At 46.2% G+C, this 115,343-nt stretch carries 107 protein-coding genes (1 of these 107 running past the window's edge); 75 read left to right on the forward strand and 32 right to left on the reverse strand.

The genetic code is table 11. The features are described 5' to 3' along the window. Positions 1-102 precede the first annotated feature (102 nt). From ACX0G9_RS16905 to ACX0G9_RS16960, 12 genes are all read left to right on the forward strand, one after another. The gene (locus ACX0G9_RS16905) at positions 103-993 is read left to right on the forward strand and encodes a prephenate dehydratase (protein WP_459066118.1); all 891 of its coding nucleotides are present in this window, start codon (positions 103-105) and stop codon (positions 991-993) included. A gap of 72 nt (positions 994-1,065) precedes the next feature. Continuing rightward, entirely contained in the window at positions 1,066-2,304 is a 1,239-nt protein-coding gene (locus ACX0G9_RS16910; protein ID WP_459066119.1) for a pyridoxal phosphate-dependent aminotransferase, read from the forward strand. A gap of 27 nt (positions 2,305-2,331) precedes the next feature. Beyond that, entirely contained in the window at positions 2,332-3,180 is an 849-nt protein-coding gene (locus tag ACX0G9_RS16915) for a prephenate dehydrogenase (RefSeq protein WP_459066120.1), read from the forward strand. A 201-nt stretch (positions 3,181-3,381) separates the two neighbouring features. Beyond that, the gene (locus ACX0G9_RS16920; RefSeq protein WP_459066121.1) at positions 3,382-5,091 is read left to right on the forward strand and encodes a DEAD/DEAH box helicase; all 1,710 of its coding nucleotides are present in this window, start codon (positions 3,382-3,384) and stop codon (positions 5,089-5,091) included. Positions 5,092-5,163: 72 nt separating this feature from the next. Then, the gene (locus tag ACX0G9_RS16925) at positions 5,164-6,255 is read left to right on the forward strand and encodes a chorismate mutase (protein WP_459066122.1); all 1,092 of its coding nucleotides are present in this window, start codon (positions 5,164-5,166) and stop codon (positions 6,253-6,255) included. 5 nt (positions 6,256-6,260) lie between these two features. Beyond that, complete coding sequence (gene tnpA / locus ACX0G9_RS16930; RefSeq protein ID WP_459066123.1) at positions 6,261-6,692, forward strand: IS200/IS605 family transposase; 432 nt, start codon at positions 6,261-6,263, stop codon at positions 6,690-6,692. Beyond that, entirely contained in the window at positions 6,692-7,723 is a 1,032-nt protein-coding gene (gene aroB / locus ACX0G9_RS16935; protein WP_459066124.1) for a 3-dehydroquinate synthase, read from the forward strand. The genes tnpA and aroB overlap by 1 nt, the downstream gene beginning before the upstream one ends. A gap of 2 nt (positions 7,724-7,725) precedes the next feature. Continuing rightward, positions 7,726-9,090 carry a 3-phosphoshikimate 1-carboxyvinyltransferase gene (gene aroA / locus ACX0G9_RS16940; RefSeq protein ID WP_459066125.1) on the forward strand — a complete coding sequence of 455 codons (1,365 nt, stop codon included), beginning with the start codon at positions 7,726-7,728 and terminating at the stop codon, positions 9,088-9,090. 18 nt (positions 9,091-9,108) lie between these two features. Next, complete coding sequence (locus ACX0G9_RS16945) at positions 9,109-10,146, forward strand: chorismate synthase (RefSeq protein ID WP_459066126.1); 1,038 nt, start codon at positions 9,109-9,111, stop codon at positions 10,144-10,146. A gap of 19 nt (positions 10,147-10,165) precedes the next feature. Continuing rightward, positions 10,166-10,465 carry a DUF952 domain-containing protein gene (locus ACX0G9_RS16950; protein ID WP_459066127.1) on the forward strand — a complete coding sequence of 100 codons (300 nt, stop codon included), beginning with the start codon at positions 10,166-10,168 and terminating at the stop codon, positions 10,463-10,465. A 264-nt stretch (positions 10,466-10,729) separates the two neighbouring features. Beyond that, positions 10,730-12,289: a L,D-transpeptidase family protein gene (locus ACX0G9_RS16955; RefSeq protein ID WP_459066128.1), complete on the forward strand. Its 1,560-nt coding sequence runs from the start codon at positions 10,730-10,732 to the stop codon at positions 12,287-12,289. A 212-nt stretch (positions 12,290-12,501) separates the two neighbouring features. Next, complete coding sequence (locus ACX0G9_RS16960) at positions 12,502-13,002, forward strand: septal ring lytic transglycosylase RlpA family protein (RefSeq protein WP_459066129.1); 501 nt, start codon at positions 12,502-12,504, stop codon at positions 13,000-13,002. Positions 13,003-13,144: 142 nt separating this feature from the next. Here ACX0G9_RS16960 and ACX0G9_RS16965 read toward each other — a convergent pair whose 3' ends face one another. Further along, positions 13,145-13,636 carry a hypothetical protein gene (locus ACX0G9_RS16965; protein WP_459066130.1) on the reverse strand — a complete coding sequence of 164 codons (492 nt, stop codon included), beginning with the start codon at positions 13,634-13,636 and terminating at the stop codon, positions 13,145-13,147. Positions 13,637-13,923: 287 nt separating this feature from the next. Here ACX0G9_RS16965 and ACX0G9_RS16970 point away from each other — a divergent pair, with 287 nt between their 5' ends. After that, entirely contained in the window at positions 13,924-14,397 is a 474-nt protein-coding gene (locus ACX0G9_RS16970; protein WP_459066131.1) for a Dps family protein, read from the forward strand. Positions 14,398-14,464: 67 nt separating this feature from the next. Here the strand turns inward: ACX0G9_RS16970 and ACX0G9_RS16975 are convergent, their stop codons facing one another. After that, the gene (locus ACX0G9_RS16975) at positions 14,465-14,947 is read right to left on the reverse strand and encodes a LytR/AlgR family response regulator transcription factor (protein WP_459066132.1); all 483 of its coding nucleotides are present in this window, start codon (positions 14,945-14,947) and stop codon (positions 14,465-14,467) included. A gap of 335 nt (positions 14,948-15,282) precedes the next feature. Between ACX0G9_RS16975 and ACX0G9_RS16980 the strand changes: the two genes are divergently transcribed. Next, the gene (locus tag ACX0G9_RS16980; RefSeq protein ID WP_459066133.1) at positions 15,283-20,226 is read left to right on the forward strand and encodes a PKD domain-containing protein; all 4,944 of its coding nucleotides are present in this window, start codon (positions 15,283-15,285) and stop codon (positions 20,224-20,226) included. A gap of 83 nt (positions 20,227-20,309) precedes the next feature. Next, the gene (locus tag ACX0G9_RS16985; RefSeq protein WP_459066134.1) at positions 20,310-21,356 is read left to right on the forward strand and encodes a PorP/SprF family type IX secretion system membrane protein; all 1,047 of its coding nucleotides are present in this window, start codon (positions 20,310-20,312) and stop codon (positions 21,354-21,356) included. A gap of 2 nt (positions 21,357-21,358) precedes the next feature. Here the strand turns inward: ACX0G9_RS16985 and ACX0G9_RS16990 are convergent, their stop codons facing one another. Further along, positions 21,359-23,776 carry a penicillin-binding protein 1A gene (locus ACX0G9_RS16990; RefSeq protein ID WP_459066135.1) on the reverse strand — a complete coding sequence of 806 codons (2,418 nt, stop codon included), beginning with the start codon at positions 23,774-23,776 and terminating at the stop codon, positions 21,359-21,361. A gap of 103 nt (positions 23,777-23,879) precedes the next feature. After that, positions 23,880-27,143 (reverse strand): type IX secretion system periplasmic lipoprotein PorW/SprE, encoded by a 3,264-nt coding sequence (porW, locus tag ACX0G9_RS16995; protein WP_459066136.1) that lies wholly within the window; start codon positions 27,141-27,143, stop codon positions 23,880-23,882. Between the two features lie 224 nt (positions 27,144-27,367). Here porW and ACX0G9_RS17000 point away from each other — a divergent pair, with 224 nt between their 5' ends. The 5 genes from ACX0G9_RS17000 to ACX0G9_RS17020 are packed head-to-tail and all read left to right on the forward strand — an operon-like array spanning position 27,368 to position 29,550. Then, on the forward strand, positions 27,368-27,763 hold the full coding sequence (locus tag ACX0G9_RS17000) for a hypothetical protein (RefSeq protein WP_459066137.1): 396 nt from the start codon (positions 27,368-27,370) through the stop codon (positions 27,761-27,763). A 27-nt stretch (positions 27,764-27,790) separates the two neighbouring features. After that, entirely contained in the window at positions 27,791-28,240 is a 450-nt protein-coding gene (locus ACX0G9_RS17005; RefSeq protein WP_459066138.1) for a bactofilin family protein, read from the forward strand. A gap of 30 nt (positions 28,241-28,270) precedes the next feature. Beyond that, complete coding sequence (locus tag ACX0G9_RS17010; RefSeq protein ID WP_459066139.1) at positions 28,271-28,504, forward strand: AtpZ/AtpI family protein; 234 nt, start codon at positions 28,271-28,273, stop codon at positions 28,502-28,504. Further along, entirely contained in the window at positions 28,494-28,898 is a 405-nt protein-coding gene (locus ACX0G9_RS17015) for a hypothetical protein (RefSeq protein ID WP_459066140.1), read from the forward strand. The genes ACX0G9_RS17010 and ACX0G9_RS17015 overlap by 11 nt, the downstream gene beginning before the upstream one ends. Next, a complete protein-coding gene (locus ACX0G9_RS17020; RefSeq protein ID WP_459066141.1) occupies positions 28,891-29,550 on the forward strand; it encodes a SprT-like domain-containing protein in 660 nt (219 codons plus the stop codon). Before ACX0G9_RS17015 ends, ACX0G9_RS17020 begins: the two co-directional genes overlap by 8 nt. Positions 29,551-30,109: 559 nt before the next feature. Here the strand turns inward: ACX0G9_RS17020 and ACX0G9_RS17025 are convergent. Next, a complete protein-coding gene (locus ACX0G9_RS17025) occupies positions 30,110-30,967 on the reverse strand; it encodes an NIPSNAP family protein (RefSeq protein WP_459066142.1) in 858 nt (285 codons plus the stop codon). A gap of 208 nt (positions 30,968-31,175) precedes the next feature. On the opposite strand from ACX0G9_RS17025, the gene ACX0G9_RS17030 reads away from it, so the two are divergent. Both ACX0G9_RS17030 and ACX0G9_RS17035 read left to right on the forward strand, forming a co-directional pair. Continuing rightward, positions 31,176-31,895, forward strand: a complete 720-nt coding sequence (locus ACX0G9_RS17030; RefSeq protein ID WP_459066143.1) for a hypothetical protein — start codon at positions 31,176-31,178, stop codon at positions 31,893-31,895. 32 nt (positions 31,896-31,927) lie between these two features. Next, positions 31,928-33,517, forward strand: a complete 1,590-nt coding sequence (locus ACX0G9_RS17035; RefSeq protein ID WP_459066144.1) for a serine hydrolase — start codon at positions 31,928-31,930, stop codon at positions 33,515-33,517. Positions 33,518-33,738: 221 nt separating this feature from the next. On the opposite strand, the gene ACX0G9_RS17040 is transcribed toward ACX0G9_RS17035, so the two are convergent. Then, on the reverse strand, positions 33,739-34,125 hold the full coding sequence (locus ACX0G9_RS17040) for a YrdB family protein (protein ID WP_459066145.1): 387 nt from the start codon (positions 34,123-34,125) through the stop codon (positions 33,739-33,741). Positions 34,126-34,212: 87 nt separating this feature from the next. Between ACX0G9_RS17040 and ACX0G9_RS17045 the strand changes: the two genes are divergently transcribed. From ACX0G9_RS17045 to hisB, 12 genes are all read left to right on the forward strand, one after another. After that, positions 34,213-35,280, forward strand: a complete 1,068-nt coding sequence (locus tag ACX0G9_RS17045) for a 2-dehydro-3-deoxygalactonokinase (RefSeq protein ID WP_459066146.1) — start codon at positions 34,213-34,215, stop codon at positions 35,278-35,280. Positions 35,281-35,283: 3 nt separating this feature from the next. Further along, a complete protein-coding gene (locus ACX0G9_RS17050; RefSeq protein ID WP_459066147.1) occupies positions 35,284-35,940 on the forward strand; it encodes a bifunctional 4-hydroxy-2-oxoglutarate aldolase/2-dehydro-3-deoxy-phosphogluconate aldolase in 657 nt (218 codons plus the stop codon). 52 nt (positions 35,941-35,992) lie between these two features. Beyond that, a complete protein-coding gene (locus tag ACX0G9_RS17055; RefSeq protein ID WP_459066148.1) occupies positions 35,993-37,714 on the forward strand; it encodes an IlvD/Edd family dehydratase in 1,722 nt (573 codons plus the stop codon). 19 nt (positions 37,715-37,733) lie between these two features. After that, positions 37,734-39,047, forward strand: coding sequence for a GntT/GntP/DsdX family permease (locus ACX0G9_RS17060; RefSeq protein WP_459066149.1), 1,314 nt, complete (start codon positions 37,734-37,736; stop codon positions 39,045-39,047). A 159-nt stretch (positions 39,048-39,206) separates the two neighbouring features. Next, a complete protein-coding gene (locus tag ACX0G9_RS17065; RefSeq protein ID WP_459066150.1) occupies positions 39,207-39,719 on the forward strand; it encodes a hypothetical protein in 513 nt (170 codons plus the stop codon). After that, positions 39,716-40,216: a hypothetical protein gene (locus tag ACX0G9_RS17070; protein WP_459066151.1), complete on the forward strand. Its 501-nt coding sequence runs from the start codon at positions 39,716-39,718 to the stop codon at positions 40,214-40,216. Before ACX0G9_RS17065 ends, ACX0G9_RS17070 begins: the two co-directional genes overlap by 4 nt. A 278-nt stretch (positions 40,217-40,494) precedes the next feature. Continuing rightward, entirely contained in the window at positions 40,495-41,412 is a 918-nt protein-coding gene (gene hisG, locus ACX0G9_RS17075; RefSeq protein ID WP_459066152.1) for an ATP phosphoribosyltransferase, read from the forward strand. Positions 41,413-41,430: 18 nt separating this feature from the next. After that, positions 41,431-42,726 (forward strand): histidinol dehydrogenase, encoded by a 1,296-nt coding sequence (gene hisD / locus ACX0G9_RS17080; protein WP_459066153.1) that lies wholly within the window; start codon positions 41,431-41,433, stop codon positions 42,724-42,726. 60 nt (positions 42,727-42,786) lie between these two features. After that, positions 42,787-43,845, forward strand: coding sequence for a histidinol-phosphate transaminase (gene hisC, locus ACX0G9_RS17085; RefSeq protein ID WP_459066154.1), 1,059 nt, complete (start codon positions 42,787-42,789; stop codon positions 43,843-43,845). Between the two features lie 146 nt (positions 43,846-43,991). Continuing rightward, complete coding sequence (locus tag ACX0G9_RS17090; protein ID WP_459066155.1) at positions 43,992-45,383, forward strand: PQQ-dependent sugar dehydrogenase; 1,392 nt, start codon at positions 43,992-43,994, stop codon at positions 45,381-45,383. 47 nt (positions 45,384-45,430) lie between these two features. Further along, complete coding sequence (locus ACX0G9_RS17095) at positions 45,431-45,889, forward strand: c-type cytochrome (protein ID WP_459066156.1); 459 nt, start codon at positions 45,431-45,433, stop codon at positions 45,887-45,889. A gap of 71 nt (positions 45,890-45,960) precedes the next feature. After that, positions 45,961-47,100, forward strand: a complete 1,140-nt coding sequence (gene hisB, locus ACX0G9_RS17100; protein WP_459066157.1) for a bifunctional histidinol-phosphatase/imidazoleglycerol-phosphate dehydratase HisB — start codon at positions 45,961-45,963, stop codon at positions 47,098-47,100. Positions 47,101-47,195: 95 nt separating this feature from the next. On the opposite strand, the gene ACX0G9_RS17105 is transcribed toward hisB, so the two are convergent. Next, positions 47,196-48,362: an acyltransferase family protein gene (locus ACX0G9_RS17105; RefSeq protein WP_459066158.1), complete on the reverse strand. Its 1,167-nt coding sequence runs from the start codon at positions 48,360-48,362 to the stop codon at positions 47,196-47,198. A gap of 368 nt (positions 48,363-48,730) precedes the next feature. Between ACX0G9_RS17105 and ACX0G9_RS17110 the strand changes: the two genes are divergently transcribed. From ACX0G9_RS17110 to ACX0G9_RS17165, 12 genes are all read left to right on the forward strand, one after another. Continuing rightward, entirely contained in the window at positions 48,731-50,152 is a 1,422-nt protein-coding gene (locus ACX0G9_RS17110; protein ID WP_459066159.1) for an anthranilate synthase component I family protein, read from the forward strand. A 43-nt stretch (positions 50,153-50,195) separates the two neighbouring features. Beyond that, on the forward strand, positions 50,196-50,807 hold the full coding sequence (locus ACX0G9_RS17115; RefSeq protein ID WP_459066160.1) for an anthranilate synthase component II: 612 nt from the start codon (positions 50,196-50,198) through the stop codon (positions 50,805-50,807). Between the two features lie 133 nt (positions 50,808-50,940). Further along, a complete protein-coding gene (gene trpD, locus ACX0G9_RS17120) occupies positions 50,941-51,939 on the forward strand; it encodes an anthranilate phosphoribosyltransferase (protein ID WP_459066161.1) in 999 nt (332 codons plus the stop codon). 71 nt (positions 51,940-52,010) lie between these two features. Beyond that, positions 52,011-52,796: an indole-3-glycerol phosphate synthase TrpC gene (gene trpC, locus ACX0G9_RS17125; protein ID WP_459066162.1), complete on the forward strand. Its 786-nt coding sequence runs from the start codon at positions 52,011-52,013 to the stop codon at positions 52,794-52,796. Between the two features lie 115 nt (positions 52,797-52,911). Beyond that, positions 52,912-53,553, forward strand: coding sequence for a phosphoribosylanthranilate isomerase (locus ACX0G9_RS17130; protein ID WP_459066163.1), 642 nt, complete (start codon positions 52,912-52,914; stop codon positions 53,551-53,553). 24 nt (positions 53,554-53,577) lie between these two features. Beyond that, a complete protein-coding gene (gene trpB / locus ACX0G9_RS17135; RefSeq protein ID WP_459066164.1) occupies positions 53,578-54,792 on the forward strand; it encodes a tryptophan synthase subunit beta in 1,215 nt (404 codons plus the stop codon). A 21-nt stretch (positions 54,793-54,813) separates the two neighbouring features. Continuing rightward, positions 54,814-55,593, forward strand: coding sequence for a tryptophan synthase subunit alpha (trpA, locus tag ACX0G9_RS17140; RefSeq protein WP_459066165.1), 780 nt, complete (start codon positions 54,814-54,816; stop codon positions 55,591-55,593). Then, a complete protein-coding gene (gene hisH, locus ACX0G9_RS17145; RefSeq protein ID WP_459066166.1) occupies positions 55,594-56,205 on the forward strand; it encodes an imidazole glycerol phosphate synthase subunit HisH in 612 nt (203 codons plus the stop codon). A 67-nt stretch (positions 56,206-56,272) separates the two neighbouring features. After that, the gene (gene hisA / locus ACX0G9_RS17150) at positions 56,273-56,983 is read left to right on the forward strand and encodes a 1-(5-phosphoribosyl)-5-[(5-phosphoribosylamino)methylideneamino]imidazole-4-carboxamide isomerase (RefSeq protein WP_459066167.1); all 711 of its coding nucleotides are present in this window, start codon (positions 56,273-56,275) and stop codon (positions 56,981-56,983) included. 55 nt (positions 56,984-57,038) lie between these two features. Beyond that, positions 57,039-57,857, forward strand: coding sequence for an imidazole glycerol phosphate synthase subunit HisF (gene hisF / locus ACX0G9_RS17155; protein ID WP_459066168.1), 819 nt, complete (start codon positions 57,039-57,041; stop codon positions 57,855-57,857). 80 nt (positions 57,858-57,937) lie between these two features. Continuing rightward, positions 57,938-58,594, forward strand: coding sequence for a bifunctional phosphoribosyl-AMP cyclohydrolase/phosphoribosyl-ATP diphosphatase HisIE (gene hisIE / locus ACX0G9_RS17160; RefSeq protein ID WP_459066169.1), 657 nt, complete (start codon positions 57,938-57,940; stop codon positions 58,592-58,594). Between the two features lie 103 nt (positions 58,595-58,697). Beyond that, a complete protein-coding gene (locus ACX0G9_RS17165; protein ID WP_459066170.1) occupies positions 58,698-59,795 on the forward strand; it encodes a redoxin domain-containing protein in 1,098 nt (365 codons plus the stop codon). 126 nt (positions 59,796-59,921) lie between these two features. On the opposite strand, the gene ACX0G9_RS17170 is transcribed toward ACX0G9_RS17165, so the two are convergent. The 5 genes from ACX0G9_RS17170 to ACX0G9_RS17190 form a co-directional block, all read right to left on the reverse strand. Beyond that, complete coding sequence (locus ACX0G9_RS17170; RefSeq protein WP_459066171.1) at positions 59,922-61,088, reverse strand: DUF2911 domain-containing protein; 1,167 nt, start codon at positions 61,086-61,088, stop codon at positions 59,922-59,924. Between the two features lie 209 nt (positions 61,089-61,297). Further along, positions 61,298-62,053, reverse strand: a complete 756-nt coding sequence (locus ACX0G9_RS17175; RefSeq protein ID WP_459066172.1) for a pyridoxine 5'-phosphate synthase — start codon at positions 62,051-62,053, stop codon at positions 61,298-61,300. Between the two features lie 82 nt (positions 62,054-62,135). Then, on the reverse strand, positions 62,136-62,402 hold the full coding sequence (locus ACX0G9_RS17180; protein ID WP_459066173.1) for a hypothetical protein: 267 nt from the start codon (positions 62,400-62,402) through the stop codon (positions 62,136-62,138). 44 nt (positions 62,403-62,446) lie between these two features. Then, positions 62,447-62,569 (reverse strand): hypothetical protein, encoded by a 123-nt coding sequence (locus ACX0G9_RS17185; RefSeq protein WP_459066174.1) that lies wholly within the window; start codon positions 62,567-62,569, stop codon positions 62,447-62,449. Between the two features lie 243 nt (positions 62,570-62,812). After that, entirely contained in the window at positions 62,813-65,293 is a 2,481-nt protein-coding gene (locus tag ACX0G9_RS17190; RefSeq protein WP_459066175.1) for a TonB-dependent receptor, read from the reverse strand. An 87-nt stretch (positions 65,294-65,380) separates the two neighbouring features. Between ACX0G9_RS17190 and ACX0G9_RS17195 the strand changes: the two genes are divergently transcribed. Further along, entirely contained in the window at positions 65,381-66,358 is a 978-nt protein-coding gene (locus ACX0G9_RS17195) for a hypothetical protein (protein WP_459066176.1), read from the forward strand. A 54-nt stretch (positions 66,359-66,412) separates the two neighbouring features. Here ACX0G9_RS17195 and rpe read toward each other — a convergent pair whose 3' ends face one another. From rpe to ACX0G9_RS17210, 3 genes are read right to left on the reverse strand one after another with little or no spacing between them, the layout of a single operon-like run. Beyond that, the gene (gene rpe / locus ACX0G9_RS17200) at positions 66,413-67,063 is read right to left on the reverse strand and encodes a ribulose-phosphate 3-epimerase (protein WP_459066177.1); all 651 of its coding nucleotides are present in this window, start codon (positions 67,061-67,063) and stop codon (positions 66,413-66,415) included. Between the two features lie 10 nt (positions 67,064-67,073). After that, positions 67,074-68,096 carry a tetratricopeptide repeat protein gene (locus tag ACX0G9_RS17205; RefSeq protein WP_459066178.1) on the reverse strand — a complete coding sequence of 341 codons (1,023 nt, stop codon included), beginning with the start codon at positions 68,094-68,096 and terminating at the stop codon, positions 67,074-67,076. A gap of 48 nt (positions 68,097-68,144) precedes the next feature. Next, complete coding sequence (locus ACX0G9_RS17210; protein WP_459066179.1) at positions 68,145-69,632, reverse strand: autotransporter outer membrane beta-barrel domain-containing protein; 1,488 nt, start codon at positions 69,630-69,632, stop codon at positions 68,145-68,147. A gap of 305 nt (positions 69,633-69,937) precedes the next feature. Here ACX0G9_RS17210 and ACX0G9_RS17215 point away from each other — a divergent pair, with 305 nt between their 5' ends. Continuing rightward, the gene (locus tag ACX0G9_RS17215) at positions 69,938-70,399 is read left to right on the forward strand and encodes a hypothetical protein (protein WP_459066180.1); all 462 of its coding nucleotides are present in this window, start codon (positions 69,938-69,940) and stop codon (positions 70,397-70,399) included. Positions 70,400-70,918: 519 nt separating this feature from the next. Here the strand turns inward: ACX0G9_RS17215 and ACX0G9_RS17220 are convergent. Together ACX0G9_RS17220 and ACX0G9_RS17225 are read right to left on the reverse strand one after the other, a co-directional pair. Continuing rightward, a complete protein-coding gene (locus ACX0G9_RS17220; protein ID WP_459066181.1) occupies positions 70,919-71,698 on the reverse strand; it encodes a LytR/AlgR family response regulator transcription factor in 780 nt (259 codons plus the stop codon). Between the two features lie 20 nt (positions 71,699-71,718). Next, positions 71,719-72,117: an Hpt domain-containing protein gene (locus ACX0G9_RS17225; protein WP_459066182.1), complete on the reverse strand. Its 399-nt coding sequence runs from the start codon at positions 72,115-72,117 to the stop codon at positions 71,719-71,721. Positions 72,118-72,255: 138 nt separating this feature from the next. Here ACX0G9_RS17225 and ACX0G9_RS17230 point away from each other — a divergent pair, with 138 nt between their 5' ends. Continuing rightward, positions 72,256-72,696, forward strand: a complete 441-nt coding sequence (locus ACX0G9_RS17230; protein ID WP_459066183.1) for a hypothetical protein — start codon at positions 72,256-72,258, stop codon at positions 72,694-72,696. Between the two features lie 4 nt (positions 72,697-72,700). After that, positions 72,701-75,010: a hybrid sensor histidine kinase/response regulator gene (locus ACX0G9_RS17235; protein ID WP_459066184.1), complete on the forward strand. Its 2,310-nt coding sequence runs from the start codon at positions 72,701-72,703 to the stop codon at positions 75,008-75,010. A gap of 472 nt (positions 75,011-75,482) precedes the next feature. On the opposite strand, the gene ACX0G9_RS17240 is transcribed toward ACX0G9_RS17235, so the two are convergent. After that, positions 75,483-75,977: a metallophosphoesterase family protein gene (locus ACX0G9_RS17240; protein ID WP_459066185.1), complete on the reverse strand. Its 495-nt coding sequence runs from the start codon at positions 75,975-75,977 to the stop codon at positions 75,483-75,485. A 45-nt stretch (positions 75,978-76,022) separates the two neighbouring features. Then, a complete protein-coding gene (locus ACX0G9_RS17245; protein ID WP_459066186.1) occupies positions 76,023-76,439 on the reverse strand; it encodes an NUDIX hydrolase in 417 nt (138 codons plus the stop codon). A gap of 227 nt (positions 76,440-76,666) precedes the next feature. On the opposite strand from ACX0G9_RS17245, the gene ACX0G9_RS17250 reads away from it, so the two are divergent. The 13 genes from ACX0G9_RS17250 to aroQ all read left to right on the forward strand — a co-directional run bounded on the left by ACX0G9_RS17250 (position 76,667) and on the right by aroQ (position 87,482). Continuing rightward, entirely contained in the window at positions 76,667-77,824 is a 1,158-nt protein-coding gene (locus ACX0G9_RS17250) for a homogentisate 1,2-dioxygenase (protein ID WP_459066187.1), read from the forward strand. Between the two features lie 337 nt (positions 77,825-78,161). Further along, complete coding sequence (locus tag ACX0G9_RS17255; protein ID WP_459066188.1) at positions 78,162-79,799, forward strand: amidohydrolase; 1,638 nt, start codon at positions 78,162-78,164, stop codon at positions 79,797-79,799. Between the two features lie 242 nt (positions 79,800-80,041). Continuing rightward, complete coding sequence (locus ACX0G9_RS17260) at positions 80,042-81,037, forward strand: aldo/keto reductase (RefSeq protein ID WP_459066189.1); 996 nt, start codon at positions 80,042-80,044, stop codon at positions 81,035-81,037. Positions 81,038-81,172: 135 nt separating this feature from the next. Next, a complete protein-coding gene (locus ACX0G9_RS17265) occupies positions 81,173-81,589 on the forward strand; it encodes a hypothetical protein (protein ID WP_459066190.1) in 417 nt (138 codons plus the stop codon). 193 nt (positions 81,590-81,782) lie between these two features. Next, positions 81,783-82,001, forward strand: coding sequence for a translation initiation factor IF-1 (gene infA, locus ACX0G9_RS17270; protein ID WP_459066191.1), 219 nt, complete (start codon positions 81,783-81,785; stop codon positions 81,999-82,001). A gap of 7 nt (positions 82,002-82,008) precedes the next feature. Beyond that, positions 82,009-82,125: a type B 50S ribosomal protein L36 gene (ykgO, locus tag ACX0G9_RS17275; protein WP_345254168.1), complete on the forward strand. Its 117-nt coding sequence runs from the start codon at positions 82,009-82,011 to the stop codon at positions 82,123-82,125. A gap of 128 nt (positions 82,126-82,253) precedes the next feature. Beyond that, on the forward strand, positions 82,254-82,634 hold the full coding sequence (rpsM, locus tag ACX0G9_RS17280; RefSeq protein WP_459066192.1) for a 30S ribosomal protein S13: 381 nt from the start codon (positions 82,254-82,256) through the stop codon (positions 82,632-82,634). A gap of 264 nt (positions 82,635-82,898) precedes the next feature. Further along, positions 82,899-83,303, forward strand: coding sequence for a 30S ribosomal protein S11 (gene rpsK, locus ACX0G9_RS17285; RefSeq protein WP_459066193.1), 405 nt, complete (start codon positions 82,899-82,901; stop codon positions 83,301-83,303). Positions 83,304-83,419: 116 nt separating this feature from the next. After that, a complete protein-coding gene (gene rpsD / locus ACX0G9_RS17290) occupies positions 83,420-84,025 on the forward strand; it encodes a 30S ribosomal protein S4 (protein WP_459066194.1) in 606 nt (201 codons plus the stop codon). A gap of 44 nt (positions 84,026-84,069) precedes the next feature. Beyond that, positions 84,070-85,065 carry a DNA-directed RNA polymerase subunit alpha gene (locus ACX0G9_RS17295; RefSeq protein ID WP_459066195.1) on the forward strand — a complete coding sequence of 332 codons (996 nt, stop codon included), beginning with the start codon at positions 84,070-84,072 and terminating at the stop codon, positions 85,063-85,065. Positions 85,066-85,170: 105 nt separating this feature from the next. Beyond that, positions 85,171-85,725: a 50S ribosomal protein L17 gene (gene rplQ, locus ACX0G9_RS17300; RefSeq protein ID WP_459066196.1), complete on the forward strand. Its 555-nt coding sequence runs from the start codon at positions 85,171-85,173 to the stop codon at positions 85,723-85,725. A 178-nt stretch (positions 85,726-85,903) separates the two neighbouring features. After that, a complete protein-coding gene (gene carA, locus ACX0G9_RS17305) occupies positions 85,904-87,025 on the forward strand; it encodes a glutamine-hydrolyzing carbamoyl-phosphate synthase small subunit (protein ID WP_459066197.1) in 1,122 nt (373 codons plus the stop codon). A 43-nt stretch (positions 87,026-87,068) separates the two neighbouring features. Beyond that, a complete protein-coding gene (gene aroQ / locus ACX0G9_RS17310; RefSeq protein WP_459066198.1) occupies positions 87,069-87,482 on the forward strand; it encodes a type II 3-dehydroquinate dehydratase in 414 nt (137 codons plus the stop codon). A 73-nt stretch (positions 87,483-87,555) separates the two neighbouring features. Here aroQ and ACX0G9_RS17315 read toward each other — a convergent pair whose 3' ends face one another. Beyond that, complete coding sequence (locus ACX0G9_RS17315) at positions 87,556-88,314, reverse strand: peptidylprolyl isomerase (protein ID WP_459066199.1); 759 nt, start codon at positions 88,312-88,314, stop codon at positions 87,556-87,558. Between the two features lie 190 nt (positions 88,315-88,504). Here ACX0G9_RS17315 and ACX0G9_RS17320 point away from each other — a divergent pair, with 190 nt between their 5' ends. Beyond that, on the forward strand, positions 88,505-89,137 hold the full coding sequence (locus ACX0G9_RS17320) for a toxin-antitoxin system YwqK family antitoxin (RefSeq protein WP_459066200.1): 633 nt from the start codon (positions 88,505-88,507) through the stop codon (positions 89,135-89,137). Positions 89,138-89,168: 31 nt separating this feature from the next. Here the strand turns inward: ACX0G9_RS17320 and ACX0G9_RS17325 are convergent, their stop codons facing one another. Next, the gene (locus tag ACX0G9_RS17325) at positions 89,169-89,978 is read right to left on the reverse strand and encodes an alpha/beta hydrolase (RefSeq protein ID WP_459066201.1); all 810 of its coding nucleotides are present in this window, start codon (positions 89,976-89,978) and stop codon (positions 89,169-89,171) included. Positions 89,979-90,168: 190 nt separating this feature from the next. On the opposite strand from ACX0G9_RS17325, the gene ACX0G9_RS17330 reads away from it, so the two are divergent. After that, complete coding sequence (locus ACX0G9_RS17330; protein ID WP_459066202.1) at positions 90,169-90,618, forward strand: retroviral-like aspartic protease family protein; 450 nt, start codon at positions 90,169-90,171, stop codon at positions 90,616-90,618. Between the two features lie 162 nt (positions 90,619-90,780). On the opposite strand, the gene ACX0G9_RS17335 is transcribed toward ACX0G9_RS17330, so the two are convergent. After that, complete coding sequence (locus ACX0G9_RS17335; protein ID WP_459066232.1) at positions 90,781-93,171, reverse strand: M1 family metallopeptidase; 2,391 nt, start codon at positions 93,169-93,171, stop codon at positions 90,781-90,783. 77 nt (positions 93,172-93,248) lie between these two features. Continuing rightward, complete coding sequence (locus tag ACX0G9_RS17340) at positions 93,249-93,833, reverse strand: HupE/UreJ family protein (RefSeq protein WP_459066203.1); 585 nt, start codon at positions 93,831-93,833, stop codon at positions 93,249-93,251. 57 nt (positions 93,834-93,890) lie between these two features. Here ACX0G9_RS17340 and ACX0G9_RS17345 point away from each other — a divergent pair, with 57 nt between their 5' ends. Beyond that, positions 93,891-94,502 (forward strand): DUF6702 family protein, encoded by a 612-nt coding sequence (locus ACX0G9_RS17345; protein ID WP_459066204.1) that lies wholly within the window; start codon positions 93,891-93,893, stop codon positions 94,500-94,502. 174 nt (positions 94,503-94,676) lie between these two features. On the opposite strand, the gene ACX0G9_RS17350 is transcribed toward ACX0G9_RS17345, so the two are convergent. The 3 genes from ACX0G9_RS17350 to ACX0G9_RS17360 all read right to left on the reverse strand — a co-directional run bounded on the left by ACX0G9_RS17350 (position 94,677) and on the right by ACX0G9_RS17360 (position 97,033). Further along, positions 94,677-94,904 (reverse strand): hypothetical protein, encoded by a 228-nt coding sequence (locus tag ACX0G9_RS17350; protein ID WP_459066205.1) that lies wholly within the window; start codon positions 94,902-94,904, stop codon positions 94,677-94,679. Between the two features lie 148 nt (positions 94,905-95,052). Next, positions 95,053-96,414: a hemolysin family protein gene (locus ACX0G9_RS17355; RefSeq protein WP_459066206.1), complete on the reverse strand. Its 1,362-nt coding sequence runs from the start codon at positions 96,412-96,414 to the stop codon at positions 95,053-95,055. After that, positions 96,407-97,033, reverse strand: a complete 627-nt coding sequence (locus tag ACX0G9_RS17360) for a phosphatase PAP2 family protein (RefSeq protein ID WP_459066207.1) — start codon at positions 97,031-97,033, stop codon at positions 96,407-96,409. Before ACX0G9_RS17360 ends, ACX0G9_RS17355 begins: the two co-directional genes overlap by 8 nt. 108 nt (positions 97,034-97,141) lie before the next feature. Between ACX0G9_RS17360 and ACX0G9_RS17365 the strand changes: the two genes are divergently transcribed. From ACX0G9_RS17365 to ACX0G9_RS17380, 4 genes are all read left to right on the forward strand, one after another. Next, positions 97,142-99,184 carry an LTA synthase family protein gene (locus ACX0G9_RS17365; protein ID WP_459066208.1) on the forward strand — a complete coding sequence of 681 codons (2,043 nt, stop codon included), beginning with the start codon at positions 97,142-97,144 and terminating at the stop codon, positions 99,182-99,184. An 80-nt stretch (positions 99,185-99,264) separates the two neighbouring features. Beyond that, complete coding sequence (glmM, locus tag ACX0G9_RS17370) at positions 99,265-100,644, forward strand: phosphoglucosamine mutase (protein ID WP_459066209.1); 1,380 nt, start codon at positions 99,265-99,267, stop codon at positions 100,642-100,644. 163 nt (positions 100,645-100,807) lie between these two features. Next, the gene (locus ACX0G9_RS17375) at positions 100,808-101,935 is read left to right on the forward strand and encodes a cysteine desulfurase family protein (RefSeq protein ID WP_459066210.1); all 1,128 of its coding nucleotides are present in this window, start codon (positions 100,808-100,810) and stop codon (positions 101,933-101,935) included. A 47-nt stretch (positions 101,936-101,982) separates the two neighbouring features. Further along, positions 101,983-103,470, forward strand: a complete 1,488-nt coding sequence (locus ACX0G9_RS17380; RefSeq protein WP_459066211.1) for a gluconokinase — start codon at positions 101,983-101,985, stop codon at positions 103,468-103,470. A gap of 314 nt (positions 103,471-103,784) precedes the next feature. Here the strand turns inward: ACX0G9_RS17380 and ACX0G9_RS17385 are convergent, their stop codons facing one another. From ACX0G9_RS17385 to mutS, 3 genes are all read right to left on the reverse strand, one after another. After that, positions 103,785-104,768, reverse strand: coding sequence for a helix-turn-helix transcriptional regulator (locus ACX0G9_RS17385; protein WP_459066212.1), 984 nt, complete (start codon positions 104,766-104,768; stop codon positions 103,785-103,787). A 371-nt stretch (positions 104,769-105,139) separates the two neighbouring features. After that, positions 105,140-106,147 (reverse strand): helix-turn-helix transcriptional regulator, encoded by a 1,008-nt coding sequence (locus ACX0G9_RS17390; protein WP_459066213.1) that lies wholly within the window; start codon positions 106,145-106,147, stop codon positions 105,140-105,142. Positions 106,148-106,399: 252 nt separating this feature from the next. Then, entirely contained in the window at positions 106,400-109,054 is a 2,655-nt protein-coding gene (gene mutS, locus ACX0G9_RS17395; protein WP_459066214.1) for a DNA mismatch repair protein MutS, read from the reverse strand. Positions 109,055-109,180: 126 nt separating this feature from the next. On the opposite strand from mutS, the gene ACX0G9_RS17400 reads away from it, so the two are divergent. The 4 genes from ACX0G9_RS17400 to def all read left to right on the forward strand — a co-directional run bounded on the left by ACX0G9_RS17400 (position 109,181) and on the right by def (position 111,924). After that, on the forward strand, positions 109,181-109,720 hold the full coding sequence (locus ACX0G9_RS17400; RefSeq protein WP_459066233.1) for an RNA methyltransferase: 540 nt from the start codon (positions 109,181-109,183) through the stop codon (positions 109,718-109,720). Between the two features lie 59 nt (positions 109,721-109,779). Next, complete coding sequence (locus tag ACX0G9_RS17405; protein ID WP_459066215.1) at positions 109,780-110,781, forward strand: UbiA-like polyprenyltransferase; 1,002 nt, start codon at positions 109,780-109,782, stop codon at positions 110,779-110,781. A gap of 59 nt (positions 110,782-110,840) precedes the next feature. Beyond that, the gene (gene ruvX / locus ACX0G9_RS17410; protein WP_459066216.1) at positions 110,841-111,257 is read left to right on the forward strand and encodes a Holliday junction resolvase RuvX; all 417 of its coding nucleotides are present in this window, start codon (positions 110,841-110,843) and stop codon (positions 111,255-111,257) included. 88 nt (positions 111,258-111,345) lie between these two features. Continuing rightward, on the forward strand, positions 111,346-111,924 hold the full coding sequence (def, locus tag ACX0G9_RS17415) for a peptide deformylase (protein ID WP_459066217.1): 579 nt from the start codon (positions 111,346-111,348) through the stop codon (positions 111,922-111,924). A gap of 27 nt (positions 111,925-111,951) precedes the next feature. On the opposite strand, the gene ACX0G9_RS17420 is transcribed toward def, so the two are convergent. Then, positions 111,952-113,028 carry an RluA family pseudouridine synthase gene (locus ACX0G9_RS17420; protein ID WP_459066218.1) on the reverse strand — a complete coding sequence of 359 codons (1,077 nt, stop codon included), beginning with the start codon at positions 113,026-113,028 and terminating at the stop codon, positions 111,952-111,954. 49 nt (positions 113,029-113,077) lie between these two features. Between ACX0G9_RS17420 and lipB the strand changes: the two genes are divergently transcribed. Next, positions 113,078-113,866: a lipoyl(octanoyl) transferase LipB gene (lipB, locus tag ACX0G9_RS17425; protein WP_459066219.1), complete on the forward strand. Its 789-nt coding sequence runs from the start codon at positions 113,078-113,080 to the stop codon at positions 113,864-113,866. A 47-nt stretch (positions 113,867-113,913) separates the two neighbouring features. On the opposite strand, the gene ACX0G9_RS17430 is transcribed toward lipB, so the two are convergent. Together ACX0G9_RS17430 and ACX0G9_RS17435 are read right to left on the reverse strand one after the other, a co-directional pair. Continuing rightward, on the reverse strand, positions 113,914-114,864 hold the full coding sequence (locus ACX0G9_RS17430; protein WP_459066220.1) for a hypothetical protein: 951 nt from the start codon (positions 114,862-114,864) through the stop codon (positions 113,914-113,916). A gap of 77 nt (positions 114,865-114,941) precedes the next feature. Continuing rightward, a protein-coding gene (locus ACX0G9_RS17435) for a 1-aminocyclopropane-1-carboxylate deaminase/D-cysteine desulfhydrase (RefSeq protein ID WP_459066221.1) crosses the window boundary here: on the reverse strand, positions 114,942-115,343 show its final stretch. 498 nt of this gene lie beyond the right edge of the window; 402 of the gene's 900 nt are visible here — the last part of the coding sequence; its start codon lies beyond the right edge, outside the window; its stop codon occupies positions 114,942-114,944.

Consider the following 115,343-nt stretch of genomic DNA (forward strand, 5'->3'; position numbering starts at 1 on the left):
GGCAAGGCCCCAAGGCCGGAGGCAGACATTAGACAATAAAAGAGCCGTGCGACATTTTTCTGGCAAGCACGGGGCTTTTATAAAAGAAATAAAAAATTGGAAATGAGTTCAGTTAACGACAGGAATAACATGTTATCAAACTCCACCTCCAAAGGGGCGGCAGGAATAAGAGTTTCCATACAAGGGTATGAAGGAAGTTTTCACCAGGTGGCGGCTCAGCAATTCTTTGGCAAAGATGTGGAAGTGATAACCTGTGCTACCTTTCGCGAGGTGATCAGGGTCGCTGCCAGTAAAAAGGAGAGCGATGGAGGCGTAATGGCTATCGAGAACTCGATTGCCGGAAGTATCCTACCTAACTATAATTTACTGCAGAAAAGCAATCTGCGCATAGTCGGTGAGATATACCTGCAGATCAGACAGAACCTGTTGGTGAATCCGGGAGTGAAACTGGAAGATATTAAGGAAGTGCATTCTCATCATATGGCCCTGCTGCAGTGTATAGATTACCTGGAAAAATATCCGCATTGGAAATTGGTGGAAACAGAGGACACAGCCCTTAGTGCAAAACATCTTCAGCAGCATCATAGCAAACACGTTGCGGCCATTGCCAGCAAATTGGCCGCAGATCTTTTCGGTCTGGAGATGCTCGCGCCGAATATTCATACGATGCGTAACAACTACACGAGGTTCCTGATCCTGGAAAGGGAAGAGAGCGCTCAAAAGGTGGAAATAGCCGATAAGGCATCCGTGAATTTTCATACGGATCACTCAAGGGGAAGTCTGGCCAGGGTTCTCACGAAGATCGCCGAAGGTGGGATCAACCTGAGTAAACTGCAATCCTTCCCGATTCCAGGGAGCGATTGGGAATATTCTTTTCATGCTGATATGGAATTCGATAACCTGGAGCAGTTTAACCGGGTCATCGAAGCCATCCGGCCGATCACAGCGGAATTGAAGATATATGGAGTTTATAAGAAAGGGAGAACGGTATAACCCCCCAACCCCCTAAAGGGGTAATAAAAAGCAAATACAAAGGATTTAAAATAGGTTGAAAAAAGAATTGAAATGAGTGATACTAACAATAAGAGCAGCAGGTTACAAACTCCCCCTTCAGGGGGCTGGGGGGTAGAAACAGCTAAAAGACTGGATGGAATCGGGGAGTATTATTTTTCCCAAAAATTGCGGGAGATAGAAGGGTTGAACAAACAGGGAAAGAATATTATCAACCTGGGTATCGGAAGCCCGGACCTTCCTCCTCATCCGGATGTGATCCGGGTATTACAGGAAGAAAGCGCAAAGCCCAATGTCCATGCTTACCAGTCTTATAAAGGATCTCCCTTGTTGAGGCAGGCTATTGCCAGCTGGTATGATAAATGGTATGGCGTCGAACTGAACCCTGAGTTCGAGATCCTTCCACTGATAGGATCCAAAGAAGGTATCATGCATATTTGTATGACCTATCTCAATGAAGGGGATGTCGCCCTGGTTCCCAATCCAGGGTACCCAACCTACAGAAGTGCGGTAAAACTGGCCGGGGGCACCTGTCTGGATTACGACCTGAAAGAAGAAAATAACTGGCAGCCGGATTTTGAGGACCTTGAAAAACGGTTAAGCACTATAGGGGCGAAGGTTAAATTGATGTGGGTCAATTACCCTCACATGCCCACCGGGCAATTAGGGGACAGGGGCCTTTTCGAAAAACTGGTAGCTTTTGGAAAAAAACATAAGATCCTGATCTGCCACGATAATCCCTATAGCTTTATTCTCAATGAAACGCCTATGAGCCTTCTCGGAGTGCCCGGGGCAAAAGATACGGTGATCGAACTCAATTCGTTGAGCAAATCGCAGAATATGGCCGGTTGGCGTGTGGGTACCCTGGTAGGTGCGAAGGACAGGATCGATGAAGTATTACGTTTTAAGAGCAATATGGACAGCGGCATGTTCCTGCCGGTGCAGTTGGCCGCCGCAAAGGCCCTGAGCCTGGGTAAGGAATGGTATGATCAGGTCAATGCCGTATACAGGAGCAGAAGGGTAAAGGCTTTTGAACTGCTGGAAATGGAAAAATGTTCTTTTGACAAAAACCAGGTGGGCATGTTTGTCTGGGCAAAGGTCCCTTCCGGTTATAAGGATGGATTTGCCTGGAGCGATGAGGTGCTTTATGGTGCAAATGTATTCATCACGCCCGGAGGCATTTTCGGTAAAGCAGGGGAACCCTATATCAGGATAAGCCTTTGCAGTCCTGTGGAAAAACTCCAGGAAAGCATAGATCGCATAAAGGACTTGCGAGGCAAGAGCCAGGAATAAAATAACAAGGAAGAAAAATAGAAAACAATGTTTGATTCTATTACCATCGTGGGTGTCGGGCTGATCAGCGGGAGTTTTAGCCTGGCATTAAAAGACAGGGGACTGGTCAGGAATGTGATCGGGGTAAGCCGCACTGTTTCCAGCATCAATAAAGCCCTTGAATTGGGGCTGATTGACGAGGCCCTTCCTTTGGCAGAAGCCGTAAAGAAAAGTGACCTTATTTATGTAGGCATCCCGGTAGACGTCACCATTCCTGTGATGAAACAGATCATGGACCTGATCACGGACAAACAGATCGTGGCGGATGCGGGATCAACCAAACAGGTTCTTTGTGAGACTCTGGCGGATCACCCTTTGCGGCGCAGATTTGTGGCTACCCATCCCATGTGGGGAACAGAATACAGTGGACCTGAGTCCGCGGTCCGGGATGCCTTTGCGGGAAGGTCCTGTGTGATCTGTGAAAAGGAAAAAACTGATCCCGATGCCGTCGAGGTGATGGAAAAGATCTATAAGTTATTGGGAATGCATATGGTGTATATGGCTGCGGACAGCCATGATATGCATGCCGCCTATATCAGCCATATTTCACATATCACCTCCTTTGCCCTTGCCAATACGGTGCTGGAAAAGGAAAAGGAGGAAAATGCCATTTTTGAACTGGCCGGAGGTGGATTCGAGAGCACGGTGAGGCTGGCCAAGAGTAATCCGGACATGTGGCTGCCCATTTTCATCCAGAACAAAGACCATGTTCTGGATGTCCTGAACGAGCATATTACCCAATTACGGAAGTTCAAGAGCTGTCTGGAAAAGGAAAACTACACGTATTTGAGGGAATTGATGGAAAATGCCAATAAGATAAAAAGGATTTTGAAATAACCATAAAACGGCCGAAAAGGTAGCAAAATTGGGGTATTTGGGCCTGAGCGGGAAATTTTCAGGCCTCTCAGGCGCAACGGACCGGTCCCGGAAGGGCCGGTGGCCGAAAGGCCCAGACATCAATGGATTTGGGCCTGAGCGGGAAATTTTCAGGCCTCTCAGGCGCAAATTACGTACCTTTGCGGCAAATTTTTAAAGTATATGATGACATTTGAAGGGTTGGGTTTAGATGCCAGGCTCGTACAGGCTACGGATGCCCTGGGATTTACACAACCGACACCCATACAGGAGCAGGCAATTCCTGTGTTATTGAGCGGTACAAAGGACCTGGTAGGGCTGGCTCAGACCGGCACCGGGAAAACGGCGGCTTTTGGCCTGCCCCTGTTACAATTGGTCGACGAGGCCCAAAAACATCCTCAGGCCCTGGTAGTGTGCCCCACAAGGGAATTGTGCATGCAGATTGTCAGTGAAATAGAGTTGTTTAAGAAATTCATGACGGGCATGCATGTTATAGCTGTCTACGGTGGTACGTCTATCGGGCTTCAGATCAGGGATCTGAAAAGAGGAGTACAGATCGTCGTGGCTACCCCCGGAAGGCTGATCGATCTGATCGAAAGAAAGGCGATCAACCTGGATCAGATCAAGTATGTGGTACTGGATGAGGCAGATGAAATGCTGAATATGGGTTTCCAGGACGATATAGAATTTATCCTTCAGAATACCCCCAAACGGGAGGCGACCTGGTTGTTCAGCGCTACCATGCCGCAGGAGATCCGCAGGGTTAGTAAAAAATACATGCAATCGCCTGCGGAGATCACCGTCGGCAAGATGAATACCGCCAACAAGAATATTGACCATCAATATTTTGTAGCGAATGCGCACCACCGGTATGAGACCCTTAAACGGATCATCGATTTTAATCCGGGGATTTACGGGATCATTTTCACCCGGACCAAGGCAGATGCACAAGGTATTGCGGAAAAGCTTACCCGGGAAGGGTACGACATCGATGCCCTTCATGGGGATCTTACCCAGCAACAGCGGGATAAGGTGATGGGAGAATTCAGGGAGAAGACGCTTCAGCTGCTCATCGCTACTGACGTAGCCGCAAGAGGGATCGATGTAAAAGAAATTACGCACGTCATCAACTATGAATTACCTGATGATGTGGAAGTATACACCCATCGCAGCGGTCGTACCGGCCGCGCCGGGAATACCGGGGTTTGTCTTTCGATCGTGCATAGCCGGGAAATTGGCAAACTGAGGCAGATCGAAAGGATCGTGCAGGTCCCGTTTCATAAATTGGACATACCCAGCGGAAAGGATGTTTGCCGCAAACAATTCTTCCATTTCATGGAAAAGCTGTTGAAAGCAGATATCAGTCATGGGGATTATGAATCCTATGTACCGATGCTGGCGGAGAAATTCGCAGATATCAGCAAGGAAGAAGTGTTGAAGCGGGTAGCAGCCATGGAATTCGACCGCTTCCTGAAGTATTACGAAAATGCTGAAGACCTGAATGTGCGGGAAAGGGTCCGTGAATATGGCTCAAGAGAAAGGGATAGCCGCCCCGCAGGCGGCGACAATCGCGATTTCAACCGCCGGGATTCCGGGGATGGAAGAGCGCCACGTGGAAGGGATTATAACAGCACCGCAGGAGAAGGTGGGGGAGATTTTACCAAACTCTTCGTTAACCTGGGTACCAAGGATGGATTTTATAAGGCCAGTTTCCTGCAATTCATTTTGGACATGAGCGATCTGCGTAAAGAAGTCCTGGGACGGATCGATATGAAAGAGATGAACAGCTGGATCGAGATCGACCGCAAATCGGCACAGCAAATGATCCGGGCCATTGACGGAAAGAATTACAAAGGAAGGCGTATCCGCATGAACGACGCGAATAGCCGGTAGTTATGGTTTGAATCGGAAGAATAGAGACACTACAACACTTTATACTTTATAATAACTGAATATTTATTTGTTATGGAAGCAACCGCATCAAAAACCGCAAAAGAGGCCGTCCAGAATGCCTGGAACAAACGCCCCCTGATCATTTCCGGACCTTGCAGCGCTGAGACCGAAGAGCAGGTATTGGAAACCGCCACCCGTCTGGCAAAAACCGGTAAAGTCGATATGTTAAGAGCCGGTATCTGGAAACCGCGTACCCGTCCCGGAAGTTTTGAAGGAGTGGGTACCAAGGGGCTTCCCTGGTTGCAACAGGCCAGGAAATTAACGGGGTTGCCGGTAACGATCGAAGTGGCCACCGGCAAACAGGTGGAGGATGCCCTGCATTTTGATGTGGATGTATTATGGATCGGTGCCCGGACCACAGTGAACCCATTCAGCGTACAGGAAGTGGCAGATGCATTACGCGGAGTCGATGTGCCCGTTCTTATCAAGAACCCCATCAATCCGGATCTGGAATTATGGACCGGAGCTGTAGAAAGGGTGGCTAAAGCAGGCATTAAACAAATCGGATTGATCCATCGCGGATTCAGTTCATATGGCAATACCGAATACCGTAACGCTCCCATGTGGCATCTGGCCATCGAGATGAAACGGCGCAATCCGGGAATGATGATCATCAATGATCCTTCCCATATCAGCGGACGCCGGGATATTTTGCTGGACGTAGCCCAGAAGGCAATCGACCTGGATTTCGACGGACTGATCATTGAAAGTCATATCGATCCGGATAATGCCTGGAGCGATGCCAAACAGCAGATCACTCCGGAACGTCTTGCTGAATTACTGGACGGCATTAAATGGCGTCACGAGACTTCTACGGAAAAGGAATTTATCACCGCCCTGGAAAAACTCCGTGAACAGATCAATCATATCGACGATGAATTGATGCAGTTACTGGGTCAGCGTATGAAGATCGCCGATAAAATAGGTACCTATAAAAAAGATAATAATATCACGATCCTGCAGACGAACCGTTGGAATTCCATTTTGGAAAAAGCCTTTTTAAAAGGTGACAAACTGGGTCTGAGCAAGGAATTTATTACGAAGTACTATGATGCGGTCCATATGGAATCCATCAACCACCAGAACAAGATCATGAATGCATAAATTTGATGAATGAACATCCCACAGCCTTTCTTTTTGTTCATATAATCTGCACGGTACATGAACGGAGGCCTCTGCTTACCAAACCGGTACGAAGGGTACTTTTCGTCCATATGCAGAAGGAAGCGGACGAAAAAGGAATAAAAATAATTGCTGTTAACGGGGTGGAGGATCATTTTCATTGTCTGGTGCAGCTGATGCCTGCACAAAATCTCACGCAGATCGTCAAAACTATTAAGACAAATTCATCCCGTTGGCTGAATGAGACCAAACTGCTGGAGGGGGAATTCGGGTGGGAGGAAAACTATGCCGCCTATTCAGTAAGCCCCAGCAGTCTGAAACAAGTAGTCGACTTTATCGGCAACCAGGAAGAACATCACCGTTCAAAGACACTGGACAGCGAACTGGATGTATTTGCGAAACTTAAAGAATCCTTGTAATGCGAAAACTTCAATACAAATTTTCCGGTAAGGTCACTACCTATTATTTCGACGCGGACTTTACCCATCTGGCAAAATTGGTAGGCAAAGAGCAGGCTGTCATCATCACGGATGAAAATATTTTCAGGAATCATCAGAAGAAATTCGGTGGCTGGAATACCATCGTCATCAATGCCGGAGAACAATTTAAGGTACAGGAAACCGTAGATTCCATCATAGGCAAACTCATCGAATTTCAGGCTGACCGGAAAACAATCCTGATCGGGGTTGGAGGAGGGGTTGTAACGGATATAACCGGTTTTGTGGCATCCACTTATATGCGGGGGCTTTCTTTCGGATTTGTTCCTACCTCCATCCTGGCGATGGTGGATGCTTCTATCGGTGGTAAGAACGGCATAGATATAGGTGTGTATAAGAACCTGGTTGGTACGATCCGGCAACCTTCCTTCCTGTTATACGATCTCAGCCTGTTAAAATCCCTTCCCAAAGAAGAATGGACAAATGGGTTTGCAGAGATCATCAAGCATGCAGCAATCAAAGATGCCCCATTATTCAGGGAATTGGAAAAGAATAAACCGTCAACTTATCAGAAGGATAAGATTGCTTTATCCAAACTGATCAGACGAAATGCTGTGATAAAATCGGCTGTGGTGGAAAAAGATGAATTTGAACAGGGTGACCGGCGTTTGCTGAATTTCGGGCACACCCTGGGGCATGCGATCGAGAATTTATACGGATTATCCCACGGGCAGGCCATTTCCATTGGTATGGTAGTCGCCGGAATGATCTCGGAAGAATATACAGCTTTCAAGGAAACGGACAGGATTATTGAAACGCTCAAAAGATATGGATTGCCAACCCTTGCGGAATTCGATACGAAAGAGGTGATGAATGTCCTGCGTATGGATAAAAAGAAAGAAAAGGAATCCATGAATTACGTATTACTGGAAAAGATCGGGAAAGGTGTGATCCGGGCGATCCCGATCGTTCAATTGGAGAAATTGATTCAATCAATTATAACAGCACGCTGATTATGCTGACTACCATTCAACCATCTGTGATAAAAGGAACGATCCTTGCTCCAACATCGAAAAGTTCGATGCAAAGGGCTTGTGCTGCTGCGTTGCTTACAGGAGGAGAAACCATTATTCACAATCCCGGAAATTCGAACGACGATCAGGCCGCGATAGGTGTGATCAGAGCATTAGGCGCCCTGGTGGAGGTACTGGAAGACGGTTCTTTGAAAGTAAGGTCTGCCTATACCTCGGGTTCTTCTATTGCCCGGGTAGTAAATTGCGGAGAGAGCGGTCTCGGGATCCGGATGTTCGCGCCTATTATCGCCTTGAGCGACCAGCCGGTCACCGTGAACGGAGAAGGCAGTCTGCTTACCCGTCCCTTGGATTTTTTCGATGAGATCTTTCCGCAATTGGGGATACAGGTGGCTTCGCATAACGGGCGGTTGCCGTTGCTGATACAAGGGCCGCTGAAGCCGCGCAATATCGCCATAGACGGTTCGCTCAGTTCCCAATTCCTTACCGGTCTGCTGATGGCTTTTGCTGCTGCCGGCGCCGCTGATGTTTCGATCAGGGTGAACAATCTGAAAAGCAAACCTTATATTGATCTAACGCTGCAGGTCATGCGTCATTTTGGGTGGCAGGTGGAGAACAGGAATTATGAGGAGTTTTATTTTCCCATCGCATCTGTTTTAGCGGATGCAGGATTAACCGTTCCGGCTAACGCAGGTCTTTCGCCATCAGCCGGATCAGGGGCCGAAGTACTTTCCTATACGGTGGAAGGCGATTGGAGCGGAGGGGCATTCCTGCTGGTTGCAGGCGCCATATCCGGACGAATCACCATTAAAGGGCTGGATATTCAATCCACCCAGGCCGACAAAGCAATTTTGCAGGCCTTGAGTGATTGCGGTGCCGGTCTGTCCATCCGCGACCGGGAAATCGAAATCGGTCCCGGGCCCTTAAAAGCCTTTCACTTTAATGCTACCGATTGCCCGGATCTTTTTCCTCCGCTTGTTGCGCTGGCTTCCTTTTGTGCCGGAACGACCGTGATAGGAGGAGTAAGCCGGCTGGCTCATAAGGAAAGCAACAGGGGGCTTACCCTTCAGGAAGAGTTTGCGAAGATGGGAGTTAGTATCGATCTTCAGGATGACCTGATGCTGATCAAAGGAGGCAACGGAATTAAAGGGGCCACTGTGCATTCCAGGCATGATCATCGAATCGCGATGGCCTGTGCGGTTGCAGCCTTGCGGTCCGAAGGCGACACGACAATTGAAGAAGCGCAGGCCATCAACAAATCCTACCCTGATTTTTATGCGCATCTGCAAAAATTGGGAGCCCAGGTCAGGATCCTGGAAGAAGCCGGCAATACACATGGACATAAGTAAAGCGTATTAAACGTATATATGAATTCATTCGGTCGATTATTCAGGATAACCATTTTTGGCGAATCTCACGGAGAGTGTGCAGGCCTTAGTATTGACGGATGTCCTGCAGGTCTTCCGCTGGTGCTGGAAGATTTTTTGCCCGACCTGGAAAGACGTAAGGGCGGAATGCAGAAAGGTACCACTCCGCGCAAAGAGGATGATCTGCCAATCTTTAAGAGCGGGGTCTTTAATAACATAAGCACCGGAGCGCCGTTGACGATACTTTTTGATAATAAGAATACCCGTTCCGGAGACTATGAGAAACAAAGGGCGGTCCCGCGCCCTGGTCATGCCGACTTTGTAGCCCATGAAAAATTCGGCGGTTTTGAAGATTACCGTGGCGGGGGCCATTTTTCCGGACGTCTTACCGTAGCCCTGGTCGCTGCAGGTGTCATTGCGAAAAAGATGCTTGCTACGGCAGGTGGAGCGGCAATTGGAACTCCGGGGGGGATTAATGTAAATGCCACCCTATTGGAAATTGGAGGAGAAGCCGATATTGAAAAAGGATTACAACGGGCGATCGATGCCAAGGACACTATCGGAGGCATCGTCGAGTGCCGGGTAAGCGGATTGCCTGTAGGGTTGGGGGAGCCTTTTTTTGATTCCGCGGAATCCCAGATAAGCCATGCCGTATTTGCCATTCCTGCGATCCGGGGAATCGAGTTTGGCACCGGGTTTGCGGCGGCAAGGATGTTCGGCAGCGAACACAACGATGCCATTGAGGACAAACAGGGCAGGACCCGGACCAATCATGCCGGTGGGATAGTAGGAGGCATTTCGAATGGCAATGAGTTGGTTTTTCGCATTGCCGTTAAACCTACTTCTTCTACGCCAAAAGAGCAGCATACCCTTAACTGGGAAACGGGAGAAACGGAACCCTTTTCGGTGAAAGGGCGTCATGATCTTTGTATCGCCCTGCGGGTTCCGGTAGTTCTGGAAGCCGTTACAGCGATGGTGCTTGCCGATTTGCTGCTACTGGAACAGCATATCAAAAGAGTAATACCATCCTCTTCCTGAGGATTTAACAATTAATAGTATGGCCATTATTTACCACGTAACGACAAAACCAGACTGGGAGCTGGCAAAAGAAAAAGGATATTATGAAAACCCATCCCTGGCCGAGGAAGGGTTTATCCATTGTTGTGAAGTACGACAGGTAAAAGGTGTGCTGGAACGTTTTTTCGCAGGAAAGACCGACCTGTTAAAACTCCATATTGAAACCGGTAAACTGACAAGCCCGCTGTATTATGACTGGTCACCCTCCATTGAAGATACTTTTCCCCATGTTTATGGCCCCATCAACCTGGATGCCGTTGAAGCCGTTGATAAAATATGACAAGGATTTAAAATACACTGGTTTTCAGGGTACTGCGGTAAATGGGTATAATGTCCTGGAATGAGAATTGCAGTTATTATATATACAAAAAATAGTTCTTCACGGGTATAAAATATTAGAAGCTTGTCTTATATTGTCATGCAAATGAGTTATCGAACGCCCCCCCTTTACATTGTTTTCTTTATTTTTTTTCAAGGACTTATTTTTTCCTGTCACAACCAGCCAAAGGAAGGGGAAAAGGATACCGTCAAAACACCTGCCCAGATGAGTGACAGGGTTCGGGATGACCTGAAAAGGATGCTTGAATCCGCCAAAGTAGCTTCCGGCAAGATGGCTGACTCTAACTATTTGAATTACAGTAAGTTACTGGACAGCCTTTATTCACAGAACAATTATACCCGCCTTTGGAGTGATAAAGAAAGGTGGCTGCCTGCCGGAGACTCTCTTTTTTCCTTTATCGGTAATAGTAAGGATTACGGGCTCTTTCCTTCCGATTATCATTTCCAGCCTTTGTCCTTTATCAACCGGGTATTGCTGGAAGATTCAATAGCCCGAAGGAATGCCATGCTCTGGGCACGGGCAGACCTGATGCTGACAGATGCCTATTTTACCCTGGTCAAACATCTTAAACAAGGCAGGCTCAATTATGATAGTGTCACTCTGAGGAAGGATACGGTCCTTCCGGATGAAGTTTATTCCAAAACCTTAACTGCCGCACTCGCATCCGGAGGCATTTCTTCCAGCCTGCAGGCGCTGGAACCCAAACACAGGGGATATGATTCCCTGAAGACCTATATCGGCGGATTCCTGGCAACAGCAAAATTTAAAAAACTGACCTGGCTGGATTATCCTTATAAGGATTCGGCAATATTTTATCAATCCCTTGGTAAACGTCTTCAAGAGGTGGGATATATCGATTCGACCGTCACCATTATCGACACCGCTCTAATGTCCGGCGCTATAAAAAGTTATCAACGCGCCAATGGATTGAAAGTGACAGGCAAGCCTTCCGGTGACCTTGTAACGATGATGGATAATTCGGATTGGGAAAAATTCAAACGGATCGCCATCAACCTGGACAGGTATAAGTTATTGCCCGATTCTTTGCCCAATACTTATGTATGGGTCAATCTTCCCTCTTTCCTGTTACAGGTGATCAATTCCGACACAGTGGTCATGGAATCCAGGGTGATCGTGGGCTCCCCAAAAACCAGGACTCCCTTGCTGAGCAGTGAGATTTCCAATTTTATTACCCTGCCCCAATGGACTGTACCGGAAAGCATCATTTTTAAAGAGATGCTGCCCAAGATCAAAGAAAACATCGGTTATCTAAATAAGGAAAACCTGATGGTGGTTGATCAGAATGATAGTATCCGGGATCCATCCACGATCAATTGGAAAAAACTGAATAAAAATAATTTTCCTTATCAGCTCAAACAACGGCAGGGAGACCTGAATTCCCTGGGTGTGCTCAAATTTAATTTCCGCAACAAGTACGATGTTTATCTTCATGATACCAATGTCCGGTGGATGTTCGGAAAATCTTTCCGGGCGCTCAGTCACGGATGTGTTCGGGTAAAAGAATGGGAAAAACTGGCTGATTACCTGGTCCGCAACGACAGCGTCCGTTATCATCCCGATACCTTACGTGCCTGGATCCAACGGAAAGAGAAACATACCGTCTATGGATTCCCCCGGGTGCCCATTTTTCTCCGTTATTTTACCTGTGAGGGTAAAAAAGGTAAGATTGCCTTCCATGAAGACATCTATGGGGAGGACAAACAACTCAGGCAGAGATACTTTGCAGATAAGCCGATAAATTAATAACTTGATGACCGAATCGGGCCTTAGCCCGACGGTCATCAAGTTATGGGACCGTCAGGTCAATCATTAGACCTTCATAGCCCTTGTGCTTTAGCACAAGGGCGGTTAAGCCCAGCGTGCTGGGTTTAAGTCCAGCTTGCTGGACGGTTAAGTCCAACAGGCTGATTAGAAATATTATTCTATCCACCCTTTGAAAACCTAAAACTGTCGCCATGAAAAAGAAATTCAGAACGGGGATTGTTGCCTATTGCCTGCTCCCCATTGCCGTTTTTGGCAGGGACAGCAGGAAGATCACCTATAATCCTGTTGACCCCTTTTCCGATACCATCCCTTCACAAAATCACAAAAATCATAAAAAGCCCATAAAGGTTCAGACCGGGGTGGCGAGTTTTTATTCCAATAAATTCGAGGGGCGTAAAACCTATACGGATGAGATCTTTTCGCAGAAGAAACTGACAGCAGCAAGCAATACCCTTCCAATGCATACCTGGATACGGGTGACCAATCTCCGTAATAAAAAGTCCGTGATCGTAAGGATAAATGATAAGATGCACCCAAAGAATAAACGCCTGATCGATCTTAGCCGTGCCGCTGCCCATAAGCTGGGATATACCGGACGGGGATTAACGAGGGTAAAGATCGAAGTCCTGGGTAAGAAAAGGCCTCCCGATGCCGAAAAAGAGGATATTACCGAAGAAAAGGTAAAAGATTAAAGGCTGCCGAAAAAAAGAAGAGATCGGAACAAAGAAGGGGACCGGATAAAAGAAGGGGACCGGATAAACAAAGAAGAACATTAAAAAAAGCCACCCCTGTTTTTACCAGAGGCGGCTTTACCAACTTGCTTACAGGGCAGGACTAATTCTTCATTTTCTTAAAAACACTAATAGTTCCGTCTGCTGCAATTTGCAGGACATACATTTTTTGAGGGGCGACAACGGTTACATAATAACTTAGCCCGTTGCCCTCCTGGCTAAATTCTATTGCTTCGATAGGTTTAAAATTCGCATATTCTTTTTTTATGCTCATCAGGTGAGGAAGTGGCATATCTTTGACATCTATCTGCCGGCTGGTTCCGATGTAGGAACCATCAAGGTCGTAGAATGCCTGCAATTGCATGTTATTCCAGGTAAAATTCACCTCGATATATTGTTGCTTCACCATGAAATTCACATCGGTTGCCTGGGGAAATGTTTTGATAAAACTTTCCACTCCCTTGAAATGAGGGATATCCTTTTTATCCCCGGCCAGACTGGGAGTGGATGAACCAATTAGTAAAGTCATGGCAAATAAGGCGGCGAGCCATATTTTTTTTGTCTTATTTTGAGTACCGGTCATATTCGTTTTCATAATTTGTGTTTTTACTATTACTTTTTTATTAATGTTGTTTTCTTTTTACTAACGTTGTTTGTCTGGATTTACTGGTTTTTGGTTTTCTTGTTTCGCTGGTAATAAGACCAACGGAGTGCCAGAAAGGTTACAGGCAATTAAAAGTTTGATAACTAGTTGTTTGCGAAAAACAGGGGAATCCGGATGTGTACGAAACCGGACGATTGATTGTACGGTATTGAACATTTTAAGGCAATTACCTGTTGATTCAATTTTATATATCTGTTTTACCATAAAAAATTAATTTCATGAACACCAACATCGGGATCAGTCCAAAAAATTTACAGGCGGTAGCTGCTGAGCTTTCCAAACTGCTGGCAGATGAATTCGTTCTTTACACGAAAACGCGTAACGCGCATTGGAATGTAGAGGGTACAGATTTTCACTCCATGCATGTTTTTTTCGAATCCCAGTATAACCAGCTTGACGAGGTAATGGATAGTGTGGCAGAACGTATCCGGCAATTAGGGCATTATGCTCCCGCCACCCTGCAAAGTTTTCTTTCCCTTACGCATCTCACCGAAAAATCCGGATCAAAGAACGATAGTCTGGGATTTATTAAAGAATTGGTAATGGATCATGAAAACATCATAATTTTCATCCGTGAAAATATTAACCGCTTTGCGAGCGAATATGGAGATGCCGGCTCCAGCGATTTTATCACGGGTCTGATCGAAGAACATGAGAAAATGGCCTGGATGTTACGTGCTCATTTAAAATAGTCAGGATCTGTCTCTATTATAGAAAAGATCTATTATTATCTGGGAGATTTATTATTATCGGGGAGATCTATTTGCTTAATTCTTCCAGGATCAGATCCCTTTTTTTGGCGGATACATCGAGCTTTTCATTGTCTTTCATAAGCATGCCGATCTTATGGCCATTCCGAAAAATTGCTTTTACGAAGTTTTTGTTAACAATGGAGGACCGATGTATCCGTATAAAATCAGGGTTGGAATCAATGACCTTGCTATACGATTTTAAATGTTTGCTTGAGGTGTACCGCGAGCCATCGCACATTTTAATAATGGTGTAATTGGAGGATGATTTCAGATAGGTTATGTCATTCAGATCTAGTACCATGATCTGGTCATGCATATTCAGCAGGATCCTTTTTGGGAAAGATTGGTTATCCGATTTGCCTTGTTCTTCTTCTTTTATCCGGTCCCCTGGTTTTTTATGCTCCGTTTTATTTATTCTTATTTCTTCCTTGGCGGATCCAGGGATCGTTTGCACTGAGATATTTTCAAAGGCTGTTCTTACGTGTTTCATAGTTTGCTGTTTTTGACCGGCATTACTAAGGAACAAAAATATTAGACAGAATAGTTCGATAAAATAATTCAATCTTTTGCGAAGGGATGTTTTACAGGAAGGTGAGGTCGGATATACTTTATATGGGTTGTTTAAAGATACCGAATTGTTTTCCAATTCCCTTTACTAATTAAAATCATACCTGGACAGGCCATTATGGATCTTTCGCTATATCTAATGGCCTATTCACCAAAACAGACCCCGGCAGGGTTTGTTCACCATGGTAACAGCGGGTAGGAACGCCTAATTTTAAGTTGGCGATCTGCTGGAGGTTTCCTGCAATAAAGTCATATCCCGTGAAACAACTTGTCCTCCGTCTTTTCCTTTTTACAACTCTTCCATTCATTTCCATCTCTGCCTCATACGGACAGGTTAAGGCTGCCTTTACAGCAGGACCCCTTAACGGCTGCGCCCCGCTGGTAGTCGCGTTCCTGGACAGATCAACGGGAGGACCGGTCAACTGGAAATGGGATTTGGGCAACGGGACGCTTTCTTCCTTTCAGAACCCCTCTACCACGTATACGATCCCGGGAACCTATTCCATCAGTCTGGTCATTAGTAATGCACAGGGGAAGGATTCCATCAGCCGAAGGGGGTATATTACTGTCTATGAGACACCCAAACCCGATTTTAGGGCTTCAGATACGACAGGGTGTTTCCCCCTTTTGATTTCCTTCACTAACAGCACGTCTGTCCCCGGTATTCCACCGGCAACCTTAACATGGAAATGGGATTTTGGCGATGGGGATACCTCCTTTCTTCAGCAGCCGGTGCATACCTATAATAATGCTGGAAGTTTTACGGTCAATCTGCAGGTTACCACTGGAAACGGATGCAGCCAGACGGCCGGAAAAACAAAATATATCAGGATGTTGCCTCCGCCGAAAGCCAATTTTACCGGTATTGCCGGCCGGAATTGCCAGCCTCCCGTATACGTTCAATTTGCCAATAGTTCCGGGTCCCAGGGAGCTGGAGGAACCGGAGGTCCTGGAGTTCTTACTTATCACTGGGATTTTGGGGACGGAACTTCTTCTTCCCTTACCGACCCGGTGCATGTATATACTTCCAAAGGAAGTTACAGCGTCACTTTAATGGCCGTCAGCGGCCCCGGATGCAGCGATACACTGGAAAGGACCGACTTATTCAATATTGGCAGGGAGAAAGCCCATTTTGTTTCACCGGACAGCATTTGTACCGGAATGCCCATTTTGATTAATAATACCTCATCCCCGGCACCATTAACCGTACTGTGGGATTTTGGTGATAGGACAGGCTCTGTTGTCCCATCACCCGTCAAGACTTATTCCGCTGCAGGTACTTACCTGATCAGGCTGACAGATACTTTTCCCAATTGTATCGACTCCGTGAGCAGGCCCATACGTATAAACCCAAGGCCTTCTGTTTCTTTTTCTGCAAATTCCCAATCTGCAAATTCCCTCTATTCCTGCAGTATTCCGTTTACCGTAAATTTTACCTCCAATGCCGTACAGGGTATAAATTGTCATTGGGATTTCGGGGATGGACAAACGGGTACAGACCCTAACCCGGTCCATCTCTATACTGTTTTTGGCAATTTTACCGTCAGACTGATAATGACCGGAAATAACGGATGCCCGGATACGCTCACCAAACCGGACTATATCCGGATCCGGTCTCTGCAGATCAACATTCCCTGGTTGCCGGCAAAGGGCTGTTTACCGTTAACGGTGGCTGTCTCGGCGAATCTTGTCAGTCCTCCGGGATCAACGGGCCCTTTGGACAAAATCTCGGTCTATCGTTGGGATTTTGGGGATGGAACAGGTTCTGCGCTTCCAACGCTGCCAAAGACTTATTTGACGGAAGGTGACTTTACGGTTAAGCTGGTCGTTACGACCGCCGGAGGCTGTGTGGATTCCGTGGTTTTTGCACATGGAGTGCAGGCAAGCCAAAAGCCCCGGGTTAACTTTTCAGCCGATCCTCGGGATGGCTGCCGAAGTGTTCCCGTCAGGTTCACCAATCTTAGTATCCCATCGGGGGATCAGTGGCAATGGTATTTTGGGGACGGTATTATTTCTCCTTTGGTTGATCCGGCCCATTTGTATACGGACACCGGCTATTTTAAGGTCAGCCTGGTGACCTGGAACAAAGGGTGCGCTGATACCCTGAGCATCGACAGGTTCGTGCATATAAACCTTCCGGTGGCAGGGTTCACTACTACTACAGATTGTAAGGACAAATATACCCGAACCTTTAAAAGTATTTCGATCGGTGCGTTGGGTCTGCTGTGGGACTTCGGTGATGGTATCAGGCTGCCGGCCGATGGTTCTTCCGGGACCACCACCAATCCCACCCACCGCTATTTGCAGAAAGGTGTTTACCGCGTGAACCTGCTGGTTAGCCATGAACAATGTGTGGACAGCGCATCGCAAACCCTGACGGTTGCTGACGAACATCCCGGTTTTCAGGCCGGGACCACCACGGTGTGCAGAGGGGAGCAGGTGAAATTTTCCTTGTCCAAAATAGATCCCGTATATATGGCCAAGGCATGGATGGATTTTGGAGATGGTATACGGGTGTCCGTTAACGTGGGGTCTTTTGCCGGAACTACCGTCGGATATATGTCTCATGTTTTTGCAAAAGCAGGGCGGTATTCCGTATCCCTTATCCATACGGATGTTAATGGCTGTACTGATTCGGTGGTCATGCCGCGTTATATACAGGTCAACGGACCCTCAGCCGCCTTTAACGCGCCGCAGGCAGTTTGCATAAGAGGGCTCCTGAGTTTCAGTGACCACAGTGTTCCGGACAGTAATCATGTGATCGTTCAATGGACCTGGAATTTTGGCGATGGGACTATACAAAATTATACAGCTCCGCCTTTTACGCATATATATGCCGGCGGAGGCAGGTATACGGTCGGGCTCCGCGTTACCGATGCGGCCGGATGCGCCGACAGCCTGGTGAAAAAGGATATGGTGCTCGTATCCAGCCCCCGGGCCGCTTTTGCTGCCTCCGATACCAATACCTGCCCGGGCGCAACGGTACGTTTGTCCGACTCCTCTTCAGGGGGCGGTCTTCTCTTTCAGTGGAGCTTTGGTAATGGAAATGGATCTGTCTTGCGATCTCCCCAATATGCCTACCCGTCTCCCGGAAATTTCGTAGTGAAACTATTGGTAAGGGATACCCTGGGCTGCCGGGATTCTCTTATCCGCATTATCCGCGTCACCATCCCGGTGGCCGTATTCGATCTTTCTGATTCTATGGAAAATTGCCCGCCATTACAGGCCCGGTTCACCAATCATTCCCTGAATTATATTACCCTCCAGTGGGATTTTGGGGATGGCGCCTTCTCCAGCCTTGAAAACCCGGTTCATTTTTACAACTACCCGGGCGAATATCTTGCAAAGGCATTAATCCGCGGCCCTGGCGGCTGTGTGGATTCAGGCCTGAAAAAAATAGTGGTCAGAGGACCAAAAGGGAGTTTTCATTATTCTCCGACTATCGGTTGCCGCCCCGTTACCGTTCGATTGAATGCCTCGATTCAAAAAGGAGAATCCCTGATATGGGATTTTAATGATGGCCATACAGATGCAACCCCGGATACCGCAGAAGTGTATCGTTACCAGCAGGCTGGGGGTTTTCTGCCCAGGATGATACTGATCGACAGCGCAGGGTGCAAAGTGGTTTATACCGGGGCAGACAGCCTGAAGATCATAGGGGTCAGTATCCAGGCCGGCATTGATACAGGGCGGATCTGCGATTCCGGATTCGTCCGGTTTACGGATCATTCCACGGCCAATGACGGGATTACCCGTCAGGTATGGAACTTCGGTGACGGGACGACAGCAGGATCTGCGGCGCCCGGACATTTTTATGACAGCGCCGGTTTGTTCACGGTCCGGCATTGGATTACTACCGTCTATGGCTGTACGGATTCGGTCAGCTGGAAGGATACCGTAAAAGTTTACCGGAGTCCGGTGGTTCTTATTACTGGCGACAGCGCTGCCTGTGTACCCGGCCCTTTGATCTTCCGGGCCCTATCTCTGACCGACAGTCCTTCAGGCAATTCCTCCGGTAATTCTTCGGGTAATGCTAATGTTGCAGACAGTCTGCGCTGGTTATGGGATACCGGTAATGGAAAACCTGGCGGTATGGCCGATTCGATCCTGGAGACTTATCCCTCACCCGGGAACTACCTGGTGCAGCTACAGGCTACGAACAGCCATAACTGCAGCAGCAAGACCTTCCGGAAGGTAACGATATGGCCCTTGCCCAATACCTTTGCCGGCAATGATACTTTTATATGCCAGGGACATCCCATACAATTAAATGCATCCGGGGCAGAAAGTTTTATATGGGAGACTGCACCTGCGGCATCCTGTATACGTTGTGCAGATCCCCTGATCGATCCTACGGCAGATACGAATTATGTAGTGACTGGCGTTAGTCTGCACGGGTGTGAAAAAAAGGATTCGGTTTATGTACGGGTAAGACATCCATTCCGGTTGACCGTTTCTCCCTCCGCGACGATCTGTACAGGTCAAACGGATCTGTTAAAGGCGTCCGGAGCAGATCAGTTTCAATGGACACCCGCAACAGGATTAAGCAATCCCGATTTGGGCATAACCCGGGCCTCCCCGGCGCAAACGACCATGTATACGGTTACCGGAAGGGACAGCGATCACTGTTTTTCCGATAGTTCTACAGTGTTCATCACCGTTAGTCAATTTCCGACGATAATCATGAGCAAGGACACTACCGTTATCACAGGCAGCGTCCTTCATTTGCATCCTGACTATTCTGCGGATATCATAAAGTGGGACTGGTCACCGGCCACCGGGCTGAGTTGTACCGATTGTCCCGCCCCGAACGCGACCATTAAGAATACTGTTACTTATAACCTTTCTGCAGGTAATGCCGGAGGATGTTCCACTTCTACTTCCCTAACCATTCATGCCCTTTGCAATGGTAAAAACTTTTTTGTTCCCAATACCTTTTCTCCAAACGGGGATGGGATGAACGATATTTTCTATGTCCGGGGCAAAGGATTGAACAGCATCCAATCCATACGTATTTATGACCGCTGGGGCCAGATCGTATTTGAGAAAAGGGATTTTCCACCCAATACCCCATCCTATGGGTGGGATGGAATGTATAAAGGGGAAAAGGCGCCAATGGATGTGTATCTGTATGTCATCGGGATCATCTGTGATAATTCGGAGGTCATTCCCTACCATGGAAATGTCGCGCTGGTAAGATAGGGCGGGGAAAGAATACCTGATTCAGTGAGTAATGGTAATCGGTGAGAAATGGTAATCCATGAGAAATTGTAAAACGTTAAGTTATGAAAGGAATGGGGGTACTGCGGACGTTGTTTATACTGTTGACACTGCTGAAGCTGATGTCCCGGCAAGATGCCTTTTCACAGGCCGTTCATTTTTCCCAGTTCTTTGAAGCCCCACTGTTGCGAAACCCTTCCCTGTCAGGGATCTTCAAAGGAGACTTTCGTATACAGGGCGTATATCGTGATCAATGGAATAATGTAACGGATGGTTACCGGACAGGTTCCTTAAGTATGGAATATAAAATGCCGGCCGGGAGTGGTGATAATTTTCTAACCCTTGGTCTGCAAGCTTTGTATGACAGGGCAGGTACGGTCGGATTGGAAACCACGGAAATTTTGCCGGCCCTCAATTTTCATAAGTCTTTACGTAATGACAAAAGCATGTACCTGTCCCTGGGGTTTATGGGAGGAATGGTTCAGAAAACCATCGACCGTTCAAAAGTCACGACCAACAATCAATTCGACGGGGACGCCTTCAATCCTTCACTGGCTGATGGGGAAACCTTTTCAACGCACGATATACGTTACCTGGATGGGAGTATAGGAGTAAGTTTTAGTACAAGCTATGGAAAAGAACAGGAAAATAGTTTATTTCTGGGTGCTGCCGTTCATCATCTGAACCGCCCAAAAAATTCTTTTTATCAGAAGGCGGAAGAATTAAAGCCCAAGTATGTCCTTTCGGGAGGTTTGAAATTCGACCTGAATGAATATGCTTATTTTACCCTTCAGGCCGATCATACGGTCCAGGGCAGATTCCAGGAAACGGTTGGAGGATGTATGGTATCTTATAAACTGGGAGACGGAGATCCGGGTGATCCTGGCTTAACGACCCATCTGGGTCTATTCCTACGGTGGAACGATGCGCTGATCCCCGTGATAAAACTGGATATGAAATCACTTTCCGTTGCCCTTAGTTATGATGCCAACATATCTGCCCAGCGAACGACGAGCCAGGGAAGGGGAGGGACAGAACTCGTCATTGCCTATAAAGGATTTACCGAGCAGGCCAATTCTACCCGGAACAAGATGCCCTGCCCTCAGTTTTAGGGTTAATTATTGTCTTTTTTTCCTCCGCCGAACAGACGTTTGAAAAACCCTTCTTTTTTCTTCGGAGCCGGTTTTTTATTCGCGTCTGTCACTGTTATTTTTACCGAACCCTGTTTGTCGCTTCTCTGGATGGTGGCCTCTTTCAGCACCTTTTCTTCGTCGGGTGATAATTTGGAATCCAGCGGAACGGAAGGAGCACTGGTATCCATATATTGATTAGCCTTCCCATTTCCCTGATCTGCGCCTTCTGCTCCGGGGGGAGCCGATTTATCAATGATGTTCATATAATCGTACATCATTTCTTTACGCATGTTTTCCGGAGGAATGAATTTGGCCTGTTTGTCGATTCCGAGGGTCCTGTCCGCCAATGTTTTGGTGAAGAAGTATTCCCAGATCGGTCTGGCGGCCTGTGCTCCATAACCCAATCCGCTTTCCAGGTGGATGAAACGCGCATCGCAACCGATCCATACACCTGCCATTAATTGGGGAGTATAACCCATAAACCAGGCATCCGAATTATCATTCGTGGTGCCGGTCTTTCCGCCCATTTCCGAAACGCCCAGGCGGTTGCGCAGACCGGCGGCCGTTCCGAAATCCACAGGTCCCTGCATCATCCTGGTCATGGTATATGCGGTGGACTGGCTGATCACTTCTTTACGTTTGGTATCGAAGCGGTCAAGCACGTTCCCGTTCTTATCCTCTATCCTTGAAATATAATAAGGTTTGGTGCTGAAGCCCCCGGAAGGAAACATAGTATACCCCCAGAGCATTTCATAAAGAGACAGATCACAGGCCCCCAATGCCATGGAAGGATAGGGCTCGATCTTCGTGGGAATACTGATCTGTTGTACAAAATCGGCAAACCGTTTGGGGCCCACCTGTTTCATTAAATAGGCCGCCACTCCATTAATCGACCAGGCCAGACCGGTAGCCATAGTCATAGAACCTCCTTCATGTTTGTCGGGTCGTGCAGGCACATAACCAAAACCGGGAAAATATTGCTGTCCTGTCTCACATTGCGTCTCAGGAGTAAAATTAAAATCTTCGATAGCCAGGCTGTAGAGAAATGGTTTGATGGAACTGCCTACCTGGCGTTTGGTATTGATATTGACATGGTCATATTTATAGGTCTTGAAATCGATCCCTCCTACCCAGGCTTTAACGGCACCTGTTACCGGATCCATGACCATAAAGGCTGTTTGTAACATCTGCTGATGATATTTGATGGAATCCATCGGGCTCATCACCGTATCTTTTTCGCGTTTGCTATTCCAGGCAAATACCTTCATTGTCACCGGCTGGGAGAAGGCTTTGCGGATCTCCGCTTCGCTAAGGCCGTCATTGTCCATATTCTTCCAGCGGTCGCTATTACGCATAGCTGCATCCAGGATATTCTGATGATCTTTCCAAATCAGTCCCTTACGTAAGCTATTCTGTGCACTCAGCGATTTCTGCAGGATGGGCATTTGTTTGGCTACTGCCTCGTCGGCATACAACTGCATACGCGGATTGATCGTCGTGTAGATCCTCAATCCATCCTGGTAAAGGTTGTAGGGATCACCGGTTGCAGGATTTTTATGCTCCTTGCACCATTTCCGCAATTCCTCACGGATTACATCCCGGAAATAAGGTGCCAGTCCATTATTCTCATCCGTTTTCTTATAATTACTCAGATCGATAGGCTGCAATTTCAGTTTTGCCGCCTGGGCTTCCGGCAGGTAATTGTTCTTCACCATCTGGTTGATGACCGTATTGCGTCTCTCAATGGCGGCTTTGGGATTTTTACGGGGATTGTATAGGGTATTGCCTTTGAGCATACCGATAAGTACAGCTGCCTCATCCACGCTTAAACGGTCCGGCTCTTTCTGGAAAAAGGTACGGGAAGAATTGCGGATCCCGTATACATTATCTCCAAACGGAACTTCATTCAGGTAAAGCGCGATAATTTCCTGTTTGGTAAAATTACGTTCCAGTTTGATGGCGATTATCCACTCCTTCAGTTTTTCAATGAAACGCCGGCCGATGTTCTTCGATCCCTGTTCCAGCAGGTTCTTGGCCAGCTGTTGGGTGATTGTGCTGCCTCCTCCATCTTTGCCCAGTTTGACGACTGCACGCAACACGGAAAAACCGTCGATGCCGGAATGATCATAAAAACGCTCATCCTCTGTGGCTACCAGGGCATTGATAACATTGGAGGAGATATCCTTAAAGTCGACATTGCTTCGATTGCCTTTGTCCTTGTAATATTTGCCCATAGGGGTGCCGTCTTCCGCATATACCTCCGTCGCCAGCGTAATGGAAGGGTTTTCCAATTCTTTCAGGGAAGGCAGGGGGCCAAATACGCCCAGATTTATCAGGACAAGAAACAGGACAAAGGCGGCCAGTCCATATAAGAAAATCTTCCAGAAAATTCGAACCATTTTAGACATATTATAAAGTAATGTTCTTATTGCTTGATGATCTTTTCTGCGTCAATTAACGTTCCAAACGTTTCAAACCATCCAAAAATAGCGTTAATTCTCCTTAAAATTTGCCGGGATAAGCCGTTGAAAGGAACTTCCTGTAGGCACCCATATCCTTATTCCTTCCCAGGACGTCCAGGTTCGGTTCCGAGATGATCAGGAAGGAATATTTGTTTGTAGGTAACCAGGGTACAATTTCCCGGGGGGCGGATGCCTTTGCCTTTTTCAGATATTCCATGGCGGCCGCTTCATTTTCAAAATGACTGATGACCACTAATTTGAGGGTATCACTTAAAACAAGGTTGTCTATTGTCAGTGACTGACCGTAATAGTTTTCCAGGTTATAGCGGTTAAAGGCATTCCTGGTTTCGGTGACATAAACCGGATCCACTTTTTCTATGACAATGACCACCGAATGCGTTTTTTCAGGGGTAAAGGAAAAAACGGAGTTCATAGCCCGGATACGGGCCGCCATCTGGGCGGTATCCGCTCTGAGTTTTTGCATGACAGCCTTAACGGAATCCGATTTCTGCTTTAATATGGCCGACTGAGCCGAATCCGCACTGGCCTTCATCATGGCTACCTGGAGGGAATCGGCCTGTTTTTGCAAAAGGGCCAACTGGCCTGCATCCATCTTTATCTTGGTCAGGTTGGCGGGATCGATCTGCATCTTTTCCATGCCGGGCAGGGAAGCGGCGGGGGAAACGCCCTGGTCACGTCCGGCTGAAGGCAAATGGAGTTTGGATCTGGCTAACTGGCTTGTATCTTCCCTGACAAGCATATTGGAATCGTTCCGCACAAGGCGTTTCAAACCTGGCGTAACAGGAGCAGGAACCGGTGCGGTACTTACCATTGCGGTATCATCATCGGTAGCCCTTTTTACTTCCAGTTTAGTCAGATAATCTTCTATCTGTTTGCGACGGTTCAATACATCCAGTAAATTGGCAGCCTTGGCAGCCATGGGCGTTTTAGGGAATTTCATTTGAATCCCCGCCAAGGTCTGTTTGGCCTGGTCGTCCTGTCTGGAACGGATAAAATATACGGCTTCTATGTACAATAACTGCGGTGTCCAGTATTTGTCCCCGTAAAGGCTGTCGGCCAGTTTCTTTTCTGCAAGGGCCTCATCGAACCTCCCTTCTATAAACGAATTGTAGATCTTCTCATATTGGTGAGTGGAATTCACTTTCAAACTACCGTTAGCCGCAACGGTGGAGTCAGGATTGATCGCCATAGCAGCGAACTTCCCCTTGGGATAGTTGCCTTTCAGCATGCCTAATATTTTATTCGCATTGACCTCGTCTCCCATTTTTTTGTAACAAAAGTAGAGATTCAGCAAAGTTTCTTCCCGTAATGCGGTCTCTGGAAATTTCTGCAGCAGTTTCTCGTAAGTATCCGCCGCAGACTCGTAATCGCTTACCCCTTCCTGGTAGGACTTGCCGAGAATGAATAAGGCATGTTCAACCGAATCGGAAGATTGTTTCATTTTCTCCGGCGTAAGAGGAAGATTGTTCAGCAGGGACTTGTAACTTATCTCTCCCTGTTTGGATCCATCGGGTTTACCGCTGGCATCTCCCTGATCCAATTTCCCGGGAAGGGTACGTTGGGCGTCTTTGGCAATCGCCTGCTGCGGGCTGACCAGGGAAGATAATTGCCAGTTGTCCACATTAGGACGGTTGCCCCATTTTGTTTTAAAATCCGTATAGCCCCGAGATTTCAGGGAAGGGTTATAAAAATACCAGTCCGCAGAAGCCGCTCCGTTAGTATTAAACAAATCCGGAGGAGCCTTTGAATTATTGCCAAAGGCGACCGGGCCGGTCTGGTTGCCGGGCTGATCATCTTCTTTCAGCCCTTGTTGTTTGCGCAGGATCTTAACCAGTTTTTTGATATAGGCGTCCCGCTGATCGGGGGAGAGAGCGGCGATACGTTGTAAACTATCCTGACGATCGAGTATGAGAAGCTGTGTTACGATAAGGGCAAGACCTGCCCGTCTATCGGGCAGCCAACTCAGATCACCCATGGGCGTTGGATCCCGTTCATTGAGGTTGAGACTGTCGTAATAATTCCTGGCCAGCCGGTATCTTTTATCCTCAAAGGATAGGTTGGCGAGTTGAAGGAACGCCTTGTTCCGCAGGTTGTTGCCGATATTACCTGCAGATGCCCGGGTACAGAGGGTCAGAAAAGTAACCGCGCCGGGTTTGTTTTTTCTTTCCAGCTCCATTTGCGCAGCGGTATAATAAATGATATCCCGGTATCCGTCATAACGATCTTTACGGGCCATTTTAGCCAGGGCTTCAATGTTTTTTTGGATCATATCCTCACTGCCGTCCTTAGTCTGCCGTATGGCATTCAAACGGGCATATACCTCCATGACCGGGTTGATGGTGTGGCGGATAGTCCGCTCATAAAAAAGTTTGGCCTCATAAGGATTATTCATCCTTTCATATAATTGAGCGATCAGATATTCCCACCTGGCCTCTTCTTCCTTCCCGTCTGCCAGGGGTAACGCTTTTTCCAGGTAAATGGCCGCACTGTCATAAACGGACTGTTTGTAAAAGGACAAGGCCTGGACTTCGGCCAGGTCATGGGAAAGACGGGGCGGAAACTGAGGGTCTTTTTTTAAAATTTCAATCAGGCTGGACGCTTCGGCGTACTGATCCCTTGCCAGATAAGTCCTGATCTTCCAGATAAGGGATTCATTACGGTTAGGCGGCATGGAAAATGCCTTTTTCAGAACATTTCTTTTTTCCAGGGTGGAGACGATATTGGCATTGCCTCCGTCGTCTTCATTGGCATTACTGCCAATGGGTTTATCGTATCCATCCTTTTCCTTCGGAGCAAAGGCGTAATTCAGGAATTGGAAAGTTATATAGGCGGAATCGAAGTCTTTCCGGTAATAAAAACTTTTCCCGATTAGCATATACAGGTTATCGATCCAGTCGTTCCGCGTATCATGGATCAGGATGCCGATAGTGCATTTAAAGATAACCGAATCCAGTTCCTTTTTTTGGGCCAGGGTTGCTTCGAGGGTATAATTGTAAAAAGGGAGGAGCCGGGTATAGTCATCCCTGAACTGTTGTTTGGCCAGAGAAACGACCTCATTTAATTTGTTATTGGCATTATAGTAATAATTGTAGTGGGTGACCGTATTTTGGATAAAACGGCGGGGAGTCTTGAATTTTTTCCCGTTGGTTGATTTTTCGGAAGCCAGGGTTCTGTTCTCGAATTTCGCGGGCTTCTTCAGATCATAGACAACACCCACCTGCCCGGACACTGTCAGGTAAAAAAAGGATAAGCCGGCAAATAATAGCTTTTTGCTAGAAGTCACAATGTCCGCGTTGGTTTTGCCCGCAAGCTAAGGAAATTACCGGAGGGATTGGTGAACTTTGCCTCCGGCCAGGATAACTGCTTTTCGGGAGATTTATTGTATATGGATGTATTTTTTTTCAAAAACCCCTGACTGCCCGGCAACCAATGAAATTGGGGTCGAACACGGTTCGACCGGTTTAGTTTATTATCTTTATCCGCAAACAGTTACCGTAATTAGTTATTATGGCCAAATTCGATGCCAATTCCACGCTAAAACGCTTGCAGAATCGCTACCGCCTAGTGGTTATGAATGATGATACCTACGAAGAGGTGGTGACCTTTAAATTGTCCCGTCTGAGCGTTTATATCGTTCTCTGCACGGTTTTTGTGTTGTTGACGGGGCTGACGGTGGCTCTGATCGTATTTACCCCCCTGAAATTATATATTCCGGGATATGGGGATGTGAATAATACCAGGGACCTTCGTGAACTAAAAATACGTACTGATTCGTTAGAGCAGGAAGTTAAGTACAAGGATCAATATCTGGAGAGTATAAGGAGTGTCTTGCAGGGTAATACGACGGTGAAACTGGATACGACCACTCTGAAGATTCCCAAGCCTGAAAAGATCAATGATTAGCGCCTATTCAATTAAAATCTGATACTTATGTTTAATGGAAAATCCAAATCCGATGTCCTGGGTGAAACCCCAACAGGGACAAGCACCAGCCTTATCGGGGCCGGCACATCAATGAAAGGTGATATCACCAGCAACGGCGATATCCGCATCGACGGCACCCTTGTAGGAAGTATTCACTGCTCTGCCAAAGTAGTAATTGGCGCAAATGGCGTCGTTCAGGGTGATATCAACGGTCAGCAAGCCGATATAATGGGCAAGGTGACGGGGACTATCAAAGTGAAAGACCTGCTGCAACTCAAAGGAGGCAGTATTTTAAATGGCAATATACAGGCCTCCAAACTCCAGGTGGAACCTGCGGCTACCTTTAACGGGGAATGCCATATGGCCCTTACCAGCAGCAGTATTGCTCCTGCCGGCAAACCTGCCCAGGAAATTAAACGGGATGTAAAACATGGTGAGGCGGCGGCTATGGCATAGTTGCACACCTGTTTCTTCTGAAGAGAAATTATGGCTCAAAATAAACCGGTAAAGCCGGATAACCGCCGGGAGCTATTGCGATATGCGGGTTTGTCCACAGAGGTCGTTGCCTCTGTGGGACTTTCCATTTTTATTGGGGTAAAAGCCGATAAATGGCTACATGTTTCTTTTCCATTACTTACCTGGGCGTTACCTTTGCTGGTAATTGTGGTATTGATCGTTAAATTAATCAAAGAAAGTTCCAAGAACCGTGATGGAAAGTAATACGCCCCGCAGGCAGTTTCTGCCTATTTTATTAATATTTATCCTGTCCAGTCTCCTATTCCTGGTTGCCAAACAATGGTTGACCGGGCGGAATGTAGATCCAATGGTCCTTCTCACAGGAAATGCCATACTGTTCCTAGCTACAGCAATTTCTTTCGTGCTGTATACCAAGGCTTTGCGAAACGCAAATGTGCATGTCTTCCTCCGGATGTTATATGCCAGTCTCCTGATAAAAATGTTTTTTTGCCTGGCAGCTACCTTACTTTATGCATTAATGGCCGGGCCGGGGGTTAGCAAAATTGCCATACTCGGCTGTTTTGGGTTGTATGTAATCTATACTTTTGCAGAGGTAAAAATTTTAATGCGTTTGAGCAAGTTCCGGAAAAATGCCTAAGAAAGAAGCCCCCATTGAATATCTCAGTCAGTTTATTCCCGAAAAGGCCGCCGCCCTGGTTCTGGAGTACCTTCATCATTACAAGGTCCACCTAACGATCACGCGGGAAAGAAAAAGCGTATTGGGGGATTATCGTCATGCCACCCAGGCCCAAAATCACCGGATCAGCATCAATGGTAATCTGAATAAATATTCCTTTCTGATCACGCTGATCCATGAACTGGCTCACCTGGTGACCTTTATGGAGCACAGTAACCGGGTGCAATCTCATGGAAAGGAATGGAAATTGATCTATCGTAAAATGCTGGAAGAAGTGATCCCGCTGGGTGTATTTCCGGACGATATTCTGGCGGCCATAAAAAAATCATTGCATAATTTGCCAGCCAGTAGCTGTGCAGACGAGGGGCTGATGCGAATTTTAAAGCGATATGATAAAAATCCTGGGAATTTGTTGCTGGTAGAACAAATAGAGGAAGGGGCCAGTTTTGTTATCGGAGACACGCAGGGGGATGAAAGAGTATTCCGAAAAGGGAAAAAATTGAGAAAAAGGTACCAATGTGTTGAACTGTCCACCGGAAAATTGTATCTTTTCAGTCCAATCTATGAAGTAAAACCAGTTCCTGTTGTACCCGCAAGGAACTTATCCAAATAATTCAGTTAAATTTGACCAACCTTTGTACCTGCCTTATCCCTTGTAATCTTTATCCAGGTACTTACTGTTAGTTTTCCTCGCAAACCCTTACTCAACCTGTAGACCTTTCCATGATTGTTACCCTGTAGTTCCGGCTGCGATTACCTGTTTGCCATATAATTCCAATAAGCCCGTTTTTAATTCCCGAATGTACCTGGTCAGGGTCAATGACCCCTTTAAATTTTACTTATGAAAAGATGCTTTTGACACACTGCCCCTCCAAGGGGGAGGGCGTACCTAAAGACTGATCTCTAAGTGATTATGCCAGATGATTCTATCAGACTTGTGCCTAACTCAGGATGGCCATCAGGCTATATAAAAGGGCTATGGAGACGATAAGGATGCCGATAAATGGTTTGTCTGCGTTGCTCATAATGGTAAATTGCGGGTAAGTAAAACGGATTATTATATTGATAACGTTTTACTTTATGCAAATAGTGTGCCGCAGGGTTAAAATTCGGGATAAATGAACCACCCCAGGCCTCGGGATGGTGCGTCTGATTATAGATATAAGGCTGCTTTACAAATCCGAATAATCCGCAGGATGCATAAACACGATATCAATATGCGAGACATTATTCTGGTATTCGGGGGAAGCAGATAATTTTTTCCAGAAAGGATCTTCTCCGAATGCCTTCCAGTGCTGGTCGCGGGAAGCCTTGTTCTCAAAGCTGGTCATGTACATAAGATTCGGCATATGACTTCCTGAAATAACGGAGGCATAAAAGATAGCATTAAAGCCGAGTCTTTTGAACAGGCTCACTTCCCCGCCTTCATTAAACATCCGGACCTTATTCTGAAAGATCTTTTCGGTTGGCCCCTCATAACTTCTCAGCTCATAAATACGATCGCTGGCGGGAGTCGTCAGAGCCGTTGGCGCTTCCAGGACAGGCATGTCGGGAAATGCCTGTAAAAGGATGGATTCGATACGAACATATGGAGGGTCACTGTGCATGGCTTCCAGGTAATCCTTCCCGTCAGCAAGGTATTGGGGGTCTTTATCCAGGGACGCTGAAAGTGCTGTGAATTTATCGGCAGAACGGAAGGGGACAAGTACATAGATCCGGCGAATGGTGTCCTTATCATTGTCTACAGGTTTGAAAACACCCACCTGTTTGATGCCTTGCCGGTGAAGAGCGGGTAAGTAGGCCAACTGAAGATACCTGTCCATTCTTTCCTCCTGCTGTTTGGTCTTTACCTCATATATTTTGATCGAAAAGAATTGTTGTTTGGGTGACATATAAAGGGAAAGGGCATTGGAGGTAACGGTTGGGATGTTATTAATTATAAAATGTTTGGATGCATTCGCCTGTCGGTTTATGATGAGAACCAGGATAAAAAATAAAATACAATTACGGCGGTTTATGGGTTTCTTCATTTTTTAAAATATTGAGTATGAATAGTTTTGATCAGAATCTGTAATAAATATACAAATGTATTAGGGGTGATTGGGTAAAATTAATTGTGTATGATTATTGCAAAAGGGAAAATTAAGAAAATCAAGGAACAAGTCTGCCCGTTTTAACAAAAACTTGAACACCCGTTGGGTAAAATATGAGAAGATAAAGCTAAATTGGGCCGCACCTATGCGTTACACTGGCCTTTTTGTTTTATTTGTCTTGTTATTCCTATTGGTATCCTGCGATTCTTTCGCCCAGCAATTCGTGCGTGGGAAAATCCATAAGAAAGAAAGCACCGAAATGCTTCAATCGGTGACCGTCCGAAATTTCAGTAAGGAAGAGTTTAATCTTTCGGACATGGGAGGTAATTTCAGGATCCTTGCCGAGAGGGGGGATACCCTGATCTTTTCTTCAGCCGGTTACAAATCGGATACCCTCGTAGTTGGTACTTTTATGTTATCGGATGGGGTGGACGTATTCCTGGAACCAAGAGTGGTGGCTTTACCCTCTGTAAGGGTAGGTGGGGTCAGCAATTATCAGCTTGACTCCCTTCAGCGAAGGAAAGACTATGACTGGGTCTATGATCATGGGAAATCAAAATTGCTGGAAAAAGACCGGCACGGCAGGGATGGGGTAGGTATAGGGTTGAATATCCCCACCCGTTCAACCGCAGATAAACAAAGAGAAAAACTAAAAAAACGATTGATCCAGGAAGAGGAGGATTATTATATCGATTCCCGTTTTACCCGTGATTATGTCACCAGGCTTACCAAAATGCAAGGCGATTCCTTACAAACCTTTATGATCCGTTACCGTCCAAGCTACGAGTTTTGCCGGACCGCCACCAACCAGGATATTCTTTTATATATTAACGATAGCTGGAAAAAATTTAAGACCGGCGGTTAATCCACATCGATAAAAGGGGTATTTTCAGGGGTATGAAACCTGCACTCCTTTTTTTATTACCCATCTTTTCTTTTTCTGTTTTGTTGTTTTATGGCCAGGAGCCATCCCCGCCAGAGAAAAAATCACCATCCCCGCCAGGGAAAAAAATACGTACTGCACCTATTTCCCGGGAGAATGAAACGGTTGTTTTTGACCGGTATATTCAGCAGGCACTGCCCTTATGGAAAACGCCGGGATTGTCAGTCGTCGTTGTTAAGGATGATAAGGTCGTGTTCCGAAAAGGATACGGTGTTGCAGAGTTGGGTAAGGCTGCTCCTTTTTCGGATGAAACCGTCTCGATTTGTGCATCCACGACAAAGGCCATGACGGCTGTTTGTATGGGCATGCTGGTAGATGAAGGAAAAGTAAAATGGACGGACAAATTAAAAAGCATATTTCCGGGTTTCCGTTTGTATGACCCTTATGTCACCGATGAAATCACCGTAAAGGATCTGTTTACCCATAACACGGGATTGGGTAATGCAGATATGCTTTGGGAGTTTGGCTTTTCCAGGGAAGAGATCCTGCGCAAAATGCAACTCCTGCCTCCGGCATATTCTTTCCGTTCTTCTTTTGTGTATCAAAATCTTATGTATATCGTAGCCGGCGAACTGATCCGTCAGCTAAGCGGTCAGCCCTGGGAGGATTTTATTACCCAACGATTGTTCACCCCGTTGGGAATGGGTCATACCTATGCCAGTTATAAAAAATCGAGGGGCGATAACAATCTTGAAGTGCCACATTTTTTGATTGGCGACAGCGTACGGCCGATACTCAGCCTGGAAAAAGACAATATTGGGCCCGCCGGAGGAGTGTGGTCCAATGCGGAGGATATGGGCAAATGGATGTTGTTTCTTTTGGATAGTGCAACGGCTCCCGCAGGCAAACGATTATTGTCGGCAGGTGTTTATGGAGAGATATTCAAACCGCAAGCCCTTGTTCCGGATAATGAATTTTATCCCAGCAGCCAATTGACGCATCCACACTGGACCACTTATGGATTGGGATGGTTTCAGGAAGACTACCGGGGCAAGATGGTACAATTCCATACCGGCAGCCTGGATGGAGCTGTTGCCATTGTGGGCCTGCTGCCTTCGGAGCATTTCGGCATCTATGTTTTTGGCAATCTCGATCATACGGAGATCCGGCATGTACTTTTATATAAAGCAATGGATCTTTGGGGATTCCGGGAGAAGCAAGGTGAACCGGGACGGGACTGGAGCGTCGAGTTCTACAATTTGTATAAAAAGATCCGGGAAGAAGGAAAGAAAAAGGACAGGGAGAAAGAAGCATCGCGGGTGTCCGGCACAAAACCTTCTCTGCCTCTGGCCTCCTATTGCGGCCAATATGAAAATGAAGTTTACGGCAAGTTGGTGATCAAATTGTCCGGTGACTCGTTGATCATGGAGTTCCCTAACAATATCAGTTTGTATTTACAGCACTGGCATTTTGATACGTTCACCGGCAAATACAATTACTTCTGGTATGATAAAAGCTGGGTCCGATTCTTCCTGGACGAAGGAGGCAAGATTAGTCAATTCGAGAAGGATGGCACGGTTTATAAAGTAAAACCGGTTAGGTAGTACCGAAGGTACAGACATTAGAGACGAACCTTATAAGGGTTATTTTTTTGAAAAACCCTTATATCGTTCCATACCGGGCAAGGGCCGGTAGTACCGAAGGTACAGACATTAGAGACGAAGGATACAAGGGTTATTTTTTCGAAAAACCCTTGTATCCTTCCATACCGGGCAAGGGCCGGTAGTACCGAAGGTACAGACATTAGAGACGAACCTTATAAGGGTTATTTTTTTGAAAAACCCTTATAAGGTTCGTTCCTCAGCATGACCCAGGTCCTGTCATAGGAAACGATATAATGCAGGACCAGGATTACCGCCATGATCCAACTTAAGAGGGTATGTCCCAGATCATGCAATGCCCATACGGCAAACCCGAAAAGGATCCATTCCAGGAGCAGGCGCAGCATACCGGGAATTTCCACAGGGGCGGGCCTGGGATCATCGGCTATCCGGAATATTCCCCACAAGGCCGCTGCTGACAAGGGCAGGCCTACCGCCAGGATGTAATGAACCCAGGATTCATTGAGGTGCCACCCCCAATACCCCAGTACGATCAGCATAATTATTTCAAGAAGAAAACGTACAGCAAGATTAATGGGATTCTTATTCACGACTGATTTTTGAGTTATGGTTGTCCGGCAAATTTACCGGTTAACCGTTATCTTCGTTTCAATTCTTTACATTTCCAAAAATCCAACTTGTCAACGATCGGATCTGATTATATAAAATCTTTCCAATGGTCAGCCGTTCAATCATTCCTGAGCTGCGATTGGGGAACATCATCTCTCAGACTGCGTCTGGCCGATCCGGTTAAGATGGATATCCTGGCTGAGGAACGATCCGGCAATGGGATCCGGGAAACATTTCTCCGGTGGCAGCAAACAGAATCTACCGACCCCGCAAAAAGAATTTCTTTCTACCTGGCCGTTATCGCGAACCTGATCAAATGCATCGAAGATAAGCTGCAGACCTCCTTGTCCGGGGTTCCTGTTGTCTTTTCAGGAATGGCGTCCTCCTCTGTTGGTATACTGGAACTTCCTTACCAAGCCTTACCTTTCCAGGCGGGTAAAGATGAACTAATCACAAAATCTCTTTTTATAGAAGAGACGTTCCCCCATCCCGTTCTGCTGATTTCCGGATTAAAAAAGGAAGATGACGTTATGCGGGGGGAAGAAACCCAATTGATAGGATGTTTGCAGGCAGGGGGATGGCAGGGGGACGGTCTGTATCTTTTTCCCGGGACACATTCCAAGCATATCCTGGTGAAGGATGATACGATCATCGATTTCTCGACCTATATGACCGGAGAGTTTTTCCAGCTGCTTTCAGAAAAAAGCCTGTTGAGCGGCTCAGTGGAAAAGGACGATGAAGCCAGCCTGCAGTCGGCGGCTAATCTGGCCGGTTTTCAACAGGGGGTTAAAGATGCTGCCGGTGCCAATCTGCTGCATAGCGCTTTCCAGGTAAGGATCCAGGGGCTCTTTCAACTTTTATCCAAAAAGGAAAACTATTTTTACCTGAGTGGCCTGTTGATAGGAACAGAATTGGGCGCAATTCTTGGAAAGGATAAAAGCTGCGGGAACAGATCTTCCCCAATCAATGATGCAACCCATCTTTATTTGTGTTGCGGGGATGGTTTAAAAGAATATTATGAAAAGGCATTGGAAGCGATTGCTCTTTGTAAAAGAGTTCATATATTCCCTGCTGACTGGGTAGACAAAGCCGTAGTAAGGGGGCAGCACTTGATCTTAACACAAAGTACACGATAATAGATGGGCCGATCATTTTCCTGGAAAGCGTTTAATACGATCCCGGTGGTAGGGATCCTGCGAAATATTCCCCTTGCCCGGGCGACGGGGCTGGCAGGACCTTATTGCGAATCCGGGATGACCACACTGGAAATCACGATGAATTCCCCAGACGCAGCGGCTACGCTCGCTGCCCTGGTAAAAACTTTTGGTGACAGGCTAAATATCGGTGCAGGAACCGTGTGTAATAAAACAGATCTCGAAAAAGCACTTGATGCGGGCGCTCAGTTCATTGTAACTCCCATCCTCGATAAACGGGTGATTAAAACCTGTCTCCGAAAAAAAATACCTGTTTTTCCCGGAGCGTATACCCCAACGGAAATTTATAAGGCATGGTCCCTTGGCGCTGATATGGTCAAAGTCTTTCCCGCAACCGATCTGGGGCCGGGTTTTATAAAAGAAGTATTGGCGCCGCTTAACCGGCTTTCCTTATTGCCTACCGGAGGAGTAACCCCGGGAAATTTCATAGATTTTTTTAAGGCGGGTGCGAAAGGAGTGGGTATGGGAAGTCATTTATTTCCCATACAAATGATTGAAAAAGAAAGCTGGGCGGAGATGGGGGCTTTGTTTTCCAGCCTGGTTAACACTTACCGTAATTTTCAGTTGAACGGGAAATCATGAAATCAGGATAACATTTCCTGAATTTTATACTCTTTTAAATTTTTATTCGACTATGATGGCTGAATTCAGAAGCAGGGATTGGTTTGGTAAAACGGACAAAATGGGATTCATTTACCGTAGCTGGATGAAGAACCAGGGTTTTCCAGAGGATCTTTTCGATGGCCGTCCGGTGATCGGAATCTGTAATACCTGGTCAGAACTTACACCTTGTAATGCTCATTTACGGGATATCGCCGAAGTCGTCAAGCGGGGTGTATACGAAGCCGGTGGTTTCCCCGTCGAATTTCCCGTGATGTCCCTGGGAGAGACCCTGCTCAAGCCTACGGCCATGTTGTTCAGAAACCTGGCCAGTATGGACACGGAAGAATCAATAAGAGGTAACCCTCTGGACGGAGTCGTACTTTTAACGGGATGCGATAAGACAACTCCTTCTACGCTGATGGGGGCCGCCAGTGTCAACCTGCCCACGCTTATCGTGCCGGGAGGGCCGATGCTGAATGGTAAATTCCAAGGCAGGGATATCGGTTCGGGTACGCATGTCTGGAAATTTGCTGCGGATCGGAAAACAGGGAGCATGACGGATCAGGATTATCTGTTGGCTGAAAGTTGTATGTCCCGGAGTGCCGGTCATTGTATGACGATGGGCACGGCATCCACAATGGCCTGTATGGTAGAATCGCTGGGACTGACCCTTCCCGGCGCGGCAGCGATACCGGCGGTTGATTCCCGGAAAAAGGTACTTGCCCATCTTTCCGGAAGGCGCATCGTTGAAATGGTGAAGGAGAACCTTCGTTTGTCGGATATTCTGACCAGGCCCGCTTTTGAAAACGCTATAAAAGTAAATGCAGCGATAGGAGGGAGTACAAATTTTCTCATTCATCTGACTGCCATTGCCGGCCGGATCGGAGTTCCATTGGATCTGGAGGATTTTGACCGGCTGGGCAGTCATATCCCTCTCTTATTGAACCTGATGCCCTCCGGAAAGTTCCTGATGGAGGATTTTTATTATGCAGGCGGATTGCCGGTGATCCTCAATGAACTAAAGGAATTGCTGGACCTCGACGCCCTCACGATTACCGGAAAAACACACCGTGAAAATATCGACGGGCATAGTACCTGCTACAACAGAGAAGTCATCGCTTCTTTTGATAATCCCCTTATCCAGGAAGCAGGGATTGCCGTTCTCAAAGGAAATTTATCGCTTAACGGATCGGTCATCAAACCTTCAGCGGCCACTCCTGCCCTAATGCAGCACAGAGGGAGGGCCGTAGTATTTGAAAACATAGAAGAATATCATAGCCGGATAGACGACCCGGAGCTGGATATCGACGAGACTTGTATCATGGTGCTAAAGAACGTTGGGCCTGTTGGTTATCCCGGGATGCCTGAGGTTGGCAATATGACCTTGCCAAAAAAGGTACTGGATAAAGGCGTAACCGATATGGTAAGGATTTCGGATGGAAGAATGAGCGGTACGGCATTCGGTACCGTTGTTCTCCATGTTTCGCCGGAGGCAGCTATCGGAGGTACATTGGCATTGGTAAAGAACGGAGACTGGATCGAACTGGATGTGGCAGGCAGAAGACTGCACCTTGACGTCGGAGAGGAGGAATTGGAAAAAAGGAGGGCGGGTTGGAAAAAGACCGGCCTGCCGGGGTTGGACAGGGGATATGTAAGCCTTTACGTACAACATGTACAACAGGCCGATAAAGGCGCAGACCTGGATTTCCTGGTCGGAGGGTCAGGACCGGCAGTTACACGCGATTCTCATTAATTTTATTTTATTTCAGCTTATGACCCTTCTAATCATATTGCTTGGCCTTTTGATCCTGGTCCTCCTGATCACCTGGGGAAAGGTGAATGCCTTTCTGGCTTTTTTGCTGGTTTCCCTTTTTACAGGATTATGTTTAGGAATTCCATTTTCCCAGATCGGGCAGTCTCTCTACAAAGGCATCGGCAACACCCTGGGACAGCTTTCGGTGGTTATCGTACTGGGTGCCATGTTAGGGAAGCTGGTAGCGGAAAGCGGCGGTGCTCAGCAGATAGCTACCGTGATGATGACTGCCTTTGGAAAAAAGTATATTCAATGGGCATTGGTTGTTACCGGTATTATCATCGGAATCCCCCTTTTTTATGATGTGGGTTTCGTCCTGATGGTTCCCCTTATCTTTTCTGTAGTCTACAAATATAAATTACCGGCCGTTTATATCGGGTTGCCCATGATGGCGGCCTTATCGGCAACCCATGGTTTTCTTCCCCCTCATCCTGCTCCGGCAGCGCTGGTTTCGGCCTTTAATGCCAATATGGGCGTGACCCTTTTGTATGGTTTAGCCGTTGCCATTCCTGCCATTATCATTGCAGGTCCGCTCTATTCGAGAACCTGCCGGAATATAATTGCCTCCCCGCTGGAAGGGCTTGTAGCGGAAAACAAGCCTGACAATGAGTTGCCGGGAGTGGCCAATAGTTTTCTTTCCTCCCTGCTGCCGGTTATCCTGCTGATGCTATCGACTATGCTGCCGCTGATCCTGCCGGAAGGAGAGCGGGTCAGATCCTTTATGAAATTCCTGAGCGATCCCGGCATTATCCTGCTGCTGGCAATCTGTATTGCCACTTATACCCTTGGCCTGCGCATGGGTAAAAGTATGAAGCAGATCATGAGGATTTATGAGGAAGCTATCAAAGATATCGCCGCGATCCTATTGATCGTGGCGGGGGCAGGCGCCCTTAAAGAGGTGTTCATCGACAGCGGAGTGAGCAAGGATATCGCATCTGCCTTACAGGGGTGGCCCGTCCACCCCCTTATATTGGGATGGCTGATTGCTGCCATCATAAGGGTTTGCCTTGGGTCGGCTACAGTTGCAGGCCTGACCACAGCAGGGATCATATTGCCCATCATGAAACAGACTCATGTGAATCCCAATCTCATGGTCTTATCCATAGGAGCGGGAAGTTTGATGTTCTCACATGTAAATGACGGAGGATTCTGGCTTTTTAAAGAATATTTCAATCTAACCATAAAGGACACATTACGGTCCTGGTCGGTTATGGAGACGTTATTGTCCCTGATCGGGCTGGGAGGCGTACTGCTGCTGAATCTTTTTGTATGAACTTTTTTTTTGGTTTCTGTCACCCGGTAAAGGAGGTTCTGTAGAGGACATAATTCTGAAAAACTATCATTTAAATATTTATAAATAAATAATATGTGTTATTTTCATGGCTGATTTATCACCAGAATACCTGTATTCAAATATCCTATTATTTTGTAAATGACGATTACCAAAGATATCCTAAAAACTGAATTGTTTTCCGGTCAACAGCAGGCAGTCGAGCTCTTGTATTCCAAATATAGCAGTATGCTGTATAGTTACGTATTACAATTTGTTCCGGAAAAGCAGGAAGCCGATAATTTATTTGTTAATATTTTTGCGAGTCTGGCACCCCGGTTGCAGGAGGCCTGTGATTCCGGGTTGAGTATTTATTGCTGGATGCAGGTGGAAGCGAGAAAGATTATCCTTACCCTTGCCGAGCCTTGCAAAAATGGAGCAACCTCAGTTAGCCCTGCTGCGGGTAAATCCCTTAATTTTGAAGAGGGGCATCAGAAAGCTCATTATCTTTCTCTGTTGGAGGAAGCGTCGGATGAGCAAAAATGGGTGTTTTGGGAATTATTCATATGCGGCCGGCAGAAAGAGGAACTTGCCATTGAATCGGGAAGGGAAAAAGAGGATATTAACAAGCTGTTGCGCGAAGGTCTACTTATCATTAGAAAAAAATTAGGGTGAATATTCAGGAATTTATTAAAAGTGGGATAATCGAAGCCTATGTGTTCGGCCTGGCCTCTGTTGAGGAGATTGAGATCATGGAGACCTATTTGCCAATTTACCCTGAGTTAAGACATGCGTTGGGTGATTTCGAGCTTAAATTGGAAACATTTTCCATGAACAGGGGTGTTCCCCCACCAAATGATCTGGAAAGTAAAATCAGGGCTCGTTTGCTGCAGTTGCCAGCCGTGAAGCCGACTTATAAACAAACTAAAGGTAACGGTCAAAAGGAGGATCCTCCCATAAATGACTATCTGCCGGTTAAAACCACTTCCTCCTTCATACAGGTACACAAATTCTGGAGGGTTGCCTTTTTTACTGTCTTTGTTATATCAAAGATTTTATTAGTACTCTTCATTTATTTCCTGATCAAATACCAGAATGCCCGCGCTGAACTCCTCATTTTACAGGGAAAGACCGTTCCAACTGTCAGCGCGCCTGCCATACCGGGGAAATAACCTTTTCTATTTTTTTGGCTGAATCTCAAATTAAATTTTGGGTATTCGGTTTTCACTATTAATTTTGGGCCTCGATTATGAATAATAACAGACAACATCATCACCACCATTTTTTCTTACCGCAAGGGTAGGCCGGTGATGTTTTGTTGTACAAAATAAAACTTTTAAAGGGCTTACCAGACGGTAAGCCCTAATTTTTTTGTGGGTTTCCCAGCGATAACCGGGCGAAGCGAAAGTGACCTAAAAATAAAACGAAGACCAGTAAACCAATAAATGAAATGAAAACAAGTAACAATAAGAATAGCGAGTTACAAAACTCCCCCATTAGGGGGTTGGAGGGTAAAAAGCTAAAAATTGCCATTCAGAAGTCAGGACGTTTGTACGATGAATCGGTAAAACTCCTTAAAGACTGTGGCATTGAACTAAAGAACGGAGTCAATAAACTGAAAACGGAATCGGACAATTTTCCCATTGAGGTCTATTTTCTGCGGGACGATGATATTCCGCAATATGTGGAAGATGCTGTAGCCGATATCGGGATCGTAGGAGAGAATGTGCTTTATGAAAAGAATAAGAAAGTAGATATCGTAGAATCACTTGGCTTTGGAAAATGCCGTTTGTCTGTTGCAGTGGGCAGAAGTGAGCATTATGAGGGGGTCGGTTATCTGCAAGGGAAACGGATCGCTACCACCTATCCTTTGCTGGTGCAGCAGTTCCTGGAAAAAAATAAGATCGGTGCTGAAATTCACGAGATCAGCGGGTCGGTCGAAATAGCTCCCGGTATTGGCCTGGCAGATGCGATCGTCGATCTGGTCAGCAGCGGAAGTACTTTGTTCATGAATGGATTGAAAGAAGTGGAAACGGTATTACAATCCCAGGCCGTCCTGATCCGGAATAAAAATCTTGACCCGGCTCTGCAGCAGATCCTGGAGAAATTCCTGTTTCGTATCCGGGCCGTAAAAAAAGCCAGGCATACTAAGTATGTCCTGTTAAATGCACCGAACGACAAACTGACCGAGATCATTCAATTGTTGCCCGGTATGAAATCCCCGACCGTACTTCCCCTGGCCGAACCAGGATGGAGCAGTGTTCACAGCGTGCTGAATGAAAATGATTTCTGGGATATTATTGAACGTCTGAAAGAGGCCGGCGCACAGGGGATCCTGGTTATCCCGATCGAAAAAATGGTGATTTGATATACTAAATACGAAAGGATGAAAATAATCGATATCGGTAACCCGTCTGCTCTTTCTCCCGGTGAGCGGCTGCGCCTGCTGGCCCGTCCTGCTTTTGATACAAGTGCTCTGGAGAGTACGGTGGCTGGTATATTAGCCGATGTTAAACAACATGGGGATGAGGCCATTAAAAAGTATTCCCTGCAATTCGATAAGGTTGCGCCCGAGAATCTGCTGGTTAGCGCCCGTGAAATCGAAGACGCTTCAAACCTGATCGATGCGGACCTGAAGGCGGCCATTGGACTGGCAAAAGAGAATATCGAGCTCTTTCACCGCACGCAGATCGTTCCGGAAGAGTTTGCCGAGACGCGGCTGGGAGTAAGATGCTGGAGAAAACCGGTAGCTATTGAGAAAGTCGGTCTTTATATCCCCGGCGGATCTGCCCCGCTTTTCTCTACCTTGCTGATGTTGGCAATACCGGCGCGGATCGCGGGCTGCAGGGAAATCATCCTTTGCTCTCCTCCCGATCCGAAGGGTAATCTCCATCCGGCTATTCTTTATGCCGCCGGTCTGATAGGGGTAACAAAAATTTTCAAGGCCGGAGGCGTGCAGGCCATTGCTGCAATGGCCTATGGTACGGCTACTATCCCCAATGTCTATAAGATCTTCGGGCCTGGTAATCAATACGTAACCTGCGCCAAACAATTGGTCCAGAAAGATGGCCTGGCCATCGATATGCCCGCCGGACCCAGTGAGGTCGCGGTGTATGCAGATGAAACGGCCTATCCTGCATTTGTAGCTGCGGACCTGCTTTCCCAGGCAGAACATGGTGCGGACAGCCAGGTGATACTTGTCAGCTCTTCCCGTTCCCTGATCGACTTTGTTCTGGCGGAGATCGATAAACAACTGGCTGAATTGCCCAGGGCGGATATAGCCCGCAGAGCCCTGGAACATAGCCGCGCCTTCTTTGTTAACGATTCCCGGGAAGCCATGGACCTGTTGAATGAATATGCGCCCGAACATCTGATCCTGGCCTGTAAAGATCCGGAAGAACTGGCAGGACAGGTCATCAATGCGGGATCGGTTTTTCTCGGTCATTTCTCCCCGGAAAGCGTTGGCGATTATGCCAGTGGAACCAATCACGTGCTGCCCACCAACGGGTATGCCAAAGCATATAGTGGGGTGAGCCTGGATAGTTTTGTAAAGAAGATCACTTTTCAGCAATTGACCCGGGAAGGGATCAGGCTGATCGGTCCTTCGGTAGAAAAGATGGCTTTGGCCGAAGGGCTGGAGGCTCATGCCAATGCCGTAAGGGTAAGACGAAAAGAGAACTGACATTACTCCGGGCAAGACATGGTTGTAAGCATGTTTTTTGATTAATCCGAATACATATATATGTTCCAGCTAGAGAATCTTTTGAGAGAAAATATCAAACAATTGGTCCCTTATTCATCGGCCCGTGACGAATTTAAAGGAGAGGCAAGCGTGTTTATCGATGCCAATGAGAACAGCCTGGGATCACCGCTAACGAAATGGTATAACCGCTACCCGGATCCGATGCAATGGAAAGTAAAGGAAGCCCTGAGCAGGATCAAGGGAGTTCCGCCCCAGCATATTTTTCTGGGCAATGGCAGCGATGAATGCATTGACGTTCTTTTCCGGGCAGTCTGTAACCCGGGCAAGGATAATATCATCATCAATCCTCCTACATACGGCATGTATGAAGTGAGCGCACATATCAATGATATAGAGATCCGTCGCGCTGTCCTCCTTGACGATTTTCAACTTGACCTGGTGCATCTGGAGAACCTGATCGACGAGCATACCAAGATCATCTGGATCTGCTCCCCGAATAATCCTACTGCCAATAATATTAACCGTCAGGACATAGAGACCGTCCTGAATAACTTTCAGGGTTTAGTGGTGGTGGATGAAGCCTATATCAACTTTTCCCGTCATAAGTCATTTGTGCAGGAATTAAGCGATTACCCCAACCTGGTCGTTTTACAAACGATGAGTAAAGCATGGGGGCTGGCAGGTCTTCGTCTGGGTATGGCTTTTGCAAGCGAGGCTATTATCGGGGTCTGCAATAAAGTGAAACCTCCGTATAATATCAGCCAGGCAACCCAGGAATTAGCTCTGAAAGCATTGGATGAGGTGGAACAGGTCAATGATATGATCCGGATCCTGGTAGCTTCGCGGGAAAAACTGATCCGGGAACTGGCGGGATTGCCCCTGATAATAAAAATCTATCCCAGCGACGCCAATTTTCTGCTGGTTAAGACGGTTGACGCCAACGGGATCTATGATTTCCTTCTTCAGGAAGGAATCGTTGTCCGCAATCGCAGTAAGGTGGAGCTTTGTGAGGGCTGTCTCCGGATCACGGTGGGGACGGAGGAAGAAAATGGACTTTTGTTGAATTCCCTCCGGAAATATGCTGGCCTGCCCTCGTAAACCAGGACATCCTAAGAGAAAACTTAGTGACCGGCGCGGGAAATACTCCGGATGAACGGAAGGGCTGGAATTGATTTTTTGAACTAAATTACAGGCCATAAGATTTTTCGAGATTTATTTTTCTACATAGGTGTCAATTATTTGCCATGTTTCCATCATATCATCATTTAACCGATCAATTTCCCATGAACCATCCATCCACATTATCAACATTCACTCCATCCAGGAAATTTTCGCCCAAGGCGCTGTATTTTCTGTTAGGACTTTGCATGACGGGTTTGTTTGCCTGTGCGGGCGATACGTCAAAAAAGACGGACGGTCCTTCCGCAATTTCCGATCCTTCGGTAATAGAAAATGCCATAGATACCAGTATCAAACTGCCCTCCGGTTTTAAGGCTTCTGTCCTGGCAGATGGATTAGGGAAGGCCAGGCATATTGCAGTGACGGACAATGGCATCGTCTATGTAAAGCTGGAAAAACTGAAAGACGGTAAAGGTATTTATCGTTTGGAGGACACCAATGGGGATGGAAAAGCAGATAAGATCAGCGGTTTTGGGAGCTTTGCCGGAACGGGAATGGTGGTTCGGAATGGGTATCTGTATGCCTCCTCCGATGAAGAAGTGTTTCGATACAAACTCGATGCTTCCAACAATGTGACAGATCCGGCAAATCCTGAAAAGATAGTGACCGGTCTGTTGAGTCGTGGGGAACATGAGGCCAAAGCGATCACCCTGGATTATGACGGAAATCTCTATGTAAATATCGGGGCCTATTCCAATTCCTGTCAGGTCCAGGACAGGGCAAAAGGTTCTTTGGGCAGAAATCCTTGTGTCATCCTTGATTCAGCGGGCGGGATCTGGCAATTCAAAGCGGATAAGGTTAACCAAACTTATGGGGACGGGATCCGTTATGCGACGGGGCTGCGTAATGTGGTTGGATTAGACTGGAATAAGACAACCAATACTTTGTTTGTCATGCAACATGGCCGCGATCAGCTGCATGATATTTTCCCGGATATGTTTACGATACAGCAAAATGCGGAGCTTCCTGCCGAATGTATGTATGAACTGCACAAAGGTTCCGATTGCGGATGGCCGTATATTTATTACGATCCTGCCCAGCGCAAAAAAATACTGGCTCCAGAATACGGAGGGGATGGCAAAAAGACAGGAGGAGAGAATGCTCAGGACCCTGTAGTCGCTTTCCCTGCACATATTGCGCCCAATGGTCTGCTGTTCTATACCGGCAATCAATTTCCGGAGAAATATAAGAATGGCGCTTTCGTAGCCTTTCATGGCTCCTGGAACCGCGCACCCGAGCCTCAGAAAGGTTTTCTGGTGGCCTTTGTTCCATTTAAGGATGGCAAACCCAGCGGGGAATGGGAGATCTTTGCCGATAATTTTTCCGGGGGGCCTGAATTAACTGCTTCCGGAAGGGCCAAACACCGTCCCTGTGGCCTGGCGCAAGGACCCGATGGATCGATTTATGTAACCGACGATGCAAAAGGAACAATCTGGAAAATTTCCTACGGGAAGTAAATTCCTACTGGAAGTAAATTGCCAAATCTTAAAATCTACCTACCCTTATGCGGAGATTGAATATTGTCACTACCTGGATAGTCTGTCTGTTTGCCCTGGCTTCGGTATTGATGTCTCAGACTAAAAAACCTGCTGCCCCCGCACAAACAAAAGGAGGGCCTTTACAGGCTTCCATGGAAAGGGGAAAACAAGTTTACCTCGAGAGATGCCTGGCCTGTCACCAGATCGATGCATTGGGCGTACAGGGAATGAATCCTCCACTGGTAAAAACAAAATGGGTGTTGGGGGATAAGACCACTTTGGTCCAGATAGTTCTTAAAGGAATGACGGGACAGGTGGAGATCGATGGAGAAACCTATAAAAATGTAATGGCGCCGCATAATGATCTGAACGATCAGCAGATCGCCGATGTCCTCACTTATGTGCGTAATAGCTTCGGCAATAAAGCCAAAGCCATTACTGCTGCTGAAGTGAAAGCGATCCGGGCTAAAACGAAATTGGACTAAAGAACGTACTAACTATGGAAAGCTATATCTAAAAGCTAAACCTATAAATACTAGCTATACCCAAAACCATTATGAAGAGGATTTTATTTATCGACAGGGACGGAACATTGATCAAGGAAACGCCACCGAATTACCAGATCGATTCCTTTGAAAAGCTGGAATTTTACCCCTATATGTTCGAATATATGGGCCGGATCGCCAGGGAACTGGATTATGAACTGGTCATGGTGACCAACCAGGATGGACTGGGTTCTGCATCCTTTCCGGAAGATACCTTCTGGCCGGTCCAGAATCTTGTCATGAAATGCCTGGAAAATGAAGGCATTCATTTCAGTGCCGTACATATCGATAAGAGTTTTCCAAAAGATAATGCGCCGACCCGTAAACCGGGAACGGGGATGCTGACTCAATACCTTAATAATGAAGAGTATGATATCGAAAACTCTTTTGTGATCGGTGACAGGATCACTGATGTTCAACTGGCCAAGAATCTTGCCTGCAAGGCTATCTGGCTGAATAACGACCCTGCCCTGGGTGGGGCCGAGATCAACGATTCCCGGAAGGACCTGGACGAAGTCGTCGCCCTGGAAACTACCGACTGGAGCAAGATCTATGAGTTCCTGAAATTGGGTCTCCGCCGCGTGATCCATGAACGTAATACCAGCGAGACACAAATCAAGATCGAACTGAACGTAGACGGAAGCGGGAAGGCCAATATCGTGACCGGTCTTGGTTTCTTCGATCACATGCTGGAACAGATAGCCCGGCATGGAAAAATGAATCTTACTATTCGCGTCAATGGTGATTTGCATATCGACGAACATCATACTATAGAAGACACAGGGATTGCTCTGGGAGAAGCATTCAGCAAAGCCCTGGCCGATAAGCGAGGAATGGAACGGTATGGTTTCGCCCTGCCCATGGACGAAGCGGATGCCAAAGTGCTGATCGATTTCGGCGGTCGTAACTGGATCGTTTGGAAGGCTGAATTTAAACGCGAAATGATTGGAGAAATGCCTACAGAAATGTTTTTCCATTTCTTCAAATCCTTTTCAGATGCAGCCCGTTGCAATCTGAATATCGAATGTCAGGGTGATAACGAACACCATAAGATCGAAGCCATTTTCAAAGCGTTTGCCAAGGCTATCCGCATGGCCGTGAAAAGAGATCCGCTGAGTAATTATTTGCCTAGCACGAAGGGAGTGTTGTAATTCCAAAACTTTATACTTCCTAATAAAAAAGGGATGTGGTGCTTCTTGCCACATCCCTTTTTTAATGCCTTTGACAATATTTTATATTGGATAGACTACAACCTGAAAAATATCTTCTTCTTATAAAGGAAATAACACATTCCCCATTCCAATCCGAAGATACAGAGTGAGCTGATGATCCCTTGCAGGGTAACAGGCGTATTTATTATACTCATCAAACCATTCGTAATGGCCCGTACATAATCGCTGAACCAGCGGTCTCCTACGATCTCAAAGAACAGGTAGATGAAAATGGAATTCATACCTACAATGGTAAAGAACTTTAGATTTTTACGATGCCCTTTTATATCGATCCACCAATAACAGGCGGCGAGTATCCATAAGGCATATCCCAAAGAGACGAGGGTAAAAGAACTGGTAGCAATTTTTTTGATGATGGGAGTGATTCCTGTCAGATCAAGGGCATATCCCAGGATAAGGGAAATAAGTCCCCAGATCAGTAAAGTTTTTGTTTTGTCCAGGCCACTTTTTTCACTGCTCGTGGAACTTTTGCTTTCCCCTAATAATAATTTTCCGGCCAGGGCGCCGGCAATGGTATGAACAGCTGTTGGGATACAATTGATGGCCACCCATCCGCCTTTGTTGATCTTATTCATCAGGACCATGTCCATAAAATTGCCAAAGTTTTGCTGATCGGTAAAAGGCTGATCGAACCCGGGAACGTGGGTAAATCGGTATAAAGCCTCCGTAAGTAAAAGAATCCCCACACAAAATACGATCTGGGCCGTCCCGGACCATCGGAAGATCAGAAAGGCCACCAGCGTGGTGAAGGATAACTGGGTAAGTACATCCCATAGCTTAAAGTACAATCCATCGTGTCCGACGGCATAATCCAGCACTCCCCAAAAGAACAGCCATCCGCATCTTTTTAGCGTTTTGCGGAAGGATTCCCCCCAGCTCATTCCCTGTTGCTGCTGTTTATGCAGGGAAAACGCCATTGCAGCCCCCGCCATGAACATAAAAGCGGGCTGTACAAGGTCCCAGGCGTGCAAACCATGCCAGGGATGGTGGAAGAACTGCTGAAAAAAAGGATTTAAAAAGCCTCCTTCGGTAGCACCGGCTAACTGACTATACAATCCGGCGGCCTCAAGGGTCAGCAGGACCATGATCAGGCCACGCATAAAATCCAGGGATAAAAGCCTTTGAGAACCGGTAGAGGGGGGCTGTTGCGGAAGGGCTGGTTGTAGGGTTGGGGAAGACATGTTTTAAAAGAAGGGTTAAATATGTAGTTAAAAAACAGGGTTAAGAAGATTTAAGGACGGAAATTAATAAAAAATTTGGCAAAATCATTTTTCCATTCCATATTTGCGTGGCAATGAATAATCTATTTATAAATAAAACATGGTGGTGGCATACTAACTCTAAACGAGGCAAGTAATGCTATTACTATACGTATTACCATATTGGGCCTCGATAATATCGGGGCCTTTTGCTTTTTACCCCCCAGAGCTTCGTTCTGAACACTGTTCAGAACTCGCTCGCAACCTTCACTTTCGTTCGGTTGCCTAAAGGGAGAGGACAAAATAAAAGAAGTTACTTAAAAAAATAAAACCCTAAAAGGGCATCGGGTATGAAGAAAATTGAAATAAAGACGAATTGCAAAAAACTCCTTTCAGACATGTATACGCCGGTGGGGATCTACCTCCGTCTCCGGGACCGCTTCCGGGATACCATCCTGCTGGAAAGTACCGATTATCATGTCGCCGAAAACAGTTATTCCTTTATCTGCATCAACGCAATCGGCGGTATCGAGATAACCGACCCTAAAAGCATCGAATTTAAATTGCCGGGACAGCAACCGGAAAAACGCCCTATCCGGAACACTTCTGAGGTTCCGGCGCTTTTATGGGAGTTCATGCAACGTTTTGATACCAAACCCTCTTCCGAGAAACCGGTAAGGGCTGTCCAGGGGTTATTCGGATACACCTGTTTCGATGCCGTTCAATTCTTCGATACCGTTCAATTAAAAAATGCCAGTCAGGAACCACCGATCATTCCCCTGATGCGATACCGGCTTTATCAGTATGTAATTGCCATCAACCATTTTAAGGACGAGCTCTATATTTGTGAAAACGAGGTTGCCGGGTTGGAATCGGAGTTGCCTGTTGTCGAATCCCTGATCAAAAGCAAAGATCTTCCGGTTTACCCCTTTCATGTAAAAGGGGAAGAGACTTCGAACTTAAAAGACGAGGAGTATATCCGGATGGTCGAAAAAGGTATTCAAAGCTGCCACCGGGGAGATGTCTTCCAGATCGTCCTGAGCAGAAGGTTCCAGCAAAGTTTTATCGGGGACGAGTTTAACGTTTACCGGGCTTTACGCAGTATTAACCCTTCGCCTTACCTGTTCTTTTTTGATTACGGGGATTATAAACTAATGGGCTCCTCTCCGGAATCCCAATTGATCATTTCGAACGGTGAGGCTATCGTTCACCCAATAGCCGGTACTTTCAAACGAACGGGGGATGAACAGACCGATCAGGAAAATGCAGACCGGCTGCTAAAGGATCCCAAGGAGAATGCCGAGCATGTCATGCTGGTCGATCTGGCCCGCAACGATCTTAGCCGTTCCTGTGACGACGTGACGGTTGTTCTTTACCGGCAGGTCCAATATTATTCCCATGTCATTCACCTGGTTAGCGAAGTAAGAGGTAAGATCAGGGAGAATTTTAACCCCTTTGAATTACTGTCCACTACCTTTCCGGCAGGAACATTAAGCGGAGCGCCAAAATTCAAAGCGATGGAACTGATCGATTCTTTCGAACCAACCGCGAGAAGTTATTACGGAGGTTGTATCGGGTTTATGGGATTCGACGGAAGCTGCAACCAGGCCATTATGATCCGCAGCCTGCTCAGCCGGAATAATACCCTGACCTACCAGGCTGGCGCCGGAGTGGTAGCGGCCAGTCAACCGGAAAGTGAATTGCAGGAGGTGAATAATAAACTGGGCGCTTTGAAAAAAGCGATCCTTTTTGCAGAAACAATAGTGGAATAACCCTGAGACAGGTTCTTAATTGTGAAATCTTAAAAGAAATAAAGTGACACGTATTCTGGTTTTCGATAATTACGATTCTTTTACCTACAATCTGGTACACCTGGTAGAGAAGATCCTCCATCAGAAAGTGGAAGTATTCCGGAACGATAAGATCCCCCTGGAAAAAGTAAAGGAATTCGATAAGATCATTTTGTCTCCCGGACCGGGCGTCCCTTCTGAAGCCGGCCTGCTTCTGCCGCTGATCCGGGAATATGCCTCCTCGAAATCAATGCTGGGTGTATGTTTGGGCCATCAGGCCATCGGAGAAGCCTTCGGAGGCAAATTAGTGAACCTGAGCGAGGTCTATCATGGGGTAGCAACCCCGGTAAGGATATTGAAGAGTGCAGCCGGAGGAAAAGGTGCGAATGGGCAGAAAGGTCAGGGAAAGGGGCTTTTCGATGGGCTGCCGGAAGAACTGGAAGTTGGACGTTACCATAGCTGGGTCATCGGGGAAGATGGTTTTCCGGAAGAGCTGGAGATTACCGCCAGGGATGAAAAAAATTATATCATGGGGTTAAGGCATAAAAAATTCGATGTCCAGGGTGTACAGTTCCATCCAGAAAGTGTATTGACGCCAAAGGGTGAGCTGATCATGCGGAATTGGCTGGAGGAATAGGATCGGAGGCAGAAACCCGAAGCAGAAACCCGAAGCAGTAGCCTGAAGTAAAATGGTGAAGTTGGAAGAGGTTGACACCTGAAGTTATTCTATGATAAGTAGAGATTTTAAATGGAAAGCATAAAAACGAAGGATGAAAAAGATCTTACAATATTTATTTGAGCATAAGACGCTCTCGCGGGAGAAATCCCGGGAAATACTGATCAATATCGCCGGCGGTCAATATAACGAAAGTGAAATAACTGCTTTTATTACGGTATTCCTTATGCGTAGTATTACTATCGATGAACTGCAGGGGTTCAGGGACGCTCTTCTGGAACTCTGTGTGCGTGTCGATCTGAACGGCCATGATACCATCGATATTGTAGGTACGGGAGGGGACGGGAAAAACACCTTTAATATCTCCACCCTGGCTTGTTTTATTGTGGCCGGTACCGGGCAGAAGGTTGCCAAACATGGAAATTACGGAGCCTCCAGTATCAGCGGCGCTTCGAATGTCATGGAACAGCTGGGGTATAAATTTAAGAATGACGCTGCCAGGCTGCGCCAGGAGGTGGAGTCGGCCAATATTTGTTTCCTGCATGCACCTTTGTTCCATCCTGCGTTGAAGATAGTCGGACCCATCCGGAAAAATCTTGGCATACGTACCTTTTTTAATATGTTGGGGTCGATGGTAAACCCTGCCTTCCCTAAATTTCAGCTCGTGGGGGTGTATAATCTGGAGATGGCGAGGGTATACAATTATCTCCTTCAGCAGACAGAAGGTAGTTTTACCATTATTCACAGCCTGGACGGATATGACGAAATCTCGCTGACCGGTGATACCAAGGTGATTACCAATAAAGGGGAAAAGATCATGACCCCGGAAGAATTAGGCAAACGAATGGTAAATGCTTCCGATATTTATGGTGGAAATACAGTGGAAGAAGCTGCAAAGTTATTCACGAAGATCCTGAAAGTGGAAGGCAGCTGGGCGCAGAATGCGGTAGTGCTGGCAAATGCAGCAATGGCACTGCATAGTACTGGAGGATATGCCAGTTATAACGATGCCTACAGCGCGGCAGTGGATAGCCTGGAAAGTGGGAAAGCCTATCAGTCGCTGCAGAAATTGATTTCATTACAAGCATCCTGACGAACAGAAGGGTGCTTACTCCCGGATCTTATGAAAAGTATTTCGGATCACATTAACAGGTTTTTTAGGATATGAACATACTGGATAAAATAATTGATTTTAAAAGAGGAGAAGTTGAACAGAGAAAGATAGCTACCCCCGTAGCCGTATTGGAAAAAATGCCTTTTTTCTCAAGGAAGACATTCTCCCTCCGGCAATTCCTGACCGACCCGCAGAAAACCGGAATCATTGCCGAATTTAAAAGGCGATCTCCATCGAAAGGGCTGATCAATGGCCAGGCGGATGTAAGGGAAGTGACCAGGGGATATGCCTTGCACGGGGCCTCCTGTTTGTCTGTATTGACGGATCAGGAGTTCTTCGGCGGCAGTTGGGACGACCTGACGATGGCCAGGGAACAAGCCATACCGATCCTGCGTAAGGATTTTATGATCGATGAATATCAAATCCTGGAAGCCAGGGCAATGGGTGCCGATGTTATCCTGCTGATCGCAGCCTGTTTAACGCCCGCCGAGGTGAAGAAACTGGCTGTTTTTGCCCGGTCCCTTGGACTGGAGGTCTTGCTGGAGATCCATAATGAAGCGGAGCTGGAACATATATGTGAAGAGACAGTGCTGGTTGGTGTGAATAACCGTGACCTGAAAACATTTACGGTGGACGTTGAGCGTTCCGTCCAATTAAGTAAAAAAATACCAGCCGGCAAGATCACTATTTCGGAGAGCGGGATCAGTAAAACCGAGGCGATCCTGCATCTGAGGAAATCCGGTTTTAAAGGTTTTTTGATCGGTGAGAATTTTATGCGGGAAAAAGACCCGGCAGCGGCCTTTTCGGAATTTGTTTCAGCGTTGAGAAAAGGGTAATAGTTGAGAGAAGGGTTTATTTTTTATACATGTCTATGATTGTTTTTGCCTCATTTGTTCACCAGTTAAATAACGGGGCTTCCGGATGTAGGACCGGCCCTGCGGGAGAAAACTTATGAGAGTAAAAGTCTGCGGAATGACCGAGCTTGACCAGGTCAAACAACTCGATGCAATGGGGGTGGATTTTGCCGGGTTTATTTTTTACCCGAAATCTCCAAGGTATGTTGTCCGGCATCTTTCCGGCGAACAATTAAAAAAGGCCAAAATCCGGTTGGGCAAGGTTGGGGTCTTTGTCAATGCTACTTATGAAGAAGTCATGAAACAGGTGGATAATTATGGCCTGGATATGGTTCAGCTTCATGGAGATGAGACGCCCCGTTTTTGCGAGCAATTGGCTAACTATATTTCGGTGATCAAGGTATTCCGCCTGGGCGAGGATGACCCGATCGAATGGATCATACGTCCTTACCAGGATTCCTGCGATATGTTCCTTTTCGATACGGAAGGCGCAGGATATGGAGGTACCGGCAAAAAATTCAATTGGAACGTTTTGAAACAGTCCCGGATCGATAAACTGTTTTTTTTAAGCGGAGGGATCGAGCCGGCCGATGTTGATAAGTTAAAGGAATTTGCAAAGGATCCCGTAGCCAGGAAAATGTTCTCCATCGATATTAACAGCAAGTTTGAAACAAGCGCAGGGGTAAAGGACCTGAAAAAGATCAGGGCTATGATCGATGGACTGAAACAAAATCAATAAGTTGAACGGAATAATAATGAACGTATGTCTACTAAACCTTTTAAGAAAACCTCGGTAAGCTACCGGTCCCCGGATGAAAGGGGTTATTATGGTAAATTCGGAGGTGCATTTATACCTGAGATGCTGCACCCCAATGTGGAAGAATTACGTACCCGCTACCTGGAGATCATGCATGATGCTTCTTTTCAGAAGGAATATGATTCGCTGCTGAAAGATTATGTGGGACGTCCTTCGCCTTTGTACCTGGCTACCCGGCTGAGCCGGAAATATAATGCGCAGATCTGGCTTAAACGGGAAGATCTTTGTCATACCGGATCGCATAAACTAAACAATGCTCTTGGCCAGATCCTTTTGGCACAGCGGCTGGGCAAAAAGCGCATCATTGCTGAAACCGGCGCAGGTCAGCATGGTGTGGCGACGGCTACTGTCTGTGCGTTGAAAGGATTGGAATGTATCGTATACATGGGTGAAAAAGATATCGAACGGCAGGCTCCCAATGTCGCCAGGATGAAAATGCTGGGTGCAAAAGTCATTCCTGCCCTCAGCGGCAGCAAGACCCTGAAAGACGCGACCAATGAAGCGATACGGGATTGGATCAATAACCCCAACGATACACATTATATTATCGGTAGTGTAGTAGGCCCGCATCCTTATCCGGATATGGTTGCCCGTTTCCAAAGTGTGATCAGCGAAGAGATCCGCATCCAGTTAAAGGAAAAGACAGGCAGCGAATTGCCCACTCATGTCATTGCCTGTGTAGGCGGCGGCAGTAATGCTGCAGGGACCTTCTATCATTATCTGGATGAACTGAGCGTGGAGTTGATTGCAGTAGAAGCAGCCGGCCATGGGGTCCATAGCGGAATGAGTGCAGCGACCACTCAACTGGGCAAAGAAGGTGTACTCCATGGAAGCCGGAGTTTTGTCATGCAGACCGAAGACGGGCAAATCGTAGAACCGCATAGCATTTCGGCCGGTTTGGATTATCCGGGCATCGGCCCCCTGCATGCCCATCTTTATGACAGCGGAAGAGGAACATTCCTGAGCGCTACGGATGAGGAAGCATTGGCCGCCGCCTTTGAACTGGCGCGTCTGGAAGGCATCATCCCTGCTCTTGAATCGTCCCATGCCCTTGCCGGCCTGAATCAATTGCAGCTTAATGAAAAAGATGTCGTGGTACTTTGCCTGAGCGGCAGAGGAGACAAGGATATGGCCACCTATATGAGGACGATGGAAGGTTAGTAGCATAAAATAAAAATTATCATGAGCAGAATTGCCGGACTTTTTGCAAAGAAAAATAAAAATGTACTGAATGTCTATTGTACAGCCGGTTACCCGCAGCTGGACAGTACCCTGGATGTCATCACTGCCCTTGCCGAAAATGGCGCCGATCTGATCGAATTGGGAATCCCCTATAGCGATCCGCTTGCAGATGGACCTGTGATCCAGGCCAGCAGCGGTAAGGCGCTGGAAAATGGAATGACTCTTGTAAAATTGCTTGATCAGTTAAAGAAGTTGCGGCCGGCTATCGAGGTTCCGGTAATCCTGATGGGTTACATGAACCCGGTTTTACAATACGGGTTTGAAAAATTTTGTGCCGATGCTTCGGCTGCAGGAGTAGATGGGCTGATCCTGCCGGATCTGCCCATTTATGAATTCGAGACAGAATACGGACCCATAATCAAAAAATATGGCCTTGATTTTATTTTCCTGGTAACTCCGGAAACCCCGGAGCAACGTATTCGTCAGGTGGACGCCTTAAGTTCGGGTTTTCTTTATGCCGTTTCGTCCTCCTCCACAACGGGGAAGGATAAGAATATCGCCGATCAACAAAACTACTTTGAACGTTTACAGGCCATGGTTTTGCGCAATCCTGTGCTGGTAGGCTTTGGCATCAGGGACCGGCAGAGTTTCGAGGCTGCCTGTCTTCATGCTAATGGAGCCATCATAGGAACGGCTTATATCAAGGCATTGGAAGGGGCAGCGGGAAGTAAGGATATCGAAGCCGCCACGAAACAATTTTTAACGGCTATTTTAAATTAAATGAATGTAGCCATTGTAAAATATAATGCAGGGAATATACAATCGGTTCTCTATGCGCTGGAGCGTATCGGGAAAGAAGCGCTGGTAACGGACGATCATGAACTGATCCGGGCAGCCGATAAAGTGATCTTTCCCGGTGTTGGCGAAGCAAGCTCTGCCATGAATTATCTGAAGGAAAGAGGTCTCGATAAGGTGATAAAGAATTTACGGCAGCCCGTTCTGGGAATTTGTCTGGGTATGCAGCTGATGTGCCGCTATAGCGAAGAAAATGATACGGAATGTCTCGGGATCTTCGAAGAAGAGGTAAAGAAGTTCGTTCCCTCTTCTGTTCAATTGGCAGAAGGGCTTAAAGTTCCACAGATCGGATGGAATACGATCTATGCGCTGAAGACCGGCCTTTTTGATGGATTGGCCAATAATAGCTATTGTTATTTTGTACATGGCTACTATGCAGCTTCAGGTAAACATACGATCGGAATGACCGATTATGTACTGCCATACAGCTCAGCCCTGCATAAGGATAATTTTTATGGAGTTCAGTTCCATCCGGAAAAATCGGCGGCTGCCGGTGAGCAGATCCTCCGGAACTTCCTGGGAGACCGGATAGTTTAGCGGAAGCGACGCAGCTTAGTTTTTATTTTGGTATATTTTAATCGGTTACATAAAAAGAAGGGAAAAAATGGAGATCATTCCAGCCATAGATATTATTGAAGGAAAATGCGTTCGGCTGACACAAGGAGATTACAGTCAGAAAAAGATCTATAACGAGCGTCCGTTGGAAGTGGCGAAGGAATTTGAGGACGCAGGCCTGCGGAGACTTCACCTTGTAGACCTTGACGGGGCAAAGGCAGGTTCGGTTAAAAACTGGAAAGTATTGGAATCCATCGCCGGAAAAACAAAAATGGTCATAGATTTTGGCGGCGGCATCAAAACTGAAAAGGATGTAAAGGTCGTGCTGAATTCGGGCGCAGCTTTTGCTACGTTAGGAAGTATTGCAGTGAAGAACGGCGAATTATTCGTGAGTTGGCTGCAGGAATACGGCGCAGAACGTTTTTTATTGGGAGCGGATGTAAAAGAAGAAAAGATAGCTGTTGGTGGGTGGCTGGAAACCACCGATCGCTGGATCTATGATTTTATCGAAGAGTATATTGAAAAAGGGGTGAAACAGATCTTCTGTACGGATGTAAGCAAGGATGGATTATTGGAAGGACCTTCGCTTGACCTGTACCGGAATATCCTGGGGAAGTTCCCCGCCCTACATTTCATAGCCAGCGGCGGTGTAAGTACGATAGAAGATGTTCATCAACTGGAGGAAATCGGGTGTAAAGGAGTGATCATCGGCAAAGCTATCTATGAAGGAAGGATCAGGTTGGCGGAATTAACCCCCTAGCCCCCTAAAGGGGGAATGTTCCTCAAAGACATTAAACGAACAAATTGAAAATGAAATGAACGAAACTACCAATACCAGCAGCATGTTACCAAACTCCCCCTATAGGGGGCTGGGGGGCCTGACGAAAAGAATAATTCCCTGTCTGGATATTAAAGATGGACGTACTGTAAAGGGAGTCAATTTTGAGAATATCCGGGATGCCGGGGATCCGGTGGAATTGGGTGCGCTTTATGCCAGTCAGGGTGCGGACGAACTGGTTTTTTTAGACATCACGGCGACCATTGAAAAAAGGAAAACCTTGTGGGAACTGGTCAACCGGATCGCGCATCATATCAATATTCCTTTTACGGTTGGCGGAGGGATCAGCAGTGTAGAGGATGTAAGTGTGCTGTTGCAAAACGGAGCGGATAAGATTTCCGTAAATACCTCTGCTTTTAAACGCCCGGAACTGATAGCAGAACTGGCTAAGGAATTCGGGAGTCAATGCGTTGTACTGGCTATCGATACCCGCCAGGAAGAAGATGGGGATTGGTATGTTTACCTGAACGGCGGCAGGGTGAGAACTGAAGCAAAATGTGCCGATTGGGCCAGGAAAGCCGTAGATCTGGGTGCGGGGGAAATTTTACTGACTTCGATGAACCATGACGGGACAAAAAAAGGCTTTGCGGTGGATATTACCCGAAAATTGGCAGAATCCTTGCCGGTACCTATTATTGCATCCGGCGGAGGGGGGACCAAGGAACATTTTGTGGAGATCCTGGGAGCAGGAAAGGCCGATGCGGCATTAGCAGCCAGTATTTTCCATTTTAAGGAAATCGCCATTCCGGAATTAAAAGGATATTTGCATGGGCAGAATATCACGGTAAGAATATGACACTCTAACTCCCTGAAGGGAGAATAAAGAGAAAGAAAATATAATAATGAATTGTTTAATTGATAAATCATTAAGAATAAATGACGGCAGAAATTAATAAAGGGGATCTAAAACAGAAACTCCCTCTTCAGGGGGGTATGGGGGAGGTGGATTTTAAAAAGTATGCGGACGGTCTTGTCCCCGCCATTGTGCAGGATGTGCAGACGTATAAGGTGCTTATGCTGGGGTTTATGAATGAAGAAGCCTTTCATAAAACGATGCAGGATGGTAAGCTCACCTTTTTCAGCCGCTCAAAGGGCAGGTTATGGACAAAAGGAGAGGAAAGCGGAAATTTTTTACTGGTGAAGCATGTGGCAGTCGATTGTGATCGGGATACCCTGCTTATTAAAGCCGAGCCTCTCGGGCCTGTATGCCATACCGGCGCCGACACCTGCTGGGATGAAAAGAATCACCGAGAAGATTTCCTTGCACAATTGGAGGAGATCATCCAGGAACGTAAAGAAAACCCCTCGGAAAAATCCTATGTGGCGAGCCTGTTTGCAAAAGGGATAAATAAGATCGCTCAGAAGGTAGGAGAGGAGGCGGTCGAAGTAGTGATAGAGGCCAAAGATCATAACGACAACCTTTTCCTCGATGAGGCGGCGGACCTGCTTTTTCATTATCTTATTCTTTTAAATGCCAAAGGTTTTAATTTGCAGGACGTGACAAAGGTTTTGCAGGAAAGGCATACGAAATAAGCCAATGGCTGAATAAGCTGATTGTTGGATAAACCAATGGCTGAAAAAACGGAATGTTGAATAAATTGAATGCTGAATAAATAAAATTAAATAAGTTTCACTCATGAAGTCATTTTTCCTGATACTCTGTGCGCTGCCCCTGTTATCGATCGGACAAGGCGGTAATGAACCCAGGTTTGTCATTAACGGAGAAGTAAAGGGTTTGGCGGATCAATCGCCCGTTTTCCTTACCGATGCGAATAACCCTGCCGATACGCTGGCAAAGGCGCTGGTAACAAAGGGCCAATTCGTATTAAACGGCCATGTGGCGGAGCCTAACCTCTTCGAAGTGAATTTCGGGAGCGCAAAGAAAAAGACCGTACTGTTCCTGGGAAATGACAAAGTCGCCATGTCCGGATCCGTAGAAGATCTGAAAGGAATTACCACAAAAGGATCTCCTTCCAATGATGACTTTCAGGAGTTTCAAAAAAACTTCAATCCTTATTTCGCCCGTATCAATACGATCACGCAGATGGCCAATTCTCCTGAAGGCGCTAAGGCAAAAGATTCCCTTTTCAAGGCCTACCAGAATCTGGCGGATTCTGTCGATTCCAAATTGGGCGAATTCGTCAATAATAAAAAATCCTCTTATGTCGCTCCTTTTGTTCTCGTGGTATTAAGCCAATTGTCCGAGGATGTCATGACGAGGGAAAAAAGACTCAATTCTTTATCCCCCGATGTAAAAAAGGGATACTATGGTCAATATCTTCAAAAACAGCTGGATGATGCAAAGGTCGGAGCTATCGGAACAGAGGCTATGGATTTCAAACAGAATGATACAGCGGGTCGCTCAATCGCCTTATCATCCTTTAAGGGGAAATACGTCCTGGTTGATTTCTGGGCCAGTTGGTGCGGCCCCTGCCGTATGGAGAACCCCAATGTGGTAACAACCTATAAAAAATTCAAGGACAAGAATTTTACCGTTTTGGGTATTTCTCTGGATAAAGCCAAAGAGCCCTGGATAAAAGCCATTAAAGACGACGGTCTTGCCTGGACCCAGGTGAGCGATCTGAAATTCTGGTATAATGAGGTTGCTGTAAAGTATCATATACAAAGCATTCCACAGAATTTCCTCATCGATCCGAATGGGAAGATCGTTGGCAGGAACCTGCGGGGAGCGGATCTCCAGGCCAAGCTCTGCGAACTGCTTGGTTGTAATTAAATCGCAGGCAAAGTCCAGGATTGTTTTTGACCAAAGTAAAAGCCCCACTTGGGTGAGGCTTTTGTTGTTCTGGTTACGAAGGCTTCTGTGGTTTAATGGATGGATATACTGATCTTAAATCGGGACTCAGTTGATATCTTTTCCCTCCTGTAACATAGGGATATATTTTTCAATGTTCGTCTTGTTTCCCGCATCGGGAGCCTGTGCCTGGGCTTTTTGCAGAAAAGCAAGCGCTTTTTTGTAATCGCCCATGCCTGAATACCCCCGGGCCATACCCATATTGGTGGTGAATTCATTAGGATGTTTGTCGTAATTCATTTTGAAGGCGTCAAAGGCTTCTTTGGTCTTTTTTTGAGCCAGCAATTGACGTGCATACTGGTGTACTTCACCAACCTGACCCATGGGGATCGCTTCTTTCATGATGAGATCTGCCTCATCCTTTTTGCCTTGCAGTGACAGGATCTGCGCCTTGGTAGAAAGGGTCGTAAAATTTTTCTGCCCTATAAATGTGCCAGCGACCGCTGTGTTGGCCCAACTAAGGCCCTCCTCAAGATTGGTATTATGCAGCACACAGAACTGTGCGGCCTGGTCCCAGGCGTTCCAGGTAAAACCTTTGTCGCTGCGGAGTTCCTTGCGGAAGGATTCCAGCTGGTATTTTACATAATCGACATCTACCTTAAAAGGGATCATGAGTTTTTCCCATTGAAGTGCTACCGTTACAGAATTTTCTTTCTGGTCAAGGAATTCGTATTTCAGCCATTCTACACTTTTGTCAAGGGCTACGGGTTTGACTTTTACCTTTAGCGCATCTTCTTTGGGATCATAATAAAAGCTACCCCAGGAACCCGAATTTTTGGAAAAGATAAGGGTACATTCGGCAGGGTCATAGGCAATAAAGAACCCGTATTTCCCTGCAGGAAGGTCCTGGCCTTCGATCTTTACATCCGTGCTGAATTCAATGGTCGTGTTCTCATTGGCTCCTGCCCGCCAGGGTGCTGCTTTACTGGTACCAAAACCCATGTCAGTATAACCCGCAGGGATGAGTTTGCCCCAGATCTGGCCATCCCTGCCCTTTACGCCGGGACGGTCATAGCGGATCGTGATATCTGTAATACCGATCCTTTCCCCGCTGACCGCTTTTCTGTTACCACCGCCGGGTGCCGTAGTAAGTTGGGCATGGGAAATAAAAACGAAGGTGAATTGGAAAAAGACCAGCAGAAGACCGGCAGAGAACAGCTTTTTGCGCAGAGGCCCGGAAGCCTCGTTTTGGTGCGTTTGAATCTTCGATTTCATTTGGAAGTTTTTATGGATTAACAAATGGGACCTATGGAGGAGGTGAGAATCTGCTCCAAATGTAAAATTCCTTTTCGTTACATGCAGGCATTTTGTACCGAAGGTGAATAATCAGGATGTAGGAAAAGAGAGGCCCATGGCGGAATTGAAGGAATAGCGGGCTTTAATGAGACAGGAGGGGAGATGGTTTAAGGGAAGTAGGTAATGGTTTAAATCAACTGTCTTTTATATAATTGTATGGCATTTTCATACCCGAGATAGAGGGCATCGCTGATCAGGGCATGACCGATGGAAACTTCATCCAGCCCTGAAATATGTTGAGCGAAATATTTAAGATTCTGCAGGTCCAGGTCATGACCGGCATTCAGACCTAATCCAAGTTCCCGGGCTTTGATCGCAGCGGCACGATAAGGAGCTATGGCCTTTTCCCGGTCAGCCTGATACCCTTGGGCATATGCCTCGGTATAAAGTTCAATCCGGTCGGTGCCAGTTGCTGCTGCGCCTTCTACCATTTCGATCACCGGGTCCACAAAAAGGGATACACGGATACCGGCCTTTTGAAAAACGCCAATGATATGGCTAAGGTATTCTTTGTTTCTAACGGTGTCCCAACCATGATTGGATGTGATCTGATCCAGGGCATCGGGGACAAGGGTGACCTGGGTGGGTTTAACCCCGAGCACCAGGTCAACGAATTTTTGCTCCTGGGAATTCCCTTCTATATTAAATTCAGTGGTAATGATCTTTTTGATGTCATAAACGTCTTTATAACGGATATGTCTTTCATCGGGACGGGGATGTACCGTGACCCCGTCGGCACCAAATAACTGGGCGTCTACTGCAGCCTTAACCACGTCCGGATTGTTTCCTCCCCGGCTATTGCGCAAGGTGGCAAACTTGTTTATGTTAACGGAGAGTTTTGTCATGGAAGCAAAGGTAGATAAAAATGGAAAAGGGAGGCTCATGCCTCCGCTTTTATCCTGACTAAAGGTTGCTCGTATTTTTAAGCGTTTCGAATTTTATTTCGATTGCTTGTTTGATGTAGATTTATTGCTTCACCAGCATCGTCTTATAGATCATATCTCCTTCTGCACTTTTAATGGCCAACTGATAGTTACCTACATCCAAAGAAGCCAGATTGGCCAGCGGAATCTTATTGATCCCCTTGCCCAGTCCTGCCCCCAATAACCGAATGATCCTCGTATTATGGATATCAGCCAGGAGAATGATAAAATCCCTTTTCTCCGGACACGTTAATTCAATATTCAAAAAAGAATCGAAAGGGTTCGGATAGACTGAAATTCTGGTTAGCATAAGCATTACTATTATTATCAATCAATAAATTGGAACAATCAATGCTAACGGTTCTGAAAATGTGGATTGGTTATCACTTTTACCGGAATTAGTGCGGGCATAAATTCCTTTTTAATAAAAAGCGAAGCGATGGCTGTGAAAAGGTTCGTAGCATTTGTAGTCTTCATAATTACGGGTTTATACTGTATCTGCTATTCCCTTGCCAGAGTATAAACAATTGATTTCCAATTGTCTGAAAGGAGAATCGCAGGTCCAAAATTCCCTGAATGGGAAATTTTGTCCAGGTTTTGGGATGACAATCACAGTGCCGGAAGGTAGTTATACGATTAAGCTCAGAAAATGGGATAAACAGGAGGAGATAAGGGTTGAGTCAGGAGGAGATAAGGGTTGGAGCAGGAGGAAAAGGTCCTTTAGAAGCGCGCTACCAGCTTTAGGTTCAGCAACCTTGGTGTTAAGCGGTTAGGCATGGCATAGGTCGTATTGGAAAAGTCCTTGATCAGTAAATAGGATATGGTATTGGCACGGTCGATCAGGTTAAAGACTTCCAGGGTCGCCCAGATGTTTTCAAAATTACGAAAAGGACTGTGACTCCGGCGATTGTTTTTTTCGCTATCCAGCAATAAGGCACTAAAGCCCACATCTATCCGGATATAGGGGTCGATTACCAGGGCATTGCGATATTTGATGCTGCCGGGAATATTGAAGGGCAGATTACTGCCGTACAGGAAATTGAGAAAGACTTTCAGGTTTTTATTAGTGGCCAGATAATCCTGCAGGAAAAGTCCGAAGGTTAACAGCCGGTCGGTCGGCCTCCTAACCCATCCGGCAGGTGTTCTGACACTGTCTACCGGATGATTTTGCGCATCGAGGGTATAGTTGTAGTAGGAAGTGTCGATCTTCTCCATAGACTTCATAAATCCCATGCTGACCCAGCTCTCGGCATCCTTAACCAATTCACCGAACAACCGGAACTCAACCCCCGTTGCATAGGCTTTGGAATCATTGAGCCCGAAATATTGTATATGTACATTGTTTACATCATAGGGATCTACGCTGGTCATTTGTTTGTAATAGGCCTCTGTGGTAAAACGGAACGGCCGTTCATCCATCTTGAAATTATGATCCATGCCGACAACCAGCTGCCAACTGCGCTGAGCCTTGAGGTCTTTGTTGAGACTGCCGTCGGGTCTTAGGATTTCCCGGAAGAAAGGCGGCTGGTTATATATACCCACTGCGGCCCGGTAGACAAAATCTTTTCCTGAGCCTCTCGGCTTCCAGGAGGCTCCCAGCCTGGGGGAAAGGAGCAATTCTTTATTCAGGGTGTTGTAATTATACCGGAGCCCGCCCTGAAGGGTAAAGCCACTGGAATCCCTGAACAGGATATTGTCCTGTATAAAGCCTGTCAGGCGGGTGATCGAAAAATCATTATTGGATTTCACCACATTGCTCAATGCCAGAAATCCCGGATTATTGGGCAGGGAATAGCCGGCTGAATCCTGGTATTGCCACTGATCCAGTTTATCATGAACGATCTGCCTTTCTGCGCTGACACCCCATTGCACATAGTGTTTATGGAGATCCAGGAATCCTTTATGGGTGGCATTCCAAACGGTTATGTTCAACCGGTCCCGGGCAAAGTTCTGGTAAGTGCCGGCTCCCAGGGGATTGGTGATCAGGCCAAAGCTGGCGCTGCTCTTATCGAAGTCCCGGTCCCCGAACAGATAATTTCCCGTAATGTCATAGGATTCTTTCTCATTGTCCACGAACCTGGACGCCATCCATTTAAGCCGTAAATTTTTTCGTACCTGCTGAGTCAGGGCTAATCCCTGCATATTGGTCTGGTAACTGTCCATTTCCTGGCCGTTGAAATAGATATCCAATCCCAGATTGGCGGTGAAGTAGGGAGAAAATACAGAAGAGGTCAGTTGACTGAATTGAGGGATCAGGTGGAATTTTGTCTGGGAAAAGGTTCCCATGAATTCCAACTGGTTCTTATTGTTCAACTGGTAAGTAAGCAGAGCCTGGATATCCGATGAGGAGGGTGCATAGGATCCTTTGGTCTCCTGGCTGCTAAGTAAATTTTTATTGCTCCGGTTACGTACGCCAAAAAGGTAGGTGAATTTTTTGTTATTGCTTATTCCTTCCAGGTGAAGGCCTTGCTCCAGCAAGCCAATATAGGCCGAGCCGCCAAAACTGCGGGGCTTTCTATATTGAATATCGAGGGCAGAAGACATTTTATCTCCATACTTCGCCTGAAATCCACCGGTATAAAAACTAACGCTCCTGGTCATTTCCGGATTGATGAAACTCAACCCTTCCTGTTGGGCATTGTTGACCAGGTAAGGGCGGAAGACTTCAAAATCATTTACATAGATCAGGTTCTCATCGTAGTTCCCTCCCCGTACGGAGTATTGAGAGGTCAGCTCGTTATTGGAGCCAACGAAGATCTTGATCAGGCTTTCAATCCCGCCTATAGGAGCGGGAATATTTATTGCATTTTTAGGGTTGAGTTTTACCAGGCCTGTCTCTCTCCTTTCCCTTTGATCGGAGATGACCACTTCTTCCAATTGTCTTGTCCCCCTTTCCATTCTAACCACCATCCGTTCTTTTTCCTGTTCGTTCAACAGAAAATTGCGCTGTTCCGTCTTATAACCGGTAAAAGAGAATACCAGGGCAAATGCTTTTTCTGCGGGTACCTTCATCCGGAACGTCCCGGAATCCGAAGTTACCAACCCGGATTGCCGCCCCAGTATCGTTACGGATACTCCCGGCAATGGATTCTCATTTTCGTCCAAAACTTTGCCAGATACGAAGGCCGATTTTTTTTGGGCCAGCGCCGGGTGAAAAAACAACAGGAAAGGGATAAGCAGGGCAACGAGTACAATTCTCAATGAAAAAACATTTAATATGTCCGAAATTAAACAGATTTGGTTGCAAAAAATACTGGCAATAAAGAAAAACGGAATTAACTTGTATTTATGTTTGGCAGACGGATAAAATCGGCGATCCTTTTATTGGCCTGTTTGGGCAGCCTGGCCGCTTGCCGGGACAGGGTTCCTGTTAAGGAGAGCCTGAAACTGCTTCACCATCGTCAGGATACGGCAGAGGGCGGATCAACGGTGATCCGGGGAAGGGAATCCGGTGGTCATTCGGGGGAGGATGCTGGAAGGGACACCGCCTTGCATTCTTTAAAAGCAACCAGAATGGTTGCCTTGGAAGCCGTTATCGGACAGGTGTGGAAATTTGAAGATGCCGACAAAGCTCATTGGAATGATATCTTCTGGGATACGGTCATTGATACCCGTCAATATCCTGAATTGGCGCTTTTTCCCGACCATTCAGCAACCGCAAACCCGCGATGCGGGCTAAAAACGGGAAAATGGATGCTCGATAAGGAAAGTCGGGAGTTATCCCTTCGTTTTGCCGATGGTACAGCTGCCATTTATACGGTACGGGAAATAGCACTCAAACAAATGGAAGTTTCAATAGAAAAGGCTGCGGTTGAAAAGGCCGCCGGACCTGCGATCATCCGGCTTTCTTCAGAAGGATTGGTCCATAAGCGGCTGGCAGAGGATCCTTTTTATCCAACCAATAACCGGTGGCGGATCAAACCAGGTAAACCTGAAACCCGGGAAGAGATAAGGGAGCGGGTAAAAGCCTGTCTGCATTTTTACTCTCTTTTTTTCCTGGATAATCATCAGCGGCACGAAACCGATATATCGTTCAGCGGGCTTCCTTCCTGTTTTATCTGGTACAATGGCGGGATTGGTGTGCAGGAGAGATCAGATCTGGATAATAAATGGATCAATTGTTTTTATTCTTCCTACCAGGCCTATCAGGGGTATGATATGTTGGCCTCCCTGCTGGGCTCCCATAAATTAAAATGGCCGGAAAATCCGACCAGTTGGGTAAAACAGACGGGTGAAGTACTTGACCAGATGGTCCATAAATTATAGTTCACCCGTTTGCCTTTTCCGTTAGCACCAGTCCATATGGACTGGTGGTTGTTGTCAGACGGATTCTTTCAGAGAGCGAATCGTTGCCTTAGGGTCTTTTGATTTAAATACGGTGCTTCCTGCAACCAGCACATCGGCGCCTGCACGAAGTATGCCTGGCGCGTTCTCCAGGGTCACCCCGCCATCGATCTCAATGAGTAATTGTAACCCTTTGTCAAGGAGCATCCGTTTCAAATTGTGGATCTTCTGATAGGTATGCGGAATGAATTCCTGTCCTCCGAAACCGGGGTTAACGCTCATGATCAATACGAGGTCAAGATCCTGTAAAATATCTGAGAGGAATTCAACAGGTGTTGCCGGGTTTAGTGCCACTCCTGCCTTCATTCCCAGTGCTTTTATCTGCTGGATATTCCGGTGCAGGTGGCGACAAGCTTCATAATGAACGGTCAACCTGTCGGCACCGGCTTTTTTAAAAGCTTCTGCATAGTTTTCCGGCTCTTCGATCATCAGATGTACATCAAAGATCTTACCCGATGTTTTTCGTAATTGTTCGATGACCGGAAGACCATAACTGATATTTGGAACAAACCGTCCATCCATGACATCCAGGTGAAACCAGTCTGCCTGGCTCTCATTCAGCATTTTACATTCTTCCCCCAACCGGAGAAAATCTGAGGCCAGTAACGAAGGGGCAATGATTGGCATAGGTATTTTTTTATTTTTTTATTTTCTTTATCCGCTCCCGGGCTTCCGTAAAATTTTTATCCAGTGCCAGTGCCCGCTGGTAATAGATCAGCGCATCGTCATTGGCACCAAGGGTCTCATAACATCTTCCAGCCCAGAAATATCCATCTGCGTAGGTATTCGATACTTTTATGGTCATTAAAAAGGTTTGAAGAGCTTCTTCCACCTTCTTCAGTTCGAAAAGCGCTATTCCTTTCTCTAAATAAGCATCTGTATATTTCCAGTCGCGCCGTGTACAAGAATCAAATTGGACAATGGCTTTTTTATATTGTCCGGTATTGGAGAAATAGATCCCCTTTATAAACAACGGATCAAGCAATTCATTGCCTGAATCTTTTCGGAGGACATCATCGCAAAGACCGATGGCCCTGCTGTCCCTGTTCTCCGCATACAAATGGGCGAGCTCCAGCGCATAAGTGTTAACAGGCTGCAAGGTATAGGCTTTATTCAATGCAATCAGGGCCCGGGTGGTATCCTTTGTCTTTTCCAATACCAGCCCTTTTTCATACCAGGCTTCAAAATTCAGCGAATCCGTCTGCAATAGGGTATCATATAACTGCAGGGCTTCCTTTGTCCTCCCGGATTGCTGGTAAAGATCACTTAGTAAAGAAGGGAAATTCTGGTTGGCCGGGAATTTTTTCAGGCAGTCTTGTAATAAGGAAATGGCATTACCCGTCTGACCGATGATCGAAAGTGTGGATGCATATCGTAATCCTGTGCCTTCCACCGGCTGAATGTCCCAGGCTTTTTTAAAATCAGCGGCAGCCAGCTCATGAAGATTATTGCGGGAAAGGAGTTCCCCCCTGCTGACATAAAGGCCTGGTTTATCAGCCGTTCGAGCCTGTCGGATACTATCGGTTAACCCGGAAAACGGAGGTCGATGCAGAATGGCTTCGCTCCCATCTTCCTTCTTATTTTCAGGACCCTTACAGGCGCCTGAAAGAATAACCAGCCATACTATTCCACCGTAGAATAATCGCGAAAATTGGTTCATAGAGCAAAACTAACCGTTTCCGGGAAATTTGCACCTATGATATTAGGTCTACTGATTAAATACGGTAAAAGCCTGAGTTTTGCCGGTGCCAATAACCTGAATGACCAGATAGCTGTTGTGCGGGACCGTAGGTGGAAATCTTACCTCATACAGGTTCTGTCCTTTTAAAGAGGTGTTGAAAAATAACTGACCGCTCATGCCATATATATTCACGACGACCGTACCTGTAGAAGGCGTTTTAACATGAAAGGACTGGCCAGCAATGGGGCTGGGGTAGATGCTGACGTTATTGTTTGTGCCCGTTGTTGCAAATTGGGTAACCACCGTTCTTGAATAAGCAGAATGACCGTCTCTGTCCACTGCCAGGAGCCTGTAATGATTGGTACCGTTCAGCGGAGATCCATCGGTAAAGGAATAATCAATCGTAAGGGTCGTATATCCTTTTGAGGTTACCGTTCCGATCGTGGACCAATCCGCGCCATTGGCACTGCGTTCTACTGCAAAATGATCCGTATTGATCTCCTGGCCGGTTGACCAGGATAAAAGAACAGAGGAAGGTCCGGGAACGGCTGCTGAAAAATTAAGATTTACCACCGGAAGGGGCGTACAAGCTAAAACCCCGCTGTTATTCATCGTGGCACAGCCATAGACATAGTTGGTCTTACAGGTATTCGGGTTGGTGCCTCCACAATTATAAATGCTGGAGCCTGTGCTGTAGGTCTTACTGTTGGTGACGGAAGAATAAGAATTGGTAGAGTTTGTGTAATAGTTATTGCTATTGCTGACTTTTATGCTTGAGTTATCATAAAGATTCACCGAATTGGTCATCGTAATATATGCCTTGCTGGTGATGGTACCGTTTCCGGCAGTCAGACCACTATTGTTCTTAAGATTTACTGTGGTGGAAGACTTAAAATAAGAATCGTCATTAAAATAGAAATTGCTGTTATCTTCTGTAAAACTACTGCCATTATTAAAAAAATAAGAGGTGTTGTAGAATTTGAAGGTGGAGTTGGTCGCGTTAAAAACATCCGTCGATTTAATACTGCTTGCTCCTGTACTTGTAAATTTAGTATTGGTAAAGGTGGTAGCGGGGCTTTGCAGCTGCATATCCTGGCCAGCCAGGGTAACGGAATCGTTGCTGAAGCTACAGCCCTGACAAACGACCGGAGAATTAATAACGACTTTGCTTCCTGTGAAGATGCCTCCGGACTGGAAGTTGGTCGTACTGCTTCCGGCATTGAGGTTAAGACTATCCATATTCAATTTACAGGTCCCGCAGGTAAAGCCCTTGGTGATAATGACATTGCCATTGTTGAAGGTACAGGTGCCGCAATTAACCCCATTCAGGTCGATGGTAAACGTTACTCCGGCACTGATATTAAAGGTACAGGTTCCACACCAGGTGGCCGAGGAGCCAATTCTTGCAGTCCAGCTGGCATTTGAGGTAATGGTGTAGGTTGCTTGTGCAGTACTTTTTGAATAAATACCTACAATTAGTAAGGCGGCTACGATAATTTTCAGGGTTGGTCTCATATTATTTTGTTTTCTCGATCAGGGTAACGAATGTCGGACAGTTGTATGAAACCAAATGAAGTGCCGTTCATCAATAAATTGATTATTAATAAAATACAGAGTTGTTTTTAAAATTATTTGATCTAGTAAATGGATTTTGTTCCCAAATCTGGATTTTTCCATTTTCAGGCATTCTATTTATACGCTCTTTTATTGGTTTCCACGTCAATTGAACGGATAGTACTTCCCTGGTGACAATAGTTTTCCATTTTTGGGTGGTGGGTTGTAGCTTTGCGGCCATTCAATAAATCGTAAAACTTACCCCCATGTATACCGGATTATTACACCTGCATAGTTTCATGCGCTGGATCATTCTTATCCTGGCGATCATCGCTATTTATAAAAGTTATATCGGAATGACGGCGGGTAAGGCCTTTACCGCCGGAGATAAGAAAATAGGGCTATTCCTGATGATTTCTGCCCATACTACCTTGCTGATAGGGTTATATCAATGGATCGTTGGCCCCTGGGGATTGAAGAATATACAAAATATGGGATTCGGTCCGGTTATGAAAGATTCCGTTTTTCGTTTTTATGCAGTGGAGCATTTGACAGGAATGATCATTGCGATTGTATTGATCACCATTGGCAGGGGCGTTTCGAAAAAGAATATTCCTGACCAGGTTAAACATAAAAAGACGTTCTGGTTCTTTTTGGTGGCAGTATTGATCATTTTGGTTTCTGTTCCCTGGCCTTTCCGCGTTGGGATCGCCCGTCCCTGGTTTTAGATACGTACTGGCTAAGAACTGGTAAAAAATAAAAAGGCCGTCCTGATAGCTATTATCGGGACGGCTTAATTTTTTTGTCAGGGCCTACGCTTTTCAGGCTCATTCAGGGATCATGGATCAAATCTTTCAGGACGGATTACATTTTTCCCGGGTCTTCCCCTGGCATTTACTGATCTTTTTACAGGAATTTGGATTATTTGGTTTTTCAATCGGATTTTCTGGTCGTCAATTGGATTGCTAGGTTTTCAGGATGAAAGGATCTTGAATTCGATTTTTTACGGGATCTTGGACTTAGGGTTTTTGTTGGATTTTCAGGATTCGGGATTTTGATAATTAGTTTTACGGATGTTGGATTCAGGATTCAGGATTCAGGATTCGTTGGTTTCAGGGGATCGGATTTTTTTGCTGTTTTGCTGATACAAAGATGCACACCAGCAGTTCAGAAAGGAAATTTTTTCGACTAACATTCATTTTCCTTCGACGAAAGAAACAATTGTTCGACGAAGGGAAAAAAAGGGGCTATAATATATTGAGTCGTTTAACGACATCTTCTTTATGACCTTTTCCAATGGGGATCTGGTTACCCTGCAAATAGATCGTATTTCCCCTTATATCATCTATTTTATTAATATTGACGATATAGGAACGATGTACTTTAAGGAAAGACTGGCCGCTCAGTTTTTCTTCCAGGTTCTTTAAGGTACTATGTGTGATATAGTTTTTTCCTTCCAGGACGAATTTTACATAATCCCGCATACTCTCAATAAAGAATATGTCATTTTTGATCAGTTTGACCAATTTGTCTTCTGCCTTGATAAAAATAAAATCTTTATCGTTATCAGGTATAACCGATGGGTTTGTTTGAGTGGAAGTTATTTCCGGTACAGCAGTCTCGTCTGAGAAAGTCGTAGACAGTGGTATTGACAGAGGAGAGAGGAGTGGAGGAGAAGCAGCAGTTATTTTTGTAAGTGCTTCCAGAAAACGTTTGTAGGTAAATGGCTTTTTCAGGTAATCGTTAACATTATATTGAAAGGCATTATAAGCATACTCGGTTTTGGATGTAGTAAGGATAATTTTAGGAGAATAGGTCAGACTGTCCAGAAGGTCAAAACCAGTTGCCCCAGGCATTTCTACGTCAAGAAAAATAAGGTCGACTTTGTCTGCGTCCAGGAATTCCAGCGCATCTGCTACGTTAAGGAAATGCCCTTTGACTTCAACCAACTCACTTTTCTCACAAAACTTCCGGAGAAAATCTGCAGCAATTTGAATATCTTCTACTATAATACAGGTAATTTTCATTTGTCTTTTCAGGATTCCCTTTATCCATTTGCGGCATTAAAGGATTTCAACCTGTTGTATTCCTGTTCAATAATTTTTCGGGCTTCTTCTTTCCGTTGGGAAAGGAGTTTGTAATCTTTATTTAGCATTTCCAGGGATGCCGTAGCACAATTATTCTCAAACTCCTGGCAAAATTCCTGGATATCCGTAAAACCAACATAACCAAACAGTGTTTTACACTTGTGGATGGTAGTTCCCAGTTCCGACAGGTTCCCGTTCTTATGTGCTATTTCTACCGATTTCCAATAATCCGGCAAGTCCCGCAAAAAATCCTCAAATACGGTTTCTGCGTAAATAGTATCACCCTCAAATAATTCATCCAGGAAGTCTGCATTCAGGCGGGCGGAAAAAATAAATTTAGGAGGATCCAGTTGTTGCATTCGATTACAATTTTTTTGTTGCCCATACGTTTATGAAGTATATATATTTTTAGTCACATATACTCCCATTACAAAACAGATTAAACCTTTATCCATACGAGAATTATTTACAATTATTGTCTTAAAATCCGGATTGTTATGAAAAAAATAAGACCCCTGTCATTTTTGATGATCGCCCTGGGCGTAATCATCACCCTTCCCGTCTTTAGTCAGGTTCAATGTAGTTTGCTGCAGGCGAATAATGCCACTGCCGCCACCCATTCCTATAATACATCTTATTGGTTCGGGGTCATGGAGCTTCCTTTTCTTTTCATAGCCGTTTTCTTTGCCTTCCTTACTGCCTATTCGATGAAGGGTGGAAAATTCGGAAAGGGGTTGAATTTTATGGCCTGGGGCTTCCTGGTCATGGCAGTAGGTCATTTGCATATGCAGGCCGAACATTTTTATGGGTTCAATTTATTTAAATCCCTTTTTGGTCAAATCAGCGGCACTGTTGCCTGGTTCATAGCACTTGTCCTTACCTGGGGCCTTTCAGGAATGGGATTTTATTCTATTTATAAGGCTAGTAAAGGAGGATGAGTACATGTTGAAGAATTTCCTGAAACCAAGAAATAAGGGTTCTGTCCACCGGGAAGAACTCCATTCTAATTTATATAAAGCCCTCTTTACTTTTCTTACCGGACGGATCACGACTCCGGGGAATGCCGAGCAATTGATCCAATTGGGGGAGAAATCTACGCACAAAAAAGCTGAAGACGTTTTCCATACCTACCTGCTGTTCGAGAAATACCTTACCTCCTTCGAGCAGATGCACAACAGCCGCCAATCCTTACGGGAAAGCATCCGCCAACGATTCCCCGGCCTTCTGCAGGAGCCGATCTTCAATCTCCTTTTTGTTTCGGAAACCGAACAAAAGAATACGCTGGCCCTGCAATTCATCCAATCCTTTCTGGGCGCCGTTTCGGATAAGTTCGGTCGTACCGGGGATGGGTATTTTGAAAAAAGGAGAACGGAGCTGGCTCTTTTGGAAGTACGGAAACTGGAGACAGAATCATTTCGAAAATTACAGTTTTTAAGCTTTGAGATTTTTCAATTCGTCTGCCAGAATTATGGTGAAACCCTGGCCGGTAAAATCTTTGAAAAAACCTTTGAAAGTTTTTCGATAAAGTATAAAGAACTCGAATTATTCCCGCATCTGATCTCCCTGATCCCAAAAGAAATCGTAGACCGGGAACATCTGGGTATCTTCTCGCAGGCTCAGATCGAGCAGATCTTTTTAGAGAAACTGGCCGAGTCCGAACAGCTGAACATTGCCCTGGATCAAAAGATCAAAGAGAATATCGAGACCCAGAAATTGCTGCAGAAGAATGAGGTCATGTTAAGCAGCGTGATTTCCTCGGCATTGGATGCTATTGTCATTACCAACCAGGAAGGGATCATTATCCGCTGGAATAGTGCAGCTACCGATATATTCGGTTATTCGGAAGGAGAGGTAAAAGGGAAGACCCTTATGGAAACTATCATACCTTCCTCCTTCCTTCAGGCACATGGGAAAGGACTGCGACGGTTCCTTTCCGAGGGAAACAGCAATATCCTGAACAGACGTCTCGAGTTGACAGGTATCCGCAAAAATGGCAATGAGTTCCCGATGGAGCTGGCCGTTACCGCGATCGGAGCTGATAATGAATATTATTTTAACGGGTTCATCCGCGATATTTCCAGCCGGAAACAATGGGAAGAGGAATTGGTGCAAATGAAGGAAAAGGCCGAACAGGCCGCCAAGGCTAAATCCCAGTTCCTCAGCGTAATGAGTCATGAGTTACGAACTCCGCTTAATGCGGTGATCGGTATCACGCATCTCCTGCTACAAGGTCATCCCAGGGAGGATCAGCAGGAAGATCTGCGTACGCTTCAGTTCTCCGGGGAAAGCCTTTTGCATATTATAAATGACATTCTTGATTTTACCAAGCTCGATTCGGGAAAAATCGAATTGTCCGCCATTGACTTCAACCTACGGGATCTGGCCCAGAGTCTTTATCAATCTTTTAGTTATAAAGCCAGGGAAAAAAATATCGTATTTGATATCGAATACGATGTACAGATGCCTTTTATGGTAAAAGGCGATAATTTTCGGCTTTCGCAGGTGTTAAACAACCTGATCAGCAATGCCATTAAGTTTACCAGGGAAGGATCCGTTAAACTGGAAGTTAAATTGGTAGAGACCAGGCATAATACATTTATTACCCGGTTTTCGGTTATCGATACCGGCATTGGTATCCATTCGGAAAAAAAGGATAAGATCTTCGAACAATTTACCCAGGCAGATAGTGATACTACCCGGCTTTACGGCGGGACAGGACTGGGGCTTTCCATTTCGGCCAAACTGGTAGAGTTAATGGATAGTGAAATTCTTATCCAAACCGAACTGGGAAAGGGGTCTGATTTTAATTTCACCATTGTACTCCAAAAGGCGGATACTGCTGATATTGCCACCCCGGTTCTAAAGGCTCCTGTTAAAAACAATGATGCTTTCAAAAATAAAATAATTTTACTGGCGGAAGATAATCTGTTCAATGCGAATATAGCCCGCCGGTTCATAACCGGCTGGGGAGCTGAAATGGATCTGGTGGTAGATGGACAGCAGGCACTTGAATTTGCTATCCGGAAAAAATATGACCTGATCCTTATGGATGTGCAGATGCCCGTAATGGATGGTTTTGCCTGCTCCAGAAAGATCCGCAAACAATTAAAGGATGTGCCCATCATTGCTGTGACGGCATCACCAAAGAATGAAATTATCCATGAAATGCTGGCTTGCGGAATGAATGATTTTGTGAGTAAGCCTTTTAAGCCGAATGAATTGCGTAGTAAGATGCTGGAGTATCTGGAGTAGACCTCGTTGTGAGCTTTTAGCGCTTTTGGCAGCGATGTATTCAAAAAATTGACTGATTTTACTCATAAGCTTTGGCTATAGCCGGGCATTCATTCAAGTATCAGCCGAGCCAATATCGGCGGTAGTACCCACTCGTAAAAAAGGTCAATTTTTTGAATACATCGCTGCCTTGATACTTTCTGTACGGCAACGAACTAAAATAAGACCAAGTTAACCTACTGCCCGAATTAACCACTGCCTATGCCCGCTTTACCAAGTGGCCGCCCGCGGTATATCGCTAATGGCGCTTTTTTTTCATAAAATACCTTTGAAAAGACATTGATTGATTATTATGAAAAATCGGCGACAGGGGTGATATAGCGACGGGAGCCATCAAAAGCTCTTGGAAAAAGTAGATAAAGCAAGTGCGTGAGGAATTGCAGTGAAAAGCCCGGTCCTAACCGAGCGAAGCGAGGTGCCAGGACACGCAAAATTACCGCTTGCCGAGCTCAATCACCTCACAGTCTTTCATATCCTTCCCGTCGATGGTGAACCGGATCAGGGTCCGCACTTTATGCCAGCCCTGGTTGCCGGCTGCTCCGGGGTTCATGTGCAGGCATTGCAGCTTGTCGTCAAACATGACCTTCAAGATATGTGAATGACCGCAGATAAATAACCCGGGAGGATCGGCTTCCAGTTCCTTTTTTACGGTTGGGTTATATTTGGGAGGATAACCCCCGATATGGGTCATATACACTTTTACTTCCTCGCATTGCCATCTTAGTTTTTCGGGATAGACACTCCTGATATCATAGCCGTCGATATTTCCGTACACTCCCTTTAGTGGCCGGAATGCTTTCAACCGGTCGGCAATCTCTGCAGACCCGAAATCCCCTCCATGCCAGATTTCGTCACAAGATTCAAAATGGCGGAAAACGTTCTCATCCAGGAAATGGTGGGTATCGGATATCAGACCAATTCGGCGCATGGAAGATAATTACAGGATTATGATTATTATTTGTCAGGAGGGAGGCTAACGGATCAGTCCATCCTGCTTTAATTGTTCCATTAACAGAACTACACCGGGTACTTGTTGGGGCTCTTTACGGTAACTTTCCGTATCGAAATAGTTTAGGGCGCCAATTTCGGAGGAGGGGTGAGGGGTCTGTTGGAGATCGTACAGGAAACAGTCCTGTTCCATGATCAGTTCCGGCCGTTCTCCAAAAGCCGGGGCAGTTATATGTGAATAGAACCTAAGATGGGCCGGATCCAGATCAACGTTCATTTCTTCGCGTGTTTCGCGGATAACAGCCGACTGCGAGGTTTCACCGGCATCCACTTTACCGCCTGGCAAATAAAACGCCTGTTTGTTAAGGCTGAATGCAAGCAGCAATTTCCGGTCTTTTATCACGACAAGACCAGCTGTGGCCAGGGTATGTATAGTGGTCATATTTTTATTTCAAGGCGCTAAATTAAGATTTTGTAACTTTAGATCAACGATCAGCTTATGCCTTTATTCCGCAATTTTACTTATTGGATCGATAAACGCAACTGGAAATATTATTTCCTGATGGTTGCCTTGGAAATGGATCGATAAACGTAGTTTTTAATACTGCCGGCCTGACCAGGCTAACCACCCTCTCAAAGTCATCATTAGTCATCATTCAAATTTTTTGCATGCCACATTACCATAGTTTGGGAGCAATTCCCCATAAACGACATACCCAGTTCCGCAAACCTGACGGTTCGCTGTATTCCGAACAATTGTTTTCCACGGAAGGATTTTCCAATGATTACTCCTTATTATATCACACCCACCCGCCTACAGAGATCATCCGTACCGACGAATCTTACGACGTAATGCCGCGGATCGCGGAAGAAAAGATGTTAAAACACAGGAGCCTGGAAGGGTTTCGTATCCCGCCGGAAGATGATTTTTTGAAAAGCCGCAAACCGGTACTGGTGAATAGTGATTGTCATGTCGTCCTGGCCGCTCCCCGCAGGAGCATGCAGGATTATTTTTATAAGAATGCCGATGCCGACGAAATGATCTTTATTCATGAAGGAAGCGGGTTGCTCAGGACTATGTATGGCGACCTGGAGTTCGGATATGGCGATTACCTGGTCATTCCCAGGGGAACGATTTATCAGATTACGTTTAAAGATGAGGGCAACCGCCTATTCATCGTCGAGTCTTTCAGCCCAATCCGCTACCCCAAAAAATACCTTAGCAAATACGGACAACTGCTGGAGCATTCTCCCTATTGCGAAAGGGATATCCGCCCTCCCCATTCCCTCACCACCCATGATGAAAAAGGCGATTTTCTGATCAAAACAAAAAAGAAGGGGAGGATCTACGGTATCCATTATGGCCACCATCCTTTCGATGTGGTAGGCTGGGATGGCTGCTGTTATCCCTTCGCCTTCAGTATTCACGATTTTGAACCGATCACCGGTAGAGTCCATCAACCCCCGCCGGTCCATCAGACCTTCGAGGGGAATAATTATGTTGTTTGTTCCTTCTGTCCCAGGCTATTCGATTATCATCCCCTGGCCATCCCGGCCCCATATAATCACAGCAATATAGATAGCGATGAACTTTTGTATTACGTAGACGGTGATTTTATGAGCCGCAAAAACGTAACCAGGGGAATGCTCACCCTGCATCCGGGCGGCATACCTCATGGACCACACCCGGGTATGGTACAAAAAAGCATTGGAGCCAAAGAGACCAAAGAGCTGGCCGTTATGGTGGATACTTTTCATCCCCTGATGCTGACTGTGGAGGCTTTGGAGATCGAGAACCCAGGGTATACGATGAGCTGGGCGGAATAGGAAAAATGTTTGGGTTAAAGTGCTGGTTTTGTTGAAAATCAGTAAGTTATGGGGGGGTGGGGTATATATGTTTTTTTTAAAATCAAAAAAAAGGAAGGTTGAGAAATTTTCAACGTATTGAATATCAATTTGTTGAAAAATCGCCAAACCTACGGTACCGGATTTGGGTCTATCTATTAAATGATCATAAGAACTGCCTGCTTCAGGATTGTACAATCGCTTTTCAGAAAAGGATGGGAGGCCTTGAATTTGGAAGTTTAATTCGGTAAATTAGGTTTTAGATCTATTCAACATTTAATTATTCATTACTATTCATTACCAATAAACCTTCCTTCTCATGACCGCCAAAATTTTCCTCTCAGGGTGGGGGCTTACCCTCCTGCTGTTCTTTTCCTGTCACCCAAAAGAGCAGGCCGATCTGATCCTGCAACATGCGCGCATCTATACGGTCGATAGCTCTTTTTCCAAGGCTGAGGCCATGGTTGTAAAAGACGGGAAAATACTGGCTGTCGGATCGGACAGGGAGATCATGGAAGGCTATAACGCAAAACATGTAGCCGACGCGGAAGGAAAGGCTGTTTACCCCGGGTTTATCGACGCGCACGCTCATTTTGTAGCATACGGACAGACTTTATTCGTAGTAAGCCTCCTTGGCTGCACCAGTTTTGAAGAAGTGGTAGAACGGGTAAAACAATTTGCCACTGCTCATCCGGGCAATGAATGGATCCTTGGGCAAGGATGGGATCAGAACAAGTTTGCTGGTAAAGCCTTTCCTGACAACTCCCTGCTCAACCAAGCCTTCCCGTCCAACCCTGTCGTCCTGGAAAGAGTAGATGGCCATGCGGTGATCGCCAATGCCAAAGCACTTGAATTGGGTGGAGTAAAGCCACATCAACAGATTGCGGGAGGGGAAATAGAAACAAAGGATGGACGGCTGACCGGAATTTTGATCGATAATGCCGAACGATTGGTCCAATCCAGGATACCTCCGCCTTCCGCTGCCGATTTTGAAAAATGGCTATTGACGGCCCAGGAGCATTGTTTTGCCAGCGGTCTTACTACCCTCACCGATTGCGGCCTGGACCGGCTGGCTATTGAAGGAATAGACAGCCTCCAAAAGACAGGGAAGTTGAAGATGCGTTTGTATGTGATGCTGAGCGATAATAAAGAAAACCTGGACTATTATATACCCAGGGGGCCTTATAAGACGGATCACCTGTATATTAAGGGAGTAAAAGCATACGCGGATGGAGCCCTGGGCAGCCGCGGAGCCTGTTTGCTACATCCCTATTCCGATAAACCGGGATGGGTAGGGTTCCTGTTAAGGACACCTGCCCATTACGATTCACTGGCCAAATGGTTGGCCCAAACGGATTTCCAGTTATGTACCCATGCGATTGGAGATTCTGCGAATCGTGCCATTCTATCTGTCTATAATAAATATCTGACCCCGGGAAACGATAAACGCTGGCGGATCGAGCATGCTCAGGTGATCAATTCCTCCGACTTTGATCTGTTCGGAAAAGGAGCAATTATTCCTTCCGTTCAGCCCACTCATGCAACCAGCGATATGTATTGGGCTGCCGATCGTCTTGGAACTGAGCGTTTGAAAGGGGGGTATGCCTATAAACAATTACTCAAACAAAATGGGTGGCTGGCCTTGGGGACCGATTGTCCGGTTGAGGATATCAGTCCTTTTAAGACCTTCCTTGCGGCCGTTTTCCGGACGGACGCCAAGGGGTTTCCCTCCGGCGGTTTCCAGGCAGAAAATGCCTTGAGCCGGGAAGAAACGATCAGGGGAATGACCATCTGGGCAGCTCGCGCGGATTGCCTCGAAAAGGAAATAGGGAGTCTCGAGAAAGGGAAAAAGGCAGATTTTATTATCCTGGACCGGGACCTGATGGAGATATCCCAAGCTGAGATTTTGCAGACAAAAGTACTGGGAACTTACTCCGGTGGGGTCAAGGTATTTTAAAGGGAGCTATATTATCTATTAATCGATGTAAAATTTATAATTAATTGAAAACCAATTATATGACGCTATTTAATTAAAGTAAAACAAGAAGTGAAGTAGCTAAAGTAAAGCAAGAAGTGTTTTGTTAAAAATAAAACAAGAAACGAGCTAGTTAAAGTAAAACATTAATTAAGAAAGTAAATATTGAAACGAAGAAATAGTATAATTATTGAAGCGATTAATTGATCTAAACGTATAATAATATGGAATTCAGGAAATTAGGAGATTCAGGGATAGAGGCCTCGGCCATAACCTTCGGTGCATGGGCAATAGGAGGCTGGATGTGGGGAGGAGCGGAACGGGCAGAAGCGGTGGCGGCGATCAGGGCTTCCTATGATCAGGGCGTCACTTCGATCGATACCGCCCCGATTTATGGGATGGGAGTAAGTGAGGACATCGTTGGGGAGGCGATCGAGGGGATTCCCAGGGACAAGCTTCAAGTCATGACGAAGTTCGGAATGCGCTGGGATGGAAACCAGGGGACCCTGGCGATGAGCAGTAAGGATAATGAAGGAAGGCCGGTAGATATTTATAAGTATGCAGGGAAAGAAAGTGTAATCAGAGAATGTGAAGAAAGCCTTCGGAGATTGAGGACAGATTATATAGATCTTTATCAGATCCATTGGCCCGATGTGACCACCCCTGTCGGCGAAACGATGGAGGCTTTAACCATCCTCCTGGGACAGGGCAAAATCCGGGCGGCAGGAGTTTGTAATTATGATACCGGTCTAATGAAGAAGGCGGAAGAGACCCTCCGGCTTTCCTCAGATCAGGTACCTTTTAGTATGTTGAACAGGGGGATTGAAAAAGAACTTGTTCCTTATTGCATTACAAATAATAAAGCCATTTTGGCATACAGCCCTTTGCAAAGAGGATTCCTGACCGGCAAAATCAAGCCCGGTCACCATTTTGGGGAGGGGGATACCCGGGAAGGAAGCAAGTTCAATAAGGAAGAAAATCTTAACCGGATCAATGCTTTTCTGGAAAGGCTTCGCCCCCTGGCGGAAACGAAAAATGCCAGTCTTTCCCAATTAGTTATAAGATGGACATTGGAGAGGCCTGGTATAACGATTGCATTGGTGGGGGCCAGGAACCCTGAACAAGCCATTGCCAATGCGAGGGCGATCGACGTGAAATTGTCTCCGGAAGAACTGGGTTTTATAGATGTTCAATTGGCTGACCTGCAATTGGAAGGATAAGTAGAGGTGGGAGTTATGGCTGGGGAAATGGGAGAAAAGGGAAGGTCTGTAAGGGGAATTTTAAGGACCTGGTAAGTTCTTGGGTGTTATTGGGAAAAACCGTAAATTCGGAAATAACAATAAAACGATTGTCTTATGATCAAATTTCATGAACTTAAAGTCGGGGATATCGTAGTGGCCGAATATGAAGGCCAACGTACTGAAGGTGAAGTCATTGAACTGAACCGGGAAGATAAAGAGGTTTGTGTGCAGACCAGTGTACAGGATTTCTGGTTTACTCCTGAACACTTATTTGCCATTCCCCTGGACGAAGATCAATTGATGAAGCTGCATTTTACCAAACAAGACCAGCCGGATGGTTCGGTCAAATATCTCCGGGGGCCTTTCCGGATCCTTTTACCCGGAAAAGACCAATTTTCAGATTTTGAAATGTGGTACAGGGAAGACCGGCGCCACATCACTCAACCGATCAGCGTTCACGAGCTTCAGAACCATTATTACCAGATGACTAAGGTGCCTTTGACCCGGACTCCTGTGGGGCAAACCCTTTAAAAATGGTTTTTACGTCTTAATTTGGCATTTTTTCACATAAAATCTAAATTTTTACCGGGAATTATATTATTTCGGCCCAGGCCGGACGGTGTCCGGCCCTGTTCATTAAAAGGTTTTGGGTCAAAAAATTATATTTTAGCTATTTTTTTGACACGAAACAAATTATTCCTATCTTTGCGCTCCCAAAATCAGTATGGCTAAACAAGCACTCATTAAACAAGATGGTACGATCGTAGAAGCCTTATCCAATGCTATGTTCAAGGTAAAATTGGAAAACGGGCATGAGATATTAGCTACTATCTCCGGTAAAATGAGGATGAATTATATCCGTATTCTGCCGGGTGACAAGGTAGGGGTGGAGATGAGTCCATATGATTTAACGAGGGGAAGAATTATTTTCAGGTACAAATAATAATTATATGAAAGTTCGTGCATCCATTAAGAAGCGTAGTGCGGATTGCAAAATCGTGCGGAGAAAGGGTAAACTCTTTGTTATCAACAAGAAGAACCCCCGGTTCAAACAACGCCAGGGATAACCGAGCGAAAGCGAAGGTTAGGAACGAGGAGAAGCGAGGAACGTAGCTTCGGCGAAGTTCGTTAATGAGCAGCGGACTTATTTAGGGTCTGCCGCTTTTCATTTTAAATCGTAAATTAAAGAATAAATATGGCACGTATTGCCGGAGTAGACTTACCAAAAAATAAAAGAGGGGAGATCGGGCTTACCTATATATTCGGTATTGGCCCTTCCACTGCTAAGTATATCCTGAACACTTCAGGCATTAGCCTGGATAAGAAGGTACACGAGTGGAATGATGAAGAACTGAATCTCATTCGTAACCTGATCACCAATGAATTCAAGGTGGAAGGTGCGCTTCGTTCCGAAGTACAGATGAATATCAAACGTTTGTTGGATATCGCCTGTTATCGTGGATTACGTCATCGTAAAGGTCTTCCCGTACGCGGTCAGCGTACCCGCACCAACAGCCGTACCCGTAAAGGTAAACGTAAGACGGTCGCCGGTAAGAAGAAAATAGCGAAGAAATAATAAACAGCTACAAGCCACAAGCTGCAAGCTTCAAGTCAGGACTTTTACTATTTCCAACTTGTAGCTTGCGGCTTGAAGCTTGAAGTTTGTATTTTATATGCACCCTGATAAAACAGGATCAACTACGGATACCCCGGTGCAGGAGGAGGGTTGATACTGGTTCCGGAAACGGGATTGATTTTTAACATTTAAGAATACCTCGTTTGCGCAAAAGAAGGGCTGGATTTTAAAAAAAGCCCGGTTGCACAAACAAAAAAAAAGATCATGGCAAAAGCACAGCAACCCAGCGCAAAGGCCGCTGCGAAGAAAAGGATCGTAAAAGTGGATGTTTATGGGGATGCCCATATCACCGCCAGCTTCAACAACATTATCATCAGCCTTACCAACAAGCAGGGCCAGGTTATTTCCTGGAGCAGCGCCGGTAAAATGGGCTTTAAGGGTTCCAAGAAGAATACACCGTATGCCGCACAGATGGCTTCTGCAGATGCCGCTAAAACAGCGTTGGATGCAGGCCTGAAGAAGGTGGATGTATTTGTGAAAGGTCCCGGTTCGGGCCGCGAAGGAGCCATCCGCGCATTGTCAAACAATGGTATCGAAGTGGTAATGATAAAGGATGTGACTCCGCTGCCGCACAACGGCTGCCGTCCTCCCAAGAAACGTAGAGTATAGTATTTTCGGGTACCGCCGGAGGCGGTACTTATATGCATATTGCAAGCTGGATAAGATTCAATTTTAAGATTTTTGTATAATCTTATCCGGGAACTCAAAAATCTAACCAACCAATTATGGCACGTTATACAGGTCCAAAAACAAGAATTTGCAGAATTTTCGGTGAGCCAATCTTAGGGAATGGCAAGTATTTAACCAAGAACAGTTTCCCTCCCGGACAACATGGTCCTACCAAAAAACGTAAGGCTCCGGGTGAATATGCACTGCAGTTGAAGGAGAAACAAAAAGCTAAGTATACCTACGGTATCCTGGAGCGTCAGTTCCGTAAGATCTTCGAAGAAGCCGTACGCAAAAAAGGCGTTACCGGCGAAAATCTGATCAAATTACTGGAAGGCCGCCTGGACAATACCGTTTACCGTCTTGGTATCGCTCCTTCCCGCCCCGCAGCCCGCCAGTTAGTAACGCACAAGCATGTTACGGTGAATGGGGAAGTAGTGAACATTCCTTCTTACCAACTGAAAGCGGGAGATGTGATCAGCCTGAGAGAAAGCACCCAGGGGAATACGGGCATTACCAGCCTTATGCGTGGTAAGAATGCTAAGTTCAATTGGTTGGATTGGTCCGATGCTGAGTTCAAAGGTGTTTTCATTGCTTATCCTGAGCGTGAAAGCGTTCCCGAGAATATCAAGGAGCAGTTGATCGTTGAGTTGTATTCCAAGTAATAGAGGTCCTCTTTATAAAATAAAAGTAAATCGCAAATTTAAATATGGCCATTTTAAATTTCCAGAAACCAGACAAGATCATTCTTCAAAAAGCGACTGATTTTGAAGCTCAATTCGAATTCCGTCCGTTGGAGCCCGGCTTCGGCGTAACTGTAGGTAATGCTCTTCGCAGGGTATTGCTGAGTTCTTTGGAAGGATACGCCATCATCGGCGTTAAGATCGAAGGAGCCGACCACGAGTTTGCTACATTGAAAGGTGTAACGGAAGACGTGGTGGAAATTATCCTGAACCTGAAGCAAGTTCGTTTCAAGAAAAAAGTTGAAAACGAAGTTACCCAGGAAAAAATCACCTTAAGCCTGAAGAACAGGACTGAATTCACTGCCGGAACATTAGGAGATGCAACTCCCAGCTTCGAAGTGATGAACCCGGCCCTGCTCATCTGCACCCTGGATTCTTCTGCCAAACTGGATATCGAGATAACTATCGGCAAGGGCCGTGGCTATGTCCCTGCAGAAGATAACAAGCCTAAAGATGCTCCGTTCGGTTATATTCCGACCGATTCTATCTTTACGCCTATCAAAAACGTAAAGTACACTATCGAAAATACGCGTGTTGAACAACGCACCGATTTCGAAAAGCTGATCATGGAAGTTTCGACCGATGGTACTATCCATCCGGAAGAAGCCGTTAAACAGGCTTCCCGCATCCTGATCCAGCACCTGATGATCATCACCGACGAGAATATCACTTTCGACAATAAGGAAGAGAAGAAAGAAGATCTGGTCGATGAACAAACGCTGCAATTGCGTAAGATACTGAAGACGCCATTGGAAGACCTGGATCTTTCCGTACGTGCATTCAACTGTCTGAAAGCAGCCAAGATCAACAGCCTTAGTGAGCTGGTGACCTACGAACAGGAAGACCTTATGAAATTCCGCAATTTCGGTCAGAAATCACTGGCTGAGATCGAGCAGGTTCTCGGAGAAAGAGGCCTTCATTTCGGAATGGATCTGGGCAAGTTGAAAGTTGATGATGAATGATTTTTATAACAGAAGGTTTGACGGCGAAAGTTGTTAAACCTTCTTCTTTTTTAATAATAGTCTTGTAATTCCTGACACGGTACAGGACTCCAAAATTTACACGTCATGCGTCACGGAGACAAAATCAAGAATCTGAGCAGAACGGCATCACACCGCAAAGCGCTGTTGAGCAATCTGGCTGCCCAGTTGATCACCCACAAAAGGATCGTTACAACCCTCGCTAAAGCAAAGGCTTTACGTGTTTACGTTGAACCCCTGATCACCAAATCAAAAGAAAATACCACTCACCAGCGCCGGATCGTTTTCAGCTATTTACAGGATAAAGAAGCTGTTATCGAACTTTTCGGAACCATTGCCGCGAAAGTAGCAGGACGCCCCGGTGGATATACCCGTATCATTAAGTTAGGTGCACGTTTGGGCGATAATGCCGAAACGGCCATGATCGAACTGGTTGATTTCAATGAGATCTATGGTAAAGGTAAAGGTGAGGCCAAGGAAGCCGCAGGCAAAAAGACTCGTCGTGCAGGCAGCCGCAAAAAAGCAGCCGGTGTGACCGCAGAAGATGCCGAGGTAATCGAAGCCAGCACAGAAAAAGCTACCGAAGAGCCTAAAAAAGAGGCTAAGAAGGAAACTAAAAAAGAAAAGAAAGCGGCTGAATAAAATGCTTATTTCTTAAGATATAGAGGCAAGACTTTTTAAAAGTCTTGCCTTTTTTGTGACTGGGTCACCAAGGCCGAAGGCCAATTATTAGCCGATTGGCGCAGAGAGGAATAAATTTTTAAGAAGAATTCCGACATGCGCCTAACAATTCGTAAATTTGCAAAACTTTTTTCGATACATGTCCAATTCAACTTCCCATCAACCTCCCGTTCAGCCAGCCATTCTGTTATTAGAAGACGGTACCGTTCACTATGGTAAAGCCTATGGCAAGATAGGCACTACCACCGGTGAGATCTGCTTCAATACGGGAATGACCGGTTATCAGGAAGTCTTTACCGATCCCAGCTATTACGGACAGGTTCTGATTATGAACAGCGTCCATATCGGGAACTACGGAGTAAAGGATAGTGATATCGAATCGGATAGCGTAAAGATCCGCGGCCTTATCGGAAGGAACCTCGAGGAACAATTCTCCCGTAAACTGGCCAAGGGCTCCCTGGATGAGTACCTGAAAACGAATAATATCGTTTGTATCGAGGGCGTGGACACCCGGGACCTGGTAGCCCATGTCCGTGTCAAAGGCGCTATGAACTGTGTCATCTCTTCTGAGATATCCGACCTGGACCAGTTGAAGGCCCTTTTGGCAAAGACCCCTTCCATGGATGGTCTGGAACTAGCTTCTGCTGTAAGTACTGTAAAAGAATACGAATTGGGAAATCCGGAATCAGCGATCCGGATCGCCGTTCTGGATTATGGGGTCAAACAGCATATATTACAATGTATGACCGAACGGGGCGCCTATGTTAAGGTTTTCCCGGCAAAGACCCCTCTGGCCAGGATAAAGGAATTTAAGCCGAGCGGTTATTTTCTTTCCAATGGCCCCGGAGATCCCGCGCCGATGGATTATGCCATCCCAACAGTAAAAGAGATACTAAAAGAGAAAAAGCCACTTTTCGGCATATGCCTGGGCCATCAGTTGCTCGCCCTGGCCAACGATATTCCCACTTTTAAGATGCACCATGGTCATCGTGGTCTCAATCACCCGGTAAAGAACCTCCTAACCGGCAAATGCGAGATCACCACCCAGAATCACGGATTCGGTGTGGATCCTGTTGCCGTTCGCAAGGCGGAAAATATCGAGATCACTCACCTGAACCTGAATGACGATTCCATCGAAGGTATCCGTCTGAAGGACAGACCTGCCTTTTCCGTTCAGTATCACCCAGAAGCTACCCCGGGCCCACATGACAGCCGCTATCTTTTCGATGATTTTATCGAATTGATCAAAAAGAATAATTAATATTATCCTTTATGTATCGACTTTCTGATCTTAACCATTAAGTATGCGAATAGCTATCATTAACGGGCCAAATCTTAATCTGCTGGGCACAAGGGAACCTGAAGTCTATGGCAGTCAGACCTTCGAGCAATATTTCGGCGAGTTGAAGAAAAAATATCCTTCCATCGATTTCAGCTATTTCCAGAGCAATGTCGAAGGGGAGTTGATCAATGAATTGCAGCGTATGGGTTTCTCCTATGACGGGATCATTATGAATCCGGGAGGTTATACGCATACCTCCGTTGCTATCGGGGATGCCATCGCTGCCATTAAAACACCCGTGGTAGAGGTTCATATCAGTAATGTACATGCGCGGGAAGAATTCCGCAAGATCTCACACATTTCAGCCAAGTCAAAAGGAACTATCATGGGCCTGGGATTAAAGGGCTATGAACTGGCGGTTCAATTTTTCTTGTAGACGCTGCAGGCGCCCAGGCCGCAGGCTCCTGATCAAAAGCCCCGATTAAAGCCCCCCGATCAAAGGAATACGATTAAAGGAATACCCGCATCATCAACGCAAAGCCGGTATCCTGCCGGGGATCATCCGTTTTCCGGATAATGTGCAATCCATTCGCACTCCAAATCTTAAAAACTTCTCCTTTTTTCCGGAGAGAAACCTCATGTTCGATTTGCGGTAACAGGACACCCCGGGCGATCCACCCCAGATCTCCTTTTGTCGCCGCTTCTCCACCCATGGAGTAAGTTTGGGCCAACTCTTCAAAACTTGCCGAACCATCCCTGATCCTGGCCATGATTTTATTGCCAAGCGAATCGGCGATCCGGAACCGGAAGGTTGAAGTGTCGATAAAGATCTGGCTGACATGATAGAAAAGGTTTGGCGCCTTCGTTAATATCTGCACCAGGAACTGGCTCCCTTTCTGTCCGTAGGGGCCATATACTTTTTTTTCTTTTCCTTTATAGGCAAGGCTATCTGCCAGGCTGTTGAAAGTCCGGGTACGGGTGACAACAACCGTATCGATCTTAAACCTTTTTTTTAGGATCTGTTTGGCATACAAGGGTGGATTGGGAGATTTCTCCAATTCCGTTTTGATACCTGCCAGGGTGGTTGGCGCCACCGGCATTTGCTGCAGCTGTTGGACTTGCGGCTGTTGGACCTGGACCTGAGTGGCCTGGCTTTTAGGGGTCTGGCCTTGAGGGGTCTGTGCCTGAACAGTTTGAATAAACATCTTCTCCACCAGGATAAATGCAAAAAGCAACAAAAATTTCCTGCTCACGGGTAATAAACGCATAGGTAGTAAATGATAGAGTAATTAAGTCAGCTGTCAATATTAAAGAATTTGCTATGATTTATTTGTAATTGGGTTATGTAAATTTATGTTCTCCGTATCCAAGCATAATTTGGAATGATTTTCGTTCTATATAAGAAGTTTAAAACCCGTAAAGATGCGATGCATTATAATTTTATTATTATTTACCTGTATGAATATTAGTGCTTTACATGGATATTCCCAGTTAAAGGACTATATGATCGGGGCCAAGGGCGACACTTTAAACAAGATCGACCGGCAGGACAGGAAGCAGGGCCGCTGGGTAAATCATTTTGATGAGGTCAGAGGAGAACCGGGGTATGAAGAAGAAGGTCTTTACCAGAACGGCCGGAAAGAGGGGACCTGGCGTTTGTACAGCCTTTCCGGTGACCTGGTCGGAGTCGAGTTCTATAAATGGGGCAATAAGGATGGGGTTTGCCAGTATTTTCTCGTCAATGGTTCCATGATCAGGGAAGAGAGATGGCGGGCATTAAATCCGGATAAGGCATATGATACCCTCCAGGTGGAAGATATCGATCACCTGGATAAATACAAAACTGTGATCGTTAAGAATGAAGGAGTCGCCATCAAAGACGGCGTATGGACCTATTACGACCCGTCTACCGGCATGGTCGCAAGAACGGAGACTTATACCCTGGGTAAACGGGAAGCTTCGAAATCGACTACCGCAGCTCCACCCAAAACCGATGCCGCTAAAGCCAATGCCAAACCTAAGGAGGTCCTGGAGTTCGAAAAGAAAACCGGGAAAAAGAAGGTTAAGGTTCAGGATGGAAGCGTACATTGATAAATGTCGAACCACTAATAAGGGAAATGTACTATCCTTTAAAATATTTCCGGAAAAAAAGCAACTGGTAATCGATGCTGTTCTGCCAGTACCCGCTGTTATGACCGCCGGGGCGTTCCGTATAATCGTGATCGATCTTTTTTTCCAGTAATTTACGGTGAAGGTTCCTGTTGACATCCAGGAAAAAATCATCGGCTCCGCAATCGAAGATCAACTTCAGATCCCCGTTATGAAGGGCATCAACTGCATGGATCACTGTGTTTTTCTCCCAGTTCGTCCAACAGCAGGCAGAGTCTCCCAGATCTTTTTTCAGGTCCCAGTTATCGGGGAATGGACGGAAATCGACGCCTCCGCTGGTTGCGCCGGCTGCCCCAAAAAGGTCCTTATGGCGGATAGCCAGGTACAGCGCTCCGTGACCACCCATACTGAGACCGGTAATAGCACGGTGCCGGCGGTCGGGAACCGTTTTATAATGGGAATCGATATAGTTTATCAGTTCTTTGCTGATAAAGGTCTCATAGCGGATGGCCGGATCCACAGGGCTATCGAAATACCAACTGCCATACCCTCCGTCAGGACAAACGAACAATACCTTCATCTCCTCTGCCTTGTCTTTTAACTGTGGTGCGAGGCCGGGCCATTGCGCATAACTTCCGCTATAGCCATGTAACAGGTAAATGACCGGAAGGGATGTTTTGGATTGCCGGTAACCCTTCGGTCCGATGATAACACATTTTACATCCTTTTTCATGGAAAGACTATGTACCAGGATCGTATCAGCCTGGCCTGCCGAAGCGACCAGGGATACCATCAGAAACAGAAGAGGCATAAATATTTTCATGAAGAAAATTTAAAGACAAAATTTAAAACACAAATATAAGCGCGCAGTGTGAATATCTTTCATTGGTGATTGCGTACTGTCATATTCTTAAATACTTATATTTGTTTTAGTGCCAGATCGGCTAACGATCCATTGAATTGAAGCGATGGGGGACTGAGAAACAATTTTTTAGAACCTAAAACCAAAATTTATGGGATTGGTATATGCAGATGTGGAATTAATCAATGGAGTGGATATGGGAAATGCCCGGCGGTATCAAACTGGCGAGGAGGAAATCCGGCGTATGCGGCTGACGATGCTGGTCGATAGCGGTGCCTATATGATGGCTATCAACGAGACGATCCAGTCACAATTGGACCTGATGTTTTTGGAAAAGAGGACGGTTCAACTGGCCAGCGGGCAGATCGTGACCTATGATGTGGTAGGTCCTGTCGAAGTCCGGTTTGCCAATCGTAAGGCGATGTGCAGCGCCTTTGTCCTGCCGGGAGATAGCGAACCTTTGCTGGGCGCTATCCCGATGGAGGAAATGGATGTGATTATTAATCCTAAAAGACAGGAGCTGGTAGTGAATCCTGAACATCCGAATTATGCAGTGCTGAAAATGAAGAAAATAGAGAAGTCCAAAGCTTTAGCATTGTAAGAATAAGAATCTGTTGAGAAATGAACAGATATCCATTACACAGATATCTATTACAAAAGTAAAAATGCAAAAAGCCAGTAAAATTTTACTGGCTTTTTGCATTTTATTAAGGAGCATATTATTATGGAGAATAGTTCCTTCAAAAGGTAGTTCGTTTGCCGATCAAAATGCCTTCTTTTCTTTTTCTCCTGCCTTCTGCATTGGGTTGCCGGTTTGCGGTATACTGCGCAGGAGTTGTTGTTTGGCTTTAAAGACCTGGAATTTGCTCTCTGTTTGCACCGTTGGCCAGCTATTGTTGCTTTCGTCGATATCCGCGGTCTCGCGATCGGGGTCCAGCCGGATGCTCTTTACCTCTTTGTCTTTCATGAATAATTTGGTCAGGTGGCCTTCATTCTTGCGCCAGACCTGGGCAGGGATACGTTCGACTTCTTTGGTGCCATCGGTGTAGGTCCATTCGATTATGATGGGCATAACCAATCCGCCTTTATTACTGAACTGAAGTTCATAGAATTGTTTGCCGCTGACCTTTTCGCGGGTGGCATCATCCATCGGCTCATCGAATTGTACGACGTGCTGGGCAATTTTAGTACTGTCATATGGGATCTGACCTCTTTTGTATTTCCAGTAAAAATCATGCAGCGTCGTATCGGCATCGGTGGCAAATACGATGTTCTTGTCATCCCGGTTACGGGCCTTGGACACATCTTCCGGGAACTTGCCATCCGGCATGGGTTTGTCGATGCTCTTCATGATGGTGGTATCCACTTTAGCCGGCGGGTTCTTCAGATCTGCCGTATAATGTTTGACACTGTCCAGGGAAAGGTCGACCGGTTCGATCCCGTAGAACCACCCCCGCCAGAACCAGTCCAGATTTTCCGCGCTGGCGTCATTCATCGTGCGGAAAAGGTCCGCAGGTGTAGGATGTTTGAAGGCCCACCGACGTGCATATTCCTTGAAAGCATAATCGAATAATTCCCGGCCCATGACGGTTTCCCGCAGGATATTGAGACCGGTTGCCGGTTTGGTATAAGCGTTGGGACCGAAGTTGATGATGTTCTCCGAATTGGTCATAATTGGTTCCAACTGGTCCTTGGGTAATTTCATATAATCCACGATCGCCCATGCAGGCCCTTTCCCCCTTACCGGAAATTTATTGTCCCATAATTCCTCGGTCAGGTATTCCACAAAGGAATTCAGACCTTCGTCCATCCAGGACCATTGTCTTTCATCGCTGTTGATGATCATGGGGAAGAAGTTATGACCTACTTCATGAATGACCACACCGAGCATTCCGTATTTGGTGGCCTCGCTGTAACTGCCGTCTTTTTCCGTCCTTCCGTAGTTAAAACATATCATCGGGTATTCCATTCCGTTGGATGCTTCCACGCTCTGGGCAACCGGATAGGGATATGGAATGGTAAAATGAGAATAGGATTTGATGGTATGTGCAACCGCCTTGGTGGAAAAACGTTTATACAGGTTATAGGCTTCTTTGCCGTAATAACTCATACACATCACTTTTTTACCTTCTACATAAGCGGGCATTCCGTCCCATACGAATCTACGGGAAGAACCCCATGCAAAATCCCGTACATTATCGGCTTTAAATATCCAGGTTTTCTTTTGTTTGTTCCTGGTGATCTCGGATGCTTTGGCTTCAGCCAGGGTAACGATCTCTACCGGTTCTTTGGAAGTCTGGGCTTTCTGCCAGCGGGCGAACTGGGCAGGGGTAAGTACCTGCTGATAGTTCTGACATTCTCCGGTAGCACCAATCACATGATCGGCAGGTACCGTCATCTGTACCTTGAAATTACCAAAGGTAAGGGCGAATTCACCCCTTCCCGTAAACTGGTTATTCTGCCAGCCCTGGAAATCGCTGTAAACACAAAGACGGGGATACCATTGCGACATGGTGAACAGATAATTGCCGTCCTCTGCAAAATATTCATAACCACCCCGTCCGCCGAATTTCATGCGGTCAGAGATATGATAGTTCCAATCTATTTTGAAAATGAATTTCTGACCGGGTTTCAGAACACCAGGCAATTCGACCCGCATCATGGTTTTGTTGACCGTGTATTTCAGGGATTTACCCAGCGCATCGGTGATCTTTACGATATTGACACCATAATCATTTTTTGCCAGTGTTTCTTTCTGGCTGATCATCTGGTCGCTGACCAGTTTGGGCATGGTGCTTCCATCCTGGTAGTTGGCATTATTTTTTGAACTGTGTTCGTTCTCATCCACCTGCAGCCACAGATAGGTTAGCTCGTTGGGGGAGTTGTTGGAATAGGTAATAGTCTCTGATCCGGTGAGCCACTGTTTATCCTCGTCCAGCTCGCATTTGATGTCATAATCGGCTTTTTGCTGCCAATACCTGGGGCCGGGGGCGCCGCTGGCAGTGCGGTATTCGTTCGGCGTTGGCAGGATGTTGCCCAGCGCTTCGAATTTATTACCATGATTGGAATTGGGATTGTTTTGCAGGTTCTGGGCCGGCAGAGCGCCTGCGGCATAACAACCTACAATCCAAAGAAGCAGTTTTTTTGTGTTCATGTGTGTGTATTTTAACGGTGGTTTGTTATTTTTTACAGCAATCGTTCCCTGGTTTATGGCAGCAATCGTTCCCGGGTTTATGACGGCAATCGTTCCCAGGCCATTCTCAGAGACACCAGCAGAATGATTGCCGATGCACCCCATATCCACCATAGTTGCCGGATCTTTAGCCATTGTACGAAAATAAAGGAAAAGACCAGTATGATCGCTACTACTAATAACTGTGCCGTCTCGATCCCCAGGTTAAAGGCCAGCAGGTGCGGAACCAAGCCTTCTTTTCCCTCCAGACTTAAAAAAGTATTCGCGTAAGCCAGACCATGGATCAATCCAAAGAAAAGGGCAAAAAAGTAGATCAGGGGAAGTCTTGTCGGCCGGGTTATCTGTCTGTTCTTCTGAAAAAGATTATTAAGTGCCGTAGCTACAATCGTCAAAGGAATCAGGAATTCAATCCACCGGGTCGGAAACCGAAAAAGCCCCATGGCGCTCAGGGCCAGGGTTATGGAATGCCCAATCGTAAAGGCCGTCACCAATACCACGATTTTTTTCCAGTCCTTAACCAGGTAACGCAGGCACAAGGCAGTCACAAAAAGTAAATGGTCCAGGGCTTCCCAGGTGAGGATATGTTCCGTGCCCAATTTGAAATAAAGGGAAAAATCTTGCATTATAGTAGAATTGCCAAAATTATTCAGACTTTTGGACTAAGAAAATTTACTTTTTAAATGGCAGTATCCTTGTTTAAATGGCTGACTTTGTTGAAGTGGTGTTTTTCCGCGGTTTTTTTTATGCCCCTGCAGGATAAGGAAGGCACCTTTCCGACAGCTGGTAATGAAGGCATCTGTTTTACTTCAGGTGAGGAAGAGGTCGGAAGAATTGGCACTCCGGGAAAAGCCAGGCATCCCCTGTATATAGGCGTCATGGAGATTAGCCACAATGCAAAGGATAAGAGCCTGGAAGTCAGTTGTAAGCTTTTTACCAATGACCTGGAAGCGACCCTGGAAAAAGTAACCCATACTAAAGTGGATCTTTCAGACGCAAAAAATAAAACGTTCAATGACAAGCTAATTTCGGAATACGTTCAAAAGCATGTGCAAATCAAAGTGGATGGGCGTTCGGTTTCCCTTCAGTTTGCCGGATGCGAAAATGAGGCGGAAGGCACCTGGAGTTATTTCCAGGTCAGCAATGTTCCCTCCCTTAAACGCCTTGACATTACCAATAATCTGCTTTATGACAACTTTGATAAACAGATCAACATCATTCATGGCTCAGCCGGTGGCATAAGAAAAAGTACGCGGTTGAATTACCCGGATACGAATGCCGTCCTGGAGTTCTGACGGGCCGCTAAACTTAACTTCCCGCGGCCAGGAGCGGGGGATTTCGAACCTGGCGAACCTGGCGAACCAGGCGATCCTGCCCGTCAATGCGAAGGCCGGGAATATTGCAGCATCCACTCATATATATTCATGTTGTTCTCTTTATAAGCAGGATCTGTGGCTTTATCCCAGGAATTATGTCCCCCTGTGTTCCGGGATATCGTTCTTTTGGGAAGTTCCATCATTACTTTTTTTACAGGATAACATCCCCAGGCAATAAAAAATGGCTATTAAAAAAAGGACTATCCTGATAGTGCGGTTGGAAAGGGAATCCCAAGGCGATGTATTCATGCGATGGGTATTCATACAATGGGTGTTGATACAAGGAGTATCCAGGCCCCGGGGCTTCAAGGTGGTTTTCATAATATTGGATTTACGCAAAAGGTGTTTAAGGTCAAAACCAATCTCTTATTTTCAAAAATTATACCAAATCCGCCCTGCGCAAGATGGTAGACAATCCTCCTGGTTGATACGTCATTGCGTATGCGCCAAAATTCATATGTGTTGTAAATTATTCTCCGGAGGCTTCCGTTCTGGCTGAGTCGGAGCGTGCCGATTTTGCCGATTTGCTGTCTGTTTTGTCCATTTCCTTCCGGATATCCCCCGAAATGATCACCAGGACTTTATCTATCCGTTGGGCGTCCATATCTACGATCTCGAAAGTGAATCCCCGCCAGGTCAGTTTCTCGCCTGTTCTTGGGATTCGCTCCAGTTCGTTCAGGATAAAACCGGCAAGCGTATCGAATTCATGGTCTCCTTCGTTCATCCATTCCGTTTTTTCGAAATGGGACAGGAAATCGTAGAATGGGATCTGGGCATCCACCAGGAAAGACCCATCCTCCCGTTTGTGGATTTCATAATCGGAAAGATCGGGCTGGGGAATGTCTCCTACGATGGCTTCTAAAATATCATTCAGCGTGATCATTCCTTCCAGACTTCCGTATTCGTCTACGATAAAACAACAATGGATCTTGGATTCCTTGAATTTTTCCAGGACCACGTATGCTGAATTATTTTCAGGAACGAATAAGGCCGTGGTCATAATATCTTTAAATAAGATGGAATCTTCCGAGATATAGAGGTCCTTGATGGAAACGACTCCTTTGATGTTATCGATCTCGCCATCGCAAATGGGATAGACGGAATGCGGTTCTTTGATGATCTTCTCCTTGATCGTTTCTTCGTTCTCGTTCAGGTCAAACCAGATAATGTCACTTCGGTGGGTCATCAGCGAGGTGATGTTACGATCACCCAGGTGAAAGACCCGTTCAATGATCTCCTGCTCCGCTTCTTCGATGGTCCCCTGTTCCGTTCCTTCGTGAATAATAGCCTTGATCTCCTCCTCCGTAACGGCCCCATCCTGTGAAGCAGTAATGGGAAAAAGTTTAAAAAAGAGGTTGCTGGTGTTATTCAGCAGCCAGACGATCGGGTGCGTAATAAACGACAGTACCTTCACGGGTCTGGCTACATGCCGGGCGATCCATTCCGCACGGAGCAGACCGATACGTTTGGGAACCAATTCCCCGAAAATGATGGACAGGAGTGTTACGATGACCAGGATCAGCCCGGTCGATATGTTGGCGGAATAATGACGCAGATAGGGAATCCGTTCAATATAGGGCTGCAGATCCGCGCTGAATTTTTCACCGGAATAAAACCCGGTAAGGATGGCAACAAGGGTAATGAAAATCTGGGCGGTAGGAAGGAATAATTCGGGGTTTTCAGCGAGCTTCAGGGCTGCTTTGGCCTTTTCATCCCCATTATCCCCTAAATTCTCCAGCCGGCTTTTCCGCGCCGATACCAGCGCTATTTCCGCCATTACGAACAATCCATTCATAAAGATCAGACAAAGTAAGATTACGATCTCAAGCATGTGTTTGTTTATAGAATGGTAAAGAAAGCGTGCCGAACTGCAGATGGAAAAGACGACTCGTACCGTAGCCGATCAGGCATCCGATCAGTGCCCCGCAGATAACATCTACCGGGTAATGCACACCGACATAGATCTGGGCATAAGATATGAAAAAAGCCCAGGCAAATACAACTCCCCACCACCGGCTGGTGTGATGTAGCGTAAGATATATGAATGTTGACAATGCAAAATGATTACAGGCGTGGGAGGAAGTAAAGCTGGAGCTGGATGGACAGTAATTCACCAATATCCGTATCAGGGATGCCATTTCAGGATCCTGACAGGGGCGCAATCTGAACAGGTTCTGTTTGATCAGGTGGCTGCTGACCAGGTCTCCGATAATAGCCGTCATAATGAGGGAAAATGACCAGAACCATCCCTTTTTGCCAAAATTGAGGGTAATAAATACCAGGAGGAACAGATAAAAAGGCAACCAGATCTCTGATTCCCTCAGATAGGGTAAGAAGTTATCAAAGAGGGGGTTAGTCCAATCCTGGTTGATCTTGTTGAACAGCCAATGGTCGCCCTGTAAGATATTGTATAAAAAGCCTGTATGCATGCCATTGTCGAGTAAAATCATGGTTTCCAGAATAATTGCTCTAATTTTACGGCCCAAAACATTATTCGTATTCCGGAGAAGGATTATATTTTTAAAAACACTTCTCCGGAATTCACATAAAAAAAGGCTATGTTAACAAGCACGGGGATAAAGATACCAAAATTGATCCGTTCGATTTTTGCTACCGGTATTATTTTTTTGTTGATCATGAGCCTTTTGCGCCTTGCTTTATTTTTCTCTTTCAGCAACCAGGCCAACGGTTTCTCCGATCTCCTTCCTTCTTTTCTCCTGGGGATCCGGTTCGATCTGAGATATATCTGTATTTTTCTGGCCCTTTTGTTGCTCCTGGGTTGTTTTCGTCCCCTAAACCCTTTCCGGAGTTCAACCGGTAAAAAAATAACCCTTTTTCTGATAGGATTGGCTACATTCCTGATCGTCTTCTTCTATTCCGTCGATTTTGCGAACTATAGTTACCTGTCCCAGCGACTGAATGCAGGGGTGCTGAATTACCTGATCGATGTCCGTATCTCAGCCAATATGGTATGGCAAACCTATCCCGTTATCCGTATTCTGTTGGTATTGATATTGGGTACAATATTTATTTTTCTGTTGATCAAAGCCATTTACAAAGGGATCCTTAAATCAAAAAAATCAGATCTTTCCGATAGAGGCAGGATCGCCTGGATCGTCGTAGCTTTTTTATTACTGGGATTGGCTATTTTCGGAAGGGTCGGTCAATATCCACTGAGGTGGAGCGATGCTTTTGGGTTGGGCAGCGATTACAAAGCAAACCTGGCGCTGAACCCCTTCCAGTCTTTTTTCAGCAGCCTGAAATTCCGGCATAGTGTGTACAATGAAGAGAAAATAATTGCCGCTATCCCAGTGCTGTCACCTTATTTCGGATTTACGGAAACAAAAGTTCCGGGGGTTGCAGAAATTGCACCCCGACGGGATTCCCTGGAAAAAGCGTTCATAAGGGATATTGCTCCCCGCCCGGGTACGCTGACCAGCCGGCCAAACGTAATAGTGGTGATCTGTGAATCCTTCAGCGGATATAAAAGTTCCATGTGGGGTAATCCATTGAATACCACTCCCTTTTTTAACGGACTTTGTAAAAAGGGGATTTTCTTCGATCATTGTTTTACACCCAGTTATGGAACGGCCAGAGGAGTCTGGGCGGTGGTGACCGGGATTCCCGATATAGAAGTGGCCACGACCACATCCAGCCGAAACCCGGCCGCAGTGGACCAGCATACGATCATCAATGATTTTACGGGGTATGAAAAATTCTATTTTCTCGGCGGCAGTACAAGCTGGGCCAATATCAGAGGCCTGCTGACCAATAATATCAAGGACCTTCGTTTGTATGAGCAGGAGAATTATTCGGCTCCTAAAGTAGATGTCTGGGGCATTAGCGACAAAAACCTTTTCCTGGAAGCCAATAAGGTACTCAAACAACAGACCGCTCCTTTTTTCGCAGTCATTCAAACAGCCGATAATCACCGGCCCTATACCATCCCTGCTGAAGACCAGCAGGCTTTTCATTCCATCGAGGTTCCGAAGGATTCTCTGCGAAAATCAGGTTTTGAAAACAATGAAGAAATGAATGCTTTCCGGTATACCGATTTCGGATACCAGACTTTTATAGAGGCAGCCGGCAAAGAAAAATATTTTGATAATACGGTATTCCTTTTTATCGGTGATCACGGGATACCTGGCGATGCCGGAACGATGTTCCCCAGAGCCTGGACCGACCAGCGTCTGACGGCCGAACATGTCCCTTTATTGATCTATGCTCCCAAATTATTACCGGATTCCCGTATTACGCATCCTTGTTCGCAGGTGGATGTATTGCCAACCCTGGCGGGATTGTGTAATATCCCATACCGAAATACAGCCCTGGGACGGGATCTGTTGGATACGGCATCTTATAATGGGAAAGCCCTGTCATTTATTTATGATCCGGATCAGGGGGTCATCGGTGTGGTCAAGGACGATTATTACTATCGTAAACAGCTAAAGACCGGTAAGGAAGAAATGGTGTCGATCATAAATAATGACCCCGTACCTGCGACGATCCTGAATGGGCCGCAAAAAATGAAAATGCAGCAACTGACCGACGGGATCTATGAGACCGCTAAGTTCATGGTACTGAAGAATAAGAAAAAATAACCGGCTACCGCCGGACTGGCATTTTATCGGCAAACCTGGGTTTTTTTTCCTTAATTTTGTAGCAATTAAACCAAGTAACTGTGGCATTGATTAAGAGCATCTCCGGCATCAGGGGTACCATTGGCGGAAGACCGGGCGATAACCTGTCTCCAACGGATATAGTAAAATTTGCGGCGGCTTATGGGACCCGGGTCCTGGAATTGAATAAGGGAAAAAAGATCGTAATTGGCCGGGATGGCCGTATAAGCGGAGAGATGGTCAGCAATCTGGTGGTTTGCACCTTACAGGGATTGGGACTGGATATCATCGATCTGGGTCTTTCAACCACCCCCACGGTGGAACTGGCGGTGACCGGGGAAAAAGCGGCCGGCGGTATTATTATTACGGCCAGTCACAACCCCAAAGAATGGAATGCCCTGAAATTATTGAACCATGAAGGGGAATTCATCAGCGCGGAAGAAGGAGCCCTGATTCTCGAAAAAGCTAAAAAAGATGATTTCGTCTTTGCCACGGTTGACAAATTAGGTAGTTATACGGTTAATACGGATTGGATGCAGAAGCATATCGATATGATCGTCGGTTATCCTCTGGTGGATGTGAAGTCCATCCGGCAAAAACGTTATAAGATCGTCGTCGATACCATCAATTCGACCGGCGCCTTGTTCATCCCCCCTTTATTAAAAGCATTGGGCGTGGAAGAAGTAATCTTACTCAACGAAGAGGTGAATGGACGGTTCGCCCATAACCCGGAACCTCTTCCGGAAAATTTATCCGGTCTCAGCGCAACAGTACAAAAATCGAAGGCAGATCTGGGAATCGCGGTGGATCCCGATGTGGACCGTTTGTGTTTTGTCTGCGAGGATGGATCTATGTTCGGGGAAGAATATACACTGGTAGCGGTGGCGGATTATGTACTGAGTAAAAAACCTGGAAATACGGTTAGTAATATGAGCAGCACGAAGGCGCTCAAGGAGATCACCCTTCAAAGGGGCGGTCAGTATTTTCCTTCATCCGTAGGAGAGGTGAATGTTGTAAAGGCCATGAAGGCGACGGATGCGGTGATTGGCGGAGAAGGCAACGGGGGCATTATCGTCCCTGATCTTCATTACGGAAGGGATGCGTTGATCGGAATCGGGCTTTTTTTAAGCGCGCTGTCTCATCATAAGAATGGAATAAAATCCTTCCGGGTAAAATATCCCGATTATTTCATTTCAAAAAATAAGATCGAATTACAAAAAGGGATCGACGTTCAGGAGATCTTCGATAAAATAGAAGAAAAATATAAAAATCATCCTGTCAATACAGAGGATGGCCTGAAGATCGAATTTGATAACGATTGGGTGCATCTTCGTACTTCCAATACAGAACCGATCATCCGTATTTACGCCGAAAGTAATTTCGAAACCACCGCTAATAATATCGCCCAGCGGTTAATGAAGGATATTAAGGAATTCATTTAACCGGCCGTGAATTTCCGGAGTTAACTGCTTATCCGGAATTCCCGTTTTATGAAGTCATTACCCGCGTTCGTCTGTCCAAAAGCAGGGATCATCCCCTATAAAGGGCGGGAATAAAGGATTACTTATCTTTGCACCCGACATTTGCGGAAAAGGATATTATTGTATGCAAAGAATCTACTTAGACAACGCGGCTACGACCAGTTTGGATGCTCAGGTGCTGGAATCGATGATGCCTTACCTGACAGATAAATTCGGCAACCCTTCTTCTATTTATTCTTACGGCAGGGAGTCCCGGCTGGCCATCGAAAATGCCCGTAAATCGGTTGGTAAATTATTGAATGCCCATCCTGCTGAAATCTTCTTTACTTCGGGAGGAACGGAAAGCTCCAATACGGCCATTACGGCTTCGGTGCGGGATCTGGGTTGCACTCATATCATTTCCTCTCCCCTGGAGCACCATGCCACCTTACATACGGTTGAAAACCTGCACCGCAGAGGGGAAGCTGCAGTCAGTTATGTACGTGTATTGCCCAACGGACATATCGACCTGGAGGACCTGGAACAGAAACTGGCTTCCAGCGCGGAAAAAACATTGGTTACCCTGATGCATGCCAACAATGAGATCGGCAATATCCTCGATATCCATGCAGTGGGAGCACTCTGTAAATTATACGGAGCCGTTTTTCATTCGGATACCGTACAAACGGTAGGACATTTTCCTTTCGATCTCCGTAAGACGCCCGTACATTTTATTACGGGAGCCGGACATAAATTCCATGGACCGAAAGGAGTGGGGTTATTGTATATCAATGAGAATGTAAAGATCCATCCTTATATTCACGGCGGGTCGCAGGAGCGGAATATGCGGGCGGGTACGGAGAATCTCTATGGGATCATTGGTTTTGCCAAAGCGCTTGAATTAGCGTCCGCTAATTTTGAACAGGAGAGCGCTTATATAAAAGGTATTAAACTGCATATGATGGAGCAGTTGAAGAAACAGGTGAAAGGTATTTCCTTTAACGGAGATCCCGTAGGAAGAAGTCTGTATACGGTACTAAGCGTATCCTTCCCAAAAACCGAGAAATCGGAAATGCTCCTGTTCAATCTCGATATTAACCATATCTGCGCTTCCGGTGGCAGCGCGTGTACCAGCGGTGCTGAACAGGGGTCGCATGTTATCCGGGAGATCAATAATAACCCCAATCAGGTGACTGTTCGGTTTTCCTTTTCCAAGCATAATACAAAGGAAGAAATCGATTTTGTGACGGACAAGCTGAAAGAACTGATATAGTGTCTATCTGGTATAGTGTTTATCCGATTTAGTGTATATCTGAAATTATGTCGTATATAATTGGGTTGGATATTGGGACTACCAGTACAAAGGCCGTAGCGATTACGTCCACCGGAGATGTATTGGGAGATTATTCCGTTAGTTATCACATAGAACCCGGAGACTCCGATAGTCAGGAGCTTAACCCTTCCCGGCTGCTGGAAGCGGTAAAGAACAGCATAAAAATGCTGCTGGATAAAGTTCGTACCGGCATAGCCGGATTCCCTTCCGCCATATCTTTTAGTTGTGCAATGCATAGTTTGATGGCGGTAGATAAAAACGGCCTTCCCTTAACGAATGCCATCACCTGGGCCGATCTGCGCAGTAAATCCTTTGCGGATGCGCTAAAGGGCAGTGAAGCAGGCAGAAGGATCTATCAGCACACGGGAACACCCATACATCCCATGTCCCCGCTTTGTAAATTATTATGGTTGAAGAATGCGGATCCTGTCCTTTTTAATAATACGGCAAAATTCCTTTCTATCAAGGAGTATATCTGGTGGAGACTATTTGGAAAATATCAGGTAGATTATTCGATCGCATCTGCTACCGGGCTTTTCGACATTTATTCATTCGATTGGTACCCCGAATCGCTGGATCTTTGCGGGGTCACGCGGGATCATTTGTCGGTTCCCGTTCCGGTTACGCATCGCGAATCAGGATTGTTGCCTGAATTTCGTCAATGGTGGGAATTGCCGGAGGGGCTGCCATTTATTATTGGTGCCAGCGACGGATGTCTGGCCAACCTGGGCAGCAATGCGGTGGGACCCGGAGCTACTACCCTTACCATCGGTACCAGCGGAGCTGTCAGAATGACTTCACCGACCCCCAGACATGATCCGAAAGCAAGAATTTTCAATTATATCCTGACGGATAAACTTTATGTAAGCGGTGGCGCCACCAACAATGGAGGGAATATCGTTCAATGGTTCATCGAAAATTTCTCCAGCCGTAAACCCGGTGACTCCGGTACTTTTACGGAAATGATCGCTGAAGCGGAAACCGTTGTCCCGGGAAGCGAAGGATTGATTTTTTTGCCCTATTTGCATGGCGAACGCGCGCCTGTATGGAATGCCGATGCAAAAGGCGTTTTTTTCGGTATCAGGGCCGGACATGAAAACCGGCATTTTATGCGGGCCGTATTGGAAGGCATTAGTTATTCCTTATTCCAGATCGGAGTGTCACTGGAAGAAACGATCGGACCTATCTCAGAAATATACGCCAGCGGAGGGTTCACCCGGTCAAAAGCCTGGCTTCAACTGGTCGCTGATCTGTTTATGAAAAAAGTCAAGGTAACCAACGTGGCTGATGCATCAGCCATTGGGGCAGCCATCCTGGGGTTTTATGCCCTGGGCATGATCGATGGCCCGGAAGATGCAGCAGGAATGATCCGTTTGCAGGAAACCTTCGAACCTGACCCGGAACGCCACATGATCTACCAACAAAACTTTGCCGTGTTTCAAACCCTGTATGAAAGGCTGAAGGATTTGATGTAAATGAGCTGTTGTGAATGAGCTGAGGTAAATGATTCGATGTGAATGATGGAAAATAACAGAACGCCACGGGCGGTCTAATGGCGGACGGCCCATCATAAGACGTTTTTCCCGGACCAGGTTAAATTTGACTATAACCGGTCCGGGAAAACGCGTAAATTTTGTGGATCCTGATAAATCCGAAGTGAGGATGTTGGACCAAAAACGGGCTTGCTAACTACAGTTTACAAAGTTATTCTATATATCGGTTTATGAATGCCTCCACAGGTCAGGACTATGCCTCTGTAAGGGAAAACACCAACAGAGAAGAATAGATTTTATCGGTTCCTGACCAGTTCTCTCGGTAACATATTGAATTCCCTTTTGAATGCTTTGGCAAAATGGCTTAGATTGGAAAAACCAATCTCGCTGCCTGCCTGTTTAATGCTGCATTGTCCCGTTACCAGCATTTCCCTGGCACGTTGCAACCTGCACTTATTATAATAGTCATAGAGGGTATATCCGTAGACCTGTTTGAAAAGGTTCTTTAATTTGCTGGTGCTCATAAAGACCTGATGAGCCAATGATTCCAGGGAAGGAAAACCTTCCAGCTTGCTGCTGAGAATATGCTCGATGTGCTGCATGCTTTCCAGATCGCTCTTTTTTACGGCTTTGGGTTGAACGGCCTGTTCCTGGCGTTGGAAGGAATGCAGGAATTTCTCAATCAGATGAGTGATACGGGAAAGTCGTCTGATCTGGCTAAGCGGATCATTCTCTTTCATATCGAATATTTCTTTCAGCGTTTCGCGATGCGGCAGGCTTACGAAAAAGGGATTGTCAGCTATACTGTTTACCCTGGCAAAAGCCTCCAGTTTATCCAACAGGTCAACCGGTAAAAAACGGGCGGCTAAATCATGGGAACAAATAATGGCCAGTCGTTTCACCGAGCTGCCGGCCGAAACTTTAATGAATAAATTATCGCGGTTATCCGATAAAAAGATATCGTTTCGGATAGGTTTCTTATCGGTAATAATATGGTGATGAAGACCCACCTGCAATTCCTTGATGACCTCCACCTGGTTGAAGGTCAGCGAAAATCCTTTTGCGTCGCTTTCTTCACGATGCAATTCCATATCGCTTTCCAATTTGAAATTCATAATGGCATAAGAAAAATGCGGGCTTATATTAAAAGCCTGAATCGTTCCTTTTCCCAAATGGGAGGGAAGGGTCAGCACCTGGTCCTTTACAGGGGAATCCAGCTTTTCAGCGAAATCGGCCAACCATTGTTCATAATTTTCCAATCGGAATGAGTACCTAACCATAATCACAAATTTTATCTGTTAAGAGATAAGGGGCAAATGCCCAACACTGGGAAATTCCATTAAATCACAAGCATATGGCATTGGTTTGCAGGGTCGGAACGAAGGATCAGGACGGAGTATAACCAAGTAAAGGAAATAATCAGGCCAAAGGATTCAAAAGGGGCAAATGTAAATATCAGGACAAGATGTAAAATTAACACTTATCGGAGGATAGAATTATCCGCAATGTCTTTTTTGATAGCTGTAGGGGCTATTTCAAGAGGTTTTAACAAAACTTTTAGGAGCCTTCCAAACACATTTTAGATGTAAATGTATGATAATGACATGTTTACGTATATGTTCCCGAAGTCATCCCTTTTTCATTTATGGTCTCATCTTACTTTTGTTATTTCCTTAGGAAGAATGCCGAATTCTTTTTTAAAAGCCTTTGCAAAATTGCTCAGGTTAGAAAATCCAACATTATTTCCAACCTGTTTCACTGTGAATTTACCGGTATGGAGCATTTCCCTGGCCTTTTCCATACGGTTTCGGTTAAAGAACTCGTATAGTTTCATGCCATAGATCTGTTTGAATTTTGTTTTGAGTTTAGTCGAACTCATCATGGCCTTTTTGGAAAGCTCGGTAATGGACGGAAATTTATCGAGCGTTTCGTCCATCAAAATTTTTTCTACGTCTTTCAGCGCATCGAGATCCTTTTGTTTATCAGGCCCTTTGATGGTCCCACCGTTGGACTTCCGGCGGACAGGAGCCTTATTGAGAAAGGCCGTGAGAAATTTCTCCGTCAGCATCAGTACTCTGTTCTGCAGCAGGAAATGGGAAAGAGGGGATTTTTTATCTACATTAAAGATATCTTCCAGTAATTGCCTGTACTCGAAGGTAATTGGTTCGCGGGAGATATTGCGGAAACGGTTTTCGGCAAATTCCATCAGATCTTTCAAAATTTCTTTTTTCACATGACGCAGGATAAACTCGGGACTGAAAAATATCCCCACCCTTTTGATCTTAGAATGTCGTGAATAGGTAACCTCCAGATCGTAATTGTCAGTAGCCAGGAATATATTACTCCGTTTGGGGGTTTTGTCCGTTATGGCATCTTTGGGTTCCCTGAGCATGACAAAATCACTGACCAGGATCTGGTTAAAAAAAAGACTCATGCCGTAAAGAGAAGATTTTTTGCGAAGGAAAAGCATATCGTCCTTCAGACTGAAATTCATGACCACATAGGAAATGTGTGGGCTGATCTTGGAAGCAAATAGATATCCTTCTCCCTTAGAGGGTGGGATGCGGATCATTCCTGACTTTACTTTTGTTCCTAACACCTCACTAAAACCATGCAGCCAGGTGCGGAAATTGGATAACTGATAAACAAATCTGATCATAGGACGAAGCTTAAGGTAAACGGTTTTTTATCAGCAAATTCTATATCAATTTACTGTTTTTTTTCAACACTTCAAATGCGCTTTCCCTTTTCACGAAAGGGAAAGCCCTAAAAATTGCTAACGGGTATGAATAGTTCATAATGGCATCCCTAACGGGGAAAAAATGCCCCATGGAATAACCCTTTACCCCCTTTCTGCCCAACCGGGAAAAAGAGGGTGTATATATAGAAACACTTAAGTCTGGATTAAGTACTACCGCAAATGACTTTTTATTTCCTGAAGTTTGATTAAAGCTTCTACCGGGGTCAGCTGATTGATGTCGGTTGCTTCCAAAAGTTTGCGGATGGTGTGAAAAGTCTCCGTATGTGCGTCAAATATGGAGAGTTGCATTTTCGGGGCTGCCAATTGTTTGATCTGTTCGCCCAAATGTTCTTCTACTTGTTTGTTTTCCAACTGTTTAAGGATCTCGTCCGCCCTTTGAAGCAAGGAAGGGGGCATCCCGGCCATTTTTGCCACATGAATACCGAAACTGTGAATACTTCCTCCCGGGGCCAGTTTTCGCAAGAAAATGACCTTATTGCCAATCTCTTTGTTGGTTATGTGATAATTCTTTACCCTGGGCAGTTTGTTCTCCAGCTCATTCAATTCATGGTAATGAGTGGCAAAAAGGGTTTTGGGAGCATGCGGGGAGTTATGGAGGTATTCTGCAATGCTCCAGGCTATCGAGATACCGTCATAAGTCGAAGTGCCGCGACCGATCTCATCGAGGATGATGAGACTTCCGGCCGTAATATTGTTAATGATACTGGCCGTTTCGTTCATTTCCACCATAAACGTGGATTCTCCTCCCGAAAGATTATCCGAAGCTCCGACACGGGTAAAGATCTTATCGGTTAAAGGGATCTTTGCCGTACTGCAGGGGACGAAGCTGCCCATATGGGCCATCAGGGTAATGATCGCGGTCTGTCGAAGCAAGGCGCTTTTGCCGCTCATATTGGGGCCGGTAAGAATGATCAACTGCTCAGTGGCCGGGTCCAGGATCAAATCGTTGGGAACATAGGCTTCGCCCGCAGCCAGTTGTCTTTCGATCACGGGGTGCCGGCTGTCTTTCAGATCCAGTTCACGCCCTTCGTGAACGATAGGTTTCTTATAATTATACTGCAGGGCATTTCCGGCAAAACAAAGCAGGCAGTCCAGGGTGGCCAGCACCTGGCCATTGATCTGCATAGGTGCGATATATTCCTGCAAGGCCTGCAGGAGTTTTTCATACAATTCAAGTTCAAGGGTAAGAATCTTTTCTTCCGCACCTACGATCTGTTCCTCGTATTCTTTCAGTTCCGGCGTAATATACCTTTCCGCGTTGGCAAGGGTTTGTTTGCGCATCCATTCCACAGGAACCTTGCTTTTATGCGAATTGGTCACTTCCAGGTAGTATCCGAATACATTGTTGAATCCTATCTTCAGTGAGGAGATGCCGGATCTTTCCGCTTCTTTCTGTTGCAATTCCACCAGGTACCCTTTCCCGCCGGTTGCGATCTTGCGTAACCGGTCCAGTTCTTCGTGTATCCCGGGGCGAATGGTATCTCCTTTGGCAGCTGCGACAGGAGGGGCGTCCACGATGGTCGCCCGGATCTTTTCCATGATCGGCAGGCAGGGATCCAGTCTCATGGCCATTCTGGAGATAAATCCATCCGGTACGGAAAGACAGGCCTGCCGGGCAAGACCGATATGCTCCAAACCCCTTGCGATCTGAACCAGTTCCCTGGGATTGATCTTTCTCAGGGGGATCTTACTGACCAGTCTTTCAATATCACCGCATTGCTGAATATGCTGGGACAGCGAAGTTCTGAGTTCGGGATCCTTTATGAAGAATTCCACGCTGTCCAACCTTTCGGTGATCCGCACTATATCCTTTAAGGGCATAAGCAACCAGCGTTTGAGTAAACGGGCTCCCATAGGCGATACCGTATTATCAAGCACTTTTAAAAGGCTTTGGTCCTGCTCCCGGTTTTCGCCACCCATCAATTCGAGATTACGGATAGTAAACCTGTCCATCCACAAGGCGTCCTCCCGGTCCATCCGTTGCATGGACGTTATATGCTGCAGATGGGGATGCTCGGTATCTTTTAAATAATGGAGGATAGCACCGGCAGCTACAATTCCTTCCCGCATGCCATCGACGCCGAATCCTTTCAGGGAATGGGTCTGGAAATGTTTCAACAGGCTTTCTGTCGAGTAGGCTTCTTCGAATATCCAGCTCTCCAGGGTATAGGTATAAAACTTTGACCCGAAAACCTCCTTGAAATGTTTTTGATAATTGCGCTGGAATATAATTTCCGCAGGCCGCAAGGTCTGGATCAATTTGTCGGCATATTCCGTATTTCCTTCCGCCAGGAAAAATTCTCCCGTGGAGATATCCAGGAAGGCAATCCCCAGCCGGTCGCCTGTCTCCTTATTTCCACCTGCCCCTTTATTTCCCTGTCCTTTTTCCGTTTCTTCAGAAAAATGAATGGCGGCCAGGAAGTTATTCGAACTCCCCTCCAGCAATTTCTCATTAGATGCCACCCCCGGAGTCACGAGTTCGGTCACTCCTCTTTTTACGATCCCCTTTGCCAGTTTGGGATCTTCCAATTGATCGCAAATGGCAACCCGGTAGCCTGCCCTAACCAGTTTATGGAGATAGGTGTCCAGCGAATGATGGGGAAACCCCGCCAGTTCTGAGGAGGAAGCAGCACCGTTATTACGTTTGGTAAGGGTAATTCCCAGAACCTTGGCGGCAATGACGGCATCTCCGCCAAAGGTTTCGTAAAAATCACCAACACGGAATAACAGGATAGCATCGGGGTATTTCTGCTTGATCGTCCGATGTTGCTGCATCAAGGGGGTATCTGCACTGTTTTTTGCCATGGGGGACAAATTTAAGGAAGATAGGCAAAGGTACCGGACCTGCTTTAGGCTTGCCGGCGCATTGGGGATAAATGGGGGTTAGCTTTGGGGATAACCGGGAGAGGGGAAACTTTTTTATATTTGCGCATGCGCAAATTGGGGATGGATGAGTTGAACCGGAAATCGGTGCCTGAATTCCGGCTATCGGAAAAGACCCCGGTCGTCGTCGTGCTGGATAATATCCGAAGCATGCATAATGTAGGCAGTGTGTTCAGAACGGCAGATGCCTTTTTGGTTAAAGGGATCATTCTTTGCGGCTATACCCCGCAGCCACCACACCGGGATATCCATAAGACAGCTCTGGGGGCCACGGAAACCGTCGATTGGAAATACTTTTCCAACACAGCAGATGCCGTCCGGTCCCTGAAAGAAGAGGGATTTGCCATTTTTGCCGTTGAGCAAGTGGAAAATAGCATTCCTTTGCAGGAGTTTACTGCTTACGCCGCAAAACTATCCAGGCCGCTGGCTGTTGTATTCGGCAATGAAGTGACGGGGGTGGGGGAAGAGATACTTCCCTTATGTGACGGGAGTATCGAGATCCCGCAATGGGGCATGAAACATTCCCTTAATATCTCCATTGCAGCAGGAATCGTTTTATGGGAGCTGGTGAGGCCCCCAACCCCCTGAAGGGGGGGCTATGATCTGATGATGATTGTACGGAGAAAAGTATAATGACAAACTAATTTATGAGCACTGTAAAGAATTATTTAAGCCTGATCAAATTCTCCCATACCATTTTTGCGATGCCTTTCGCATTAATTGGTTTTTTTCTGGGGGTGGTCTTTATGCCCCTTTCCGGGCAATGGAATTTGAACTATACTGTCGGCTGGGGTTTGGATCATGAGTTATTGGGCAGTTTACCTCAGGCCCTTAGGCATATGCCCAACGAATCCGGGCATTATCTGAAATTGTTCGTCCTGGTCCTTCTTTGTATGGTCTTTGCCCGCAGCGCTGCCATGTCCTTTAACCGCTGGCTGGATGCGAAGTTCGATGCGCTTAATCCCCGGACTGCTATCAGGGAGATACCTGCCGGCATTATTTCAAAGAACAGCGCTCTGCGGTTTGTGCTTTTAAGCTGCGTTGGCTTTATCGTTTGTACCTGGTTCATCAATCCCCTTTGTTTTGGGCTGTCATTCGTTGCTCTCACGGTAGTACTGGGCTATAGTTTTACCAAACGGTTCACTCCTCTTTGCCACCTTGTGCTGGGTCTTGGGCTGTCACTGGCCCCCATTGGCGCCTTCCTCGCGGTAACGGGACATTTTGCCGTGCTGCCTGTTCTTTTTTCTTTCACGGTGATCTTCTGGGTAAGCGGTTTCGATATTATTTATGCCTTGCAGGACGAAGAGTTCGATAAAACACAAAAACTGTATTCCATGCCTTCCTGGCTGGGTAAGGCCAAAGCTCTTCGTGTTTCGGAGTTCCTTCATTTACTGAGTACGGTTTGTGTATGGGCTGCCGGAATCTACGGAGGTTTCGGCTGGTGGTATTGGGCAGGTGTGGCAGTTTTTATGGTCATGCTTTTTTACCAGCATACCCTGGTCAAACCCAATGACCTGAGCCGGGTGAATCTGGCTTTTATGACGGCCAACGGGATAGCCAGCGTGGTTTTTGCAGGTTTTGTCATCACCGACCTTTTCCTTCATCATATCCGGCCCTTTTTTGAAATGGGGTTTTCTCATTACCGTTGATTATTTCCCCATTCGTTGAATGGGTCACCTTTTTTGATCGTTGAATTTATTGGTAACCTATGCCCCGGATAATTGCTATAGATTATGGACTTAAACGTACCGGCCTGGCCGTTACCGATCCTTTTCAGATCATTGCTACAGGATTGACTACTATAGAATCCCCGAAATTGATCCCTTTTTTGAAGGAATATTTCAAAAAAGAAGAAGTGGAACTGATCCTGATCGGGGAACCCAAAAATTGGGATGATACGGATACCCACGCCACCCCGCTTGTGCGGCAGATCATCGTTCGTCTGCAGAAGGAGTTTCCTGCCATTCCGCTAAAAACCGCAGATGAGCGGTTTACCTCCAAGATGGCATCCCGGGCTATGATCGATATGGGAATGAAAAAGAAACAACGACGCAATAAGGCCCTGGTCGATGAGATCGCCGCCACCATACTTTTGCAGGAATACCTGGGCAGAAGCGTGCAATAGCGGCAGAAAAAGGTGCTTAGATACAGAGGATGGACTATTCGTTGCCGGTTTGCAGAATTACTGTAAATTTGCCGGAATTTCAGATAAAATGATTCTATCTATTGTAGCTTATGGCGATCCGATCCTTCGTGTGGTGTGTAAAGATATTACTCCTGAATATCCGGGTCTTTCCAAATTATTAGAGGATATGTGGGAGACGATGTATTATAGCAGCGGGGTAGGGCTGGCTGCCCCCCAGATCAACCGGGATATCCGGCTTTTTTTGGTGGATTCTTCCCAGATCTTCACTAACCTGGATGAAGAGGACCAGGGAAAATACCCCGATGGCCCCGGGATCAAACAGGTTTTTATCAACGCACATATAAAAAAACTCAACGGGGAAGAATGGGCCTATAACGAAGGCTGCCTAAGTATTCCTAAGATCCGCGAGGATGTTTACCGGAACGAAGAAGTGACCCTGGAATATGTGGATGAGAATTTTGAACCGCATACGACTACTTTCAATGGAATTACGGCCAGGGTTATCCTGCACGAATATGATCATATCGATGGCAAGTTATTCATCGATTACCTTAAACCCCTGAAACGAAAACTCCTTAAAGGTAAATTGGATGATATCACCCGTGGAAAGGTCAATGTGGATTATAAAATGTCTTTTCCCCGATAAAGATCAAGGCTCCCGATTTTCGGCCGCTCAGATCCTGGGTTTAGCATAATCCCTCCATTTATTGACCAGTCCTGCCATATCGTCCGGCAATTCGCTGTTGAAGATCATTTCCTTTCCCGTTCCCGGATGAACAAAGCCGATCGTCCGGGCATGAAGTGCCTGACGCGGGCAGAGGGCAAAACAATTCTCCACAAATTGTTTGTATTTCGTGAACACCGTGCCTTTTACAATTTTATCTCCACCATACGTATCGTCGCTGAACAAAGGATGACCGATATGCTGCATATGCACACGGATCTGATGTGTCCGGCCTGTCTCCAGAACACATTGGACGAGGGTGGTATAACCAAAGCGTTCCAATACCTGGTAATGGGTGATCGCCTCTTTTCCATATTCTCCTTCGGGGTAGGCATCGAATAATTTCCTGAAACGTTTGTGTCTTCCCACATGGGCGATAATGGTACCCTGGTCTTCCTCCATATCCCCCCAGGCCAGGGCAACATATTGACGTTTGACGGTATGATCGAAGAATTGTTTGGCCAGGCTCCTGACCGCCCTTTCCGTCTTGGCCAGTACCATCAGGCCGCTGGTGTTTTTGTCGATCCGGTGCACCAGACCGAAACGGGGCAGGTTCTTTTCATTAATGGCCATGTTCTTCTGTTGCAGATACCAGGCGACCCCATTGATCAGGGTTCCGGTATAATTTCCGCTTGCCGGATGCACCACTAAACCGGGAGGTTTGTTGATGATCATTACATCATCATCTTCGTACACGATATTCAGGGGCATTTGCTCCGGAACGATCTCTTCCCCATGCGCCTCCTTATCGGAGTACATAATGATCTCATCGGCCGGTCGGATCTTATAGTTGGAAGCCACCTGTTTGCTGTTGACAAGGACTAACCCGGTCTCCAGGGCTTTTTGTATTTTATTGCGGGAAGCATTTTCGATTCTTGCTACCAGGAACTTGTCGATGCGTATGGGTTCCTGACCTTTATCCACCTTCAGATTCAGTCGTTCATACAGGTCATCCGATCCTTCCTGGCCTTCTACACCTTCCGATCCTTCCTCTAATTCATTGTCCGGTTCCAATTCCTTACGCATACAGGGGATTTTTGCGAAGTTAGCACTACAAATGGTAAATTTGCAGGCTATGCAAAAAGTCATTTTCAGAGACCTTGACCAATTGGGTTACCAGCAGGCCTGGGATTACCAGGAGGCTTTGTTGCAGGAAACCGTCCGAATAAAGGCGGAGATCCGGAAAGAGGAGACCCGGAAGGAGGAGGCCCGAAAACTGACCGAAGCCGGGCAAATGGAAATAGTTGCCCAAACGCCCAATTACCTGCTTTTTGTGGAACACCCCCCTGTGTATACCCTTGGAAAAAGCGGACATATTGAAAATGTACTGATAGATGAGGAAAGAAGGAAAGAGAAGGGTATACAGTTTTTCAGGACCAACCGGGGCGGGGACATCACTTTTCACGGACCGGGCCAATTGGTGGGTTACCCTATCCTGGATCTTGAAAACTTCTATACCGATATCGGCAGATATCTGCGTGAACTGGAAGAAACGATCATTTTAACGCTTGCGGCCTTTGGCATAAAAGGGGAACGTTCTCCCGGTGAGACCGGAGTATGGATAGAACCCGGGATACCAGGAAAAGAGCGAAAGATCTGCGCGATCGGTGTCCGGTGCAGCCGATGGGTAACGATGCACGGTTTTGCCCTGAATATCAATACTGACCTTTCTTATTTCGCGGGCATCATTCCCTGCGGGATTCAAAATAAGACCGTTACATCGCTGGAAAAGGAGTCAGGACGTCCTGTTCCGATGGCGGAAGTAAAAAAAGTGTTGAAAAGACAGTTTGCGAAAGTTTTTGGGGTACAAATTGTCGGGGAACTGTGGACAGGTAAGGAGGGAGTTGAGGGATTGGTGTCTTAATGGGATTGGTGTCTTAATGGGATTGGTACCTTAATGGGAGATAGGTCTTAAAATTCTTTAGGAATATATAACCTATTCTTTTCCTTTAATTGATCATCTTCATATAGTTCGAAGCGGAACCAGCCCGAATGGTGGAAGTTGGTTTTATCAAGGATCAGGTATGGATCTTTGATCGCCGATAGTTCAAAAAGAAGCTTGCCGCCTTCATCGAAAAATTTAAGCGCATATTTCTTTTTACTTGCTTCGGGCAACGAAAGCTGGACATTGCCGAATTTGGAAGTAAAAACCCTGGAGGAGATCTTGTAGACTTCTTTTGGAACGAAGGGTTTGATAAGAAGACTATCACCATCTATAAAAATAAGGGTGTCCTTTGTTTTGTTCAGCAGGGAGTCCCGGTACTGCATGATCCGGCCTCCGGCAATCTGCCCTATGACGCTATCCCCTTTTTTAACGAATATAGTTTTTATCACTTCAATTTCCGGAAGGACCCGGCCCTGAATGCTGGAAGGGGTTTTGATCTGCGGTTTACCTGACTGGTCAGCCGGGTCGATAAAAATGACCCTTTCTGCGCGGGAAAGGGAGGGGTCTTTTTCCTTTTCTTCCTGAACCGGACCACCGCTGATATTATTTGTTCCCGAATTTGTTCCCGTATTTGTTCCCGGCTTTTTGGACCGGCTAAACTGATATTTTCCATTTTCCAATAAGATGAACAACCGATAATAGGCTGGTGTATTGATAGCTTTATTGTCTACTGCGCCATTTTCAGGAAGGGTAGGATCCGGGACAGTGATCAGGGTGGTGAAATTCTTTAAACTATCGAAAGAACGTTGAATACTGATTTGGCTGACGACGGGATAATTGTTGCGCCAGCTGATCACCACTTTGCCATTTCCCCTGCCGGAGACGGAGAAGGCAGGAAGCGTATCCTGCGCCCTGGTAATCAAGGAAAAAACCTGCGCTAATAAAAGAAATACCAGGGTCCTGTGCATATCAGGCATAACGAATCTTTTAAAAAGATGTTTTGAGCATTTTAAAAAAACTAATGGCCGGCTATCATGGTGACCAAATTCCGGGCCTAAAACTTCAATGTTCCCGGAGGAAGTGATCTGTTTCCTTGTAAACCCCCGCTGTGTATGACTAATAAACGGCAACCCTCCGGAAAAAGATCTTTTTTGAGCATATCCATCACCGCGTAAAATAATTTACCGGTATAAACAAAATCGGAAGGTATACCCGATGTCTCATAAAAGTGATTCATAAAATCCAATAATTCTTTTGTTTTGCGGGCATAACCTCCGAAATGATAATCAGTAATGATTTCACAGTTCTTTAACTTTTCCAATTCCGGTAATTTGAAGGCAATTCCTTTTAAAACGGGTATGCCTATGACTTTTTGTCCGGGCCCTGATGCCCGAAGAAGCCCCAGGAACATGGTTCCTGTGCCGATAGCACAGAGGACATGGGTATAACGATCCCT

The organism is Flavitalea flava, assembly GCF_054461575.1.

Excerpts from the sequence above, each read along its gene's own strand:
- ACX0G9_RS16965 (WP_459066130.1), bottom strand. The coding sequence starts at position 13,636 with ATGAAAACGAATATGACCGGTACTCAAAATAAGACAAAAAAAATATGG.
- ACX0G9_RS16910 (WP_459066119.1), top strand. The coding sequence starts at position 1,066 with ATGAGTGATACTAACAATAAGAGCAGCAGGTTACAAACTCCCCCTTCA.
- tnpA (WP_459066123.1), top strand. The coding sequence starts at position 6,261 with ATGAATGAACATCCCACAGCCTTTCTTTTTGTTCATATAATCTGCACG.
- ykgO (WP_345254168.1), top strand. The coding sequence starts at position 82,009 with ATGAAAGTTCGTGCATCCATTAAGAAGCGTAGTGCGGATTGCAAAATC.
- ACX0G9_RS17065 (WP_459066150.1), top strand. The coding sequence starts at position 39,207 with ATGACGATTACCAAAGATATCCTAAAAACTGAATTGTTTTCCGGTCAA.
- ACX0G9_RS16950 (WP_459066127.1), top strand. The coding sequence starts at position 10,166 with ATGGCCATTATTTACCACGTAACGACAAAACCAGACTGGGAGCTGGCA.
- rpsK (WP_459066193.1), top strand. The coding sequence starts at position 82,899 with ATGGCAAAAGCACAGCAACCCAGCGCAAAGGCCGCTGCGAAGAAAAGG.
- ACX0G9_RS17195 (WP_459066176.1), top strand. The coding sequence starts at position 65,381 with ATGTTTGGCAGACGGATAAAATCGGCGATCCTTTTATTGGCCTGTTTG.
- rpsM (WP_459066192.1), top strand. The coding sequence starts at position 82,254 with ATGGCACGTATTGCCGGAGTAGACTTACCAAAAAATAAAAGAGGGGAG.
- rpe (WP_459066177.1), bottom strand. The coding sequence starts at position 67,063 with ATGCCAATCATTGCCCCTTCGTTACTGGCCTCAGATTTTCTCCGGTTG.
- ACX0G9_RS17050 (WP_459066147.1), top strand. The coding sequence starts at position 35,284 with ATGGGCCGATCATTTTCCTGGAAAGCGTTTAATACGATCCCGGTGGTA.
- ACX0G9_RS17315 (WP_459066199.1), bottom strand. The coding sequence starts at position 88,314 with ATGCGTTTATTACCCGTGAGCAGGAAATTTTTGTTGCTTTTTGCATTT.
- ACX0G9_RS16915 (WP_459066120.1), top strand. The coding sequence starts at position 2,332 with ATGTTTGATTCTATTACCATCGTGGGTGTCGGGCTGATCAGCGGGAGT.
- ACX0G9_RS17180 (WP_459066173.1), bottom strand. The coding sequence starts at position 62,402 with ATGCTAACCAGAATTTCAGTCTATCCGAACCCTTTCGATTCTTTTTTG.
- ACX0G9_RS17240 (WP_459066185.1), bottom strand. The coding sequence starts at position 75,977 with ATGCGCCGAATTGGTCTGATATCCGATACCCACCATTTCCTGGATGAG.
- ACX0G9_RS17360 (WP_459066207.1), bottom strand. The coding sequence starts at position 97,033 with ATGATTTTACTCGACAATGGCATGCATACAGGCTTTTTATACAATATC.
- ACX0G9_RS17295 (WP_459066195.1), top strand. The coding sequence starts at position 84,070 with ATGGCCATTTTAAATTTCCAGAAACCAGACAAGATCATTCTTCAAAAA.
- hisD (WP_459066153.1), top strand. The coding sequence starts at position 41,431 with ATGAAAATAATCGATATCGGTAACCCGTCTGCTCTTTCTCCCGGTGAG.
- ACX0G9_RS16955 (WP_459066128.1), top strand. The coding sequence starts at position 10,730 with ATGAGTGACAGGGTTCGGGATGACCTGAAAAGGATGCTTGAATCCGCC.
- ACX0G9_RS17325 (WP_459066201.1), bottom strand. The coding sequence starts at position 89,978 with ATGAAAATATTTATGCCTCTTCTGTTTCTGATGGTATCCCTGGTCGCT.
- ACX0G9_RS17430 (WP_459066220.1), bottom strand. The coding sequence starts at position 114,864 with ATGCCTGATATGCACAGGACCCTGGTATTTCTTTTATTAGCGCAGGTT.
- ACX0G9_RS17220 (WP_459066181.1), bottom strand. The coding sequence starts at position 71,698 with ATGAAAATTACCTGTATTATAGTAGAAGATATTCAAATTGCTGCAGAT.
- ACX0G9_RS17320 (WP_459066200.1), top strand. The coding sequence starts at position 88,505 with ATGAATATTAGTGCTTTACATGGATATTCCCAGTTAAAGGACTATATG.
- trpB (WP_459066164.1), top strand. The coding sequence starts at position 53,578 with ATGTCTACTAAACCTTTTAAGAAAACCTCGGTAAGCTACCGGTCCCCG.
- ACX0G9_RS17130 (WP_459066163.1), top strand. The coding sequence starts at position 52,912 with ATGAGAGTAAAAGTCTGCGGAATGACCGAGCTTGACCAGGTCAAACAA.
- rpsD (WP_459066194.1), top strand. The coding sequence starts at position 83,420 with ATGGCACGTTATACAGGTCCAAAAACAAGAATTTGCAGAATTTTCGGT.
- ACX0G9_RS17390 (WP_459066213.1), bottom strand. The coding sequence starts at position 106,147 with ATGATCAGATTTGTTTATCAGTTATCCAATTTCCGCACCTGGCTGCAT.
- trpA (WP_459066165.1), top strand. The coding sequence starts at position 54,814 with ATGAGCAGAATTGCCGGACTTTTTGCAAAGAAAAATAAAAATGTACTG.
- ACX0G9_RS17265 (WP_459066190.1), top strand. The coding sequence starts at position 81,173 with ATGATCAAATTTCATGAACTTAAAGTCGGGGATATCGTAGTGGCCGAA.
- rplQ (WP_459066196.1), top strand. The coding sequence starts at position 85,171 with ATGCGTCACGGAGACAAAATCAAGAATCTGAGCAGAACGGCATCACAC.
- trpC (WP_459066162.1), top strand. The coding sequence starts at position 52,011 with ATGAACATACTGGATAAAATAATTGATTTTAAAAGAGGAGAAGTTGAA.
- ACX0G9_RS17035 (WP_459066144.1), top strand. The coding sequence starts at position 31,928 with ATGAAACCTGCACTCCTTTTTTTATTACCCATCTTTTCTTTTTCTGTT.
- hisA (WP_459066167.1), top strand. The coding sequence starts at position 56,273 with ATGGAGATCATTCCAGCCATAGATATTATTGAAGGAAAATGCGTTCGG.
- aroQ (WP_459066198.1), top strand. The coding sequence starts at position 87,069 with ATGCGAATAGCTATCATTAACGGGCCAAATCTTAATCTGCTGGGCACA.
- ACX0G9_RS16905 (WP_459066118.1), top strand. The coding sequence starts at position 103 with ATGAGTTCAGTTAACGACAGGAATAACATGTTATCAAACTCCACCTCC.
- ACX0G9_RS17165 (WP_459066170.1), top strand. The coding sequence starts at position 58,698 with ATGAAGTCATTTTTCCTGATACTCTGTGCGCTGCCCCTGTTATCGATC.
- ACX0G9_RS17020 (WP_459066141.1), top strand. The coding sequence starts at position 28,891 with ATGCCTAAGAAAGAAGCCCCCATTGAATATCTCAGTCAGTTTATTCCC.
- trpD (WP_459066161.1), top strand. The coding sequence starts at position 50,941 with ATGAAAAAGATCTTACAATATTTATTTGAGCATAAGACGCTCTCGCGG.
- ACX0G9_RS17005 (WP_459066138.1), top strand. The coding sequence starts at position 27,791 with ATGTTTAATGGAAAATCCAAATCCGATGTCCTGGGTGAAACCCCAACA.
- lipB (WP_459066219.1), top strand. The coding sequence starts at position 113,078 with ATGCAAAAAGTCATTTTCAGAGACCTTGACCAATTGGGTTACCAGCAG.
- ACX0G9_RS17355 (WP_459066206.1), bottom strand. The coding sequence starts at position 96,414 with ATGCTTGAGATCGTAATCTTACTTTGTCTGATCTTTATGAATGGATTG.
- ACX0G9_RS17170 (WP_459066171.1), bottom strand. The coding sequence starts at position 61,088 with ATGAAATCGAAGATTCAAACGCACCAAAACGAGGCTTCCGGGCCTCTG.
- ACX0G9_RS17245 (WP_459066186.1), bottom strand. The coding sequence starts at position 76,439 with ATGACCACTATACATACCCTGGCCACAGCTGGTCTTGTCGTGATAAAA.
- ACX0G9_RS17205 (WP_459066178.1), bottom strand. The coding sequence starts at position 68,096 with ATGAACCAATTTTCGCGATTATTCTACGGTGGAATAGTATGGCTGGTT.
- ACX0G9_RS17380 (WP_459066211.1), top strand. The coding sequence starts at position 101,983 with ATGTCGTATATAATTGGGTTGGATATTGGGACTACCAGTACAAAGGCC.
- mutS (WP_459066214.1), bottom strand. The coding sequence starts at position 109,054 with ATGGCAAAAAACAGTGCAGATACCCCCTTGATGCAGCAACATCGGACG.
- ACX0G9_RS17375 (WP_459066210.1), top strand. The coding sequence starts at position 100,808 with ATGCAAAGAATCTACTTAGACAACGCGGCTACGACCAGTTTGGATGCT.
- ACX0G9_RS16975 (WP_459066132.1), bottom strand. The coding sequence starts at position 14,947 with ATGAAACACGTAAGAACAGCCTTTGAAAATATCTCAGTGCAAACGATC.
- ACX0G9_RS17405 (WP_459066215.1), top strand. The coding sequence starts at position 109,780 with ATGAGCACTGTAAAGAATTATTTAAGCCTGATCAAATTCTCCCATACC.
- ACX0G9_RS16970 (WP_459066131.1), top strand. The coding sequence starts at position 13,924 with ATGAACACCAACATCGGGATCAGTCCAAAAAATTTACAGGCGGTAGCT.
- ACX0G9_RS16985 (WP_459066134.1), top strand. The coding sequence starts at position 20,310 with ATGAAAGGAATGGGGGTACTGCGGACGTTGTTTATACTGTTGACACTG.
- ACX0G9_RS16925 (WP_459066122.1), top strand. The coding sequence starts at position 5,164 with ATGGAAGCAACCGCATCAAAAACCGCAAAAGAGGCCGTCCAGAATGCC.
- hisH (WP_459066166.1), top strand. The coding sequence starts at position 55,594 with ATGAATGTAGCCATTGTAAAATATAATGCAGGGAATATACAATCGGTT.
- ruvX (WP_459066216.1), top strand. The coding sequence starts at position 110,841 with ATGCCCCGGATAATTGCTATAGATTATGGACTTAAACGTACCGGCCTG.
- ACX0G9_RS17345 (WP_459066204.1), top strand. The coding sequence starts at position 93,891 with ATGGCAGTATCCTTGTTTAAATGGCTGACTTTGTTGAAGTGGTGTTTT.
- ACX0G9_RS16920 (WP_459066121.1), top strand. The coding sequence starts at position 3,382 with ATGATGACATTTGAAGGGTTGGGTTTAGATGCCAGGCTCGTACAGGCT.
- ACX0G9_RS17350 (WP_459066205.1), bottom strand. The coding sequence starts at position 94,904 with ATGAAAACCACCTTGAAGCCCCGGGGCCTGGATACTCCTTGTATCAAC.
- ACX0G9_RS17210 (WP_459066179.1), bottom strand. The coding sequence starts at position 69,632 with ATGAGACCAACCCTGAAAATTATCGTAGCCGCCTTACTAATTGTAGGT.
- hisIE (WP_459066169.1), top strand. The coding sequence starts at position 57,938 with ATGACGGCAGAAATTAATAAAGGGGATCTAAAACAGAAACTCCCTCTT.
- hisC (WP_459066154.1), top strand. The coding sequence starts at position 42,787 with ATGTTCCAGCTAGAGAATCTTTTGAGAGAAAATATCAAACAATTGGTC.
- ACX0G9_RS16945 (WP_459066126.1), top strand. The coding sequence starts at position 9,109 with ATGAATTCATTCGGTCGATTATTCAGGATAACCATTTTTGGCGAATCT.
- def (WP_459066217.1), top strand. The coding sequence starts at position 111,346 with ATGATTCTATCTATTGTAGCTTATGGCGATCCGATCCTTCGTGTGGTG.
- ACX0G9_RS17420 (WP_459066218.1), bottom strand. The coding sequence starts at position 113,028 with ATGCGTAAGGAATTGGAACCGGACAATGAATTAGAGGAAGGATCGGAA.
- ACX0G9_RS17185 (WP_459066174.1), bottom strand. The coding sequence starts at position 62,569 with ATGAAGACTACAAATGCTACGAACCTTTTCACAGCCATCGCTTCGCTT.
- hisB (WP_459066157.1), top strand. The coding sequence starts at position 45,961 with ATGAAGAGGATTTTATTTATCGACAGGGACGGAACATTGATCAAGGAA.
- ACX0G9_RS17365 (WP_459066208.1), top strand. The coding sequence starts at position 97,142 with ATGTTAACAAGCACGGGGATAAAGATACCAAAATTGATCCGTTCGATT.
- ACX0G9_RS17010 (WP_459066139.1), top strand. The coding sequence starts at position 28,271 with ATGGCTCAAAATAAACCGGTAAAGCCGGATAACCGCCGGGAGCTATTG.
- ACX0G9_RS17335 (WP_459066232.1), bottom strand. The coding sequence starts at position 93,171 with ATGAACACAAAAAAACTGCTTCTTTGGATTGTAGGTTGTTATGCCGCA.
- ACX0G9_RS17090 (WP_459066155.1), top strand. The coding sequence starts at position 43,992 with ATGTTTCCATCATATCATCATTTAACCGATCAATTTCCCATGAACCAT.
- ACX0G9_RS17030 (WP_459066143.1), top strand. The coding sequence starts at position 31,176 with ATGCGTTACACTGGCCTTTTTGTTTTATTTGTCTTGTTATTCCTATTG.
- ACX0G9_RS17230 (WP_459066183.1), top strand. The coding sequence starts at position 72,256 with ATGAAAAAAATAAGACCCCTGTCATTTTTGATGATCGCCCTGGGCGTA.
- ACX0G9_RS17340 (WP_459066203.1), bottom strand. The coding sequence starts at position 93,833 with ATGCAAGATTTTTCCCTTTATTTCAAATTGGGCACGGAACATATCCTC.
- ACX0G9_RS17400 (WP_459066233.1), top strand. The coding sequence starts at position 109,181 with ATGCGCAAATTGGGGATGGATGAGTTGAACCGGAAATCGGTGCCTGAA.
- ACX0G9_RS17250 (WP_459066187.1), top strand. The coding sequence starts at position 76,667 with ATGCCACATTACCATAGTTTGGGAGCAATTCCCCATAAACGACATACC.
- ACX0G9_RS17105 (WP_459066158.1), bottom strand. The coding sequence starts at position 48,362 with ATGTCTTCCCCAACCCTACAACCAGCCCTTCCGCAACAGCCCCCCTCT.
- ACX0G9_RS17385 (WP_459066212.1), bottom strand. The coding sequence starts at position 104,768 with ATGGTTAGGTACTCATTCCGATTGGAAAATTATGAACAATGGTTGGCC.
- aroA (WP_459066125.1), top strand. The coding sequence starts at position 7,726 with ATGCTGACTACCATTCAACCATCTGTGATAAAAGGAACGATCCTTGCT.
- hisG (WP_459066152.1), top strand. The coding sequence starts at position 40,495 with ATGAAAACAAGTAACAATAAGAATAGCGAGTTACAAAACTCCCCCATT.
- ACX0G9_RS17330 (WP_459066202.1), top strand. The coding sequence starts at position 90,169 with ATGGGATTGGTATATGCAGATGTGGAATTAATCAATGGAGTGGATATG.
- ACX0G9_RS17260 (WP_459066189.1), top strand. The coding sequence starts at position 80,042 with ATGGAATTCAGGAAATTAGGAGATTCAGGGATAGAGGCCTCGGCCATA.
- ACX0G9_RS17025 (WP_459066142.1), bottom strand. The coding sequence starts at position 30,967 with ATGAAGAAACCCATAAACCGCCGTAATTGTATTTTATTTTTTATCCTG.
- ACX0G9_RS17235 (WP_459066184.1), top strand. The coding sequence starts at position 72,701 with ATGTTGAAGAATTTCCTGAAACCAAGAAATAAGGGTTCTGTCCACCGG.
- ACX0G9_RS17110 (WP_459066159.1), top strand. The coding sequence starts at position 48,731 with ATGAAGAAAATTGAAATAAAGACGAATTGCAAAAAACTCCTTTCAGAC.
- hisF (WP_459066168.1), top strand. The coding sequence starts at position 57,039 with ATGAACGAAACTACCAATACCAGCAGCATGTTACCAAACTCCCCCTAT.
- ACX0G9_RS17055 (WP_459066148.1), top strand. The coding sequence starts at position 35,993 with ATGATGGCTGAATTCAGAAGCAGGGATTGGTTTGGTAAAACGGACAAA.
- ACX0G9_RS16990 (WP_459066135.1), bottom strand. The coding sequence starts at position 23,776 with ATGGTTCGAATTTTCTGGAAGATTTTCTTATATGGACTGGCCGCCTTT.
- ACX0G9_RS17225 (WP_459066182.1), bottom strand. The coding sequence starts at position 72,117 with ATGCAACAACTGGATCCTCCTAAATTTATTTTTTCCGCCCGCCTGAAT.
- aroB (WP_459066124.1), top strand. The coding sequence starts at position 6,692 with ATGCGAAAACTTCAATACAAATTTTCCGGTAAGGTCACTACCTATTAT.
- infA (WP_459066191.1), top strand. The coding sequence starts at position 81,783 with ATGGCTAAACAAGCACTCATTAAACAAGATGGTACGATCGTAGAAGCC.
- ACX0G9_RS17215 (WP_459066180.1), top strand. The coding sequence starts at position 69,938 with ATGTATACCGGATTATTACACCTGCATAGTTTCATGCGCTGGATCATT.
- ACX0G9_RS17255 (WP_459066188.1), top strand. The coding sequence starts at position 78,162 with ATGACCGCCAAAATTTTCCTCTCAGGGTGGGGGCTTACCCTCCTGCTG.
- ACX0G9_RS17175 (WP_459066172.1), bottom strand. The coding sequence starts at position 62,053 with ATGAGCCTCCCTTTTCCATTTTTATCTACCTTTGCTTCCATGACAAAA.
- carA (WP_459066197.1), top strand. The coding sequence starts at position 85,904 with ATGTCCAATTCAACTTCCCATCAACCTCCCGTTCAGCCAGCCATTCTG.
- ACX0G9_RS17060 (WP_459066149.1), top strand. The coding sequence starts at position 37,734 with ATGACCCTTCTAATCATATTGCTTGGCCTTTTGATCCTGGTCCTCCTG.
- ACX0G9_RS17095 (WP_459066156.1), top strand. The coding sequence starts at position 45,431 with ATGCGGAGATTGAATATTGTCACTACCTGGATAGTCTGTCTGTTTGCC.
- ACX0G9_RS17000 (WP_459066137.1), top strand. The coding sequence starts at position 27,368 with ATGGCCAAATTCGATGCCAATTCCACGCTAAAACGCTTGCAGAATCGC.
- ACX0G9_RS16960 (WP_459066129.1), top strand. The coding sequence starts at position 12,502 with ATGAAAAAGAAATTCAGAACGGGGATTGTTGCCTATTGCCTGCTCCCC.
- ACX0G9_RS17015 (WP_459066140.1), top strand. The coding sequence starts at position 28,494 with ATGGAAAGTAATACGCCCCGCAGGCAGTTTCTGCCTATTTTATTAATA.